Origin of the sequence: Agrobacterium sp. SUL3 (assembly GCF_001263295.1) — a bacterium.
GTDB lineage: Bacteria > Pseudomonadota > Alphaproteobacteria > Rhizobiales > Rhizobiaceae > Agrobacterium > Agrobacterium tomkonis.
In genome coordinates this window covers 1-109,927 of the sequence record NZ_KQ414514.1, presented here as the reverse complement: position 1 = coordinate 109,927, position 109,927 = coordinate 1, and the positions used below count along the sequence as shown (strand labels likewise).

The window sequence follows — 109,927 nt, the reverse complement described above, 5'->3', positions numbered from 1 at the left end:
TATGCGTGGTTAGCCCGCAATCCGCAAATTGCAGGTCAGTAAAATTAGTTTGCCCGCAGATTCTCATCCGCCCTCGGTCAAAAATATACAATCCACCAGCGCATATATTTTATATATTTTGCGTTGGTTGTTATATAAATATATGTTTACGGAAGCCGCCCAGGTCGCAACTGGCCTGCCCTCTTCCTATCGACCATCGAATCAAGACTCTCCTTATGGTTGCGTAAGTATTGCTTCTTGAGCTTCCGATTTCGAAGCTTTGCCCTTGCATAAAGAGAACGTGCCAGCCTTCTCCTCATCAGGGCGGTATCTGCACGAGTAGCAAGGACGTACATTTCATAGAGACCCATTGAACATACCTTTCCTATCACGCGACGCAGTTGCGACCGTGTTGTGAGCTTCATCTATCTTTCCATCAGCCTTTCAGCTCGATGGGCATTGCAACGGGGCACTGAAAATTGCCACCTGTGGAAAATAAAGACACTTATCAAGTGCCCCGCATCAGCGGTTATGCCTGTCAGAGCGAGTCCTTCAGCCAATACGTTAGGAGAAATAGAAAGGCCCACCACAAACCAGATTCCATCTTTCCTCCGGTCACGGCCAGAGGACTCTACCTGTCAGAACCCGAAATATGAGAGCGACGTCTCCTCTCACAATCGGCGCTGGCTCAGCGCAAAACCGGAATGTCTCCCGGTTCATAACAGAACAAGGGCAATATAAATCAGGCAGACAGGGCGGGGATGAACGGGGAAACAAAAACCCTTCCCCAAAGCCAAAGAAGCTAGGAGAACAGCCTCAATTCCTTGAAAACATACATCCTTTCAAGTCGAAATATGCAGGGGGCAACCACAGCAGCCAGTCAAAACAACTTTTCACTTTGGCTTCATCGACAAGCTAGCATTATGTTCACTTCTGGCCCAAACTCCTCATGAAGTAAACGCTTGCCCAACGGCGGTTTTGCACCCTCATTTCGGTCCTACGGCATCCCTTAGCCGAGCCCAGATAGCAGACGCAGGACGCACCGGGTGCGGCAGCATGTCACGTTAAGTCCGTGATAGATACAAGATGGCTGCTACGACCTATTGTGGTGATCATGCGATTTTTCGCGCCAAAAACTTGAAGAATTGAATACCATTAAGTAGCAATCAGATAGCGAAGGTTGATGCAGAAGCTGGTCCAGACCGAATGAATAGAGATGAATATTTAAACAATTGCGCAAGGTATCTTGGCCGTCTAGGGCATGAAATAAGGGCGCTTAATGCAGCGGCGCGTTTCGACATCAATTCCGTGACCGAAGATTTCCTGATTCCGCTACTCAAGGAGTTATTCGACTGTCCCGAAATCCAAAACCAGAACGAGATTCAGCAGAACTTTCCTTCTGTAGACCTTGGCTGCCGGAAATCAAAAATCTCGTTCCAGGTTACCACAGACGCCTCTAGCGACAAGGTGGTCAAAACGTTGACGAAGTTCCGAGAACACAACTTGGAAGAGCATTTTAAGCGCGTTTACGTTCTAACAATTACGGAGAAGCAGTCTAGTTATACGGCTAAGGCGTTGAACAACGCGATTTCTACACTTCCCATAAATTTCGATCCCGCAACCGATATCATCGATATCGACGATATCGTTTCGCGCTTGCGCCTTCTTGAGACGACGAAGCTCGGGCGCATCGAGGCATATCTTTCTTCAGAGTTCACGAAACGGGATCAGCACCTGCAATTCCGTGCTGATTTAGACAAATTCCTAGAGTTCTCCAAAAGCAAAATTGATATAGAGAAAAATTCAAAGAAGTACATCCCAAGCATATTTGTCGAAACCCATAAAACAAAAGAGGAGATGCGACTTTTCGCTCATCCTCTGTTTTTTTACAGGAAAGTCCAAGATACCCTCAGAAGGGTTCAATATTCAGATTTAAACGATCTGCTTAAGCTCGGAGACGAACCGAGAGTTAATCTTGAAATACAGAGCGAAATTATAGGTTCTGACCTAGCCACTTTCTCAGAACTATGGTCGTGGCTCGGTGAAGTCGACAGGGCTATCGAAGGAGAGCTTCGCAAGGTTGGGCCCTTGTCCTGGAACCACCGCGAGTATGGGAAAAAGTACTCTCCAAAAGACGAGGATTCGGCTGCTTGGTCGATCGTCCGTTTCCGCGCTGAGAGCATAGCAACCGGGCTTACTTACAAGCTTCAAGAGGCCCGCTCCCTAATTGCTCTAATGCGGAACAAGATTTTCCTGATTACCAGTATGGCTGGACAAGGTAAAACTAACTTCGTCTGCGATCTCGTTGACAGGCAGTTTCGCGCATTCGATCTTCCATGCATTTATATACCGGCGAGGGAATTGAATAGTTATCAGCCTCGCCAGCGCTTGCTCGGATTTATATCTAATAATCGATACGCACCAAATTACTCATCGATCCATCAGTACTTGGATTTTTTCAACAAAGTAGCGACTGAGTTCGAGAGGCCGTTTCTTATAGTTATCGACGGCATCAACGAAGTGAACAATCTCGAGGAGTTTAACGGGGAGCTAAAAGACTTCTGTAACGCCGTCTGCCAATATGATTTGGTCAAGGTTGTGGTTACCTGTCGTAGCGAATTCTTTGATGAGAAGTACGCATCGCTCTTGGATGAACCATTCAGAGATAAAGTCCACAGGGTCTCGGACCTTCGAGCAAAAATGACTGACGCGAGCAAGAGGAGACTTCTCCGATCGTACCTCGATCATTTCCAAATTAGAGGGCACCTTTCTCGCGTCGCGAAAGAGTTTCTGCAGGACGACCTACTGCTTCTTCGGATCTTTTCCGAAAGCCATGAAGGAGAGGACGTCGGTTATATGTCCGACATTTACAAGGGTGACCTGTTTGAAGAATTTTTGAGAAGAAAAATCGAGCTGTTTCCAGACAACTTAAAAGCAGCGGCATTTCCAACGCTGATAAAGATCGTTTCCGCGATGCTCGGCGCTGACGATTTCTCAACGATCTCTGTTCGAGGTTTTTCCGAGGTCGAGAAAGAGATCGTTCGTCGCCTCGTCGCAGATGACGTCATCCTGAGACAGGAAATGACGCCGGCCGGCCTTGCAAGCCTGGGTGAGCTCGTGATCTCATTCACGTACGACGAATTGCGGGACTTCGTTCTCGCCTACAGTTTCGTATCCAACCTGCAAAGCGCAGAGGCCTTGGCGAACGCCCTGTCCGCTCTTTCTGGCCGCCCAATTTTCGAGGGGGTATACCGATACGTCTATTTGCTGGGTCGAAAGCAAGGAGTAAAGGCCGCCATCCAAGCTTGCGAAGCTGCTGACGACTTTTTGCAACACTATTCATTGAGTGTGCATCTGTTGCCCCCAAACGTGCAAAATATGCAAGATGTCGAGCGGTTGAAAGTACTCCTTACAGATACTGTGTTCCCTGATCGGGTGCGGCAAGCTACAATGCTTCTGCTGCGACGTGGAAGCCGAGCAGAATTGTTAAACATCAACATCCTGATCGAGCACCTCAATTGCTTGGATTCAGACAAGCATGACGACCTGATTGTAGTTCTTTTCACCAACAGATATGATTTTTCTACCGACTGGCGAGGAAAGCTAAACCAGTTTGTCGAGCAGGTGTGCGAGGCTAATTCGAACGGTATCTCGGAAGGCCGCCCTGCCGAATGGTGGGCATTCTTCCTGCACATCGCGGCGTCTGCCGGATGGTACGAGCGTGAAAAGGCCGCTGAGCTTTTCACTGCCAATGCAAGCGACGTAATTTTGAACGAGGCATTGCAACTGGTTCTACCCGCAAGGGCGCGGTCCGTCGACACTTTGGTTGCCGAAATTCTGCAATCGATGGAGGCCCAGTGAGATGGATGACGAAATGTTAATTCTGTCCGTAAATGTCATTCCCGAGTTCAGCGATTTTCTGGGCGTTCTCAAGATCAAGAATGCTACTCTTGGTGCACAGCTCTTCAAATCGGTTTACGATCATATCTTCGTAGCTTCTACCGATCTTAGAAGAGAATACGATCGGTACTATTGCGTTGAGTATCCATCTCTTTCCCAATATCTCCAATGTGCACACGATGTATATCTTGAAGAGGACGAGCTGGAGAAGAATCACATACTAGAATTCAGGCAGGACAGTGGCCTCATGAACGATGCCTATGAGGACAACATTCTCGAAACCGTAGTCGACTGCATTCGGAAGTTGGAGGACGAACATGAAAATTAAAATGGATTTTGTTTCTAACAGCTCATCGACGTCATTCGTCTACATATCGAAGGAGATGATTTCGAAGGAGGATTTCTTCGGCGCGGCAGGTGTAAGCGCGGATAGTCCCGTCGCATCGCTATTCGAGTCAATGTTCTACCAGTTAAAGTCTAGCATTGAGCAGGGAGAAACCCTCCAATCGATCGAGGAAGTAGATGCCTTGGAGGGGAAACGTGAGTTTACGAGCGAAGTCTTGGACCGAATGCGCGAAGCAGTAAAGCAGGGAAAAACAGTAACGACGGGACATCTGAGCAGCGAAGAATGCCTCGCGGAAACGGTCCTTTGCACCGAAATATTCGAGATTGAGTCCGAAAGGTTTTACATAAATGCATACGACAACTACTGGTAGTTTGAGTCTCAGAGTAAACCGCTACAAGGACTTGGGATATTCCACGTTCTCTAACGCGCGAACAGGCTTCTTCGCGCGCGTACCAGATGCGGGAAAACCCGAACCATTTTGGTCGCCGCATGGACCAGAGTTGATGGATATATCCATCACGAACTGGTGCGACAAGGGATGTGTGTTCTGTTATAAGTCCTCGACCAAACAAGGCTCCCACATGGCACTGCGGGACTATAAGCGCGTTATTGATGAGGCCGCAGCGATGGGAACGTTCCAGGTCGCCCTCGGGGGCGGCAACCCCAACCAGCATCCAGATTTTGAGGAAATTCTCGAATACACCGCGACTAAGGGGATCGTCCCCAACTATACAACGAACGGTCGAGGCCTGACGAAGAGCATACTCGCGGCGACAAAACAGCATTGCGGGGCGGTGGCGGTGTCGGCCTATCCTCCATACCTTGAAACCGCCGAGACGTTGAGACTGCTTGCCGCCCATAAGATCAAGACAAACGTCCACTTCATTATCGATAGCCACAGCGTCGACACCGCTATCGAGTGGCTCACCACGCCTCCAGAATTCCTAAGACCTATTAATGCTTTAGTCTTTCTGAATTATAAGCCATCCGGGCGAAAGGTCTTTGAGGATCGTTTACTCCGAAACAGCCCAAGAGTTGAAGAGTTCTTCAAATTGGCGACGTCGCCTCAGGCCAAACTAAAGGTCGGCTTCGACGCCTGCTGTGTGAGCGGCGTATTTGCAAGGACGGATGCGAGCACTGCGCTGGTGGACGCTTGCGACGCGGGTCGGTTCTCGCTGTATGTCTCCGAGGACTTGAGGATATATCCCTGTTCGTTTCAAAGTGGATTGGTGGAAGGGGACCAACTGCATGATGAGAATTCCCTTCTCGACATATGGCACAACTCGCCGAATGTCGGTTCATTTAGAGAGTATTTTGCTTCCAACCGATGCGGAGGCTGTTCGCACAAGAAAAATTGCATGAACGGCTGTCCTATCTTTGACCAATTGGTGGTCTGCGGGAACCGGTAAGAATCGTTCTCGACAATTTAGGTAGTTGTTGGAAAGCGCATGTCCACTCCGTTAGATCACCCTGAATGCCTGCTTTCATCAATGATTGTCTTAGGAGCGGACGGTTCGTTCCACGGCCCTAATCGGGCGACGCCTTGCTTGGACCGAATGTCCGCTGTTGGCGTAAAGCGGAAGACCGAAATTGCCCCATTGCGGACCTCCACAGCCCATGCGAATTTGCCTCATGACAGTTGAACAGAACTCAGTGCCGGATAGCGCGCAAACCCAACTCACGCCTGAGGAGTCAACCGTGCTATTCGACCTGTTATCGCGGTGGTGCGAAGACAATGCAATCAATCCAGTAGAGGCCATCATATGGAATGGTGAAATCAAAAAGGGCGCAGCCAGAAACTCCGCCGCGTACTCGAAATACGCCCTCCGTTCCCTGCCACTCCAGGCAAGCGTACCGAGCTTTCTCTCGTTCCCTTCGAGCTCCAGATAAACGCTCATCTGCTGGATTGGCTTGAACTTAATTTCCGGCGCACACGCTGCCTGAGAGGACGGTCAATGACATCCTCGATATTCCGCGGCGGCCGAGCCGGAAACAAGCCTTCGAACTCAGCCTCCGCCTGAAGGGCAAACGCAATTTTCACGAGACTTTCGAGGGAGATTTTTCCGGTCTCTTCAAACAACCTCAGCGATCCGTAAGAGACATTCGATCTTGCAGCCAGTTCACGCTGGGTCAATCCATGCTCGATCCTTCGGCGCTTCATTCTGTCCGCCAGACCCCTGATAATCTCCACCGGGGAAGACAGGTTAAATGCCAACATATTATCACCTAACTGCGGATATGGAGGTTTAATGCCAATATAATGGCATTTATATATTTCCGCAAGTTGGTGATGAAACTGGTCGCAACAGCCGTATTCGGGAAGGTGAAAGTGGTGGCGCAGCCGCCGTCGCGAGCAGCGGCACGACAGAAGGTACCGACGCTCGGATTGACGCGGTTTGGCAATATCCAAGGCATGACAATCGCCGAAGGATTCATCGCTCCATGGCCAAAACACCGAGTTTCCAAGCGATGCCTGGAAGCCTCCACATCACCTCAAGGTGTGCGGTTTCCATTCCCTACGCGACAAGCGGCGCGACAGACTTTGAATGCACGTGGGAAGCGTTCAGTCGGCGAGCCACGATATCGTGGTTGAGCCACAGGACAGGACCGGAGGGTTCGGACGATTCGCCGAAAATCAGCTGCCCGGTTGCCTTCACAACGAGGCCGCTCAGGTGGTCGCTGATCATCACCTTTCTGTCGCGATGCATCTGGGTGATCTCGTTGGACGTGCCGATGGTCAAATCAGCCTGTGCCTGGCTGTTTGCCATGGGCCAGGCCGAAAAATCATAGAATGGACGCATGACCTCGCTGGCCTGCATGGCGGCGATCTTGCCGAAGACCTCTTGCATGGTTAAGCCATCGGCCAGCAATTGCTCGCAGGCCTGCCACTGTTCGTCTGCCCATTGGCCACCGTTTTCTTTCTTCAACGCAAGCAGCAGCGGTATCAGGGGCAGCTCGATACCCGTGAACACATCGGACGAATTGGTGCGGATTTCGGGACAATTATAGACGGTTGCCTTGATGCCTGTCGCCCAGGCCTCCTCCGCAATGCCTTCGAGCCGCATCTTGGCATAACCCTGCGTGTAGTTGGTGTAGGTCTGCCAACGATAGCTTCCGTCAATGACGACGGCTGATCCGTGGTAACCATAGGCCGTGTATCGCACCTGTCCGCCCGAAGCTTCGACGCGCTCGCGGATCGCCGCGCTGAAATCAATAAGATGGCGGAAGGTGTTTGCAGAGACGTCGTCAAAATTCTGCAGGATAAGTTTTCCCAGATCACTGTCGAGCAGGGTCTGCGACGACATGTGGCGGGTTCCGGTTCCCTTGTAGATTCGATTGGCGACGACCAGGAACACCTTCGCCTTCGGGATGCCTCCGGCCATTGTGTGGGCGAAGAAAACATTGCGGCCAGAGGCGATCATGCCATCGAGAACGGCCATGACTTTTGAAAGCGCTTCCTTAAAACGCGCAGTGGCGATGTCGCGGCATTGTCCGACATAGTCCCAGTCGAGCTTGTCGTGTTCCCAGCTCTCAAGCGTCATATTTGCCAGGAGATCTGTGGGCGTTGGGCCGCCTTCGGGCGCATCCAGATCGAAACCCGCCATGAGAGGGATGTTGATGATCCTGCCGCCCAGCTGGGCCTCCGCCGAAGCCAGTTCCTCGGCGTTGAGCGGCCGCAGCACATTGTTCTCGTCGCGCCGCCCGACCGTGATCCCGACAATCTCCATTCCAGCCCGTCTGGCTTCATCGAGCAGGCCGGTGGCATATCCGCGGCCGAACAGTTCGCCGAAAAGGACGAAAACATCGCCTTTATGGAAGACCGTGTTCTCGGAAAGATGATTCAGTGCAAACGGATTTTCCATGCTGTCAGCTCTTTGATTCGTGTGTCGTAGAACAATGGCTCATACGAACTTCACAAACACATGACCGCACAGGCACGGGATGGAAACTCATTTTCGGTGACCGTTTATTTCAAAACGTGAAGTTGGTCGCTGTTGTGCCTGCGCAAACGAGCTGGGTCTCGACGTCGAATTCATCAAGGTCGATCAGAATGATCGCACAACGGATCAAGGGAAGAACTTCTACAACATCAACCCGCATGGCTATATTCCGGCGCTGGAGCTTGAAGACGGCAACCTGCAGCGGGAAGGTCCCGTCACCGTTCAATATCTTGCAGACCGGAGGCCCGAGGCGGGCCTTGCGCCGGCGAATGGAACCTTTGCGCGCTACAGGCTGCAGGAGATGCTGAGCTTTCTTTCGACGGAAATCCACAAGGGCTTCATCCCGCTCCCTTTATGCGCGTCAGGCTGGTGACTATATCGAGACGGTAAGGCCGAAGCTGGCGAGGCGGCTCGAAAATCCATTCTTCAGGAGGGCCGGGAATTGCAGTGACAGGGTGGGCGTCTGGCCTTCACATATCCGGAAACAGCTCCCGGATCAGGAGCGATCGCCGGCCCGCCCCAAGGAGACGAGCCGACAGCTTCAAACCTACAGAATGTCAGATCGCAAGAACCGATACAGCTCCGCGACATTGCCGCTGGTCATGAGCGGCATTGCGGCCTTGAGCCTTTCTGCCGGCCACTCCCACCATTTCATCTCCAGCAGGCGGGCAATGTCATCGTCATCAAACCGCTTGCGAATGGTTCTGGCGGGGTTGCCGCCGACGATGGCGTAGGGTTCGACGTTCTTCGTCACCAGCGCCCGGGTTCCGATGACGGCGCCATCGCCGATCTTGATGCCGGGCATGATGATCGCTTCCGAACCTATCCAGACATCATTGCCGATGACGGTGTCGCCCGCCGGCAGATAGCCATTCTCCGCTCCCTCGAATTCCGGCACCTCCGGCATGAAAAAGAACGGGAAGGTGCTGATCCACTCGTTCCGATGGCCCTGATTGCCCGCCATGATGAAGGCAGCGCCTGAGCCGATTGAGCAGAAGCTTCCGATCACCAGCCTGTCCGCACCCTCATCCGGCAGCAGATAACGGGCGCAATCTTCAAAGCTGTGGCCGTGATAATATCCGGAATAATAGCTGTATTTACCGACGACGAGGTTCGGGTTCTTTACCTGCCTGTCGAGCGTGATGCCCCGGAAGGGGCTTTCGAAATAATTTTCCATTGAGGTAGTCTCACTGCATGTGTTCGCATTCGCTCGCCTTCAGGCAAGCCGACGCCAAGCGTGAAGCCGGGCCGGCTTCCCGCTCGATGCTCCTCGCGCTGCGGCGGGAGCTAGATGCAGGTGATACTCGAGGTTTTTATCATACGGTCTGATTAGCGCAAAAAGCTTCGAAGGCCAAGCCATGCAGACCGGCAGTGTGCGGGAAATCGCTTGGCGCTCGTCACCAAACTTGGAGCTGTTTGACCTATCGCACAGACGAAGCACGCGCGATGCCACAGAGTAATCCGTAACGTCATGTCATCCCCGCCGTGGCACTTGTCCGTCTCGGGTGAATCGACGGGATGGGAATATAAAGCGAATTTCAGAGAGTGTTCGGGCGGGAATTCCGGCAATGATCACAAAGGCGACGACATGGCAGAAGGGGATGCGCATTCTGTGCGCGCTTGCCCTGTTCGCCATCGGTTTCGCCCATCGCGTGCCGGTGGCAGAAGCCGGTTTTGCCGGAACTGAAATCTCCGCCTATATGCTGCCTGATGGCAGCCTGCCGGATCTTTGCCACACTTTCGATCACGACGATGGCCAGTCCCACCCCGACCGGCACGCCGTTGTTCCAGTCTGCGAGGTTTGCCGGATCGTGGCCGGCATCCTGCTGCCGCAACCGGCCGATATGACCGGCATGCCGCTCCTCATCGAGACCGGTAAAGGTTTCGTGGCGGATACGGCCGCGTTCAGGCCATCCGTTCTTCTGATGAGCGCCGCGCCGCGCGCGCCACCTCTTTCCGCCTGACCGCATGAAAGGCGTGTCCCTGCGACAGCCCTAGGTCCTGCGGGCCGGCAAACGGGTTTCTCTCCTTCCCTCCCCGATGCCGCCCCAAAGGCCGGCCATGGCAGCCGTTTTTCCGGAACGGCGCCGGATTTCCGGCCCTTCCGCCACATTGATCGGCGGGGGCGTCGGGATCGGACGGGCTGGCAGGCGACACGCACTTTCCGGCTGGCACTTGCTGGCGTGCTCGCCAACTTGCTTTCTGGCCTCGCCTTTCCGGCCTTGTATCTTCGAGATTGGCCAATATTACCGTAAAAGACCTGCGGGACAGGGAAGTGACGATCCCCGGCACTGGTTCTGATGGCGATGCACGACCTCAATCTCGCGGCGCGACACGCGCGACATACGCAAAACCGCTTCTGAAACCTGCGCGTTCAGGCGCGCAGATACACCTCGACATTGCGAAGCGATGCGCGCAGCGTTTCCACCTCGCGCTCATCCATCAGGCTGAAGGCGGTCGATAGCGCATCGGCTGTGGCCGCATCCTCGGAAACCACCGAGACCCGCACATAACGGCGCGCGCTCAGGCCGGTGCGCGGATCGAGGATATGACTGAATTTGCCGGCGCGGTCGAACTGGAACCCGGCGCCCGCCGAGGTCGCCACGGCACGGTCGGTGATATCGAGAACCATGTCAGGAAGGGTGGCATCTTCCGATTGCGCAAGACCGATGCGCCACGGCGCGCCTTGCGCATTATTGCCGATGGCTCGATTTTCGCCCATATCCACCAGGCTGCTGGTCACACCCGCATCCCGCAGCAGGGCAACGATGCGGTCGGTAATATAGCCCTGGGCAATACCGTTCAGCGTCAACGCCATGCCGCGCTGCCCCAGTGCAACACGGTTCGCGTCGAAACTTACCTTGTCGAAGCCCACCAGCGCCAATGCCTTTCTCATATCCCGTGCGGATGGGCCGGCGGGATCGGCGTCATCGCGCAAAAAATGCCGGGCATGCAGCAGCCAGAGCGGCTGTATCGTCGGATCGAAACGTCCGTCCCCAAGCCCATGGAAGCTGCGGCACAATTCCAGCAGCTCCACCATTTCGGAGGGCGGCGCGGCAAGGACGCCGGTGCGATTAAGCTCGCTCAGTGCCGATTCCGGCCGAAACAGGCTGAAAATACTTTCGAGGCGCGCCACCTCGACTACCACCCTGCGCAGGAGGCGCTCCGCCTCTGCAGGGTTTTGATGATTGAGCACAAGCGTTGCCGGCGCGCCGAGTGCCTGTCCCCGCCAGACAACGGGGGAGACTGAGCCAAAACCCCTGTCAGGTAAAAGCGGCAGGCCCGCAAAGGCAGCCATGAGCGTGATGAAGCGGCGACGGCCCGGTTTGTTATCCATGATCATGCGCCCCCTCCTCGGCCGGATCGTCCGCCGCCTCGCCACCGGCGCCAAGAATGTAATTCTCGGGCAGATCGTTGAATTTCACGACTTCGCCGCCGTTCTTGCCGACGAATTGCCTTGCTGCCGCCTCCTCGGAAAAGGGCACGGCTTCCTCCGCGCCCATGCCGCCGCGCAGGGAGCTGCCGATCACGAAGAAGGCCTTGCGCGCGTCGATCCAGTTCTCCGCGCCGGGCTTTTCCCAGCTTGCAGCCTTGCCCATATCGGACACGTAAATAGCCGCGATCTCCTTCGGTTCGTCCGGCAGCATGGTGAAGGCCACAGTGTCCCGTGCTGAGGAGAACCATATGGCCTCCGGTATCTGGCGCAGGATGATCTGCCCCTTCGGCCCGGCATGTTCCAGTACGTTCATCCCGCAATATCGCCCCATGGCCTCGGCGGTGAGCGAAAAGGGCAGCGGCGTTTCCACCTGCTGCTCATTTTCGCAGGCGGCAAGCAGCAACGAAGCCACAAGAACAAGGGCAAAACGGACCGTTTTCATACGTCCCTCCTTGAGAAAAACAGCGAGGCGAGGCCCAGCGGAACAACCGTCCAGGCGCAAAGGGCGGCGAGCAGGACGCCACCGGTGAGGATGGAGTTTTTGGCAAGCCCGCCCATGCCGGAAAGGGCCGCCGCCCCACCGCTGCCGAGATTGAGGAGCCGATAGGCATCCGTCGGATTGGCGAGTAGCAGGAAATCCAGCAATCCGCCGGGCAACGAACGGCCCTGTGCCGCCACCAGCCCGCCAAGCAGGGCCATGTCGTAGATCAGCACGAAAAACAGCCAGATGCCGATCGTCACGCCGCCGGCCGTGCTGCGCTCCGAAGATAGCGCGCTGACGAGATAACCGATGGCGACGAAGACCGCACCAAGCAGCACGGACGATGCCGTCATGGAAATAAACGACAGCCAGCCCTCAAGACCGGTGGCGCCGCCCATCAGCGCGAGCGCAAGCGCCGCCGTGCCATATCCGCAGGTGGTGGCGAAGCAGAGGATGGCGATGTGGCCGAGAAATTTGCCCAGAACGATCTGGCTGCGCCCCACCGGATAGGCGAGCAGCAGCAGCATGGTGCCACGCTCCACCTCACCCACGATGGCATCATGGGAAATCAGCAGCGCAATCAGCGGCACAAGGAAGATCGTCAGGCTGGAGAGACTGACGATGACCACATCCATGCGGCTGGCGCCGACATTGCCGGTCGGCGCGCTGCCGAGAAACGTCAGCGTCAGGGCGAGCATTGCCAGCAGCAATGTCGTGGCCAGCACCCAGCGATTGCGCATGCCTTCGCGAATTTCCTTCCCCGCAATGATCAGGATGTTGCTCACGACGCGGCCTCCTGGCTGTTCAGGAAATGGGCATAGAGATCATCGAGCGTCGGTTCGATAAGGCTCAGGGCTTCGATACCGGCGGCAGCCGCAGTGAGGCGGTGCAGCAGTGGCAGCCTTGCGGCATGCGCCACCTCCGTCTCGTAAGCGCCATCTCCGGTCGGTGTCCATCGCACCGCGGGATCGGCAGGTGCCGAGGCTCCGCCCCCGCCAGTCGGGCGGATACGGATACGCGACGGCAGGCTGGCGATCCGTCTCAGATCATCCAGCGTGCCATCGGCAATGCGCACGCCACGATTAACGATGATGACCCGTCCGGCGCGGTCTTCCAGCTCTCCCAGCGCATGCGACGACAGGAGGATCGTCGCGCCGCCTGCCCGCAATTCATCGACGAGGTTGTAGAAATTGCGCCGTAGGGCCGGGTCGAGGCCGCTGGTCGGTTCATCGAGCAGCAGAACCCTTGGTGCACCGAGCAATGCCTGGGCAAGGCCAAGCCTCTGCCGCATACCCTTGGAATAGGTGCGAATAGGCCGGTCGGCGGCCGCAGCGGCAAGGCCGACACGCTCGAACAGGCTGTCTGCGGATTGCATGGGCACCCGCTTGAGGCGTGCGTAAAAGGCAAGCGTTTCCCGCCCCGTCAGTGCGAGGTGGAAAGACACGCTTTCCGGCAGGTAGCCCAGCGCCTGACGCACGGCGAAATCGCCATTCGCCGGGTTCTCGCCCAGCACCTCCACATGCCCCGACGTCGGGCGAATAAGCCCGAGCAGCAATTTGATCAGCGTGGTTTTTCCGGCGCCGTTGTGGCCGACCAGAGCTACGGTCTCCCCTTCATGAAGGTTAAAGCTCAGCTCGCGCAGGGCATTGACCTTGCCGCCATAGGTCTTGGTCACATCGTGAACGCTTACGGTCGGGTTCATGAGCGTGGCTCCCTGGGGGGCTGCGGCGGCGACATCAAGGGATGACTGTCGGTGACCCCACCCGGCAAAAGGGCAGGAAACCGCGCCTGCGCCCAGCGCACCACCTGCACGGCGGGGCTGCTGGTCAGCACCCGCGCCTGCGGCGCGGTCCACAGCACGCGGTCAATCAGATCATTCGGGCGATAGGGATTGTCGGCGATGCCGTCACCATCCAGATCGAAAGCGGGATTATCGCTCCAGTAATTGCCGCGTCCCTTTTCCGACCAGTCGACATAACGCGTGCCGACATATTTGACTTGGTTGCGATTGGCGATGAAGGCATTGCCGCTCATCATGTTGCCTTCCGAACCGGCGGTGAAATGAATGCCAATATCGCACCCCTCGAAACGGTTGTCGCGCAGGCGGTTGCGGTTGGCATTGTAGATGAAGACGCATTTTTCCGGCCCGGGCCGCATTCCCGAGGTATCCGCGGCAGCCTCGTCATCGGCGGCCGGCACACCATGTTCCTGCGAGCGGATGCCGCGTTCGCTCCAGCGCGATGCGGGCTGCATATGGCCGCGCACCGTATTGCCGGTGACGGTGGAACTGTTGGCGTAATTCAAAAGCAGGCCGTGGTCCCGGTCGCCATCGGAGACGTTTCCGGTGATCTTCAGGCGGCTGGAAAACATGATGGCGTATCCCACCGAATTGCCGGTGGAGACATTATCGCTGATCTCGCTGTCATTGGTGTACATGTAGTGGATGGCAAATCGTAGATTGCTGAACCGGTTACCACTGAACACGTTGCGTTTGCTGGCATTGGTGGCGATGCCGTCGCGTCCGAAGCTGATGTCGTTGCCGGTGACGCGTGCGCCGGGCGCGTTCCACAGGGTCACGCCGTTGCCGGTTTCGCTTAAACGGCCTTCACCCGTACCTATAATGACATTGTTGCGCGCGATGGAATCGTCGGCGCCATGCAGATAGACGCCATACAGATTTTCTTCGAAGCGGCTGTTTTCGACAATGGCCCGTTTGGCGGTGCGGGCAACGAACACGCCCGAATTCATGTCTTCCAGCGAACCGCCTGAACCGGATACGATAATGCCGCTGAAGATCACGTCTTCGGCGGTGATGGTGACGACACTGCCCTGACCGGTGCCACGAATGGCCGCACCCGGCTCGCCGCGCAGAGTAATGGACGTGCCAATGGTCACCGGCCCGGAAAAATCGCCGCTTTCCAGCACCAGTTCGTCGCCCGTCTGTGCACGGTCGATGGCTTGTTGAAGTATTGGGGTCGCGGCAGCGGAAAGGCGGATGGTTTCAGCACCCGCCAGGCCGGGAATGGCGGCGATCATCGCCACCATTCCCCATCTCGCCGCATCTTGGAGATGCCTCATGCCTTCTTCGGCTCCACCAGCATGCGGCCCTTCATTTCCATGTGCATGGCATGGCAGAACCATGAGCAATAATACCACCACACACCGGGCTTATCGGCCTTGAAGGTGACGGATGCCGTGGCTTGCGGCGCCACTTCCATGTTGATGCCGTAATTGATGATCGAGAAGCCGTGGGTCAGGTCTTCCACCTCGTCGATGTTGGTGACGTAAACCGTCACCTCATCACCCTGCTTGACGGTGAAGCTTTCCAGACCGAAGGCAGGTGCCGCCGAGGTCATGTAGACGCGAACCTTGTCGCCGTCGCGAATGACTTCGGAATCGATCAGCAGATCGATGTTGTCGGCTTTCGCCTGCGCCACCGCATCGGCAAAGAAGCTGTCGTCACGGCTCCAGATGCTGACCGGGTTGATCTTGGAATTATGGACGATGGTGGCGTCATGCGGCTCGGCAAAGGTGGGATTGTCGTGAACAAGCACCATCTCGTCGCCGGAAATATCGATCAGCTGATCGTTTTCCGGTTTCAGCGGGCCGACGTTCAAATACCGGTCCTTTGAGAACTTGTTGAGCGAGATCAGCCATTTGCCGTCCGCATCCTTGGTCTGGCCCATGGATGTGTGGTTGTGGCCGGGCTGATACTGCACATCGAGCTTCTGACGGACCGGATTAACCTTCTCGCCCTTGTAGGCGCGTTTGGCATCCTCAAGGTTCCACTTGCAGATCTGGCTGTCGATGAACAGCGTCGTGTAGCAATTGCCGCGACCGTCATAGGCCGTGTGAAGCGGGCCAAGACCGAGTTCGGGTTCGGCAACGACGGTATCACGCGGCTTGATCTTGTCGGCGAAAAGGTCGTCGAACAGCCGGACGTCGAAGACGGTGACCGTCGGCGACAGCTTGCCATTGGCAACGACGTGGATACCATCCGGCGCAGTGTTCATGCCGTGCGGGCCGTTGGACACCGGGATGTAGCGGGTGAATGGCGAGCCATGGCGACCATCCACAACAGGCACGCCACCCATTTCCTTGAACTCGCCCTTGGCGACGGCTTCCTCGATGCGCTTCAGGTTGAAGACGACGATCCAGTCCTGATCCTTCGCCATCATTTCCTCGAGGTTCACGCCCTCTTCGGAATTGTAGCAGGTGGCGAAGGCATATTTGCCCTGATAGTCGGCATCGACATTGTCGAGATTGCCGTCGACCATGACCTGCCAGGCAACCTTCATCGTATCGCCGTCAATGGCCGAGAAAATCGCGTGATACTGTTTGTGATCATCGAGAACCGAACCGTCATTGGGGATCGGCACCCGGTCCTCGCCATTGGCGAAGACATAACCGGTGCGCGGATATTTCTGCACGCGCAGGCCGTGAACCGTGTGCTGGTTGGGCAGCTGGATGATCTTGTCACATTTCATCACGTCAAGGCGGATGCGGCAGACGCGGGTATTGGCCTTGTCATTGGCGAAGAGATAACGGCCGTCATAGGTGCCTTCCGTAAAGGATGGATGCGGGTGGTGCAGGTCACCGTTGAGGTAGATGTCGCCCTTGTCCTTCAGATATTCCTTCGTTTCAGGCAGCAGCCCCTCCGTCAGGATCTTGCGGCTTTCATTGGTCTGACCCCAGCCGGTGGCGCTATCGCGGTTAAAGACGGGAATACGCATCAGTTCACGCATCGACGGCAGGCCGAGAATGCGCAGTTCACCGCTATGGCCGCCTGAGAAAAAGACGTAATATTCGTCCAGTTCGCCGGGCTTGACCTCGAAGGCCTGTCCGCCTGCGGCGAGCGCCGGTGCCGCCGTGATGCTGGAAACCACCAGCGCGCCGCCGACCGTCGCCGCGCCCGCCACCGCGGCAACCGCCGTGGAGCCGAGAAGCTGGCGCCTGCTGAGGCCAGTTTCGATATTTCGATCCGACATGTCTTCTCTCCTTTGATGGTGGCTCAGGCCTGTTCGCCAGCCACTCCTTCATCTGTGCCGATCGGTTTGCCCTTGTGGGTAACCACGGTTTTCGGACGCTCTTTTCCCTTTTCCGGAGGGGTGGAGAGCGCCGCGAATTTTTCCCGCTTCAGCCGCACCTGAATCATGTGCGGACAGCGGTGGTCGTCCTGGTAAAGTTCCTGGCAATGCATGCAGTAGATGCACTCGTTGACGTTGATCTGCCCTTCGGGATGGATCGACTGCACGGGACATTCCTTGGCGCAGCGCTGGCAGGGCGAGCCGCATTCCGGCCAGCGTTTCAGCCATTCGAACATGCGCAGGCGACCGGGAATGGCGAGTGCTGCGCCGAGTGGGCAGAGATACCGGCAGTAGAAACGTTCGATGAAAAGACCGGCGGCGAGCAGCGTCAGCGCAAAGATCGCGAAGGGCCATTCGCGGGCGAATTTCAGAATGATCGCCGTCTTGAACGGTTCGATCTCGGCAAAGGTCTCCGCCAGCGCAAGCGAATAAAGCGACAGGCCGAAGAGGCCGAGGAAAATGATGTATTTGACGGGCCAGAGGCGCTCATGCAGCCCCCAGGGCAGCTTGACCTGCGGCACCTTCAGCCATTTCGCGACGCCGTTGGTCAGTTCCTGCAGCGCACCAAAAGGGCAGAGCCAGCCGCAGAAAGGCCCGCGCCCCCAGAACAGCAGACCCGCTGCAACCGCTGCCCAGAGAATGAAGATCAACGGCGCGGACAGGAAGAAATCCCAGTGGAAACCGGAGATAAGCGCATTGATGAAAGTCAGGACATTGACCACCGAAAGCTGCGCATTGGCATACCAGCCGAGCCAGACCAGCGCGAAGACCAGATAGCCGCGCCTGATCCAGCCGAACAGCCTGGGCCGTTTGACCAGCCAGTCCTGAAAGAAGAAGATGGCGGTGAGAACCAGCAGCCCGGCAAAGGTTATGGCGACCGAGACGCGGTTCATTTCCCATATGCTGACCCAGAGCGGCACGTTTTCCAGATCGAACGGCACATCTGCCGGCATCGTTGCTGCGGTTGCCGGTGGGGCGACGGGTGGGGCTGCGGGCGTCTCGATGCTGACGTAGCCGTCTGGCAGCGTGTAGCCGAGATCGTATGGCATCGTCGCCTTGTCCCGCACTCCCGTGGTGCGCTGCACCAGCAACTGTAACTCCCACGGTTCCGTCACGTCGAAAGCGAAACTGTCAGGGATCACGTAAAGGGCGATTTCACGCAGATGCGGCGCGCCCTCGGCGGCGATCTGCGTCAGCCGCGTGTGATCCCGATCGCGGAAGCGAATGCCCTGCCCGTCCTGAAGCAGCTCGATACGGTCGAAAATACCGCCTCGTACATAACCCGACCCTTTGAACGAATAGGCGCCGTCACCCGCCACGAGAATGGCGGACTGACCCGGCTTCAGGCGTTTTACCAGCCTTCCGTAACCTTCTTCACCCAGCAGGCTGCGGCCGATGGCGGGAACGCTGACCGGAGCGACGTAGAGATCGATGAACGGGTCCTGCGGATTGGGCGCTTCCGGTGTCCGGGCCGCATCCGGCTGGCCGGCCTTTGCAAAGGCATCCGAGACTTCACCGACACTGAGGCGCAGGGCGCGGATGGAACCATCGCCGAGCAGCGTCTGCCAGTCGGAAACCTCCTGTTTCGAAACATCGAGTTTTTTGACCGGCTGCGGCGACGCTGCTGCGATCGCGGCATGTGTGCCTTCTCCCAGCCTGCCGCTGCGAATGAGTTTGACCGCCGAGCGGACGACGCTGTCGCCCATCACAAGAACGGTCACCGTCGCGCCGCTGACGATATCGACCTGTGGCGGGCGTTCCGCACGGGTAGCGACCTTGGCCAGATCGCGGCCGATCACCGAATTCAGCGCAGCCACAACCCGGGTTTCCGGTATGCCGATCAGCACGATCGGTTCCTTGTGATCGACAAGCTTCAGACCACGCACGACGCCGGCCCTGTCAATGCCGACAACGATGTGAATCGGCTTTCCTGAATAGCCGGTCGAATTGGTGAAATCCGAGTTGAGGTAAGCGTAACCGGCGATATCGCTGCCCTTGTAGACGGGCACGATGGCAGGCTCCCCCACCGGCTGGCCAAAGCGGTCGGCCGCGGCAAACAACTCTGCCGGCTGAACCTTCGCGAGATAATCGACAAGACTGCCGGCAGCGAAGGCCTGGCCTGCGAGGGTGAAAAGCGCGATCAGAAAAGAAAGAAAAACAGCCAGACCTTGTTTCCCGATATGAGTATTTTTCGGCATTGGGCATTCCATCGGGGTGCGACAAGACGTTCACTCCCACGCTAGGCCATGTCGCATCGGTCGGGCCTCGGTGGGTTGAATGCAAAATAGTCGCGCCGCCGGATGCCTCATTGATCCTGAACAAATACCGCGTTGTTTGATGTGGCAGTGTGGGACAAGGATTTTGAAGAGAAACCCATGTCTAGACTGAATGCCGAACCGCCCGTTCTGACGACGATGCACGCCGTGCTGGAAACCGCAGCCCGCATGGAACAAGAATCGATCGACGGCTATGTCGCCCTCAGACAACGAATGCTAGATGAAAACCAGCCGGCGCTTGCCGCCGTTTTCGAACGGCTGATTGCCGAGGAGGAAACCCATCTGCGTCAGGTCGGCGTATGGGCTGCCGAGACGGTGCCGACCGACACTGCGGGCACCATCGCCGCCCCGGACCTTTCACCCATGTTCGATGCCGAAGGCGCCGATATGGTGCCGCCGGAAACGCTCGACGCCTACCGCGCTTTTTCGGCTGCCGTCAGGAACGAGGAACGGGCATTTGTGTTCTGGAGCTACGTTGCCGCCCAGGCGCCCAGCGCCGACGTGCGGCAGGCGGCGGAAAAAATGGCGCGCGAGGAACTCGGCCATGTCGCGACGATGCGCCGGGAAAGGCGCCAGGCGTTTCATGCCGCAAGGGTCGCCGCACCACCGGGAGACGCGCCGGATATTCTCGGGCTGGAGGAGCATTTTTTAAAACTCCTTATCGCTGTGGCAGAATGGCAGGACGATCAGACATCAAGGGCATTTATCGAGGAAACGCAGGCGCGGATCAGCTCCATCCCCGGCCTCACATTTCGTCACAAGCCACGATTGTCCGGACAACTGGATCTGGTGCTTGGTCAGCCGGTTACGCTTTGCGGCATCCTGCTCGACTATTATCTCGACGGGATGAACTGCGAAAAATCCGAACCGGCTCTGAACTTCTGCGCTGCCGCCGCGTCACAGCTCGTCCGTTGCCTCGCCTTCCTGCGCAGCCTTGCTTCCGCTGCTTGATGGCGTTCTGCGCACGTTGAGAACGGGCGGCAGAAGCACTCGAAACTCCACCTGCATCCTGGAGCCGGATGTCATTGACTGCGACAATCCGCTGGGCAAGATAGCCCTGCCGAAACCGCCATATGAAAGTGAAATCTCTGACGGATTTTCAGGCGATCGGTGCTCACGCACGATAATCTCCGGCAGGTTAACTTCCCGTTTTGACGAGATGCCCTAAAATAAGCAAACTCTGATATTGGATTCGCCGCACCCGGTTGTCATGGCTTGCGGCAAGCAGACGGCGCCATCATGCGACTTAGCACCATCACGAACCTGGCCTATGCCGTGACCCTCGTACTCACGACGGTATCGGCGACTACATTCATTCTGTCAGCCAGAAGCGCTTCTCAAGAGCGAGCGGCCATCCAGGATCACCTCCAGTTGAACGATCTTGCCGAGGAACTGGCAATCATTGCGGATGAGCGCACCGAGGAAGCGCGTCTTTACGTCATGCGAGGCGACGAACAGCACCTGGCGAAATTCTACGTCGACGAAGATCAGGAAAAGCACCTCGAAAATACCCTAGATAAACTCTCCGCGCTCGGTCTTTCGCCGGAAGAGGCAGGATCATTTCAGGAGATACGCAAGAGCGCCGACGCGCTGGACAGGATGGAGCGCGAGGCCATCGGTTTCTATAGATCAAGTCGCCAGAACGCCGCACAACAGATCCTGTTCGGAGATGAGTATTATCGGCTGCATACGGGCCTGCTGAACACCGTCGCGACCTTGAGAGAGGGTATCGCGGTCCGCTCACAAGCAACGGTTGACCAGGCCAAAAGCCGAAGCGATTTCTACGGATCGATCGCCAAGGTGATGCTTGCACTCACCGCCCTGATGTTTGTGGCCGTACTTTACTTCGTCCTTACCAGACGTGTTGCTGCGCCGCTTATCCGGATGAGCAATATCGTTACGCGCCTTGCCAGGCAGGACTACAGTATCGATGTGCCCGACGAGGGACGTCGCGACGAAATCGGCGACATGAACCAGGCCATCCGCATCTTCCGCAGCAACGGGCTTGAGCGGGACCGGCTTGACGCGGAGCACCGCAAGAACCAGCGCATAAAGGACCTGATCCTGCAAATGATGCATCGGATTCAGGCATGTCAAAATCAGGATGAATTGTCCGACGTCGTTTCAAAATTCATGCCGCAGATTTTCCCCGCCATCGCCGGCCGCCTGCTTGTCATCAAAGAACACAGCTCAGTTCTCCAATCGACGGGCCAATGGTCCAATCCATCGTTTTCCGCTCCGGAGTTTTCGATCGACGATTGCTGGGCGCTCCGGCGCGGGCGCCCCCATGCCAGTAACCCTGATGGAGACGACGTCGCCTGCCATCACCTCAAGGAGGGTTTCGGAACCGGCCTGTGTATACCACTCACGGCATTGGGTGACACCGTCGGTCTGTTGTATCTTGAAATTCCGCAGGGTAACGAGACACTGGAGACCGAGAGACTATATCTGGAACTCCTCGCCGAGAATGTCGGCCTTGCCGTCGCAAATCTCCAGCTTCGGCAGCGACTGGTCGGCATGGCGAGACAGGACGCCCTGACGGGTCTCCTGAACCGCCGGTCTCTTGATGAGGAACTGAACAGGCATATTGAGAAGCCAAGCCAAAATCTCGCCTGCCTGATGCTCGACATAGACCATTTCAAGCGCTTCAATGACCGTTTTGGCCACGACGCCGGAGATGCGGTGATGCAATATGTCGCCCAGGTCCTTTCAGAAGCCATTGGTGGTCTAGGTGAATTATTCCGTTTCGGCGGCGAGGAATTCACCGTGCTCATGCCGGCTTCGGGTATTGAAGATGCCATCAAGGCGGCGGAGAAACTGCGACACGCCGTCGAGCGCGCGCCACTGACCTACCGCGGTCGCCTGCTTGACCCCATTACCATATCGATCGGCATCGCAACGTCACCGGCCGCCGGGACCGTGAGCAGCGTGTTGGAACGAGCGGACGCTGCGCTTCTAAACGCCAAGCAGACAGGTCGGAACAGGTGGGTTTCCTCAGACGAACTGTAAATTGAAGAGCCTCCAACCCGTTACGGTATAGGCTCCTGTCCAGTATGCGAAACCGATCATTCCGGTAGGCGAGACCGCCCCAAATCCGTCCTTCATCGCGATGTCAGCGTTCAAACGGGATCCACGCACATGCACATCCGAACATTGTGCAACGCACAAAATTCGGAGGAATAGGCATGAAATTCGGATTTTTAGATACATATCATCCGAAAAAATTCGTCTAAAACTCTCCCAACTCAAGGAGAGAGACCATGACGGACACGACATCAGAATTTGATGGGTCAACAATTGCGCTGGAGGCCGCCGAGGAACCCGCGTGGACAGCTGCGACCTGGTTCGCGGTTCTTTCGATGGCGGCCACCAGTTTTGCGCTCGTATCAGCCGAGTTCCTGCCGGCGGGATTGTTGACGCCCATGGCGCGCGATCTCGGTATTACCGAGGGTACAGCCGGGCAGGTTGTTACGGCGACAGCTTCCGTTGGCGCTGTGACGGCTTTGCTGAGCAATGTTCTCATCGGCAAACTGAACCGCAAGACCGTGCTTGTCGGTCTTAGCGCACTGGCGATCGGCTCCAACATTCTCGCATCAGTTGCTGCCGATTTCTGGCTATTGTTGGTGGGCCGGGCGGGACTGGGTATCGCGCTCAGCGGTTTCTGGGCGCTTTCGGTTGCGGTTGTGGCGCGGCTCGTTGGCGCGAATTCGACCGGGCGTGGCATGGCTATCGTCACCCTTGGCGTTTCACTTGCCACCATCGCTGCCCCTTCAATGGGCGCCTTGATCAGTGACTGGGTTGGATGGCGCATCGCCATGTCGATGACGGCGGGACTGGCAATAATTGCCATGCTGCTGCAGATCCTCAGCCTGCCGTCGCTGCCGGCAAGTACGAGCAACAGTCTTTCCGATGTTCTGCGGCTGACGCGGCGGCGCAGCGTTCAACTGGGGATGCTGGCAATCCTGTTGCTGATGACGGGGCATTTTGCCGGTTCGGTCTATGTGCGTCCGTTCCTCGAACAGGTGACGCTGCTTGAGACCACGCCGATTGCTCTCGCCCTGCTCGGCTTTGGCGTCGCTTCCGTGATCGGCAATGTGCTGGGAGGCCGGATGGCTGACACCAGTATCCGCCTCGCACTCATCGTTACCGCCGCCCTTATGGCATTTGCGACGATCGCCCTCGTTGTCTGGGGTGTTCATACCGGTGCCGCATTTGCTCTCGTCGCCCTTTGGGGTCTTGCCTTCGGCATGGCGCCTGTGGTGCTGCCGACCAACCTCTCTCGCGGCGCACCCGACGCACTGGAGGCAGCCGGCAGCCTGATGGTCGTTTCTTTCCAGGTGGCCATCAGTATCGGTGCGGTTTTTGGCGGTTACATCGTTGATTCCTATGGGGCTACTGCGCCATTGGCTCTCACCGCCATCCTCGCCGCATCCACGGTCGGTCTCGCTCTGCTGCAGCGTCCCGACTGATCATTCGGGGCCCGGAGCTGATCCAGAAATTGTGCTGGCGTTACATACGCCAGCACGCGCGTTTTTAACGCTTTCCTTCAAAAGAGTTTAAGACCGCGGGTGCGGGTTCATTCAAACGGCACCCAAAACGCTCAGCGGAAAACCAGAGGCGCTCCAATTACGCTTCGATTGGAAAGGCAAAACCGGCTTTAACCCGATCCATCACAACCATTGTCTTGAAGCCTTTAATGTCGTGGTTTTCATAAAAGAAACGGCGGGGGAAAGCCTCGTAGTCCTCCATGTCCCTTGCCGTGATGACCAGGATGAAATCGGCGTCACCTGTCACATAATAGCCGATCATGACTTCCCGCGTGGCGCGGATGGCGGCCTTGAAGCGATCAACGATATCCGCCCGCTCGCGCTCCAGCGATACCAGAACGATCATGGTGATTCCGCGCCCGACAGCTTTGGGTGAGATGATTGCCACATCCGCTTCAATCACCCCCTCCTCGCGCAGGCGCTTCAGCCGCCTTTGACATGCCGTGGGCGACAGGTTGACGATCTGCGCCAGTTCTTCCGATGTCAGGCGGTTGTTCTTTTGCACGGCGTCAAGCAACGCCCTGTCGGCTCGATCTATAGTGGTCATGCAGAATTCCTGCGTCAATATGAGAAACTAAGCACTATTCCTGCGTAACGACAGGAACAAACGCCGCCGATCGATGATGCCGCGCCGCTAAGCTCCTTGCAAATAAAAAGGGAGCCTCCTCATGAAAGATATCGCCAGCGCGGCGCTGAAAAGTCTGCATCGGCCCGGTCTGGTCGAGCATCGTGCCTTTCTTGAAGGGGCATGGGTGGCGCGTGACGAGAAACTGAGCGTTATCGATCCGGCCACCGGCGACCACCTTCTCGCGGTAACCTCCTGCTCGCTCGACGATGTCGATGTCGCAATCGATGCCGCCGGCAAAGCCTTTCTCGACTGGCGCGAACGGCTGCCCGTCGAACGGGGCGATATCCTGCGCGCGTGGAGCAGGTTGATGCGTGAAAACGCGGGTGATCTCGCCACCATCATAACCGCCGAACAGGGCAAACCGCTTTCTGAATCCCTTGGCGAGATTTCCTATGCCGCCAATTTTCTCGACTGGTTCGCGAGCGAAGGCGAACGATCCTATGGTGAAACCATCCCGAGCCATTTGAAGGGCGGCAGCCTCTCCGTGCAGATGCAGCCAATCGGCGTTACCGTGGCAATCACCCCATGGAACTTCCCTTCCGCCATGATAACCCGCAAGGCCGGTGCCGCTCTTGCCGCCGGGTGCACCATGATCGTCAAACCGGCACCGGAAACGCCGCTCTCGGCCCTGGCTCTGGCAAAGCTTGCAGAAGAAGCGGGAATGCCATCAGGCGTTCTACAGGTGCTGCCCGGCGAAGCCGCCCCGCTGGCGCGCCGCCTTCTGGACCACACCGATGTTCGCGCATTTTCCTTCACCGGTTCGACGCAGGTCGGACGGATCCTCCTCGAACAATCGGCGGCAACGGTCAAAAAAGCATCGCTTGAGCTTGGTGGCCATGCGCCTTTCATCGTGTTCGACGACACCAATCTCTCCCAGGCGGTCAAAGGCTGCCTCGGCGCCAAATTCGCCACATCAGGACAGGACTGCCTTGCGGCAAACCGTATCTACGTTCAACGCGCAGTTTACGAACGGTTCATCGACCAGTTTGCCAAAGCGACGTCCGAACTTGTGGTCGGCCACGGTCTTGAACCCGATATCGACATTGGCCCGATGACGCGCGCTTCTGTCGCCGAGAAATGCCGTCAGCAGATCGCCCAGGCTCTCTCAGCCGGCGCACGTCTGGTCTGTGGCGGACAGGATAGCCCTCTGGGCGGCAATTTCGTTACGCCGACGGTCCTTGCCGACGTTACCGACGACATGCTGATCGCCCGTGAGGAAACCTTCGGGCCGGTCGCCGCCATATTGCCGTTCGACGATGAGCAGGAGGTGATCCGCCGCGCCAACGCGACGGAAATGGGGCTCGCAGCCTATCTCTACACCAACGACCTCGGCCGGGCGATGCGTCTCACCAACCAGCTGGAATACGGCATGGTGGCCGTCAACACGCCGAAGTTCACCGGCGCGCCTGTTCCATTCGGCGGCTGGAAGCAATCCGGGCTTGGCCGCGAGGGGTCGCGCCATGGTCTCCTGGAATATCTTGAACCCAAATATGTCTGCTTCGGCAATCTTGCTGCCTGAAAGGAATTTCTGTCATGACCATCGATATCAAACGTATCGCCGAAATGGATCGCAACGCGGTTCTGCACCCCTTTACGCAGCTGAAGGATTTCGCCAGCGGCAAGCTCGGCGAACCGACGATCGTTGAAACCGGCAAGGGCATTCGCATTCAGGATGCGCATGGCAAACAATTGATCGATGGTTTCGCCGGGCTTTATTGCGTCAATGTCGGATATGGCCGCACCGAGGTGGCAGAGGCGATTTCCCGTCAGGCCTATCGCCTTGCCTATTATCATTCCTACGCCGCCCACACGACCGACGAACTGGCAATCCTTTCTGACCGGCTGGTGAAAATGGCGCCAGGCAGGATGAGCAAGGTCTTTTATGGCATGTCGGGTTCGGATGCCAACGAGACGCAGGCAAAGCTTGTCTGGTATTACAGCAACCTGCGCGGCAAGCCGGAAAAGAAGAAGATCATCTCGCGTGAGCGGGGATATCACGGCTGCAGCGTCGTCTCCGGCTCCATGACCGGCATGAGCTTTTATCATGACCATATGGACCTGCCGCGTGCGGGCATCCTGCACACCGGCGCTCCCCATCATTATTGGGGCGCGGAAGCAGGTGAGACCGAACTGGAATTTTCAAAACGGCGCGCCGACGAGCTCGAGGCCCTTATCCTTCGGGAAAATCCCGACACGATTGGCGCCTTCATTGCCGAACCGGTGCTCGGCACCGGCGGCATCACGCCGCCTCCGGAAGGTTACTGGGCGGCGATACAGAACGTCCTCAGGAAATACGACATCCTGCTGATCGCCGATGAAGTGATCACCGGTTTCGGCCGTACCGGCTCCATGTTCGGCTCGCAGCATTATGGCATCGAACCGGATCTGATTACCGTCGCCAAGGGCCTGACCTCCGCCTATTTCCCGCTCTCCGGCGCAATCGTCGGCGAGAAGGTTTACAAGGTGATGGAGGAAGGCGCTGACCGCGTCGGCGCCTTCTCCCACGGCTATACCTATTCGGGCCATCCGATTGGTGCGGCTGCGGCAAATGCCGTGCTCGACATCGTGGAAAAGGAAGACCTGCCGGGCAATGCACGGGCCGTCGGCAGCTATTTCCAGGAACAGCTCAAGACGAAGTTTGCCCAGCTGCCAATCGTCGGTGAAGTGCGCGGTGTGGGCCTGATGGGCGCAATCGAATTTGTCGCCGATCGTGACAGGAAAACCCGCTTTGCCCCCGGCCTTGCGGTCGGTGCGCGCGTTTCCAAGGCTGCGCGCAACGGCGGTCTCATTGCGCGCGCCATGCCGCATGGCGATATTCTGGGTTTTGCGCCGCCACTCGTCACGACGAAGGCGGAGGTGGACGAGATCATCGCCATCGCCGAAGCTGCTGTTCGCAGCGTCATGGATGAACTGGTACAGGCCGGCGAAAAGATCTGAGGATCCACCCATCCCAGCTTGCGCCATCAATGCCCGTTTGAGCGGCAACGACGTGACGATTGCGCATATTCGCCGTGCAATCGTCACCGGTGATGCATAAGGCTTCATCTTTTTGAAGAACCGTGCATAATGTCATGAAATTACCTTCGCTAAAAACGAGACAATTTCATGCGTCGTCAAGCCAATCCGCTCAGCCTTGATCCGGTTCCCGCAACAAAACCGGTGGCATGGCGACCAAGCCTGACCAAGCAGAAGGGCGAGACCAAACATTCGGCACTGACGGAGCGGATCATCGCCGATATCGATGCCGGCGTCTTGAAGCCGACGGACCGCATGCCGACCCATCGCGATCTGGCCCGCGATCTTGGCCTTTCCGTCCAGACCGTCAGCCTTTCCTACAAGGAGGCTGAACGGCTGGGTTATCTGAGCGGCGAAATCGGTCGCGGCACCTTCGTCAAGGCGCGGGTAACCGACCGGGCGGGCCGCATGATGCTGGATCACAGCCCGACCGAGGTGCTTGATCTTTCCATTATCCGCGGCGTTTATCTCGAGGAGCACGAAACTGCCTCGCGCGCGATCCTGCGCGAACTGGCGGATAGTGACAATTCAGGTTTCATGCGCCCCTGCCGTCCGGTCGCGGGACTGGACAGCCATCGCGAGACGGCACGCAGCTGGCTCGGCATGATGGGCGTCACGGCCGGTGCGGAGCGTATCCTTGTCACCAACGGCGCCGCGCACGGCATTTTCCTCGCGCTCAGCTGCATCGTCCGTTCGAGCGACGTCGTGCTGTGCGAAAACCTTACCGACCACGGCATTATCGGCCTTTCGAACATCCTGGGGTTCAGCCTCAAGGGGCTGCCCACCGATGGCGAGGGTATTTTGCCCGATGCGCTGGAGGCCGCCTGCGCGGCGGGCGGGGTGCGGGCGCTCGTTCTCATCCCCACCCTCAACAATCCCACCGGTCATGTCGCGGGCGCGGAACGCAGGCGCGAAATCGCCGCAATTGCGCAGCGACACGGCGTCTTCGTGATTGAGGACGAAGTGTATCGCCCGATGATCGAAGACGGGTTGCCATCCATCACCGAGATGCTGCCGGATCTGGGCTTTTTCGTTACCAGCTTTACCAAGACGGTCCTGACAGGGCTGCGCGTCGGTTATCTCGTCGTACCACCCGCCTATTCCATCCGCGCCGCCTCCATCCTGCGCGTGTCGAGCTGGAGCGGTACATATCTGACGGCCGAGATCGCCACACGCTGGGTTGAAAACGGCACCGCGCGCCGGTTGCTGGACGTCCAGCGTGCCGAAGCCCGTGCACGGCAGACCATTGCGATGGAAATTCTCGGCGACCATATCGCCTCCAGCCATCCTCTCTCCTTCTGCGCCTGGCTCAAGGTTCCGCCGCACTGGACGGAAGACGGTCTGGTCCGCTCCCTGACCAACCAGAACGTCGCGGTCACGCCATCGGAACCATTCGTTGCCGGCCCCGGCCATGGCGGCGGTATCCGCATATGTCTCGGTGGACGCCTCAACCATCAAACCCTCGTCAAGGCGTTGACGACAGTGCGTCAGGCCTTCGAGCAGCTACCGCCGGTTTATGATATAGGTTCCATCGGCTGAAACAGCCTTGCTCGAAAATCATTGAATCATTACAATATAATAATTGACATGATTTTACTTCGCTCCCAACATGACAATCATGAAGAGCGAAAACCTTTCCATATCCGCTGAAAAATTCCTGCTGCCGGTCTCGGTGGCGGATATCGAGCAGGCTGCCGCGCGTATCCTTGGCCACGTAGAGCGGACGCCGCTGGTTCGCTCCGATTTCCTGTCACAACGCCACGGCGCGCCTGTCCATCTCAAACTGGAAACCCTTCAGCCGATTGGCGCCTTTAAACTGCGCGGCGCGATGAATGCGATCCTGTCGCTTGACGACGAGGCACGCGGGCGTGGCCTCGTCACCGCCTCGACGGGCAATCATGGCCGCGCTGTCGCCTATGCCGCGCGCAAACTCAGCATTCCCGCCACGGTCTGCATGTCCTCGCTCGTCCCGGCAAACAAGGTCGAAGCCATCCGCGCCCTCGGTGCCGACATTCGCATCGTCGGCAGATCGCAGGACGACGCGCAGGAGGAAGTTGAACGCCTGACAGGCAGCAACGGCCTGACGTCGATTCCGCCCTTTGATGATGTGAATGTCGTGGCCGGTCAGGGCACGATCGGCATCGAAGTTGTCGAAGACATGCCTGATCTGCAAACCATCCTCATCCCTCTCTCGGGTGGCGGCCTGGCGGGCGGCATCGCCGTGGCCGTGAAGGCTCTGAAGCCGCAGGCCCGTATCATCGGCATTTCCATGGAGCGCGGCGCGGCGATGCATGCATCGGTCTCGGCTGGCAAGCCTGTCCCCGTGCGAGAAGAGGAAACACTGGCGGATTCGCTGGGTGGTGGCATCGGGCTTGAAAACCGCGTGACTTTTGCACTCTGCCACTCGCTGCTTGACGAGATCGTGCTGGTTTCCGAGGCCGAGATTGCTGCCGGCATTCGCCATGCTGCACGCGAAGAAGGTCTGATCGTGGAAGGGGCCGGCGCAGTTGGTTTTGCCGCAATCCTGTCGGGCAAGATCAAAATCACCGGCCCCACCGCCCTGATCGTCTCCGGCGGCAATATCGACCCGGCCATTCACAAGACAATCGTCGACGGAGCTGTCGCATGAGCCGCATCACTATCCTGACCGAAAACGACCTTCGCGCCATCATCAAGCTCGACCTGTCTTCCATCGATTGCGTCGAGCGGGCCTTTGCAGCGCTTGCCACCGAAGCCGTCGCCATGCCGCCAATCCTGCGTCTCGACATTCCGGAGTTCCGCGGCGAAGTGGATGTAAAGACAGCTTATGTGCCCGGCTTTGAAGGTTTCGCCATCAAGGTCAGCCCCGGTTTCTTCGATAATCCGAAGCTTGGCCTGCCGAGCCTCAACGGCCTGATGATCCTCTTCAGCGCAAAAACGGGTTTGGTGCAGGCGCTGCTTCTCGACAATGGCTATCTCACCGATATGCGCACCGCCGCAGCCGGCGCTGTCACTGCGCGCCACCTGTCGCGCGAGGATGCCTCCACCGCCACGATTTTCGGCGCAGGCATGCAGGCGCGGTTGCAGCTGGAGGTCCTGATGCTGGTTCGCCCGATAAAATCGGCCCGGATATGGGCAAGAAACCATGACAAGGCGCAGGAACTCGCCGGCGATTTCGCGCGCGAACACGGCATCGAAGTCGTCGCCGTAACCGACCCGCGCGACGCAACACGAGGCGCGGACATCATCGTCACCACAACGCCATCAGAACAACCGATCCTCCTTGCCGACTGGCTGGAGCCGGGCCAACACCTGACCGCGATGGGATCGGACGCCGAACACAAGAACGAGATTGACCCCGGCGTATTTGCCCGGGCGACCTATGTCGCGGACCGTCTCACCCAGACCCGTATTCTCGGCGAATTACACCATGCGATTACCGCAGGGCGTGTCATGCCGGATCAGCAATTCGCCGAACTTGGGGCCATCATCGCCGGCAAGGCGCAGGGCCGGGTGAGCCGGGACCAAATAACCTTTGCCGACCTGACCGGCACTGGCGTGCAGGACACCGCCATCGCCAATCTCGCCGTCATCAGAGCAAGAGACGCGAAGAGCGGCCAAATCATCGAAAACAGCGTGAAAATGGGAGATGCAGCGTGAGCATAACGCTGAACTTTACGCGCGAGGAATATGCCGCGCGCCTGTCCAAAACCCGCAGAGCCATGGAAAAGGCCGGCATCGATCTTCTTGTTGTCACCGACCCGTCCAACATGCATTGGCTGACCGGTTATGACGGCTGGTCCTTCTATGTACATCAATGCGTGCTGGTGCCGCCGGATGGCGAGCCGATCTGGTATGGCCGCAAGCAGGACGCCAATGGCGCAAAGCGCACGGCCTACCTCGCCCATGACAATATTATCGGCTATCCCGATCATTACGTTCAATCGACCGAGCGGCACCCGATGGATCTGCTATCGCAGATCATCGGAGAGCGGGGCTGGTCCGGCTTCACCGTCGGTGTCGAGATGGATAACTACTATTTCTCCGCCGCCGCCTTTGCGTCGCTGCAGAAAAATCTGCCGAACGCCCGCTTCAAGGACGCCGCCGGTCTCGTGAACTGGCAGCGGGCCGTCAAGAGCCCGACCGAACTCGATTACATGCGCAAGGCCGGCAAGATCGTCGAGTTGATGCACAAGCGCATCGTCGATGTCGTTGAGCCCGGCATGCGCAAATGTGATCTCGTTGCCGAGATTTACGATGCCGGTATTCGCGGCACCGCCGAATTCGGCGGTGATTATCCCGCCATTGTTCCGCTGCTGCCGTCGGGAGCCGACGCTTCGGCGCCGCATCTGACATGGGACGACAAGCCGATGCGTCTGGGAGAAGGGACATTCTTTGAGATCGCCGGCGCCTACAGGCGTTACCACTGCCCGCTGTCGCGCACCGTTTTTCTCGGCAAGCCGACACAGGCGTTTCTCGATGCGGAAAAAGCAACGCTCGAAGGCATGGAAGCCGGACTTTCGGCGGCGAAGCCGGGCAACACCTGCGAAGACATCGCCAATGCCTTTTTTGCGGTGCTGAAAAAATACGGGATCATCAAGGACAACCGTACCGGCTATCCGATCGGCCTGTCCTATCCGCCTGACTGGGGCGAGCGCACCATGAGCCTGCGGCCCGGTGACCGCACCGAGCTGAAACCTGGCATGACGTTCCATTTCATGACCGGTCTGTGGCTTGAGGACATGGGGCTCGAAATCACCGAAAGCATCGCGATCACCGAAACGGGCGTCGAGTGCCTGTCGAATGTGCCGCGGCAACTCTTCGTGAAGGGCTGAGACGATGTTGAGCAACGCTCCTCGCCCCTCGCCGATCACGCCCTCCGTCGATTTCGACGCGAAAGGCGTGCAGCACGGTCATTTGCGGCTACCCTATAGCCGCGATGACAGTGCCTGGGGTTCGGTGATGATCCCGATCTGCATCATCGCCAATGGCGAAGGGCCGACAGCACTTCTGACCGGCGCCAATCATGGCGACGAGTATGAGGGGCCGGCGGCACTTTTCGAGCTTGCCCATACGCTTGATCCGGTTGAGGTAAGCGGGCGCATCATCATCGTGCCGGCGCTCAACTATCCGGCCTTTCGCGCGGGCACACGTACTTCGCCAATCGATCGGGGAAACCTGAACCGCAGCTTTCCAGGCCGGCCTGATGGAACGGTGACGGAAAAGATCGCCGATTACGTGACCCGCCATCTGATACCGCTGGCGGATATTGTTCTCGATTTCCATTCCGGCGGCAGGACGCTCGACTTCCTGCCCTATGCCGCCGCTCACGAATTGCCCGACAAGGCACAGGAGGCCCGTTGTTTTGAGGCGGTGGCGGCCTTTGCGGCGCCCTATTCGATGAAGATGCTGGAAATCGACGCCGTCGGCATGCTCGACACGACTGTCGAGGAACTCGGCAAGGTTTTTGTGACAACCGAACTTGGCGGGGCCGGCACGGCGAGCGCAAGATCGATCGATATAGCCCGAAAGGGCAGCCTCAACCTGCTGCGCCATGCCGGCATACTGGCCGGCCCGCCAGATTCCACCCCAAGCCGCTGGCTGGACATGCCCTCCAGCGATTGCTTCACTTTTGCCGAAGATGACGGGCTCGTCGCCTTTGTCCGCGATCTGGGAGACGCGGTCACGGCAGGTGAAACCATCGCCCGGGTCTATCCGGTCGGGAAAACCGGCCTCGCGCCGGTCGATTACCGCGCATCCATGCATGGCGTGCTTGCGGCGCGCCACGTTCCCGGCCTGATCAAGGCCGGCGACTGCCTTTCCGTCATCGCCACGGTAACGGAGAACACATAGTCAAACGAACCCACGTGAGATCCGAAAACGGACCACGCAACCCAACCAGAGGAGTAATACCATGCACATCACCAAACTCGCCGGGCTTTCCGCCCTTGCCCTTGCCATCGGCATGACCTCGGCCAGCGCCTTGACCCTCGAGGAGGTCAAGAGCCAGGGATATATCCGGGCCGCCACGGCAAACGAAGTCCCCTATTCCTACATGCAGCCCGACGGCACATCTGCCGGGATCGGGCCTGATGTGGCAAATGCAGTTCTGAAATCCATGGGTATCGAAGAGGTCAACTGGACAGTGACGCCGTTCGGCACGCTGATCCCCGGTCTCAAGGCCCGTCGCTTCGACTTCGCGGCGGCAGAACAGAACATCTCGCCCGAACGCTGCAAGCAGGTCTCCTTCACCGAGCCGAATTCTTCCTACGGCGAGGGCCTGCTGGTAAAGAAGGGCAATCCGAAGAAGCTGACGACCTATGCCGATATCGCCAAGGATCCATCCTTGAAGGTGGCCGTCGTCTCAGGCGCCAACAATGTCGACTTCCTGCGGGCAGTCGGCGTCAAGGAAGAGCAGATCGTCTTCATTCCAGCCAATGCGGATGCGATCCCCACCGTGCAGAGCCGCGCGGATGCCTATGCGGCCACGGAGCTGACCGTCTCCGAACTCGCCAAGAACCAGGCCAATGTCGAGCAGGTCAAACCGTTCGTGGATCCGATCGTGAAGGATGCGCCGGTCCGCAACTATGGCGGCTTCGCCTTCCGCCCCGAGGACAAGGAGTTGCGCGACGCATTTGACGCCGCTCTGGTCGAGTTCCGCAAGACGGACGACTACAAGAAAATCCTGTCCAAATACGGTCTCTCCGAACAGAGTATCGCGGCCGCTGCCGAAAAGAAGGTCGCCGATCTCTGCGCCGGAAAATAAAGCTCAGCGGCGCTCGGTCTTCGCCGGGCGCCGCTCGTCAGGAACTTGGGAAAACTCCAGATGGATATGACCGCCTACCTGCCGATGATGTGGCAAGGCGCCGTCGTCACCATGACGATCACGCTCGCAGCGCTCGTTGTCGGGACATCGCTTGCCTTTTTCTTCGGGATTTTGCGTGTCGAGGGCGGCCCCATCCTGTCCACGGTCGCGCTTTGTTATACGGAGGTGTTTCGTGGCACCTCGCTGCTGGTTCAGCTCTTCTGGTTCTATTACGCGCTGCCGCTGGTGGGGCTGAGCTTTGATCCGATCACCACGGGTATTCTGGTGCTTGCCGCCCATGCCGGCGGTTATGGCGCGGAGATCGTGCGCGGTGCGCTATCCTCCGTTTCCGTGCAGCAGTTGGAAGCGGCCCGGGCGCTGAATTTTACGCGGATGCAGACGCTGTTTCGCATCTCGCTGCCGCAGGCAATCGTCGAGATGATGCCGGCATTCGGCAATCTGGCGATAGAAACGCTGAAACTTTCCTCGCTCGTGTCGCTGATCTCGATTGCCGACCTCACCTTTGCGGCGCAGTCGATCCGCAACCTGACGCTGGACAGCACCAGCATCTATTCGATCACGCTGCTCTGCTATTTCGCGATGTCCCTGATCCTGATGGTCGTCATCCGGGTGATCGAACATTTCGTCAGGCGCGGCAACGTCTTCCCGCGCACCCGCCATTCGTAAGGATATCTTCTCATGATGTATGGCTACGAATGGGACACCACCACCTGGCTCACCTACACAACCTCGATCCTGCCCATCATCCTGATCGGCCTGACGGTGACGTTGAAGGCGGCAGCCGCCGGCTTCGCCATCGCGCTGGTTCTGGGGCTCGTTTTTGCACTGCTGCGTCGCAGCCGGGTCAAGATGATCTCCTGGCCGACTGCGCTGGTTGTCGAATTCCTTCGCGATACGCCGCTTCTGGTGCAGCTGTTCTTCCTCTATTACGTGCTTCCGGATTTCGGCATCGTGCTACCCGCCTTCCTGACCGGCGCGCTGGCGCTCGGCCTGCAATATGCGGCCTACACGTCCGAGGTCTATCGCGGCGGCATCGAGGCCGTGCATCATGGCCAATGGGAAGCGGCGACTGCACTTAATCTCACACGCATGCAAACCTACCGGGATATCATCATCCCTCAGGCCATCCCGCGCATCGTGCCGGCCATGGGCAATTACCTTGTCGCCATGATCAAGGAAACGCCGGTGCTTTCCGTCGTCACGGTTCTGGAGATGATGGGGCTTGCCAACATGATCGGCGAACGCACCTTCGAATATCTGGTACCGCTGACGCTTGTCGGCCTGATCTTCCTCCTTCTGACAATAATCTGCTCGGCAGGCCTCAGCCGCCTGCAAAGGGCACTTCCAAAAGCAGGAATACCCTTGCGATGACCAACACCACCAATCAGCCGCTGATCGAATTTTCCGATGTCACGAAGCGTTTCGGCATTCTGACGGTTCTCGACCAGTTCAATTTCAGCGTGGCAAAGGGCGAAAAAGTTACGCTTATCGGCCCGTCCGGCTCCGGCAAATCAACGGTTCTGCGCATTCTCATGACGCTGGAACCGTTCCAGGAGGGCAAGCTTACCCTTGCCGATATCTCCTATCATGAACAGGGCGGCAAAGGGCCCTTTCAGGCTTCGGAGAAGCACCTTCGCCAGATCCGCAATCACGTCGGCATGGTCTTCCAGAGCTTCAACCTCTTTCCGCATATGACGGTGCTTCGCAACATCGTGGAAGCGCCGGTGCGGGTGCTGGGCATCGCCCGCGCAGAAGCGGAAGCGCGTGCAATCGAACTACTGAAGATGGTTGGGCTGGCCGACAAGAAGGATCATTATCCGGTACAGCTTTCCGGCGGGCAGCAGCAGCGCGTCGCCATTGCCCGCTCGCTTGCCATGCGTCCGCGTGTGCTGCTTTTTGATGAGCCGACCTCGGCGCTCGACCCGCAGCTGGTCGGCGAAGTGCTTTCCGTCATTCGTGATCTGGCCCATGAGCACGACCTGACGATGCTGCTTGTTACCCACGAGATGCGTTTTGCCCGCGAAGTGTCAGACCGCGTCTGCTTTTTCGACAAAGGCCGCATCTGCGAACAGGGAGCACCGGAGGAAATTTTCGGCGGGCCGAAAGAAGAGCGAACCCGCGAATTTCTGTCATCGGTTTTGCGGTAAAGCGACATCGAAGCCAAGGCGCGCCATGACCGCCTAAAGCGACCTTGTGCGTTGCCTTGATGTCTTCACGTGATCGATCAGCGCCCGGAGTTTGGGCGCCAGATTACGCCTGCTCGGATAATAGAGGTAGAATCCGGGAAAATAAGGTGAGTAGTCTTCAAGCAGCGGCACCAGCTCGCCGCGATCGATCCAGCTGCGGAATGTATCTTCAATGCCGAAGGTGATCCCTGCTCCCGCCACCGCCATTCGGATCATCAATCCCATGTCATTGGTGGTGATCTCCGGCGCCACCGCGACGCTGAATTCCCGCCCGGCCTGCGCAAACTCCCAGCGATAGGGTGCGCTGCGCGGAGCCGGCCGCCAGCCAATGCACCGGTGATGTGCCAGTTCCTTCGGGTGAGTGGGCTTGGCTCTGCCTTTGAGATAATCAGGCGAACAGACCGCCAGCTGCCGCACATCCCCGGATATAGGCACGATGATCATGTCCTCATCGATCACCTCGCCCAGCCGCACGGCTGCGTCATAGCCTTCGGCAACAATATCGAACTCCTCATCGGTCACCACGACATCGAGGTGGACGTCCGGATAGGCAGCCGTGAAGCCGGCAAGAAGCGGCCCGGACAGGAAGTCTTCGGCAATGGACGAAACGGCGAGCCGCAACAGCCCGTTCGGACTTTCGCGCAATTCGCCCGCCTGTTCCACCGCCGCCGACATTTCGGCTATGGCGGGAGCGATATTGGCATAAAGCCCCTCACCCGCCTCGGTGAGACTGACGCTGCGGGTGGTGCGCAGCACCAGCGCCAGGCCGAGCATTTCCTCCAGCCGTCTAATTGTCTGGCTGACGGCGGAACGTGACACGCCCATTCGGTCCGCGGCAGCGCTGAAACTCTTCAGTTCCGCCACCAGCCCAAAGACGGAGAGAGCGTTTAGATCAGGCGTCACTGTTTAGCTATCCTTACCACTATGGAAACTAATGGGTATCTTATCTCAACAATGCTGCCTGTCTATCTTTCATGCAACCGCAATCGAGCGGTGGTTTCAAAAAGGAAGGACAGAACGATGGACAAGGTTGTTCTCATCACGGGAGCCTCCAGCGGCATTGGCGCGGGTATCGCGCGTGAACTCGGCAAGGCTGGCGCAAAACTCATGCTCGGCGCCCGCCGTACGGAGCGGCTGGAGGAACTCGCAAAGGAGATCCGGGAAGCGGGTAACGGCCAGGTAGCGGTCAGCCGACTGGACGTTACCAACCGTGCCGACGTGGCAGACTTCGCGGATAAGGCGCGCGAAACCTTCGGCCCGGTCGATGTCATCATCAACAATGCCGGCGTCATGCCGCTTTCCCTGATGGCGTCGATGAAGGTCGACGAATGGGACCGCATGGTGGACGTCAACATCAAGGGCGTACTGCATGGCATCGCGGCCGTGCTGCCGGAAATGACGTCGCGCGGTTCCGGCCACATCATCAATATCGCTTCCATCGGGGCGCTGTCGGTGGTGCCAACCGCCGCCGTCTATTGCGCCACGAAATTTGCCGTCCGCGCGATTTCGGACGGGTTGCGGCAGGAACGGCCGGATCTGCGCGTCACCTGCATTCATCCCGGTGTGGTGGAAAGCGAACTGGCGGAAACGATCACCGATCCGGCAGCAGCCGAGGCCATGAAAACCTACCGCGCCATTGCGCTAAAGCCCGATGCCATCGGCCGCACGGTGCGTTTCGCCATCGAACAGCCTGATGACGTCGATCTGAACGAGATCGTTGTTCGCCCAACGGCTGCCGCCTGAGGAGGAAAACAGATGAAAAACATGACGATACCCGTTGCCGCTGCCATCGCCATGCTGACGGGGACCGAAACCAGCGCCGGTTCCACGCCCCCGCAAGCTCACCCCTATATCGGCATGTGGGTGACAGGTGACGGCCATATCCGTCAGGAGCTTTTGGCCAACGGGCGTTATGACGAAGCCCGCGGCAACCGTAAAAGCGCCTATCAGGGCCGTTACGTCGTGACCGGCAATCACATCGATTACCGGGACGATACCGGCTTTACCGCGGATGGAACGTTCATAGATGATGTCCTGCACCATGGCGGCATGATCTTTTACCGGGAGCGGTAAAGCACAGTGCGATGATGGATCGCGGCCACCCGCGATCCCTCACCGGCAGACACCTGCGGCGCTACAGTATCTTTTGACAGCTGTTCGCAGCGTTCGAGATCGTTCTCGATTGGGATTTTCCCTTTGTCCCCAGTGTTTCAGCACGTTTCGTGACCTTCGACCATGGCCGGTAAGATAGCTCGCGGACGAGCTATTTCCCCGCATCTCGGCCAGATCGGGTTCAATCCGCCGGGGTGGCCAGAACGTCTCCTTCCCTGTTCTGCACGAGGCTTGCGGGCGATGACGGCTGAGGATCAACATCAGGCAGAGGTGGGGTGAGCAGCCATGCGGCTGGATAATCTTTCCGGAGGTGCCGGGAGTTATAGCGAACATGGGTTCCGGACGCATGGCGGCGGGTTCCGAGCGTTGCCTCTTTTGACAGGACCGCGCCTTTGATTTCGTAGAGTTTTCGTTCGTCATCAAGGGCAATCGTCGCATCGGAGAGATCGAAATTATCGACGCGAACGGTCTGACCCTGGGGCGTGCCGAGAACCCATCTGTCGGAATCGACGAAGCCGTCGATATAGACATTGCCGGTGGAAGCGCGCAGGGACGTTCCTTCCGGCAGGGTGATGCCATCGACGACATTGCCATTGGCAAGAATACATCTGCTGAAGGCGGATATGCCGCCATCGGGCCGCAGATCAAATTCCACCGGCTGGGTCGCGTCGCAGCGCCAGCCGCTCTGGGTGGTTACGCCATTGCCGGTTATCCGCATGTTGTCGGGGGTAAAGCCAATGGTTTCGTAGTTGTCGTTGGTTTTTATCGCGATATAGCGGGCGATCTCGACGGCATCGATATCTGCAACGCGCACGGGATGCGGAAACAAGGCGCGGCTGAAGGCGTCCCTTGTATCGGCAATGGCAAGCTCGAGTTTCGTACCTTTGGGCATATCGATCTGGCCAAGCCGGGTTGGTGCAAGCAGTTCCGGCCGGTAGCTTGCCGTCCTCTCCCTGTCATAAGCCCGCATATGGATATAAAAATCACCGGTTTTCCACACGGTGAAGGCTGCGATGGCGGTCACCAGCCCATAGGGCAGCAGCATCGGGCGTTTCCAGCGGCCGCAGATATATCGAATGAGCAGCCCCAGCGTCCAGACGATCCAGACAAAGGTCGTGGCGAAAAGGAAGGCGATGAGAAGCAGCGCTTCGACGGACGGGAGTGCGACAGGGATCATGTGAACCAATGGCCTTGGGCGGAACCGTTTCCGATCCTCAGATACCCCGCAGCCTTAGCCCATGAATTGTGGTTTGTTCAACCAGCCGATTGACTGCCCGCGTCGGTCATCAGTCTGTTTTTGGTGAGAGACCAGGCGCCGCCGGTGACGGGCGCCTGGGCAACACGCGTTTTGCGGACATCAGCCGCCGAGGACGAAACGGGAGAATGCCAGGGAATTTCTGGCGTCCTCGTCCATTTTGGCGATGTCGGCGCCATTGCTCAGATCACGCCACACCTTGATATCAGAACCGATGGTGCCACCGGTCTTGACGAACGGCTCCATGACGACGGCACCGGTGTAATTGATATCGCGAAGCGCGAGGCCGATTTCCTGCCAGGGCATCCTGCCTTTGCCCGGAACACGGCGATTGCTCTCGCCGGTGTGGAAGTGACCCAGCAGCGGGCCGGCCGTGCGGATGGCTTCGCCGAAACTGTCTTCCTCGATGTTCATGTGGAAGGTATCGAGCATGACCTTCACATTGTTCTTCCCGACATCCTTGACGAAGGCGACGCCTTCGGCCGCCGTGTTGAGCACGTGGTTTTCAAAGCGATTGAGGACTTCGATGCACAGGTTGATGCCGAGATCATTGGCGAAATCGGCAATGCCGTGAATACCCTCGACACCACGCGCGTAATCACCCGGCTTGTCGACCGGCTGCGAATAATCGATCGGCCAGTAGGAATGCAATGCGCCGCCAATGGTGCGGATGTCGAGCTTGGCGACATTGGTGAGTGTCCGTTCAAAAAACGCCTTGCCCGCCGCGCGCACGGCCGCATCTTCCGACGACAGGTTCTTTGATTTCGACGGACCGATGCCGGCGGTGAGCATGATGCCGTTATCCTTCGCACTCTGCTTGATCACGGCGAGTTCGGCGTCGCTGTATTCGTTGATATGGTGGGCGGCGACTTCGATGATATCGAAGCCGAGTTTGGCGACCTTTTCGATATAGGGGCCGAACTTGGCGCTCCACTCATGTTCCCAGTAAGAATAATAGATGCCGTGTTTCATGGGGATTTCTTTCGCTTCTGTTTCACTTGGTTGGGATGTGGGCGCCCGCGATCATTCGGTGCGTCTCAGGAAGCGGCCCCGCTTCCCGGATTGCCGATGCGAAGATCGGGTTCGGTGCTCGTCGAGATGATGAAACGGCCGTTGGGAAGGTCGTTCTCCTCGACCTTCCGGTTGATCTCGTCTTCGGCAAGACCGAAGCCCAGCCAGCGGTTTCTCAGCCGCGCACGCAGATCGTCCTCGCTGACATCGACAAAAACCGTCAGATCGAAGATCGGTTTGAGACGGTTCCAGGGCGATTGGCCGGCGAGGAGATAGTTGCCTTCACAGACGATGATATCGACAGATTGCGGGATCAGCCGGCCGCCGGCGCGGGCGATTTCGATCGCCCGGTCAAAGACCGGAACGGCAATGACATCATCCTCATTGGCCTTGAGGCGCTCGAGCATGTGGCGCAAACCGTGGGCATCGAAAGTATCGATGGCGCCCTTGAAGCGACGGCGGTTCATCTCTTCGAGCACGGCATCGTCATAGTGATAACCATCCATCGGGAAAAGCGCGGCGGGCTCGCCTCCACCTGCGTTCAACACATCCACCACACCTTCGGCAATGGTCGATTTTCCCGATCCCGGGGCGCCGGCAATCGCGATCATCACGCGTCGGCCTTTTGCCCTTTCCAGACGCTGGAGCGCCAAGCCCGCAATCTCACGGGCATTATCGTCAATTGTGCTCAAGGTGTTCCTCGCCCCGATCATGATTGCGGTCAGAAAATCCGGTACTGGCTTGCCTTGTCGCGCAGGAAGGCCAGCCCCTTGTCGAGGACCTCGTCTGCGCCTGAAGCGACCGGCCGCCAGGTGGAAATCGCACCTGCCATCTCCTCCGGCATCGCGGCGAAACTCTCGAGCGTCAGCACGCCCTTGAAGCCAATGGCCGCGAGTGCGGCAAACACCGCGTCCCAGGCAACATTACCGAAACCCGGCGTGCCGCGGTCACTTTCCGACATATGCATGTATTTCAGATAGTCGTGGGCGGCGATGATGCCATTGGCGATACCCTTCTCTTCCATGTTCATGTGGAAGGTATCGAGATGGACAAAGATATTGTCGGCACCGATACGCTCAACCAGCGCCACGGCCTGTTCAGCTGAGTTGACCAGATGGTTTTCGTAGCGGTTGACGGCCTCGATCCCGAATTGCAGGCCAAGCGTCTTCGCGTGGCCGGCAGACTGAGATAGTGCGCGTGTCAGATTGTCGTATTCAGCCTGCGTCGGCGGGAAACCCGTGCGCTCGCTGGTGCCGCCATAGGTGACGCCGGTCAGCGCTTCCGCCCCCATTTCGGCGGCCTTGTCCAGCGCGGCGTTCAGATGCGCGACGGCTGCTTCCGGACGGACGGAGGCCCAGGCAGGCTCCGGCAGAACCAGCGAGCAAGCGGCCCGCAGGCCGTATTTCTCCAGCAGGGCGCGGGTATGCGCCGTATCGACCGATGGGAGATCGACAAGCGGAATCTCGATGAAATCCTGCCCATAATCCGCAGCACCGGCAATGGCCCGCCTGGCGCTTTCATGATCCCAGTTGAGGGACCACATCATTGCGTGAACACCGAAGCCTTGCACGTCATACCTTCTTTCTGAGAGATGCGAAGTAGCTTGAAAACAGGCCGCGCGCGGCCATGACGACAATCATCAGCACACCCCACAGCGCCGTTGCCAGATGCTGGTTGGCGCCGAGAAGGTTGAGCCCGGACGACAGAAGTTGCAGAACGATCAGCGCGACAAAGACGGGCAGCACACGGCCGAAGCCGCCGAATGGATTGATGCCGCCGAGGAACGCCGCCAGTACCGTGATCAGCAGGTAGGATTCACCGTGTCCCACACGCACCGAGTTGAAACGGGCAAGCATGATGATGCCGGCAACGGCACACATCAGACCCGAGAGCGTGTAGACGAGCACCTGGATCTTGCGGGTGTTGAGACCGGAATAACGCGCCGCCTCGATATTGGAGCCGATCATCAACAGACCGAAACCGAGCTTGGTGCGGGTCAGGAGTACGTGCCACAGCCCGACACAGGCGATGAAGATCAGCAGCGGGATGGGCAGCCCGAAAAGCGTGCCGTGACCAAGCGGCGCCATATAGGCCGGAAAACCGGAAACATCGCCGCCACGCGTCAGAAACTCCCCGAGCCCGCGCAGGAAAATCATCATCGACAGGGTGACGAGGATCGGGTGCGCGCGGGTATAGGCAATTGCCGCGCCGGTCATGGCGCCGGCAGCGCCGCCGGTGGCAAGGGCGGCAAGGCAGGCGAGCAGGAAGGCGCTCGGCGGTGCGTCCACGCCGCCATGGGCCTGCAGCACCCAGGCGGCCGCCAGCCCCGACAGATTGGCGGCGAAAGTGACCGAAAGATTGATCCCGCCGGTCAGCAGTGGCAGCAGCATCGCCAGTGTCAGCAGACCGAGTTCCGGCAACTGAAAGGCGACCGAACCGAATGTGGCGAGCGACAGGAAATTATCCGCCAGCGTCCCGAAGATGAGCATGACCGCGACAAAGGCAATCACCGGCCCGGCCATGTCAGCGCCGAAAATCGCGTTGAATTTGCGAACGAAGCTGCTCATCGCTGCGCACTCCCCTTGTTTGCGGAGGTTCGGAAGGCCGCCGGCAGCAGCTTGTCGAACCGGGTGGAGGACAGCGTGATTGCGATGAGAATGATCGCGCCGACGATCATCTTGAATGCAAAGGGAGACACGCCCATCAGGTTGAGGCCGTTCTGAGTGATGGACACCATCAGCACCCCGAGCACGCAGCCGATGACCGAACCCTTGCCGCCGCCAAGCCGCGCACCACCAAGCACAGTTGCGGCGAGAACATCCAGCTCGCGGCCATAAAGCGCGTTCGGCACGACCTCTTGCGCATAATGGGCCTGCATGAGACCGGCAATGCCCGCCATCAGGCCGAGCCAGCCGAAGGAAATATAATGCATGGCGCCGATATTGATGCCGAAGCGGCGTGCGCCTTCCGGATTGTCACCGAAAGCATAAAGCTTGCGGCCGACGGTGGTGCGCGAAATCATGAACCAGGTGGCGAGGCAGCAGAGGATCATAACCACGACCGGCAGCGTCAGCTCGACCCAGGAACCATCCGGCATCTCGCGCTCATAAAACACCACGCGGGTCGAAAGCCATTCCGGCAGATCGTAGATCGACACGCCCTTGGTGAAAAACATCAACAGCCCGAAGAAGATGTTGAAGGTGGAAATGGTCGCGACGATGGAAATGATATTGAGCCGCCAGACGAGGAAGGCGTTGACGAAGCCGAGACCAAGGCCGACGGCGCCGGCAATGATGAAACCTTCCGCCCAGTTTCCTCCGCCGAGCGCATTGAGCGCCAGAACGGTGACATATTGCACGACGGAAGCAGCAACGGCGAAGGAGATGTCGATACCGCCTGAAATCAACACGACAAGCAGGCCGACCGCAAAGATGATGTTGACCGCCGAGACATTCAGCACATCGAAGGCATTGGAGATGGTGAGGAAACGGTCGGTGGCGAAAGACAGCCCCGTGCATAGCAGCACCATGACCACAAGCAGCGTGAATTCGGTCGTATGTCCGAGGATGAGCCTACGCATAGATGGCGGACTCCAGTTCGGTAAGCGACACATGTCGCGGATCATGGGTGGCGTGGAACCGGCCTTCGACCATGTGGATGATCCTGTCAGTGTTGAAATAGACTTCCGGCGGTTCATCGGAGATGACGATGATCGAAAGACCTTCGGCGGCGAGCTTTCGGACAATTTCGAAAATTCCGGCGCGGGCACCGACATCGACACCCACCGTCGGCGCGTCCAGAATGAGGATTTTCGGCCCGATCGCCAGCCACTTGGCAATGGCGACACGCTGCTGGTTTCCGCCCGAAAGCGTGCGGATCGGGTCTTCCGGCAGGCCGATCTTGACGCCGAGCGCTGAAATCCAGCGGGAAACCACATCCGCCTTCTTCGATGGCGAGATAAGGCCACCCGTCAGCAAACGGTCGAGCGAGGCCATGACGAGATTATCGGCGATCGACTGGGGCTGATTGAGACCAAGTGCCAGCCGGTCTTCGGAAAGATAGGCGACGCCGGCCCGGATAGCATCCCGGTTGGAATGAAAATTCACTTTCTTCCCGTCGATCAGGATTTCACCCGATTGCGGCCGATGCATGCCGAAAAGGGTCAAGGCCAGTTCGGTGCGTCCGGCTCCCAGCAGGCCGGTAATCCCCAGCGTTTCGCCCCTCCTTAAATCGAAAGACACGTCTTCAAACTCACCTGCACGGCTGAGCCCGCGCACGGACAGAACGACCGGCTTGTCATCGTGATCGGCAGCTATGACGGCGCTGTCGAAATTACGGCCGGTCATCAGTTCGGTCACGCGTGACTGGGTCATGCCTTCAACCGGGAAGACACCGACAAGCGACCCATCGCGCAGCACGGTGATACGGTCCGAAATCTCAAGCACTTCCGCCAGCCGGTGCGAGACGAACACAACCGCGACGCCGGAGGCGGAGAGATTGCGGACGATATCGATCAGATAGTCCGTCTCAGATTGCGTCAGCGACGCGGTCGGCTCGTCCATGAAAACGAGGCGCGCTTCCCCGACCAGTGCACGGGCAATCGCCACGATCTGGCGTTGGGCAATGGGCAGTTCCTTCAGCGGCCGGTGAATATCGATCTCAACGCCGAGCCGAGCCAAAGCCTTCTCGGCAGCATTTTCAATCGCGCCTTTGTCGACCAGCCCATACCTGCCGTTTACCGCGTACTGAAAGCCGATATTCTCCGCCACCGACATTTCATCAAACAGCGCCAGATCCTGCCAGATCACCTGAATGCCAAGCGATTGCGCAAGTGTCGGGGTCATCGCGGCTATCGGCTTGCCGTCGAAATACAGTTCCGCATCGTTTTCGGGCGTATAAACGCCTGTGATGACCTTGATCAGCGTGCTTTTGCCGCAGCCGTTCTCGCCGGCCAGACAATGCACTTCACCCGGATTGACCTCGAAAGAAACGCCTTTCAGGGCGCGCACGCCGCCAAAGGTGACTTTGACATTTTTGAGGGACAGGAGCGGTTCTGCGCTCATGATAGCGTATCTCTCCTTTCGCCGCGAAAGCATCGCAGACGTGGCGCTCGGCATGTTTTCCTGAATGGGCGTCGCGCGGTTTTTTCCCCGCGCGACGCCTGCGGCTCTGGGGAGGATCAGAGGCCCATGGAAACGAGCTTGTCGATGCTTTCCTTGTCGATCTTCAAAAGCTGGTCGACGACGATGGTGTTACCCTCGGGGTTGATGGTGCCAAGACCTTCGATATTGTCGCCGGCCTTGGGTGTCTCGCCCTTGGCGATGCGGTCGGCGAGCGTGATGAACACCTCACCGGCCTGTTTCGGGTTCCACATGAAGCCGCCAGTCAGGGCACCGGATTTGATCAGCTTGGCACCCTGCCCCGGCGAAAACGGGCCGATGACGAAGACCTTGCCATCCTTGCGCCGCTCTTCCACGGCACGTCCGGCACCGATCGGCCCCTGCGAACCGAAGGCAAGGAAACCGCTCAGGTCGGCATTGGCGGACATCAGATCGAGCGCAGTCGACCGGCTCTTGTCGAGATCTTCGGCGACGCCGTAACGATCGCCGACAAGCTTCATGTCCGGATAATTGGCCTTGATATAGGCGATGGCGGCATCGGCCCAGGCATTGTGAAGCGGCACGGTGAGCGAACCGACAAAGACGGCATAAGAACCCTTGCCGCCCATCTTTTCCGCCAGAAGCTTGCCATGCGCTTCACCAAAACCCTTGGCGGAAGCCAGTTCGAAATCCCAGTCAGCGCCGAGCTGCTTGGGCGATTCATGGGTGATGACCTTGATGCCGGCGGCCTGGGCCTTCTTCAGCACCGGCTCAAGCACCTTCGCATCATTCGGCACGACACCGATGAAATCGACCTTCTGGGCGATCAGGTCTTCGATGGCACGAACCTGCAGCGCCGGGTCGGCGCTGGTCGGGCCAACCATGAAACCGTCAACGCCGAGCTTCTTGCTCTGCTCCTTGATGCCGGCTTCCATGGCGTTGAACCACGGAATACCGCCGATCTTGACGACGACGCCAACCTTCGGCCCTTCGGCGAAGGCCGCGGATGAGAGCAGCGCAAGCGACAGGCCGAGCGCCGCAGCAATAATTTTCTTCATGATGTTCCTCCTCAAAAAATCGGCAAACGAAATCCGCCGCAGCCAGTTTTTCCCTGCCGCGCTTCAAATCTCTCATCTCGCTTATTCGAGACTCTCCCTTGCCACTCCCATAGCAACCATCCTGCACAATCGATATTGCCAATTTGCACAATCGATGGTGCAATAACCATATCATGAAGCTCCCTTCCGTCAAGGGGATGCGTGCTCTAATAATCGGAATCAGCTGGGGAGATCGAAGTGACAGGCATAAGTTCCAAGAAAGCCACCATTTATGACTTGTCGCTATTATCTGGCGCGTCCGCCTCGACAGTGAGCGCGGTGTTGAACGGATCATGGCGCAAGCGACGGATTTCGGAGGAAACCGCAGACAGGATACTCTCGCTCGCCAAGGCACAACGCTACACCACCAACCTGCAGGCCCGCGGCCTCCGGAGCTCAAAGTCCGGTCTCGTCGGGCTTTTAGTGCCGGTTTATGACAACCGGTTCTTTTCATCGATGGCACAGACCTTTGAGGGGCAGGCACGCAAACGCGGCCTGTCACCCATGGTGGTTTCCGGGCGACGCGACCCCGAGGAAGAGCGCCGGACCGTCGAGACGCTGATCGCCTATTCGATTGACGCCCTGTTCATTGCGGGCGTCACCGATCCGGATGGCGTTCACCAGGTCTGCGCACGCGCCGCACTTCCCCACGTCAATATCGACCTGCCGGGCAAATTTGCGTCGTCCGTCATTTCCAATAACAGGCACGGCGCGGAAATCCTGACATCGGCAATCCTTGCCCATGCGGCAAAGGGTGGGTCGCTCGGTCCAGACGACGTCATCCTGTTCGGCGGTCATGACGACCACGCCAGCCGCGAGCGCATTGACGGCTTTCATGCCGCGAAAGCCGATTATTTCGGCGTGCAAAGTGGTGATGATATCGAGATCACCGGTTATTCTCCGCGCATGACGGAACTGGCCTTCGAACGCTTCTTCGAGCGCAGGGGCCGCCTTCCCCGCTGTTTCTTCGTCAATTCATCGATCAACTTCGAGGGGTTGCTTCGTTTCATGGGACGTCACGACGGCGAGGCATTCGGCGACATCGTCGTCGGCTGTTTTGACTATGACCCATTCGCGTCTTTTCTTCCCTTTCCAGTTTACATGATCAAACCCGATATTGCGCAAATGCTCGAAAAAGGGTTCGAACTGCTCGAAGAGAACCGCGCAGAGCCGGAAGTCACCATTATCGAACCGCAGCTCATTCCCCCGCGCACCGCCCTTGAAGGGCCGCTTGATGATATCTGGGATCCGGTCGCGGTACGCCGCATGTCAATGTGAAACGTTCCGCTCTATCAGCGGAGGTTTCCTCCGGAGAGGCGCCAATCTACGCTTGACCTCAACCGCACTTGACGCCGTATCGATTTGCATGAAGCCCACCATTGCAATGGAATGACGATGATTGAAAAGCTCCTGAAAATGCTGGAAGACGGTAAAGATGCCCCACTCCTGCGCTTTTCACTCGCAAAGGCCCTAATGGCCGCGCGGCAATTCGACGATGCGGCGCAACATCTGCGCGAGGCGGTTCACCAGGACCACGATTACTCAGCAGCCTGGGCGGCACTTGGCGAATGCCTTATGCATCTCGGAGACGATGACGGTGCCGTTGCCGCGTGGGTTGAAGGCAGCGCGGTCGCCATGAAAAAGGGTGACATCCAGGCAAAACGGCAGATGGACGTCCGGCTTCGGCGTGCGCAATCACGACGCCTCACGGTCCGCCAAGGGTAAGCCGCCGATCGATGCCAATCTTGCCAAGAAATGCCTCATCATGGCTGACAACCAGGAGCGCTCCGTCATAGGCTCGCAGGCCGGCCTCCACGGCCGCGATGGAATCGATATCCAGATGGTTTGTCGGTTCATCGAGGATCAGCAATTGCGGCGGCTGCGGGCCACAAAGAACGCAGGCGAGACCCGCGCGCAGCATCTGTCCACCCGAAAGCGTTCCGACGATCTGCAAGGCGGCATCGGCACGAAACATGAAGCGGGCAAGCGCTGCCCTGCAGGCGTTCTCTCCGGCCTGCGGGTTGAGTTGAAGGAAATTGTCGCGGATCGACAGCTTCGGATCCAGCAGGCTGACCTGCTGGTCCAGAAAGACGGACGTCACACCGAGGTGGACCGTTCCTGACAACGGCGTCAGTTCATTCCTGATCACGGAAAGCAGCGTCGTTTTTCCCGATCCGTTCGGGCCTGTCACGGCCACGCGCTGCGGGCCGGTGATTTCGAAGGACAGATCGGCGAACACGGGCTGTTTTCCCGAATATCCTGCGGTCAGGTTTTGCAGGCTCAATACGGTCCTGGTTGCGTGCAACCCGCTGGGTGGCAGGGTGACAGTAAGGTCCTGAAGGACTTCGATCCGCTGTCGCGCCGTCTGCAAATCATCGGTCGCTTCGGCTTTCAGACGACTGGCGAGATTGGCATTGTCGCCGCTGGTGTTTTCGGCACGCCTTTTCATGCCACCGGCGGCAATGCGCGGCATATCCCCCTTTGCCGCTTTTGCGGCGCCCTTTGCGTCGCGACGGGCCTTGCGTTCCAGTGCCTCCTGCGACCGTCGCCTGACCTCGGACAGGCGCTTTTCGGCGCTGGCAAGGTCCTGTTCGGCGGCGGCCAGTTCCAGTGCCTTTTGCGCACGGTAATGGCTCCAGTTGCCGCCATAACGGGATGCGCCCAGCGTCGTCATTTCGACGATCGCATCAAACGTATCGAGAAGTTCCCGATCATGGCTGACGACAATCGCTCCGCCACGCCAACCGGCCAGAAAATCGGCAACGAACAGACGACCGTCACGGTCGAGATTGTTGGTCGGCTCATCGAGGATCAGAAAGTCCGGGGCGGCATGGATCTGGGCTGCAAGTGCCGCCCGTGTGCGCTGCCCGCCGGACAATGCCGAAAGCAGCGTTGACGGCGAAGCGTCCAACCCGACATCAGCCAGCGCATCGGCGATTCTTTCCTCCAGCATCCAGTCAACGTCACCAAGCTCCTCCAGCGTCGCCTGCCCCGCCTCGGCGCGGGAAAGAACCTTGAGCGCCTCCCGCGCGTTGAAAAGATCCGCGACGGTCTCCCCGGGCATGACCTGCACGATTTGCCTGAGAACGCCGATCCGGCCGGAGACGGCCACCGTGCCGGCGGACGGCGACAATTCGCCGGCAATCAGCTTCAGAAGCGTCGTCTTGCCAACGCCGTTACGCCCGACAAGGCCGGCTCGTTCGAGGCCGAAGCGAAGATTGATGTTGGAAAAGAGCGGATGACCGTCAGGCGTGGACCATGAGAGGTCTGAAAGGGTGATGGAACAAGGCATGGATATGGTTTCTCCGGATGACAAGGCGTTGCGGCTTTGTGATCGGGTTGAAATCCATGGTTCACCGTCCTGTTGGTATTGCGGAGAGAGCGCTACTAATGGAAAAAAGCGGCGCGTTCGTGGCGCAGGTTTGAAGTTGCCATGAAACGCCGGAGGGTGAACTCCGGCGTTTCATTGTTTCAGGCCACCAGGCCCTTGGTCAGTTCCAGCGCCTGCCGCTCGAACAGCCGGCGATAGATGCCGTCATTGAGGCGGATAAGCGCCTGATGGTCGCCTTCTTCGACAATCTTGCCCTTGTCGAACACCAGCAGCCGGTCCAGCGCCCTGACCGTGGAGAGCCGGTGCGCGATGACGAGCGTCGTGCGGCCATCCATCAGCCGTTCCATGGCCTGCTGGATCTGCACTTCGCTTTCGCTGTCGAGGCTCGAAGTGGCCTCGTCAAGGATCAGCACCGGTGCATCCGCAAGGAAGGCACGGGCAATGGCGACGCGCTGGCGTTCCCCGCCCGAGAGCTTGACGCCGCGTTCGCCGACCATGGTCTCATACCCTTTTGGAAGGGACATGATGAACTCATGGGCGCTGGCCTGTTTTGCCGCCTGCTCGATTTCCCGTCTTGAGGCACCCGGCCGGCCATAGGCGATGTTTTCCGCCAGCGTGCGGTGGAACAGGATGGGTTCCTGCTGCACGATGGCGATCTGGCCGCGCAGGCTTGATTGCGTGACACCGGCGATATTCTGCCCGTCAATGCGGATTGCCCCCGACTTGATGTCGTAAAGGCGCTGGATGAGCTTGACGAAGGTTGTCTTGCCCGAGCCGGAATGGCCAACCAGCCCCACACGCTCGCCCGGCTTGATGGTGACCGAGAAGTCATCATAAAGCGGGGTGGGATGCGCGCCATATTGGAACGTGACGTGATCGAAGACGATCTCGCCCCTGCCGATATCAAGCCGCGCGGCATCCGGCCTGTCTTCGACGCCAAGCGGCATCTTGTCCAGCAGCACCAGCTCTTCCATGTCGTTGACGGCGCGTTGCAGGTTGCGGATATCCTGCCCCACATCACGCAGATAACCCTGCAACACGAAGAACATGGCAAGCACGAAGGTGATATCACCCGGCGTCGCCAGCCCCTGTCGCCACATGATGAGACCGGTGCCGAGAATGCCGGCCTGCATGGACACCATCATGAAGCTCTGAATGGTGCCATTCAGCGTACCGCGCCGCCATGTCCTGCGCGTGCGGTTATCCCATTTCACCAGCACATGGCCCAGCCGCGTTTCCTCACGCGTTTCAGCGCCAAAGGCCTTGACGACCGAGTTGCAGCTGATGGCATCCGCCAGCGCCCCGCCAAGCCTTGTATCCCAGGCATTGGCAAGCCGTGCCGCAGGCGACACATAGCCCATGGAAAGAGCCACGGTGACACCGACATAGATCAGCGAGCCCAGGCCGACGATGAGGCCCATGACCGGCCAGTAGCTGCCCAGCACGATGGTGGCGCCGACCAGCATCACGAGGGACGGCAGAAGCGCGATGAGCAGCAGGTCGTTCAGCGAATCCAGCGCCCACATGCCACGCGTGATCTTGCGCACCGTAGAGCCGGCAAAACTGTTGGCATGCCAGTCAGTCGAGAAACGCTGCACCTTGTGGAAGCCGTTATTGGTGACGTCAGCCATGGTTTTCAGCGTGAGCCTGATGATGCCGTTAAAGATGAACCAGCGCAGCACCACGCTGGTGAGACCCAGCGACACCACGATGACAAAAGCGTGCAGCGCCTTGTCCGCCCCGTTGCCGCCGGCAATGGCATCAACGATCTGGCCGGAAAAAACCGGCACCATGACTTCGGCCAGCGTGCTGGCAATGACCAGCACGATGATGAAACCCACCAGTGCCGGCCGGTGGCTCCAGTGGTGAAAAACAAAGCCGAGCACATGACGATAGGCATCGGCGCGGAAATCGAACTTCTTGCGAGACATTTTAACCAGCACGGCGCCAGAAAATCGGCAACCGGTCCTCAAAACGGAAGTTGGATGGCACAGCCCGGACGGGAGACGAAATGATCCCGTCAGATCAATCGGGCTATGAAGGAAAAAACCGCATGTCGGGCGCGCGCAGGGCGGGCCGCGAATGGATATGACCTAGTGTCGGGTCATTCCCTGCGGGAGGTTTTCGGTGAATGCTGGTGTCATGCAACGCCTCCCTTTGTTTGATCTGACGCGGTGATACATTTTGTAGCTGAGTGATTTGAGCTTGCCAAGCGGGTTTTTGCAACCTTATGGCAAGTGATGCGGAAACGACACATTGGCCGATGTGGCAGGCCCGTTCCTGGCCGGTCAATGACGGCTTCGGTTACGGTTCTGCAGTGGCAGCTGGTGCTGCGCACCCCAGCACGGGGTGCGCAGCGAGGTATCGAAGGACCGGGATTAGCGCTCCCGATCAGTCCATCTGCACATTTGCATTTTTGACGACCGGTTCCCACTTGGCGATTTCGGCCGCAACGTGGCTCTTCAGTTCATCGGGTGACGAAGCAACGATCTTGGCGCTGAACTCCGCCATGCGCGCGGCCACATTCGGATCGGCAAGCGCTTTCTTGGCGGCGGCATTGAGCTTGTCGATCGCATCGGCAGGCGTGCCGGCAGGCGCAAAGAGCGCATTCCAGGTGTAGGTTTCATAACCCGGCACTGTCTCGGCAATGGTCGGCATATCCGGGAAGGATGAAGCGCGCTCAGTGGTTGTCACACCAAGCGCCCGCAATGTGCCGGACTTTATGTGGCCTGACGACGACGGCAGATTGTCGAACATGATCGAAATCTGGTTGCCGAGAAGATCGTTGAGCGCCGGGCCTGCTCCCTTATAGGGAACATGCTGCATGCTGACACCAGCCATGCTCTTGAACAGTTCGCCTGAAAGATGCAGCGGCGTGCCATTGCCGGAAGAGGCATAGGCATATTTGTCTGGCTCGGCCTTGAGAAGCGCAATCAGTTCCGCAACGCTGTTGACGTTGAGCTTCGGATTGACGACCAGCACATTCGGCACCACCACCAGCAAGGAAACCGGGGCGAAATCCTTTTCCGGATCGTAAGGCTTTGTTTTGAGGATGAGCGGGTTGAGCGCATGGGTCGCAACCGTGCCCATCAGGATCGTGTAGCCGTCCGGTTCTGCCCGGGCGACACGGTCGGCGCCGAGATTGCCACCGGCGCCGGCGACATTTTCAACAACGATCTGATGGCCAAGCTCATCGCCCATCTTCTGCGCGATGACACGCGCCACCACATCGGTGGAGCCGCCCGCAGCGAAAGGCACGACCAGCGTAATGGTCCGATCGGGAAAACCCTCGGCGCTCGCCGTCATTCCCAGCATGCAAAAAGAAGCTGCCGTAGCGGCAAGCTTCAACACCATGCGCCGTTTCGAAAACCGGTAATTCATGAACCCTCCTGTAACATGGCCTCCCCGCCATGCCGGCATAGTAGCTCAAAAGCACCTCGGGGCAAGCCATTGGTGTTACGGGAGGGGACGAGTGTACCGGTCTCAGGCTTTGACGCGTTCTTCGACGACCCGCCAGTTCACCAGGTTGTCCAGCACGGCGCGGATATGTTCGGGCTTGCGATTTTCATAATCGACGTAATAGGCGTGTTCCCAGATATCGATGCCCAGGTAGGCGGGACGACCGACGGCGACCGGGTTCTTGCCGTCTTCATATCCGATGAGCGCAAGCTTGTTATCGTCGCCGCGTGTCAGCCATACCCAGCCGGTACCGAAGACCGTGTCGGAAACATCCACCGCCCTTTTGATGAAGCCTTCATAGTCACCGAAGGTTTCGTTGACCTGGGCCGCTAGATCGCCGGTCGGCCGGTTGGGTCCGCCGGGAACGAACTGATCCCAATAGGCAACGTGGTTCCACGCCTGAGCGGCGTTGTTGAAAATCTTGATATCGTCAGCGTCCTTCGATTTTGCAGATTCGGTGACGATTTCCACCAGTGCCATGTCGGCATAACGTGTGCCGACTGCCAGCGTGTTCAGCTTGTCGTAATAGGCCTTGTGGTGTTTACCGTAATGTAGGCCAACTGTTTTTTCGGAAATGACGGGCGCAAGATCGGCTTGGGCAAACGGGAGCGGTGGCTGCGCCAGCGGCAATGCGGCATGCGCCACGTACGGACGGGGGAAAATAGTGGCGGCGGCGGTGACCGCACCGGCTGCCAGAATGCTACGCCTTGAAATGTTCATGGTATCCTCCTTTGAATGTCGACATCCCGGGTTAACCCGCGAGCACCGCCGAGGTTTCCTCAATTCCAGTTGAATCGGGAATTGAGCCGTGGGTCGGCAGACAAAGGCATGATGTACGACAGGAGAAAGGCCCTCCCGGTTAAGAGAGGGCCTGGCCGATTACCAGCGATAATAATCGCGACGGTCACGCCATTCACGGTGTTCCCGCCAGTCGCGGCGATCTCGCCGTTCCCGCCATTCTCTGCGGGCCTGACGTTCGCGCCATTCGCGGCGGCCTTCCCAGCGGTCGCGCCTGTCCCAGCCGCGCTCATAACGCGGCGGGCCGTTTGGACGGCAATAGCCGCGCGGCGACAGATGAAAGCCACGTCCGCAGGCATAGTCGACGGTCTGAACATTGGATGTCGCGGGTGCAGATGGCTGACCCACGGGCATGGCGTTCGCGCCGGTGCCGAACAGGGCGCTGAGTATCATTCCTGCGCCAAAAATCATCTTACGCATGTCATCTCCCTCCTTATGGGATGTCGGGATTTAGCGCCCCGGCGGGTGAACTGCGGCTGAATGAATCTGGGTGTTTTTGTGGCAGGGCGCCGCACTTCATGGCGAGGACGTGGCCGCGCGCCTCCTGACGACCGGTTGCAGCAGCGCGGTTTTGATCGTAGGTCTCAAGGTCACGGGGAGATGGCGATTGGACATCAATCAGGACGAAAAGCACGAAACGAAACCGGCGGGCAGACGCCCGCTCTGGCCATGGCTGTTATTGGGGCTTTTCACGCTTCTGGCCATTCACCTCTATATGGAGGTGAATGCCATGATGGATGATCTCGCCCGCACCTGGAGTGACCTCGTGCAGCTGTTCTGGTGGATCATGCCCGATCCGCAGGACTGAAGCCCGTCACGACTGGATCAGCGCAATACCCCGGCTCCTGAAGCCGAGCGTGACATCGCTTTGCGGCGGCAGGCTCACCTCGACCGCATGGTCGACGATGAAGAGCGTGCCGATATCGGTCTCGACTTCATATTCGACATGGCCGCCGAGATAGGCGCTGTGCAGCACCCGGCCGGCAACCCCTTGCCCGCCTGCCTGGCCGATGGCAATCGAACCCGGACGCACGGCAAGCTTGGCCGGACCGGGTCTGGCATTGCGCGCCGAAACCTGATGATCGATGCCGCCGACGCGGATCAGCGCATCCGGCCCCTCAATGCTGATCACCTCACAGCCGACGACATTCGCCTCACCCATGAAATCGGCGATGAAGGCTGAGGCCGGTGCTTCGTAAAGATCGCGCGGCGCACCCGACTGGGCGATTTCGCCATCCTTCATCACAATGATTCTGTCCGAAACGGCCAATGCCTCGTCCTGATCATGCGTCACATAAACGGCGGTGAACCCCAGCCGCTGCTGCAATTCACGAATTTCGGTACGCACCCGGCGGCGAAGGCGGGCATCGAGGTTGGAGAGCGGCTCATCAAGCAGCAATACCTGCGGTTCCAGCACCAGCGCGCGGGCAACCGCGACGCGCTGCTGCTGGCCGCCGGAAAGTTCTGCCGGCAGGCGATGGCCCATGCCGGCGAGGCCGACGAGCTTCAACCCCTCTTCCGCCTTTTCCCGCGCTTCCGCCTTGCGCAATCCCGAGGATTGCAGGCCGTAAGCGACATTGTCGAGCGCCGTCATGTGCGGGAAAAGCGCATAGGACTGGAAGACCATCGAGACATCGCGCTCATTGGCAGGCAGCATGGTCACATCCTTGTCGCCGATGAGAATGCGGCCGCTGGTTGGATGTTCAAGACCTGCCAGCATACGCAGCGTCGTCGTCTTGCCGCAGCCGGAGGGACCGAGCAGGGTTACCAGCGTGCCGGGCTCGATGGTGAGCGACAGGTCGGGAATGGCGGTGAAGGCGCCGAAGGTCTTGCGGACATTCTGAAAGGTGACGGAGCCGGGCTTTACGGAAATCATGCGGTTTTCTCCTGGGCAAGAGGAACGGAGGAAGCGGATGGCAGGCCGGCGACGCGGTTTTCGCGCCGCAGGCGTCGCTCGCCAACAATGAGCTGGAAGCCGGTAATGACGGTGATCATCACCACGATCAGCATGGAGGAATAGGCGATCGCCACACCATATTCGCCGTTTTCGACGAGGCCGACGATGTAGGATGTCGCCATGTTGTACTGGGCGCTGACGAGGAAGATGACGGCGCTGATGGAGGTGATGGCGCGCACGAAGGAATAGACCAGCGCAGCCGTGATTGCGGGCCTCAAGAGCGGCAGGATGACCTTGCGGATGGTGCGGAAACTATTGGCCCGCAGCGTCAGCGAGGCCTCGTCGAGGCTCTTGTCGAGCTGGCTCATCGCCGCGATGCCGCCGCGCACGCCGACCGGCATGTTGCGGAATACGAAGCAGGCGATGAGGATCAGCGCCGAACCCGTCATTTCCACCGGCGGCAGGTTGAAGGCCATGATGTAGCTGACACCGATGACCGTGCCGGGAATGGCAAAGCTCATCATCAGCGCGAATTCGAACAGGTTCCGTCCGGCGAATTTCTGCCGCACGATGATATAGGCGGTGAGAAGACCGACGGCAGCGGTGAGCGGCGCCGAAACCAGCGCGATCTCCATCGTCGTCCAGAACGAGTTCCAGGCAACACCCGTCCAGGCAATCGAGCCGTTGGAGAAGCTGACGGAAAAAGCGCGGATGTAGTGATCGAAGGTCAGGGAATTATCGAGACCCCAGGTCTTCACGAAACCACCGACAAGGATCATGCCATAAACGACGATGGTGAAGACCATCCACGGTACGACGATGGCGTGAACACCGATGGACAGGCCGCGTGGCAGGGCGATATGCGCGCCGCTGTCGCCCTTGCCCGTCACCGTGGCGAAATTCTTGCCTGCCAGCCAGAAACGCTGGGCAAGGAAGGCCGAAAGCGTGAAGCACAGGAGGATGATAGCAAGCACCGCGGCGCGGGAGGGATCATTCTGCGAGCCGACGACAGCAAAGAAGATTTCCGTCGACAGCACGCCATGGGTTCCGCCAAGCACCAGCGGATTGCCGAAATCCGCCATGCTCTCGATGAAGCCGATCAGGAAGGCATTGGCGAGACCGGGCTTCATCAGCGGCAGCGACACCCGCCAGAAGGTGCGCCAGCGGTCGGCGCGCAGCGTCTGTGAGGCTTCTTCCATCGACGGGCTGACACCTTCGACCACGCCGATCAGCACCAGAAACGAGATGGGCGTGAAGGACAGAACCTGCGCGATCCAGATGCCGGTCATGCCATAAAGCCAGCGGCCCGGTTCGATGCCAAAGAGATAGGAAAGCCATTCGGTGACGACACCGGCGCGGCCGAAAAGCAGCGTCAAAGCAAGGCCGATAACAAAAGGCGGCGTGATGATCGGCAGAACGGTGAGAAGCCGCAGGCCCTTCTTGAAGGGAAAGCGGGTGCGGGTAGCGATCAGCGCAAAGCCAAGCCCGAGCACGGTCGAGCCGAAGGCGGTCATCAGGGCGAGAAACAATGTGCGCCAGGCAACGCCGCAACGCTCTTCGCCCGCCACGCAGCCAAGGCTCCAGATGCCGGGATCCTGGATATTACGAATGAAGCCATCGGCATTGAAGGAGCCGTCGAAATCCTGAACGGAGGCGATCAGCATGCTGCCGATCGGATAAAAGACAAAAACCGCGACGAGGAACACCAGAACGGAAATGGCGCCGACGACGAAAGCGTCGCCTTTCATGACGCCACGTTCGGCAAGCCCGAAGGCAAAAAGCAGCACGAAGACGAACGACATGACAACGGCCCCCGCCCCCATGGACGCCTGACCATCGGCAAGCATGCCGAAGAGGTTTTCACTCACCGTCCAGGTCCAGCCGGTAAAGCCGATCGCCAGCCCCTGCAAGGCAAGGAAAGCGAGACCGGCAGCTCCGATAAAGGCGAGCAACCCACCCCGGCGCATCGGATCACGCATTGGCCGGACAAGGCATGCGGCGAGAAAAAAGAGAACGATGCCGACAAGCCATGGTTTTCCATAGAACAGTATCTGCATCACGCCCGGCGCATTGCTGGCGGTGGAGAAAAATCCGGACAGCCAGCGGAAGCTGAAAAAGCCGCCTTCGATGCGATACCAGGGAAGAAGAATGAGGGCAAAAGCCCCGAGCGCCAGGACGATGTCCAGCCTGCGATTGCCACGTGTCATGGCCGACCTCGCTTATTTCATGCCGATGAAAGAGTGGCGGGCATCCCGGCTTAAAAAGCCGGGATGCCTGTCGCCGGAGTTAAGATCAGTTGGCGACCGCACCGACCTCGCGGTCCCAGCGTTCCAGCAACGCCTTGCGCTTGGCCGGATCGCCATAGGTCTTGAAGTCGTAGTCGATGAGCTTGATGTCCTCGAACTTCGGCGCTTCCTTCGGCACTTCCGCCGTCTTGTTGGAGGGAAGCTGGAAGGACTTGGCGTCCTTCATGCGCGACTGGACTTCCGGCTTCAGCGCCCAGTCGTACCAGGTCTTGGCATTGTCGAGGTTGCGGGCACCCTTGATGATCGACATGGAGCCGATCTCGTAACCCGTGCCTTCGCACGGCGCGATCGACTTGACGGGGAAGCCTTCCGCCGTCTGCGCCACCGCATCATGCATGAAGACGATGCCGAGCGCCGTCTCGCCGCGCGCCGCCGCCTTGACCGGTGCGGAACCCGACTTGGTATATTGCGAGATATTGACGTTGAGCTTCTTCAGATAGTCGATCGCCTGATCTTCACCCATGATCTGCGCGAGCGAGGCAAGCGCGGTATAGGCGGTGCCCGAAGAGTTCGGATTGGCGATCTGAATTTCGCCCTTCAGTTCCGGCGCCAGCAGGTCGGCCCAGCACTTCGGCTCCTTGTAACCCTTCGACTTGAAGATTTCGGTGTTGTAGCCCCAGCCCAGCGCACCGGCATAAACGCCGACAGTCCTGTAACCGGTGCTTTCGGCCTGTTTGACGGCCCAGTCCTGCAACTGGTCGAGCATCGGCGACTTGTATTCCAGCGTCAGGTTTTCCGAGGCCGCCTGCATATGCGGATCGCCGGTACCGGCCCACCAGATATCGGTCTTCGGGTTGCGGGCTTCCGCGCGCACCTTGGCATAGGTCTCGCCCGAAGACAGGCGCACCATATTGACCTTGATGTCGTGCGACTTTTCAAAATCGCCCTTCATCTGTTCGCAGATGACGACATCGGCCGAGCAGATCAGGTTCAGTTCGCCCGCCGCCTGCGCGGAAACGGCGCTCAGTGCCGTGCCGGCAAAAAGCAGGGTGGAAAGTATCGTCAGTCGCATGGTTATCCTCCTGTAGCTTGCGTCTGAATTCCTGGGCAGCGCGCGGACATGGCGCTGCCGGTCGCGGCGCCCTGCGGCGCGCACGCTGTCTTTTCAAGGTGTTGGTTTTTGGCCCTACTGGGTCTGGCTCGGGTGGATTTCGCTGTCGAAGCGGCTCAATAACCGACTTCGCTCTTCCGGCTGTCCGAAGGTGGCGAAGTCATAGTCCACCATCTTGATCATCGATATATCGGGTGCGGTGAGCGGCAATGTCGCCCGGGCGTTGGACGGCACCTGGTTCTGGCCCGCCGCAGCCCCGGTCGCCTGCCCTTCCGGGCTCAGCGCAAATTCCACGAAGGCCTGCGCAAGGGCCGTATTTCGGTTGCCCTTGACGATGCTGACCGCCCCGATCTCGTAACCGGTGCCTTCGCAGGGGGCGACGATGACCAGCGGAAACCCTTCGATCTTCTGGGTCACCGCGTCATGCATGAAGGAAATCCCGATCACGACCTCGCCCCGCGCCGCCGCCTTGACGGGCGCTGCACCCACCTTGGTATAACCGACGACATTCCGGTTCAGTTTCGTCATGAAACCGAAGGCCTCCTCCTCGCCGAACAGCTGCACCAGCGTGGCGAGCATGGTGAAGGCCGTGCCGGAATAGTTTGGATTGCCGGTCAGGATATGGCCGCGATAAATGTCCTTCGCCAGATCCTTCCAGCAAGTGGGAGCCGGCAGATTGTTTCTGGCGAGCAGTTCGGAATTATAGGCAAATCCCAGCGCTCCGGCATAAATGCCGGCTGACCTTGATCCGGACATGGCATAAAAATTCTGCGCCCAGGGCAACAGGTCCTGTGGATGCAGGGGTTGATACTCGTCCAGCAGCCCTTCCGAGCCGGCCTGCAAATGGGTATCGCCCGTGCCACCCCACCAGACGTCGACTGTCGGGTGGGATCGTTCCGCACGGATCTGGTCGAGGATTTCGCCCGTGCTTCTGCGAACCATCGAAATCTCAAGGCCCATCTTTGCCTCGAAGGCCCGCTGCATGGCCACGCACCAGGACTCGTCGACGCCGCACAGGACGTTCAACTTCGGCTCGGCCATGCCATGCCCTGCGCCGCACAGCCATAGAGCCATGCTCGCCGCAAGTGCGGTCAATCGTTTCACTTAAAGCCTCCCTGCCTGGAACCTCCCCGTTCCAGTCTCCACAAACAGCATGTCACATTCGGCCCGTACCGCAATCGAAGAATGGTTACCAATTTTTCACTGCACCGCCGAACAAGATTACAGATATTACAATTATGACGGGGGAGATAACCAGCGAGCCTTTGAAGATCGCTGCAGCCGCGCCTATGATGATGGCGGGAGGAAGATGCCGTGCTTAATCAGAAGGTTCGCATTCTGATCGTCGAGGACGATCCTGATATGGCCGAGCTTATCTCGGACCTCGTCGAGGCCGAGGGCTGGCTGCCCACCTGCGCCCGCTCCGCCGAGGAAGCGGACGAGATATTGGCGCGGGACAGGATGCAGCTGGTGCTCGTTGATCACAATCTGCCCGGTACATCCGGCCGCACTTTCGCCCAGCGGCTGCGCAGCAAGGTCGATAGCGATATCGGCATCGTCATGGTCACGGCCGCCGGCAGCGCCGCCGACAGGGTTCTCGGTCTGGAAACGGCCGCCGACGATTATGTGGTCAAACCCTTCGAACCCATCGAACTGACGGCACGGATCAAGGCCGTGTTGCGCCGAACGATCCCCTCGCTGAAACAGGAAAAGGACAGCGAGCGTGATCATGGCCGCACGGCGCTGCGCCTCGGCGACTGGGCGATCGATCTCGATGCCCGCCGGGCCGTCTGCCTTGCGGACCGCAGCCGCACGCTGACCAGCGCCGAATTCGCGCTGCTGGAAATTCTCGCCGAAACGCCCAACCAGCCCGTCAGCCGCTCGCAGATCCTCGACCGGCTGGGTTCGGAAAGCGACCGCTATATCGACCGCAATGTCGATGTGCTGGTGCTGCGGCTCAGGCGCAAGATCGAGATAAACCCAGACCTGCCGCGCCATATCAAGACGCGGCGCGGCAAGGGATATGTGCTCCATACCGACGAGGGCGAGCTTTCCCCGTGATCAGCCGTTCCTTCCTTTCCTCGATCGCGTTTCGCCTGCCCTTTGCGATCGTCTTTACCTGCGTCCTCGTCTTCAGCCTGTCGGCCATCGCCATTTATGGCCTGCAGCGCGCCCGCGATGAGATGGCGGCCTATGGCTTGCAGGCCTTTTCCAGTCTCGCCAAGGCGTCGCTGGTCTCCCGGCAGGTCTCCGATCTCGTCTCCAGCGCGCCTTTCCTGATGAATGCCGCCTCGCCCTATCGCGTTTCCAGCGAAAGCCGCTCCGTGGTCCAGCAGGTCGACCTGCTGCTGGAGATGACCGGGCCAGCCAGCGGGGAGCGGGCAGCACGCGGCTTTGCGAGCGAACGCATCGTCGAACTGCTCCAGCTTATCAGGGCGCAGACGCTCGATCTCGCCAAGGATGCCGATGCCGCGCAGGCCCACAAGGCGGAGGCAGCGGCGGCACTCGGCGAAATCGCTACCGGTCGCGGCATTGCAGACCCGGAACTGCGCCGGCGCATGAACGGCATCGTGCAGGCCGCCTCCGCATCCGACAGTCTTTTCCAGCTGGGCGAACTGCGCCGCCGCTACGTGGCGGAAACCACGGCCCGCCAGCAGGGTTACCCCGGCGAGCGGCTGCCTCTGGCCGAAATGCAGCCCTATGAGCGTGTCTTTGCGGCCCAGAGCCGTTACCTCCTGGAAATGTTCGCCATCCGCGCCTCGGTCTCCCGCCTTCACACCGTATCGCGCGATCTTTCCCATGTCACGGAAACCCAGGGCGATGCGGTTGCCCGCAGCCTGAACGAAGACCTGATCTCCACCTCCGATGCGCTCAGTCGCCTGCTGGTCATCGTGGCCGTCGCCTCCCTTCTGGTTCTGGTGGTGGCGATCCTCTCCATCCGCTCGGTAATGCGGGTGTCACGCGGGATCGCGGCGCTCTCCAACGGCATGAATGCGCTTGCCAAAGGCGAAAAGGATGTCGGCCCGCCTTCCTATAGCGGCTCGGAAACGGAGCTGATCCGTCTGCTTGACGCATTCCGCGCCTTTCATGACAGCGTCGACCGCGTCTCGCGCCTCAGGCGCACGGCGGAAGCGGCGGCCCGCACCATCCGCTCGACCTTCCGCAACATGAATGAGGGCATAGCGCTGTTTGATGCAACCGGCCGGCCGATCACCATGAACCGCCGCATCATCGAACTGGTCGGACGCTCCGGCTCGTCGCGAAAACTGCCGATCCGCCGGTTTGTCGAACCGGTCCCGGAAATCGATCCGATGCTTCTGCCGTTCGAGAGCGAAAAGGGCGCGTTGATGGAGCGCGCCGTTGTGCGCCACCGCACCGCGGACGAACGGGTGATCGAAGTATCGATGTCGCGCCAGCCGGATGGCGGCATCGTGCTGCTTGCCCGCGATGTCACGGCGCTCGACCGGCAGGAAGCGGAAGCCGTAAAGGCCCAGCGGCTTGACGGCATCATGCGCATGACCCACCAGGTCAGCCATGAGGTGGGCAACATGATCGGCATCATCACCGGCAGTCTGGGGCTTTTGGAGCGCGAGGCCGGGTTCAACGACCGCCAGAACCGCCACATCGCCCGTATCCGCAAGGCTGCGGATCGCGGCCGGTCTCTCGCCAGCAGCATGTTGACCATCGGCAGCCAGCAGCCGATCCATCCAAGCTCAATCAATGTCGCCAACCTGCTGCGCGGCATGGCCGATATCCTCGAGATCGCGGTCGGGCCCAAATGCCGGATCGCGCTCGATCTCGATGACAATCTTCCCACAATCCCGCTCGACCCCGCCCTCTTCGAGCAATCCATCCTCAACCTCTGCCTCAATGCCGCAGCCGCCATGCCTGATGGCGGCCTGATTTCAATCGAGGCGACCTGCGATAAGGATGCACTGGTGATATCAGTCACCGACGAGGGGATCGGCATGACGCCCGAGGCGGTGGACAAGGCGTTTGAGCCCTATTTCACCACCCGCGGAGACCATGGCGGCGCGGGCCTTGGCCTTGCCATGGTCTATGGCTTCGTTCGCCAGAGCGGCGGCGAGGCGCATATCAGTTCGAAACCCGGTGAAGGGGCGAAGGTTCAGCTGATATTTCCAGCAGGCACCGGGCTGGCGCAAAGGTCGGCCTGAAGCCGCTCGCGTGCTCGGCCAAGCGGCCGGTCAGTCCTTCGCGCCGGCGGCCTTAAGCAGTGCAACGATTTCCGTAAGCCCTCTTTCGCGGGCATGGGCAAGCGCGGTCCTTCCGTCAAAATCCTTCACTGCAACGTCAGCGCCGCCGGCAAGAAGCGACCGGACGATCCGCTGGGATACCGCCCCGCCATCTCTCAGGATTGTGACTTCAAGCAGGGCCGTCCACCCAAGCCGGTTGACGTGATCGACATCCAAACCGGCTGCAAGCAGCATATCAACGGCTTCCGGATGTCCCTTTTCGGCAGCCGGAATGAGGGCGGTGCCGCCAAAGCGGTTGGTGCTTTCAAGGTTTGCGCCCTTTTTCAGGATCATGCGCAGGATCTCGGTTCTGCCCTGCGCACCCGCCACCAGAAAGGGGCTGTCCTCGATATTGTCGCGGGCATCAACATCGGCACCGGCCTCGATAAGCAGGCGTGCCGCCGGCACATCATTTTGCCAGACGGCAACCAGAAGAGGCGTCTGGCCCTGCGCGTTCCGTTCTTCGGTGACGCCACTGTTTTTCAAAAGCTGTTCGAGCCTCGCGTGATCCTTCGCCGTTACGGCTTCCAGAACGGAAGCCTCAGCATTTGCGCCAAGGGCCATCATCAGCACTCCCCATAAAACCAGTCGTCGCATCGTCACCTCGAAAGAATGCCGGCACCGGTGGTGCGGGCAGCGCCATTGTTCCAGATGACCGGCATTCGCTTCAAGACCCGCCTTTTTGCCGCCTCAGGCCACCTGCACGAAATGGCCGGGTGAAACGGTCCTGTAAGTCCGTACAGGCGTTTCATATCCCATTGCCCGTATCGGGCTTTTCAGCTCGTCATTGGAAACGCCGCGCCTTATTCCGCGCCGCGCCGGATCCGGAACCGGCACCGCCGCCATCAGCTTTTTCGTATAGGCATGCTGCGGATTGTCGAAGACATCAGCACGCGGGCCGATTTCGACGATCTCGCCGAGATACATCACCGCCACGCGATGGCTGACGCGCTCCACCACCGCCATATCATGCGAGATGAACAGGAAGGCGAGGTTGAGGCTCTGCTGAAGGTCGAGCAACAGGTTGCAGACCTGCGCCTTGATCGAAACGTCCAGCGCCGAGACGCTTTCATCGGCAACGATAACCTTGGGATCAAGCGCAAGCGCGCGGGCAATCGCGATGCGCTGGCGCTGGCCGCCGGAAAACTCATGCGGGTAGCGACTGGCCATATCAGCGGAAAGGCCAACCTTCTGCAGAAGATCGGCGGTCTTTTCCTTCGCCTGTTTCGTGGTGCCCAGCTTGTGCTTGATGAAGGGTTCGGAAATTGCCGTCCCCACCGTCATGCGCGGATTGAGCGAGGAGAACGGGTCCTGAAAGATCATCTGGACGGATTTGCGCATGTTGCGCAGGCCCACCGTATCGAGCCGCATCACATCGTAACCGTCAAGCGATACATCGCCGGACGACGGCTCCACGAGGCGCATGATCGAGCGGCCGGTGGTGGATTTTCCGCAACCGGATTCACCGACCAGCGCAAGCGTCTCGCCCTGGAACAGATCGAAGGAGACGTTTTCGACGGCATGAACCGCACCCATCTGGCGCGCCAGCAGGCCGGAGCGGATGGGGAAACGCGTCACGAGGTTCTTGACCGACAGAACCGGCGTCTGACCGCTCGCAACCGTCTCGGCCACCTCCTCGGCTTCGGTTGAAAGACCGGTTTTCATGTCGAGCACGGGAAAACGTGTCGGCCATTGCCGATCACGCATCGAGCCAAGCTTCGGCACCGCCGAAAGCAGCGCCCGCGTATAGGGGTGCTTGCCGCGTTTGAATATCGCCTCGGTCGGTCCGGTCTCAACCTCATCGCCGCGATACATGACGATCGTCCGGTCGGCGATCTCGGCCACCACACCCATGTCGTGGGTGATGAAAAGGACCGACATGCCTTCCTCTTCCTGAAGCAGTTTGATCAGGTCGAGGATTTGCCCCTGAATGGTAACGTCGAGCGCCGTCGTCGGCTCATCGGCGATCAGCAGTTTCGGCCGCGAGGCGAGCGCCATGGCAATCATTACCCGCTGGCGCATGCCGCCGGAAAACTGATGCGGATATTCGTCAAAACGGCCGGCCGCATTGGGAATACGGACCTTTTCCAGAAGCCGCACCGTCTCCGCCCGCGCCTGCTGTTTCGAAAGCCCCTTGTGGCGAATGAGAACTTCGGAAATCTGACGGCCGATGGTGAAGATCGGATTGAGCGAGGTCATCGGCTCCTGAAAGATCATCGAGATATCGTTGCCGCGCACGCCGCGCATCTCCTTTTCGGAAAGCGCCAGCAGGTTACGGCCGTTGAGCAGCACTTCGCCTTCGATCCGGCTGGAGGAAGGCGCAAGCAGGCGCATGAGCGACAGCGAGGTGACGGACTTGCCGGAACCGGATTCGCCGACAATCGCGACGGTTTCGCCTGGCGCAACATCGAAAGAGACGTTGCGCACGACGCTTTTCCATTCGTCATCGACGAGAAACGACGTCGTCAGGTTACGGACGGAGAGGACTGGTTTTGTTTCCATGGTGTCAACGCCCCACCGCATAGGCCTGCATCAGCCGCGGTGTTGCCGCAGCCCGCAACAGGCCATCCGCATCCCGCCGCGCAGCAGTCAATCGCCCGACCGACCAGGCATCGGCAACCGTGACCCGGTGGCCGCGACGGCGAAGCTCGTCGAGCGTGGCCTCCCCCACCGTGCTTTCCACCATGATTTCACCCGGCGAACTGGTGCGCGGATAAAACGAACCCGGAAAATGCGAGGTGTGGAACAGGGGCATATCGATGGCCGACTGCAGGTTCTTGCCGTGATGCGCATAACGCAGGAAGAAGGGCAGCTGCCACTGGTCCTGCTGGTCGCCGCCGGGTGTGCCGAAGACCATGGCGGGACGGCCCTGATGCAGCGCCAGCGACGGCGTCAGCGTCGTGCGCGGGCGTTTGCCCGGCGCAAGCGAGGTCGGCAGGCCTTCCTTCAGCCAGAACATCTGGGCGCGGGAATTGAGCGCGAAACCGAGGCCCGGTACGATGGGCGAGGATTGCAGCCAGCCGCCCGAAGGCGTGGTGGAGACCATGTTGCCCCAGCGATCGATGACATCGATATGCACCGTGTCCCCGCGCTTCTCAGTCAGATGCGACATGGTCGGTTCGTAGACGGTGCCCTTGCCGCTCATCTCGGCCAGCATGGCCATGGTGGCGTCCACCTGATTTTCATAACCCGGCACGGTGCCGGGGCGCAGCTCCAGCGAGGCCTCGCGGCCGATCAGCGCCCGGCGTCCGGCATTATAGCCCTCGGAGAGAAGATATTCCGTCGGGATTTGCCCAAATTCCGGATCGCCGTAATAGACCTCACGGTCGGCAAAGGCGAGCTTCATGGCTTCGACGACGGTGTGGATGAAATCGGGACCGGACGGGTCCATGGCCGCGATGTCGAAACCTTTCAGCAATGCGAGCGATTGCAGCAGAACCGGGCCCTGCCCCCAGGCGGGTGTCTTGGCAACCGTCCAGTCATGATAGTCGAATGTCTGCGGCGCTTCGACGGTCGCGCTCCAATCTGCCATGTCCTGCGCCGTCAGCACCCCTTTATGCTTTGCGCCGCTGGCATCCATCACCTCCGCCGACCTTACGTAACTGTCGATGGCTTCCGCAACGAAACCCCGGTAGAAGGCATCGCGTGCCGCCTCGATCTGGTTTTCGCGGCCGGAGCGCGCTTCGGCTTCGGTGACGATCCGGTGATAGGTCGCGGCAAGGACCGGGTTCCTGAAATTGGCGTGAGGTTCGGGTGCCGCGCCGCCCGGCAGCCATGTCTCATGGGATGTCGGCCATTCCTTCTCGAAGAAATCGGCCAGCCCCTTGATGGTGGCGGAGACACGCGGAAGCGTTGGATGCCCCTGCTCGGCATAATAGATGGCCGGTTCCAGCACGTCGCGCACGCTCATCGTGCCATAATCGCGCAGCATCAGCATCCAGCCGTCGAAGGCACCGGGGATGACGGTGGCCAGCAGCCCGTCGCCGGGGATCAGTTTCAGCCCTTCCGAAGTGTAATGTTCGATCGTCGCACCGCTCGGGGCCGGGCCCTGTGCGCAGATGACTTCGACCTTGTCCTTCTGCTTCGAATAAAACACGGCCGGCATATCTCCGCCCGGACCGCACAGATGCGGCTCGACAATCTGGAGGACAAAACCGGTGGCGACGGCGGCGTCGAAAGCATTGCCGCCCTTTTCGAGGATCGCCATGCCAACGGCCGAGGCGATCCAGTGCGTTGAGGTGACGACGCCGAAGGTGCCAAGGATTTCAGGGCGTGTGGTGAATTCAGTCATTCCGATATTCCTTGTAAAAAATCATGCTTCGCGCGGATCGAGCGCGTCACGCAGGCCGTCGCCCAGAAGATTGAAACCGATGACGACGAGGAAGATGGCGATGCCGGGCCACATCGTCATCCACGGCGCCTGGCTGAGAAAATTCTTCGCGGTGTTCAGCATGGAACCCCAGGATGGGGCCGGCGCCTGCTGGCCGAGACCGAGGAAGGAAAGGCTCGCCTCCGCGATGATGGCGGTCGCCACCGTCAGCGTCGCCTGCACGATGATGGGGGCAAAGACATTCGGCAGGATATAACGGGTCATGATATCGATGTGGTTGAGGCCGATGGACCTTGCGCCTTCGACATAATCTTCCATCTTGACGGCAAGCACCTGCCCGCGCGTCAACCGCACGAAAATCGGCATGGCGGAAAGGCCGATGGCAATCATCGCATTGGTGAGGCTCGGGCCGAGAAAGGCAGCCAGTGCAATCGCCATGATCAGGAACGGCATGGCCAGCAGCGCTTCAGTGATGCGCGATATGACCATATCCACCCAGCCGCCGAAATAACCTGAAATCAACCCGAACGGCACACCGATCACAACGGCGATCATCACGGAGACGACGCCTGCCATCAGCGAAGCGCGCGCGCCATAGATCATGCGCGAGAGAATGTCGCGGCCGAGATCATCGGTCCCGAGCCAGTGGGCCGCCGATGGCGCCTTGCGGATGGCCGACCAGCTGGTCGCAACCGGGTCGGCAATCGGCAGGATCGGCGCGGCGATGGCAAGCACGGCGAAAAACAGCACGATGATCATGCCGACAAGCGCCGATTTGTTGCGCCTCATTTTTTTCCAGGCGCGGCTTTCCTGCCGTGTCGCCGGTACGGAGAGGTTTTGATCGAGAACGGTCATGATATCAGCCTCAGATTGTCGCCCTGAGGCGGGGGTTGAGCAGGACATAGGCAATGTCGGCCAGAAGGTTCATGAGGATGAAACCGACGGCGGTGCAGAGCACGATGCCCTGCACGACGGCATAGTCACGCGTAAACACCGCATCGACGGTCATCTTGCCGAAGCCGGGAATGGTGAATATCTGCTCCGTCAGAACCGCGCCGGCCAGCAATTCACCGAAGAGCAGCGCCAGCAGCGTGATGACGGGCAGAAGCGCGTTGCGGAAACTGTGCGACAGGATGATTTCGCGTGGCGAAAGCCCCTTGGCGCGGGCGGTGCGGATATAATCGGAACTCAAGACCGCCACCATCGCCGAGCGGGTATGGCGCATCAGCGTCGCCGCAAGCGCATTGCCGAGCACGAAGGCGGGCATGATCATGGTTTCGATGGAGCGGACAGGGTCTACGAAGATCGATTCATAACCGGATGCCGGCAGCCAACCGAGTTTGACCGACACCAGCAGGATCAGCATGATGCCGAGCCAGAAATTCGGGATCGACAGGCCGGAGAGCGCCACGATATTGGCCGTATAATCGATCCACGTGTTCTTCTTGACGGCGGCCAGAATGCCGATGGGAATGCCGATGACCATGGCAAAGAACATTGCCATGACGGCAAGCTGAATGGTGACCGGCAGCTTCTGGCCGATCAGTTCCAGCACCGGCTGGTTGGTGCGCAGCGAAATGCCGAAATCACCCGTAACCACGCCGCCCAGCCAGTTGATATATTGCAGCGGCACGGGGTCGTTCAGGCGATATTTCTCGCGCAGGAATTCAATCGTCGCGGGATCGCGCTCCTCGCCCGCCATGGCAAGGACCGGATCGCCCGGCAACAATTTCTGCAGCGAAAAGACGAAGATGGAAATGATGAGAAGCGTCGGGATCGCGACCAGCAGTCGCTTGCCGATATAAACAGGCATGGCATTGCCCCCGTTTGAGTCCGGTGCTGGGGGCCGCACGGCAAGCCGTGCGACCTGTTCAAAGCTGTCAGTCCTTGCTGACGCCGAGAAGACGGATCATGCCATCCGGCGACGGTGCCCAGCCCTTGACCTTGTTGGAGATGGCATAGGCATAAGGCTGGTGGCCGAGATAGATGATCGGCATGTCATCGTTGAGGATGACACTTGCGGCATCGTATTTTTCCTTGCGGACCGCATCTTCGGTCGAGGCGCGGGCCTCGTTCAGCAGCTTGTCGACCTCGGGATTGCAATATTTCACGTCGTTAATGCCGCCCTTGCAGGTGACGAACTGGTGCAGGTTGCCATCGGGATCGATACGTCCTGACCAGTCGGAACGGCTGAGCTGGTAGTTGCCGGCGGTTTGCTCGGACAGAAGCGTCGCAAACTCGGTTGCCTTCAGGGTGACGTTGAAGCCGGCCTCGGCCACCATGGACTGGATGACCTGCATCATCTGTGTCTGCGTGGTGTTGTTGGCGTGCTGAAGCTCGACGTCGAGCGTCTCGTAACCCGCTTCCTTCATCAGCTGCTTGGCCTTGTCGATATCGCGCGGCGGCACCGGCAGGCTCTGGTTGAACCAGGGGCTCGTCGGCGGGAAGGCCTGATTACCGCCCTTGGAGGTGCCTTCAAAGACGATCTGGCCGATCGCCTCGCGGTCAATGGCATAGGAGAATGCCTGACGCAGGCGCTTGTCCTTGCCGAGCGGATTATCCGCACGCGCGCCATTGTTCATGTTGACATACATGGCCATGTAACCCGGCCCGATCACATCGGCATAGGTCAGCTTGGAGTCGTTCCTGACGGATTCCGCATCGGACGCCGAAATACGCTCGGCGATATCGAGGTCGCCTGCACGAAGGTTTGCAAGCTTCACGGTCGTATCGGGGATCGGCAGATAAACGACCTTGTCAACAAGGACCTTGTCCTTATCCCAATAGTCAGCGAATTTCTCGAGCACGATACGGTCCTGCTGGATACGCTCGACAAATTTGAACGGCCCGGCGCAAACCGGTTTCGAACCAAAATTCGCGCCCAGTTCCTTGGCCGCCTTGGGTTCAACGATCATGCCGGCGCGGTCGGAAAGCTGCGCCAGAAGGGTAACGTCAGGCGTCTTCAGCGTAAATTTCACCTCCAGCGGTCCCGTCGCCTCAACCTTCTCGACCGAGGACAGCTCGCTTTTGCGGCGCGATTCCGGCAGCGTGATATTGCGCTCGATGGTGGCGACAACGGCGGCCGCGTCCAGCGTCTCGCCATTGTGGAACTTGACGCCATCGCGGATTTTCATGGTCAGCACCTTGCCGCCTTCGGACCAGGCCCATTCGGTAGCCAGCTGCGGCACGATCTTCATGTCCTGCGAGATATCCACCAGCTTGTCGCACATGGCGGTGTAGACGATGCGGCCGACGAAGGTGCGCGACTGCGCGGGGTCGAGCACATCGGCATCGTCGTTCAGGCCGATGCGCAATTCGGACGATAGCGCCGGCGCGGCCAGCAATGCGCTTGCCAATAGCGCCGCAGTCAATGTCTGGATTTTCTTCATGTTCGTTCCTCTGGTCTGGTTATTTTGACTTTTTGTCATTGGCCGCCCCTTGAGGGACGACGGTTTTCATCCGCGGCCTCAGGAGGCCTCGGTCAGCGAATTATCGGCTTCGACCGCATTGCCCTCCCCGGTCTCCTCCTCCAGAAAGCCGAGCGAGGTGGCGCGGATCAGCCTTTCCTGATGCATGAGAAGATGCTGGCGCATGGCTTCACCGGCGCGCGCCGGATCGCGGTCGGCAATGGCCTCGACAATGGCCATATGCTGCTCGAAAGACGCCCTGCCATTCGTGCCGCTGCGCCGGGCAAGCTCGCGGATCGACTGCCATGCATCGTCCTGGCGAATGCGGTTCACGACATCAAAGATCGACAGGAAAAGCTTGTTGCCGGCACTCTGGGCGATCTGGCGATGGAGCGAACCATCCCATAATTCCTTGGCGTCGGCATCCGTGCTCTGGCCGGTCTTTTGAACAAGGGCGCGCATGCGCTCCACCTCGGCCGGCTTGGCGCGCATGGCCGCGAGCTGCGCCAGCTGCGGTTCGATGCGCAGGCGCACTTCCATGATTTCCATGAAATCCGTTCCGGCGACCAGTTCCGTGACCTGTGCGGACCAATCGTCCGGTTTTTCCCCCACAAAGGTTCCGGCCCCCTGCCGCCGCCAGATCAGGCCTTCGGCCTCCAGAACCTCCAGAGCGCGGCGGATTGAACGACGGCCGACATTAAAAGTCTCCGCAAAGGCCCGCTCCGTCGGCAAACGCCCATCTCTGGTGAGATGATTCGCCTGAATATAGTCACGCAACCGCGCCAAGGCGTAGTTGGAATTATCGTTAGGGCCTGCCGCCACACCGCACCATTTGCTTGAACCAATCTGATATTGGTTCATTTGGTGAGAAATTTTCGCCGACGTCAAGCGCATTTTTGAGCGGCGATTTTTGACGCTCAAAATATGGGCATGTGGCGTTTTTTTGAATGGGAAGACAGGACGCAGAGGCAAGGCATTCTCGCCTCCCTGCTTGCCCTCAGGAGCTGATGGAAAGCCGGATGCGCCCTGACAGACGCGCGCCGGGCGCGACGATCCTGATACCTAGCGCTTCCCGCCGCATCTCCGGCAGGCCGAGCGCTCCGGCCGCCATGGAAACGGGCTCGAGGCAAAGATAGCGGTCCATGCGGTGAACAGCCAGATGGCCGAAAACGGGATCGGCCTCGATCAACAGTGAAAACCTGCCCAATTGCACATGCGCATTTGACCAGCCGGTGTAATGCAGCGTGTACCCCGTCGATGCGGGAATGGCGGCCGTGTGGCGGGAAATTGCCGGCTCGCCGGTCGGCACGTTCTGCGGGTCCAGCGGATATTGCAGCCCTGCATCCGTCTGCGCGTCGCAGCCAAGGCCGGCAGCCAGATAGGGGTGCCATCCCAGCGCCATTGGTGCCGGCACATCCGCCAGATTGGTGATCGACAGTTCCACGGTGAGGCCGGCGTCTTCAAGCAGAAAGGACTGTTCGGCCCGGAAGGAAAAAGGCCATTCCCCGTCAGCCTCATAGTCAAGCACCAGCCCGGCCCGATCCGAAGCCAGACCTGAAATCTCCCAGGCGCGCCGGTGAGCAGGCCCATGCATGGCATCCGGCGCAAGGGCTGGATGGGGCGAAAGCCCATGACGGATGCCTGCATGAACGAAGGAGCCGCCATAAAGCCGGTTGTGGTAAGGAAACAGCGGATAGGCTCCGGCGCGCGGCCAGTTGAACGGCTCGAAAGCGTCCTCGCTTGTCGGCACCAGAATATCGCCGTAGTCCGCATGGTGCAGATGAGTCATTCTGCCGCCCCAGGCGGGGCGCAGGCGGGCAGAGAGCTGCCCGCAGCTTATCGCAACCGTTTCAGGCGAAGGCATAGGAGCCGTCAGGCCGCTTCGGCACCCGTCTCTGCCAGTGAACATAGCCATCCTCCTGCATGGCTTTTTCATCCATCTCCACCCCCCAGCCGGGGCGATCCGGCCTCAGTTCCAGATATCCGTCCTTCGGCAGGTATGGGTCGACGACATAACGGGTTTCATCCTCGCGTTTTTCCAGATCGGTGCCGCCATAGACATAGCATTGCCCTTTCGGCAGCCGGTATTCGAGAATGCGGAAATTCTGCTGGGCGGCGGAGAAATGCACGTTGACGGCGGTGGCGAGCGGCCCCATCGGGTTGTGCGGCGCGATGCTGACGAAGTGGGCTTCCGCAAGCGTGGCGATGCGGCGCATCTCCGAAATACCGCCGACGACGCAGATGTCGGGCTGGATGATATCCGCACCCTTTACTTGAAGAAGCCGCAGGAACTCATTGCGATTATAAAGACTTTCACCTGTTGCCAGCGTGCAGTTCAGCCCCTGTTTCAGGTCTCCCCACATCTCGATGTTTTCCGGACGCAAAGGCTCTTCGAAAAACAGCGGATCGTAAGGGGCAAGCGCGTTGCCGAGCTGGCGGGCGGCGGCAGGCTCGAAAATCTTGGCATGGGCATCAAAGGCGATATCGTAATCGGGACGAACGGTCTCGCGAAGCGAGCGGAAATATTCGGCCGAACTGCGCACCACCTCTCCCCAGCGATGGGCGTGGATATCGACGCGCCACGGGCTAAGCTTGAAAGCCGTGAAGCCCCAGTCCTCGTTCAGACGGTCGAACTCTTCTTTCGCCGCCGGTGCGTCCGGGGCGGTATAGACACCGGCATAGACCTTGATGCGGTCGCGCACTTCCCCGCCCAGCAGCTTGTAGACCGGCACGCCGGCCGCCTTGGCGGCAAGGTCCAACAGGCAATGGTCAAGCGCCGAGATTGCCGACAGACCAAGCGCGCCGGGCGGAAAACGGTTCTGTTGCAGAAGAAGATTGTAGAGATACTCCACCCGTGTCGGATCCTGCCCGGCAAGGAAACCGTAGAGGTAATCCAGCAACGGCGGTAAGGCGAGATCTGGGCCGTGATTGTAACATTCACCCCAGCCGGTCAGACCGTCATCGGTATCGAGAGCGACGACAACGCGGGGACGGTCCTTGTCGCGGGTGACGAATACCCGCATGCGATCGATTTTCATGCTTTATTATTCCTCGTGAATTGCAGGATGCAACGGCCGCGACGTTATCGGGCCGCTACCCCGTTCTTGATCTCGGATGGTTCGATGTAGCGGAACCTTCGGGTGCGATCCCGGTCGCGCGGGTCGGGCCGCGGAATGGCGGATAGCAGCGCCTGCGTATAAGGGTGATCCGGCGCGTTGCAGACCTTTTCGGCCTCTCCCACTTCCACCAGCTTGCCGCGATACATTACCCCGACGCGGTCGCACATGTATCTGATGACGCCGATGTCGTGGCTGATGAAGATATAGGCGAGCCCCAGCTCGTCCTGTAGCCGCATCAAAAGATCAAGCACCTGGAACCGCACCGAAACATCAAGCGCCGAGGTCGCCTCATCCGCCACGATGATACGCGGCTTCAGCGTGATGGCGCGGGCGATGCCGATGCGCTGGCGCTGGCCGCCGGAAAAGGCGTGCGGGTAACGCTCACGCCCGGTCGGATCCAGCCCCACCTGCTCCATCAGGGCGCAGACGCGCTCATCCAGCTCCCTGCCCCTGGCAATGCCGTTGACCAGCAATGGTTCGCCGATGACCTGCGCCACCGTCATGCGCGGATTGAGCGAACCGAACGGGTCCTGGAAAACCATGCGCAACTCGCGCCGCGCGGCTTTCAGTTCGGCGCCGTCGATTTTGGCCAGGTCGACCACCGTGCCATCCGCCCGGCGATAACGCATTTCGCCGCCGGTCGGATCGTAAAGGCGCATGATGGAGCGGCCCATCGTGGTCTTGCCCGAACCGCTTTCACCGACAATGCCAAGCGTCTCGCCGGGCAACAGCTTGATCGAGACGCCATCCAGCGCCTTCATCTCACCGAAATGCATGGAGAGGTCGTTGACTTCGAGGATGGGCGCTGCGGCAAGATCGAGCGGCGGACGGGCGAGCCGGATTTCCGCTTTCTGCTCCAGTTTCAGGACCGAGCCGATCAACATGCGGGTATAGGGATCCTGCGGGCTGTGGAATATCTCATCGACAGTGCCATATTCCTTGGCAACGCCGTGATGCATGACCAGCACATCATCGGCAATCTGCGCCACCACGCCCATGTCATGGGTGATGAACAGCACCGCCATGCCATGCGCCTTTTGCAACCGCGATATCAGGTCGAGGATTTCGGCCTGTGTGGTGACGTCGAGCGCCGTCGTCGGTTCGTCGGCGATCAACAGCTGCGGTTTGCAGGCCAGCGCCATGGCGATCATGGCGCGCTGGCGCATGCCGCCCGAATATTGAAAGGCATACCGATCCAGCGCCTTTTCGGGATTGGGAATTTCCACCTGCCGCAGCAGTTCGATGGCCTCAGCCCGCGCCTGTGCCTTCGTCATTTTCAGGTGCAGGCGCAGAACTTCGGTGATCTGGTCACCGACGGTATGGACCGGGGAAAGCGACGACATCGGCTCCTGGAAAATCATGGCGATGTCAGCGCCGCGCACCGAGCGAATGGCCCGGCTGCGCGGATCGAGCTTTGCCAGATCAAGCGACGTGCCATCGGCGCGATTGAGGATGATCGACCCGGACGCGATGTAACCGGGGCTGTCGATGATCTGCAGGATAGAGCGGGCGGTGACGGATTTTCCGGAGCCGCTTTCACCGACGACACAGAGTGTCTTGCCGGGATCGATGGAAAAAGACAGATCGTTGACCGCCCGGAAAACACCGTTTCGGACCGGGAACTCGGTGACGAGATTGCGGACTTCAAGCAGCGGTTTTGCTGGCTTCATGGAGAGAATATCGCTCATCCGGGGCCTCACTTGTTATAGGGGTCGGCTGCGTCGCGCAGGCCGTCACCGAGCAGATTGAGCGCCATGACGGCAACGACAACAGCCACACCGGGCAGGAACAGCCAGGGTGCGGTCGCGATCGAGCGGATATTCTGCGCCTCGCGCAGCAGCACGCCCCAGGAAATCGTTGGCGGCTGAAGGCCGAGGCCAAGGAAGGACAGCGAGGTTTCCGCAAGGATCATCGCCGGAACCGCAAGCGTGACCGAGGCGATGATATGGCTCGAAAAACTCGGCAACATATGGCGAAAGATGATGCGCCCTTCCGGCACGCCATCCAGCCGGGCCGCAGCCACGAACTCTTCGGTTCTGAGCGACAGGAACCGGCCGCGCACGACGCGGGCAAGCTGCGCCCAGCCGGTCAGGGACAGGATGATGGTGATCATCATGTATTGCAGCGTTGCCGGCCAGCCCTGCGGCAATGCGGCGGCCAGCGCCAGCCAGATGGGAATGGTGGGCAGCGACAAGACGAAGTCGATCACCCGCTGCATGACGAAATCGATGCGGCCGCCATAATAACCGGAGATGCCGCCGAGAACGACACCGAGCAGCAGCGAGAAAAACACGCCGACAAGACCGATCGACAGGGAAATCTGCGACCCCTGCACGACGCGGCTGAAGACATCACGGCCGAGACGATCCGCACCGAAGAGAAAGAGCGGTCGCGTCTTGTCGGTGGAGGCCAGCAGATGGATATCCGTGTTGAACAGGCCGAACACGGAATATTCGTAACCTCGACCGAAAAGCTGGACCGGGATTTTCTTCGCGGTATCTTCGACGAACACCGCCGCCAGCGTCTCGGGATTGCGGGTCAGCTTCAGCGGATAATAATGCATTCCGAGCGAGAAACCGTCGGTCGTATCGATGAAATGCACGCGCTGCGGCGGATGGAAGGTGGCGCGGGCGTTCTGCAGCACCGGATCGTTGATGGCGAAGAAGCCCGGCACCAGCGCGACGATATACATGGCGATGGTGATGAACAGGGCGGCCATGGCCAGCTTGTGGCGCTTGAACGCCCACCAGATGAGCTGCCACTGCGAAGCGACGGCGGCGCGGTCCTGCCGGGTGTTGGTGGTCATAGTGATATCGCTCATGGCGCCCTCCTATTCGAGACGGATGCGCGGATCGACCAGCGCAAGCAGGATGTCGCTGATCAGCGAACCGATCAGCGTCAGCGCGCAGATCAACAGCACGAAAGCGCCGGCGAGATACATGTCCTGCGCCATCAACGACTGCAGAAGCAGTGGTGCCGCCGTCGGCAGATTGAGCACGATGGCGACCACGACCGAGCCCGAAATGAGGTTGGGCAGCAGCCATGCGATGGTGGAAATGAACGGGTTGAGCGCAATTCTGAGCGGATATTTCGTCAGCAGCCTGAACTCCGACAAACCCTTCGCACGCGCCGTGGTCACATAGGGCTTGGGCAATTCGTCCAGCATATTGGCACGCATGACGCGGATGAGGCTTGCGGTGGATGACACGGCAAGGATGGCGACCGGCAGCCAGATATGGGCCATGAGATCCATCATCTTGGCGATGCTCCAGGACGCCGTTTCATATTCTGCCGAAAACAGCCCGCCAACATCGGCCCCGAACTCCACCGCCGCCACATACATCAGCACCAGCGCCAGCAGAAACGAGGGTATGGAAAGGCCGAAGAAGGAGAAGGCGGTAAAGAGATAATCGCCGATCGAATATTTGCGCACGGCGGAGAAGACGCCGATGGGAAGAGCTATGGCCCAGGTGGCGAGAAGGCTTGCGATGGCCAGAACCAGCGTCAGCGCCATGCGTTCCCAGATGAGGCCGGAAACCGGCTGCTGCCACTCGAACGAGATGCCGAAATCACCACGGCTGATAATGCCCCATATCCATTTCAGATATTGCACGATCATCGGGTCATCGAGGCCGAAACGTTCGCGCAGCTGCGCCGCCGTATTGTGGTCAATGACCTCGTTGGAAGCGGCCAGGGTGGCGATATAGGTTGTCACATAGTCGCCGGGCGGCAGCTGGATCAGGACAAAGGCAAGGAAACTGACGGCAAACAGGGACGGGATCATCCACAGCAGGCGTTTTACGATAAAAAGCAGCATGTCGTTCTCGCAATCACATTGTGCCATACGCACCGCCTTCCACCGGGAGACGGGCTGTGGATGGTCGAAACAACCTGAGAGGCGTCGCCGCGTTACGGCAGCGACGCCCATGTGGCGGTATCAGCTTGTGAAGGTGAACTGTTGCGGCAGCGCCGGGCCGGGATTGGGCCAGGTCCAGCTGTCGGGTTCCGTTTCCGGCACATTGCGCAGATTGTTGCGGATGATGCCGAAACCACCCACGGCAAGGCAGAGACCGATCGTCTCGAACTCTTCCGCCGCTATGTCGAAGATCTGCTTCATCTTCTCACCGCGCTTGGCAAGGTCGGCCGTCGAACGCGCCTCGTCGAACAGCTTGAAGCGTTTCTTCTGGCTTTCCGGTGGTTCCTCACCCTTCTGGCCGTTGGACGTATACCAGAGCGCCCACGGAATGGCGTAACGCGACCCCTGTGGATGGAAGGCGAAGAAATCGCGCGGGTCGAGCATTGGATCGAGACCGCCGGGGCCAGGCCAGACCGCCGCATCATGGGCGTTGTCATCGCCACGCGTGTAATAGAGCGCGCGTTCAATGGTGTTGACCTTGATATCAACGCCGATCTGCGCCCACTGTGCCTTCACCAGTTCCAGCGCATCGACAAGATCCGGATAAAGCGTCGGGATGACATCGATCGAGAAGAAAATCGGCTGGCCGTCAGGACGCAGCCGCATGCCATTGCCGTTCTTCTTGTCGTAACCGGCCTTGTCGAGAAGATCATTCGCCTTGTCGGCGTCATATTCGGTGAACTGGCGCGCCAGCTTTTCATTATACCAGGGGTGCGTCGGGCGTGGCCCGGCCTGATATCCCTCGCTCTGGCCGAAATAAACGATGTCGATGATTTCCTGCCGGTTGAGCGCAATGGACAGCGCCTGACGGAAGGACTTGTCGGCAAACATCTTGCGCATTGCCGGGTCTTTATGGGTGATGTTCAGGTAGATCTGGCACTGCTGCGAGGCGGACGGCACCAGCGTCAGCAGACGGTAATCACCTTTTTTCATGTTCTGCGACAGGGTCGGCTTGTTGGCGAGAACGCTGATATGGCGCTCCTGAATGTCGATCTTGCCGGAAATGACATTCAGCATCAGCGATTCAACATCCTGCGAAATGCCGAAATTGACTTCATCGATGTAAGGAAGCTGGTTACCTTCGGTATCAACCTGCCAGAAGTAAGGATTGCGGGTCATCACAACCCGGGTCGCGCCGCCAGAATAGGGTTCCTTCACCACCCACGGATCAAGCGTCGGCTTATCGACATTCGACCAGCGCGACGGGATTTCGATATCACCGCACTTGGCGCGGAACAGTTCCGTCCAGCTCGATACGCCGGCCGCCTTCACATCGGCATCCAGCGACTTGTTGTATTTAGGCAGGAACTTGCTGCAATAATGCTTGGCAAACAGCGTTGGATGCTGGCCGAGCGGTGTAGCGAGGTTTTCGAGATAGAGCGCGTTCGGCGCGGCGAATTTGAACTTGACCGTGAAATCGTCGACCTTCTCGACATCGACCGCCTTGCCGGCCACGGAAAGCTGGGCCGGGGTGGCGCTGTAAAGCTCCTTGTTCTTGATGCAGTCCTCGATGGCGAACACCACGTCATCTGCGGTGAAGGGGTGGCCGTCCGACCATTTCGCGCCCTGCAACAGATGGAAGGTGAACTGCGAAGCGTCGTCATTAACCTCCCATTTCTCGGCAAGGTTCGGCAGAACCTCGGTGAAATCCATGTTCCAGCGAACCAGCCCCTGATTGCCGACCATGCGCAAAATGCCGTTATGGTCCGATGAACCGCGCAGGCCACGGCGCAATGTGCCGCCATAGGTGCCGATCTTTTCGTGCGGTGTCACCACCATCGGATTTTTCGGCAGGCGCTCGGCCAGGGGCGGCAGTTTGCCGTCTTTTACCAAGGCTGCCAGTTCCGGCGCCTCTTTGCCGGTGGCAGCCCGGGCCGAAGTCCCGATGACGGAAAGGGCGGCGACGCCGCCAAGTCCCGCCACAAAGGTCCGGCGCGTCACGCCAAGCGAAAATTTATCCCCATCGCGCATCGATTATCCTCCCAAAAAATCACCGGCAGCAAAACAGCCTTCACTGTGTCGCAACGGCCCTCCCGGCCAGCCAGCACGCCGATCCTCCACCGGCAGGGGCAGACCATATGGGCGTTTTCAGATGATTACAAGTATTGACAGCTTTTTACATATTTTTTATTCGTAGAGCGATTTTCGAAAACAGGTTTGACGATAAAGATCGGAACGGCAGCGCTCCCCGCTGATAAAACCCCGGTATTTCTGTTGCGGATGACATACAGGAAACCGTTCAACTTCAGCGATTTGCAACGAAAGGTGTGCTGATGGACAATACGACCACATCGTCGGCCGCACGCGGCGAGACCCGGCTCAGCGACATCGTCTACGAAAAGATCGTCGGCATGATTTCGGACGGGCGGTTTCCGATAAACGAGCGGCTACCATCCGAACAAAGCCTGGCGTCGCTGTTCGGGGCTTCCCGGCCGGTGGTGCGCGCAGCGCTGGAGCGGCTGCGCAATGACGAGCTTATCGTTTCACAAAAGGGCTCCGGCTCCTATGTGCGCCAGCAACCCGACTCTTCGGTGTTGCAGCAGGTGCCGGTCGGTTCGCTCGCCGACGTGCAGCGCTTCTTCGAGTTCCGGGCCGGCCTTGAGGCCTCAGGGGCCGAGCTTGCGGCGCGCAACTGGCAGGCAGCCGACAAGACGCGGATCGAGCAGGCAATTGCTGCGCTGGAACAATGTCTCGAGCGCAACGATCTTGGCGCAGAGGAGGATTTCGCCCTGCACGAAGCCATTGCCAGGGCAAGCCATAACCAGTTCCACATCACCGTACGCATCTGGTTCAAACCGCATTTCGCCATCGGCCAGTCGGTGACACGCAGTCTCAGCCTCAAACGTACACCGCAGCATGTGCGCGAAGTGCAAAACGAGCACACAGCCATCGTCGAAGCGATTTTTGCGCGCCACGAGCAGGCTGCGCATGACGCGATGAAAGACCACATCCTCAAAGCCCGCGCCCGCATGTTTCAGGGCGTCGGCGGCTAGAACCGATCCCGCAATTTAAAAAAACGAGGCCTGAAAGGGCGATGGAGAATAATCAGTGAGCAAGCCGCGGATCATAGAACCGAAACTCCGTCCCCTTGTCGATACGCCTTTGAAGGTTGGCGAATCGCCCGCATGGGACGAGCGGACGGGCAATCTGTGGTTCGTCGATATTCTCGCCCCGGCGATTTTCCGCCTGCATGCGGACGGAAAGCTGGACAGGTTCGACATGCCCGCCCAGGTGGGCTGTCTCGGTCTCTGCGACAATGGCCTTGTTGTGGCGGGCCTCAAGACCGGCGTGCATCTGCTCGACCCCGCAAGCGGCAAGCTCGACCTTCTCTGCGACCCCGACCAAGGACGACCCGATAGCCGCCTCAATGACGGCAAGGTTGGCCCGGACGGCCATTTCTGGGTGGGCACCCGCGACGAGGCCGCCGTGCCTACAGGCAATGCGCGTCTCTATCGGGTGGCACCTGACGGCGGTATCGAGCGCGTCATCGACGGTAATATGTTCACGTCGAACGGCCTTGCCTGGAGCCCGGACGGAAAGCGGATGTATCATTCCGATAGCAGCGGGCTCATGTATCAGGCGTTCGATTTCGATGCTGCAACCGGCAAGCTCGGCCCTGCCGAACGCCTCCATGATTTCGCGCCAGACGAAGGCAGGCCGGATGGCGCAGCGACCGATAGCGAAGGCTGCTACTGGAGCGCCGGCGTTCAGGGCGGACGGCTCAACCGCTTTACGCCTGAAGGCAAATTGTTCGAAATCTACAGGCTGCCGTTCAAGGGGCCGACCATGCCATGTTTCGGCGGTCCGGACCTTAAGACGATCTATCTCACCAGTCTTGTGACCGAAACCAACGGCGTCTCCACGGCGGGCACGGTCGTTGCGTTCGATGCGCCTGTCGCCGGCACGCCCGTTCACAAATTCTCCATCTAAGACGCCCCTTTACCTTGAGGAACAAATTGATGACGACATTCGATTTTCGCCAGGCCCTGCAGGGTATCTCCGGCGTTCCCGTGACGGCTTATGATGCGGGCGGTGAAGTGGACGCCGTCGTCACCGCCGAGGTTTACGCCCGCGTGGCAAAGGCAGGCATCCATAATATCGTCGCGGCGGGCAATACCGGCGAGTTCTACGCCCTGACACCCGCTGAAATTATGAGGGTTTATGAGGCCGCGATAAAAGGTGTAAGCGGGAAAGCCCCGGTGACGGCAGCGATCGGGCGCTCGCAGCGCGAAGCGCTGTCCATGGCGCGGCAGGCGAAGGACATGGGGGCTTCCGCCGTCATGTCGCATCAGCCGGTCGACCCTTTTGCAGCCCCGCAATCGCAGATCGACTATTTTATCGGCCTGGCAGAAGGCAGCGAATTGCCGCTGGTGGCCTATGTCCGGGCCGACGGTTTTTCGGTCGATGACATGGTCAGGCTTTCCAGCCATCCGAATGTCGCCGGCATCAAGTTCGCAACGACGGATATCATGCTGTTGTCGCGCGCGATCGCCGCCTCCGATCCGAACGGCGCACTATATGTCTGCGGATTGGCTGAAAGCTGGGCACCCGCCTTTTGCGCCGCCGGCGCACGCGGCTTCACATCCGGCCTCGTCAATGTCGCGCCGCAATTTTCCCTGCAGGTTCATGATGCCCTGACGGCTGGCGATTTCACTGCAGCCCGGAAGATCGTCGAAAAGATCGAGCTGTTCGAACGGCTGCGGACACGATACCGCAACGGCGCGAACGTGACGGTGGTGAAGGAAGCGATGGAGATCCTTGGGCTTACGGTTGGCCCGGTTCGAGCGCCGGGCCTTGCGCGTCTGGACAAAGAAGATCGCTCAACACTTGAGGGATTGCTTGCCAGCTGGTGTTAATGGGCGCCTCCCTCATTCCGCGCCCGGGTTCCAAGCGCCTCGAATGGACGGGCCAGACTGTGCGTTCTGCGCTCCCGATCCGCGCATGACCGTTAAGCCGACGATCTGAAAAAGGCCGGGCTCCAGGGCCCGCCTACACTCAGTCTTGGGTCAGTCTGCTCGTTCCCGCCATGCCACAACTTTTTGTCGATGATGACAGCACTAAAACCAATGGTTGACACTGGAGCACAGACCCGATACAAGGGGCAATCGAATTTGCTTGCTTAGCTTTGCTTGTCACGCGTCTGGCACCGCGTTCTGAACGAACCTTTCCTTTCAAAATCGCTATCATCATCCGCAGCACCTGAGTGCTGTGGTCTCTCTATTGCTATGAAAGGGTTCATCATGACCACTGGCACAGTTAAATGGTTTAATTCCACCAAGGGCTTCGGCTTCATTCAGCCTGATAACGGCGGCACCGATGCTTTTGTACACATCTCCGCAGTTGAGCGCGCAGGCATGCGTGAACTCGTCGAAGGCCAGAAGGTCAGCTTCGAGCTGGAGCGCGACAACAAGTCGGGCAAGATGTCGGCTTGCAATCTGCAGGCTGCCTGAGGGTATCTGCTTCCCTTTGACCACGGATGTACTGGCACTGCCGGAAGCACACCAACCCAATCAAGGCCAGGCAAATCGCCTGGCCTTTTTATTTTTCGCTCGCTTGCCGAGCCTTACCAGCGGAACACCCATGACAGAAAAATACAGCACGTCTCGCCAGAAGGCGGAGATTGCCTTCAGCCATATCCAAACGCCGTTTTTCGCGAAGGAAGAAGCGCGTGAAGAACTCGATTCCCTTAACCGATCCCGCGAAGAGAAGACCCTGCGGCTTCGGGAAGCACGTCTTGCAAAGGAACAGTCAGACCGCGCTTCGGCCACGTCGGCTCTCCTTGCCAAACGTGCCCGCGGGCGATGACCAACGGTATGATTTGATCAGGCAGCATCGCGCCTTGATCAATGGCCATGGAGCCTAGCGTTCTTCCGCCCGAAGCATCTGCGCGTTTCGGAAGCGGCTCATTGAACCTGAACCGCCTCCTTGTCTTTAGCACCCAGATCACATGCCGACTATAAGCCGACACACGTCTGGCAAGCGGCGCGCTTTTCCTGCGCGAACAAACGCAATCCGTTCAGCCAAACAGCGCGAGGCTGCTTCTCACCGTAACCCACACGCCCCAAAGAAGCGGTATGCCGACGGCAATCCAGGCGAATGCGGCTTTAGCGTCAAGCCCGCCCCTGCCGATGCCGAAGGAACCGGTCGGGCCGGCGCTGGCGGCAGCGGTTTTTGCCTGAAGCGCGGCAACCTCCGCATCCGACATGAACCATTTCTCCGGCAACGGCCTCACCAGCGCATTTGCGACAAGGCCGATCGCCAGCATGCCCGCCAGAATATACATGGTGCTGGTGTAAAGCGCCGGGCCCGGCGCAACACCGGCGGCTATCTGCGCCTCACGGATGTAATTGACGACCACCGGTCCGGCGATGCCGGCTGTTGCCCATGCTGTCAGCAACCGGCCGTGAATAGCGCCGACGAACTGCGTGCCGAAGATGTCGGCGAGATAAGCCGGAATGGTCGCAAAACCACCGCCATACATGGACAGGATGATGCCGAAGGCCAGAACGAAGAAGGCCTTGGACCCCATCGTCGCAAGCGTTGGCGCCGCCGCATAAAGAATGATGCCGAGAATGAAGAAGCAGAAATAAGTGTTCTTGCGGCCGATCCTGTCAGACATCGACGCCCAGAAGAAACGCCCGCCGATATTGAACAGCGAAAGCAGCCCGGTGAAACCGGCGGCAATCGCCGCTATCTGCGCCTTCTGCCCCGCATCAAGATCCGCAAAACCCACGCCCGGCAGGCCGATCAGCGAGCCCGCGAAGATTTCCTGCAGCATGGGCGACGCCATGCCGATGACGCCTATGCCTGCCGAAACATTAAGGCACAGCACCGCCCAGATCAGCCAGAACTGCGGCGTCTTGTGCGCATCGCGCAGATGCACGTGGCGGTGGGTTATCATCGCGCTCTTGGCAGCCGGCGCAGTCCAGCCCTCTGGGCGCCAGCCGGCCGGCGGAATCCGATAGCCAAAGGCACCGGCCATCATGAAGACGAAATAGATCAGCGCCATGACGACGAAGGTCTGCCAGACACCCACTGTCGTTTCGGTCTTGAAGGCGTTCATCAGCAGGTTGGCAAGCGGCGCGCCAATCATTGCGCCGCCGCCAAAGCCCATGATGGCCATGCCCGTCGCCATGCCGCGACGATCCGGGAACCATTTGATCAGCGTCGATACGGGCGAAATATAACCAAGGCCGAGACCGACACCGCCGATGACACCCGCGCCCAGCCACATCAGCCACAGCTGGTGCGTCATGACGCCGAGCGCCGCAACGAGAATGCCGCCACACCAGCAGCAGGCGGAGACGAAACCGGCCTTGCGCGGCCCCACCCTTTCCAGCCAGCCGCCCCAGATCGCCGCCGAGCAACCCAGGAGGACGAAAAACAGCGTGTAGATCCAGCCAAGATCGGCCACGCGCCAGTTGCACTGCGTGGTGAACAAAGCGCCGACAAGGGTTAGACTGGAGCAACTGGGGTCCGTCGCCGGCAGGGCCTTCGACAATGGCAGCCAGAAAACACTGAAGCCATAAGCCATGCCGATGCACAGATGAATGGCCAATGCTGCCGGCGGCACCAGCCAGCGGTTAAATCCGGGTTTTGCTATGATCCGTTCGCGGTCCAGAATTCCGGCCTGCACCGGTTCTCCCGCAGATACGCCTGCTACTGCCATCGACATTACCTCCCTCGTGGATGTCTGGACAAATTTCATACGCCCCATATGGCAGGGCGAAACCGCCGAATGCTCTCCCATGCGGCAATAGGTGAAGGCGGCCCCTCGCCGCGCTCAATGTCTGGTTTCAGGAATACTCGGTTCGGATAGGGACTTGCCCGCAGCCGGCCCCTTGCCTCCCGGCGCACCCTTTGCATCCTCTCCAAGCCCCACCGCATCGGCGGTGGGTGATCCGGGTCTCTTGATCTCCACTGAGGCAGCGATCACCAGCGGCAGAAAATCACCGGCGCCGGCATCCACTATCTCGAAAAACCGGCGGCGCATGCGCGGCTCCCAGAATTTGTTGATGTGGGTGGCGACACCGTCAATGCGGACTTCCTCCGGCTGAGACAGGAAAAATGTCGCGATCTGGTTCGCCATTCTCACCAGTTTTTCGTCGGTGTGATTAAGCAACATGCTGTTCCCCCACGCCGCCTGCCGGTCGGCGTCCGTGTTTCAAGTGGCCGGGGCACCCCCGGCCCCGATTATTCGGCTGCCTCCAGCTTGCCGGCGATCCGCCTCGACCGGCGGCCGAGCGCATCATATTCCTCCTGCCATTCCGTCGGGCCGTTCGAAGGTGATATCTGCACGGCGGTCACCTTGTATTCCGGACAGTTGGTCGCCCAGTCGGAGAAGTCGGTGGTGATGACGTTCGCCTGCGTGCCCGGATGGTGGAAAGTCGTATAGACCACGCCCGGCGCCACGCGGTCGGTGATCAGCGCCCTCAGCGTCGTGTCTCCGGAGCGACTGGCAAGCTTCACCCAGTCGCCATCCTTGACGCCGCGCTGCTCGGCATCATGCGGATGGATTTCCAGCCGGTCCTCCTCGTGCCACACGACATTCTCCGTGCGCCTCGTCTGCGCACCGACATTGTATTGCGACAGGATGCGGCCGGTGGTGAGCAGCAGCGGGAAGCGCGGACCGGTACGTTCGTCCGTCGCCACATATTCGGTGCGGATGAACTTGCCCTTGCCGCGCACGAAACCATCCACATGCATGATCGGCGAACCCTGCGGGAACTTCTCGTTGCAGGGCCACTGCACCGAACCGTTCCGCTCGAGATAGTCATAGGAAACACTGGCGAAACTCGGTGTCGTCGCCGCAATTTCATCCATGATTTCAGACGGATGTGCATAGTCCCAGGCAAGTCCCATGGCCTGCGCCAGCTTCTGCGTCACCTCCCAGTCGGCATAACCGTTCTTCGGCGACATGACCTTGCGCACCCGGTTGATGCGGCGCTCGGCATTGGTGAAGGTGCCGTCCTTTTCGAGGAAGGTGGAACCGGGCAGGAAGACATGGGCATAATTCGCCGTCTCGTTCAGGAAAAGATCATGCACCACAACGCATTCCATGGCGGCAAGGCCGGCGGACACGTGCTTCGTGTCCGGATCGGACTGGAGAATATCCTCACCCTGAATGTAGATGCCCTTGAAGCTGCCATCCACGGCCGCGTCGAGCATGTTGGGGATACGCAATCCCGGCTCGTTGTTGAGTTTCACGCCCCAGAGTTTCTCGAAAATGTCACGCGTGGCGTCATCGGAAATATGCCGGTAACCCGGAAGCTCATGCGGGAACGAGCCCATGTCGCAGGAGCCTTGAACGTTGTTCTGCCCGCGCAGCGGATTGACGCCCACACCGGGGCGGCCAATATTGCCGGTGGCCATGGCCAGATTGGCAATCGCCATGACCGTGGTCGACCCCTGGCTGTGTTCGGTAACGCCAAGACCGTAATAGATCGCACCATTGCCGCCGCGGGCATAGAGGCGGGCAGCCCCGCGCAGTTCTTCCGCCGGAACACCGGTGAAACTCTCGGTTTCTTCCGGGCTGTGCTGAGGCTCGGCAACGAAGGCGGCCCAATCCTCGAATTCCGACCAGTCGCAACGCTCGCGGATGAAGGCCTCGTTGAACAGGCCTTCCGTGACGATCACATGTGCGAGTGCCGTCAACACGGCCACGTTGGTGCCGGGCTTCAGCGGCAGGTGGAAAGATGCCTCCACATGCGGGCTGCGCACGAGATCGATACGGCGGGGATCGATGACGATCAGTTTTGCGCCCTGACGTAGCCGCTTTTTCAGCCGGGAACCGAAGACCGGGTGACCGTCCGTCGGATTGGCGCCGATGACCACGACGACGTCGGAATGCTCCACGCTGTCGAAATTCTGCGTTCCGGCCGACGTGCCGAAAGCCTGACCGAGACCATAGCCCGTGGGCGAATGGCAGACGCGGGCGCAGGTATCGACGTTGTTATTACCAAAACCGGCGCGGATGAGTTTCTGGACGAGGAAGGTTTCTTCATTCGTGCAGCGAGACGAGGTGATGCCGCCGATGGATTCCCGGCCATATTGGCCCTGAATGCGCCGGAACTCCGAAGCGACATGGGAGAAGGCCTCTTCCCAGCTGACTTCCCGCCATGGATCGCTGATCTTCTCGCGGATCATCGGGTTGAGAATACGGTCCCTGTGGGTCGCATAACCATAGGCAAAACGGCCCTTGACGCAGGAATGGCCGCGATTGGCCTGTCCGTCCTTCCACGGCACCATGCGCACCAGCTCTTCGCCGCGCATTTCCGCCTTGAAGGAACAACCGACACCACAATAGGCGCATGTCGTCACCAGCGAATGTTCCGGCTGGCCGATCTCGATCACCGACTTTTCCGTCAGCGTCGCGGTGGGACAGGCCTGCACGCAGGCGCCGCAGGAGACGCAGTCGGAATCGAGGAATGCCTCATGTGCGCCGGGCGAAACCCGGCTTTCAAAACCGCGCCCTTCAATCGTCAGTGCAAACGTGCCCTGCACTTCCTCGCAGGCACGCACGCAGCGGGAGCAGACAATGCATTTGGAAGGATCATAGGTGAAATAGGGATTGCTTTCGTCCTTCGGCATCCAGCGGGCATTGAGATCGCCTTCACCGGTGCGTGCCTTGACGTGGTTATCGCCTTCGTAACCGTAGCGCACATCGCGCAGGCCAACGGCACCCGCCATATCCTGCAGCTCGCAATCGCCATTGGCGGCGCAGGTCAGACAGTCGAGCGGGTGATCGGAGATATAAAGCTCCATCACCCCCTTGCGGATCTGCTTCAGCCGCTCCGTCTGCGTGTGCACGACGAGACCGGGGGCGACGGGCGTGGTGCAGGAGGCGGGAGTGCCGTTACGGCCCTCCACCTCGATAAGACATAGCCGGCAGGAGCCGAAAGCATCCACCATGTCGGTGGCGCAGAGTTTCGGGACATCGATGCCCGCCTCGCGTGAGGCGCGCATGATCGACGTTCCCGCCGGTACGGTAATCTGCCGGCCGTCGATGGTGAGCGTCACCATGTCCGTTGCGCGAGATTTCGGAGTTCCGTAGTCGAATTCAGAAACAAGGGCCATGGTCTTACTCCGCAGCTTCAACGCGTGGGATGGGGGCAAAATCATCAGGGAAATGCCGGAGCGCGCTCATGACGGGATAGGGCGTGAAGCCGCCAAGCGCGCAAAGCGAACCGAATTTCATGGTTTCGCAGAGGTCTTCGAGGAGCGCGGTATTCTTCTCCCGCTCGATGCCGAGCGCGATCCTGTCGACGGTCTCGACACCACGCGTCGAGCCGATGCGGCAGGGCGTGCACTTGCCGCAGCTTTCAACCGCGCAGAATTCCAGCGCGAACCGCGCCTGATGCAGCATATCGGCAGTATCGTCGAACACCACGATGCCGGCATGGCCGATGAGGCCGCCAGCAGCGGTAAAGGCTTCGTAGTCGAAGATCGTGTCGAACAGCGAAACCGGGAAATAGGCGCCGAGCGGGCCACCCACCTGCACGGCCTTGACGGGCCGGCCGGTGATCGTGCCGCCACCGATATCGTTGACCAGTTGCCCGAGCGGCAGGCCGAAGGCGGTCTCGTAAAGCCCGCCATGCCGGATGTTTCCGGCAAGCTGGATGGGGATTGTGCCATGCGAACGGCCGACGCCGAAATCGCGGTAGAAAGCGGCACCCAGATCCATGATGACCGGAATGGATGCCAGCGAAATCACATTGTTAACGACGGTGGGTTTTCCGAACAGGCCCTGCAGGGCGGGTAGCGGCGGCTTGGCGCGCACGGTGCCGCGCTTGCCTTCCAGACTGTTGAGAAGCGATGTTTCCTCGCCGCAGACATAGGCGCCGGCACCCATACGCACTTCGAGATCGAAAGCCCGCCCGGAACCGAGGACGGAGGGGCCGATAATGCCTTCTCGGCGGGCGATGTCGATCGCCTGTTCCATGACCTTGATGGCGTGGGGATATTCCGAGCGGGTATAGATGAAGCCCTTCGTCGCACCGACGGCAAGGCCGGCAATCGCCATGCCTTCGATCAGCACGAAGGGATCGCCTTCCATGATCATGCGGTCGGCAAAGGTACCGCTATCGCCCTCGTCCGCATTGCAGACGATGTATTTCTGGTCCGCCCCGGCATCGGCAACGGTCTTCCATTTGATGCCCGTCGGGAAACCCGCACCTCCGCGTCCACGCAGGCCGCTTTCGGTCACCTGCGCAACGATGTCGAGCGGCGCCATGGCGACGGCTTTTTCGAGGCCTTTCATGCCCTGATAGGCGCGGTAATCCTCAAGCGACAATGGATCAGTCACGCCGCAGCGGGCAAATGTCAGACGCGTCTGGCTTTTCAGGAACGGGATGTCCTTGGTCGGCCCGAGACAGAGACGATGCTCGCCGCCGTTGAGAAAACCCGCATCGAAAAGCGAGGCAACGTCGCCGGCCTTGACCGGCCCGTAGGCGATGCGGCCATGGTCGGTGCGCACTTCGACCAGCACTTCCAGCCAGAGCATGCCGCGCGAACCGTTGCGGACAATATGGATATCAAGATTGCGGCTGGCCGCTTCCCGGGCGATGGCGTCGGCCACGCGGTTTGCGCCAACCGCAAGCGCGGCGGAATCGCCGGGAACAAAAACGGTGACACTCATCGGCGCGCCTCCGTCAGAATGTCGCCAAGACAGTCCTCGTCAAGGCGGGCATGGACTTCGCCGTCCAACATCAGGGCCGGCGCCTGCGCACAAAGCCCGAGACAGAAAACCGGTTCCAGGGTGACGGAACCGTCAGCGGCGGTTTCGTGCCAGTCAAGGCCGAGCCGGGACTTGATGGTGTCCGCCAGAGGCTCGCCACCCATCGACTGGCAAGCCTCGGCGCGACAGAGCTTCAAGACATGCCGGCCGGAAGGATGATCACGAAAATCGGGATAGAAGGTTACAACACCATGCACCTCCGCCCGCGACACGTTCAGTGCGGAGGCGATAATCTGCTTGGCGCTTTCCGGAATGTAGCCGAACTCTTCCTGAACCGCATGCAGGATGGGCAGCATCGGCCCTTCGAGGTGAAGAAAGTCGTCAATGACCGCGGAAACACGGGCCGCCTCATCTGCGGCAACCGCCTGAATATTCATAAGCCAGTCCTCCCAAACCGACAGGGGCAAGGATGGCGGGCAGGACATTTCTCAGCCCTTTCGCAACCCCTGCATTGGCGGCAAGAATGGCGAGACCGGCAGGATCAGGTCAATAAGGTGTTTCCGTCGCTCGATAGGGATTTCCTATCAAAAACCAGCTCCGCAGCGCGCTGCCGCGCCTCATGAAGAAGCGCGGAAACCAGTGGCGTGTGCGGTTCGCGGTAAGTCGCAATCAAGCCCACAAGATGCTCGGCATCGGGCTCGATAATCGGGATCATTTTTATCTGTTTTGGAAAACCGAATGATTCCGCTATGTTACGCGGCATTATTGAAGCCCATTGTCCGGTTCGAATATGGGAAAAAAGCACGATCATCGAATTGGATTCGAGCGTTGGCTTCACCTCTACACCCGCTTCCGCCATGTGCTTGTTGATGATACGGCGGTTCTGCATGTCCGAAGTCAATAGGCATAGCCTAAGATCGGCAACCTGCCTCCAGGTAACGCTTTCCTGATCGGCCAAAGGTGTTCCGGCCGCTGCAATCAGGTGATATCGCTCCGAATAAAGCGGCACCGTCGTCACCCGCCCCAGCGGCTCATTGTCTAAATAGGTGATTCCCGCGTCGATCTCGAGATTTTCGATCTGGCCCAAAACCTGAAGCGAGGTGCGTGACGTCACCGAAAAGGTCACGGCGGGATGGCGCGCCTGAAACGGCTCCGTCAATCGCGGCACCATGGCAAGCGCGGTGGGAATGACCGCAAGGCGGATATGGCCGGCCAGACCCTTGCGGGCGGCGCGCATTTCCTCGCGCATGGTGCGCGTATCGGCAACGATGCGGCGCGCCCATTCCAGGACGCGCTGGCCTTCAGGTGTCAGCCCCTGATAACGGGCGGCGCGCACCACCAGAACAACACCCAGCTGATCTTCCAGTTGGCGGATCGCCGCCGAGAGACTTGGCTGCGAAATGCCGCATTCCTCCGCTGCCCGCCCGAAATGCTCCGCGCGCGCCAATGCGATGAAAAATTCCAGCTTGTCGATCATGCGTCCTCCCATGACACGTGTCGCTGCGCGCGACAGCACGCAACCGGACACTAGTGCCTGACGGGCCTTGCCGCAAATCCGGTGGCAGCAGGAGACTGCCGGAGCGCGGAGACACAGGCTGGACTTCATTGCAACACTTGCCGCAACCATGCGTTATAACAGCGACAAGGATCAGGATAGCGGGGGAAGCATGGACGCGATCGCAGAGGTTCCGAAGATCAACCGGCTGGTATTGCAGAATCTGATCGCCGGGCTGAGCGACGGATTGATCCTGCTCGAAAAGGACGGAACGATTGCCTGGGCAAACAGCGCGGCACTTCGTATGCACCGGATCGAGGCGCTCGCGGATCTCGGAGAGGATGCCGCGGCCTACCGGCGAAATTTCACGCTTCGTTACCGCAACAACCATCTGCTCGAAGAGGGACAATATCCGCTCGAGCGTCTTCTGGCCGGCGATGATTTCGACGACGTGACGGTGGAAGTGTCACCGAGCGGCAATGAGGAGGAGTGCTGGGTCCACACGATGCGTGGTCTTGTTCTTGAGGACGCGGGCGCCAGGCCCGACGTCCTCGTCCTCATCATCCGGGATGAAACACCCCGTTTTGAGGCCGAAGCGCGCTTTGAAAGCGCCTTTAACGCCAATCCCGCCCCGGGCCTGATCTGCCGGCTGGAAGACGAGCGTTTCATCCGCGTCAATCAGGGCTTTCTTGAAATGACCGGCTTCACGCGTGAGGACATTATCGGTGTGAGCGTCCAGGAGCTTGGACTGTTTTCCGAATGCGACACCGGCGAGGACGCGCTGAAGCGGCTGCATGAAGGCAAGATCATCCGCCAGCGGGAGGCGCTTATCCCGATACCGGGAGGCGACAGGCTGGTTATCGTCGCCGGCGAAACCATCGCGGTTGCCGAAGAGCCCTGCATGCTCTTCACCTTCGCCGATCTTGACGGGCGCCGCAGAGCGCAGAACGCGCTGCGCCAGAGCGAGGAACGGTTCTTCAAATCTTTCCGCCTTTCGCCCGCACCCGCTGCCGTTTCGCGGCTGGAGGACTTCGTGCTGACTGAAGTCAACGACGCCTTCCTGCAATTATGTGGCCGCAAGGAGCCGGAGGTAGTGGGAAAAACCGCCGGCGAACTGCGGCTGTGGGAAGATGTGGCGGCACGCAGGGATATCGAGAAACGGCTGAAGGACAACATCCCCATCCGCAACGAAAACATGCGCATGAAGCTGAGCGATGGCGGCACAGCCGAATGCATCGTTTCCGCCGAACGCGCCGAGATCAACGACCAGCAATGCGTCATCTGGGCAATACAGGACGTGACCGAGCGCAGACGCTCGGAAAATGAACTGATCGAGGCAATCGAAAGCGTGATGACCGATACATCATGGTTCAGCAGAACCGTCGTCGAAAGGCTGGCGGGACTGCGCCAGAACGCGCGCAGCACGACGCCATCCGCATCGTTGAAGGACCTGACGGATCGCGAGGAGGAAATCCTGTCGCTGATCTGCGACGGGTGCAGCGACAGGGAAATGAGCGACAGGCTTCATCTTTCCAAGCACACCATCCGGAATCATATCGCGTCGCTTTATGGCAAGATCGGCGTGAACCGCCGTACCGCCGCGGTTATCTGGGCACGCGAACGGGGCTTTTCCGGCCGCAGGGAAAAATAGCGGCCTGCTTTTGCGAAAATAGGTCACTTTATACCAGTTCAACTAGTAGAAAATGCTCTGCTTCCGGCCAATGCGCCGCACTACCTTCCCATCATGCCGTTGTCAGCAGCGACATGATCCAACGGTGGAAGGAGTACATCATGGACAAAAACCGCATCGAAGGCATTGCCCGCCAGGCAAAGGGCACCATCAAGGAAGCAACCGGGAAAATCACCGGCAATGGGCGACTTGAGGCGGAAGGCAAGGCCGAAAAGGTTGCCGGCCACGCACAGGAGAAGCTCGGCCGGGCGAAAGACGCCATCACCAAAGCATTAAAGTGATCCATCGATGTTCAAGGCCGGAGGTTTCACGATGATGCTTTCATGGGCCGCAAACACGGCACCGGGCTGCAATCCACAGGAGATCAGCCTTTGCGCCGCGTTGCAGGCACTGATTGCCTATGCGGACGGGCAGGAAAACAGCTGCATCTCCGTCAGTTCCTCTGATGGGTGCATCGTCCTCACGGGCGAAGTTGAAACCCTCTCTGCCTTCGAACGTGCGGTCATCATTGCCGAGTGTTTCGCGTCACGACCCATCATCGCCGATCTGGCGATCCGCCAGCGGTCGTCGACCAGGCTGGACGCGGCCTCCCCGCATCTCCACCTCGCCAACAACAACAGGAGTGATAAACAATGAAGAAGTTCGTTCTCGCAACCGCCATCGCAACCCTGGCACTTGCCCCGCTCGCCTCGGCCGAAACCAGACACAACTCGAAACGCGCGCCTGAAGCCGTCCAGAAGGAACGTGTCGGCACCTTGTCCTGCGAAATCGCCGGCGGGGTCGGACTTGTGATCGGTTCCAGCAAAAACGTCGATTGCCAGTTTCGCCAGCGCTCCGGCAAAACCGAGCGCTACACAGGCACAATCGGCAAGCTCGGCCTCGATATCGGCGTGACGGGCAAGACCTATATGAGCTGGATCGTGTTCAATACCGCCGCAAGCCGCATCGGCGACGGTGCGCTTGGGGGTGAGTATGTCGGCGCTTCCGCTGCAGCCTCTGTCGGCATTGGTATTGGCGCAAACGCCCTGATCGGCGGCAATGCCAAGAATTTCGCACTTCAGCCGATCAGCGCCGAGGTTGGCACGGGTGTAAACATTGCAGCGGGCGTATCACGTCTGCAATTGAAGCACGCCCGCTAATTCAGGTCGCAAACAGCGCGGTTTCGGGCATCCAATTTGCCCGAAACCAGATGCCGTCTCCCGGCTCAGGCAACCAGCATGGCTTCCTTGATGCGTGGATAATCATAGGCATTGACCTTCGAAGTGCTGTAACCCGCTCCCACCAGCGCCTCGGCGAGTTTCACCGCTGCCGTAACCCCATCGATAACAGGCACGCCGGTTGCGTCGCGCAGCCTGTCGCACAGAGCCGACATGCCGGCGCATCCAAGGATGATCGCTTCCGCCGCGTCCTCCTTCTTGGCCGCTTCGATCTCGCGGATCAGCATCATTTCAGCGGCGAGAGGGTCTTCCTCGAGACCAAGCACCGGCAGATTGATGGCACGAACCTTGCGGCAATGCCGCTCCGCCCCATAGTTGCCGACAAGGTCCTCGATGATGGGGATCGAACGCGGCAGGGTGGTGATGATGGAAAATCGGCGGCTGATCGTCATGGCCACCTGCACGGCGGCCTGGCAGATGCCGATGACCGGCCCGCGCGCCACTTCGCGGGCAGCATGCAGCCCCGGATCGTCAAAGCAGGCGATGACATAGGCGTTAACGCCGAGCTGTTCACCCTTGCGGATCTCCTGCAGCAGGCCCGGAACAGCCAGCGCCTCATCCGCCCCGCCTTCGATACTGACGGGCGTATCGAGAGGATTTGCAGCGGAAATTTTCGTATCCACGTGTTTGACGCGCAAGGCGCTGTCGAGCGCCTGCGCCGTCATCGAGGCCGTAGAGTTGGGGTTGATCAAGCGAATATGCATCGGGGTAAGCCTTTCAAGACCTTCACGCGCCGTCTGGCTTGATGAAGTCGGTAATCGCCGGCGCCTTGAGGACGAACTGGCGGTCCGAAGTAATGTAATTGTCGGCGTGAAGGCGCGCGATCGGCTGATAGCGGTCCGGATCGACATAACGCCCCTCTTCATCGAGGCAATCCTTGTGCACATGCATGTGCACGACTTCGCCCAGAACCAGTGTGCGGCGCGGATAATCGATCAGACGCTCCACCCGGCACTCGAAAGCACAGGGCGATTCCGCCGCAAAGCTTGCATCGATCTTGCTGCAAGGGGTCGCGGTCAGCCGCGCCATGGAAAGCTCGTCCACCTCGCTGTCGAAACCGAGGCCGCAAACGAGCATCTGTTCCGACAGAGCCATATCGACCATGTTGATGACGAATTCGCCGGTTCGGCGAATATTGACCATCGTATCCTTCTCCTCCCCCGTCACACGCGGCTGAATACCGAGGACGACGATCGGCGGATCATGGGAGAAAACGTTGAAAAAGCTCATCGGCGCCGCGTTGTTGTGGCCGGCGGCCGAACGCGTCGTGACAAGCGCTATCGGCCGTGGACCGATAAAATTCGTCAGCAGACGATAACGGCTTTGTGGTTCGAGCGCGGTGAAGTCGAATTCCATGACAACTACCCTGTTTATGGTACACAATATTATTTCAGATTGTTGACAATCTTGCAACCAAAACTCTGTTGAAACGGTTGACTTTTTCCACCGCATCACGCTTCTCTACCCATAATGGAGAGTGAACCCGATGACCGAACAAAACGGCCAGTCCACGCAGCAAATTGTCGAGAAAGTCTGGCTGTCGATCGCTGAACGGCGGCTGCGCCCGGGCGTGCAGCTGAAGGAAGAGCAGCTCGCCACCATTTTCGGCGTCAGCCGCGCGCGCATCCGCCAGGCGCTTTCCGTGCTGGAGCGTGACGGGCTCGTCACCATCGTTCCCAATCGCGGCGCCTTCGTTTCCAAACCCTCGGTCGAAGAGGCAAGGGACGTGTTCTTCGTGCGCCGCACCGTGGAACAATGTGTCGTTGAGCGGCTGTGCAAATCCGCCACCAAGGCCGATCTGAAACGGCTTCGCGACCATGTCGAGAAGGAGCGCGTGGCCAATGCTCACAATATCACAACCGACATCATCAAGCTTTCCGGCGGCTTCCACCTGCTGCTTGCGGAAACGGTCGGTTCCGATTTCCTGTTCACCACCATGCGAGACCTCATTTCGCGTTCCTCCCTCATCACCGCTGTTTACCGCAACACGGACCGCTTCAACTGCGGGCCCGACGAACATGCGGAAATTGTCGACGCGATCGCCAATAACGACCCGGCGAGAGCCACGCATCTGATGACCCATCACCTGGAACATGTGGAAGCGGAGCTCGATCTCAGCGAAATCCGCGACCTTTCCCATGATCTGCGGGCTGCACTCGCCTGACCCTGCGGGTCAGGCGCGCTCCCGCTCCTGCGTCAGCACCTCTTCATCCTCCACCAGATGGCATGCAACGCGTGTGCCGACGGCAAGCGTGCGCACCTGCGGCACTTCCGCCGAACAGCGCGCCGTTGCAAGCGGGCAGCGCGGATGGAACGTGCACCCCGAGGGTGGCCTCAGCGGGCTTGGGACTTCGCCTGCCACCAGTTCCCGGTCGCGGCGCGGCGCCTCGATATTGGGAATGGTCTGCAACAAAAGCTGCGTATAGGGGTGACGCGGGCGGGCGAATAGCTCCTCCGTATCGCCCTCCTCCACGATGCGACCGAGATACATCACCGCGATACGGTCCGACATGTGGCGAACCACACTCATATCATGGCTGATGAAGAGATAAGTCAGTCCCAGCTCATCTTGAAGCCGCCGCATCAGGTTCAGTACCTGTGCCTGCACCGATACATCAAGTGCAGATGTCGGCTCGTCGCAGACGAGAAACTCCGGTTCGCTTGCCAGGGCGCGGGCAATCGAAATGCGCTGGCGCTGACCGCCGGAAAATTCATGCGGGAATTTCTCGCTATCGGAAGCGGAAAGGCCGACGGTTCGCAGCAGTTCCTCCACCCGCTCCATCGTCTCTGCACGGGTGGCGCGCAGTTTCAGCTCCCGGATCGGCTCTGCGATGATGTTCTTCACCCGCCAGCGCGGATTGAGCGAAGCATAGGGATCCTGAAAGATCATCTGCGCCGATAGCGGTGCATCCTTTCGCCCTTTGGCAAAGCGGAAGTCGCCGGCGCTTGGACGGAACAGCCCTGTCACCAGCCGCGCGACCGTGGACTTGCCGCAGCCGCTTTCGCCGACAATGCTGAGACAGCCACCGGCTGGCACCGTGAAGTCGATGTCGTTGACGGCCTGCACGAATTGACGGGGCTTGCGCTCGATGACGCGGTTGAGCCACGGGGCGGAAACATCGAAGGTCTTGGTCAGACCCTTCACCGTCAGTGCTGGTGTTTTTGTCACCGGGGTTTTCATGCTGTTCCTCCTGCATTCATCCAGCAGGCGCTTGCGCTGTCGCCCTGCGTTTCCAGTTCCGGGCGCTCGCGAAGACAGCGGGGGCCGGCAAAACCACAGCGCGGATTGAAGGCGCAGCCCGGGGGGATCGCATCGAGACGCGGCATCGCCCCGTCGATCTGGTTGAGCCGCTCCACGCGCGCGCCGAGCGAGGGGATGGAGGCCATCAGGCCCTGCGTATAGGGATGTTTCGGCGCATGCAGAACCTGCTCGACCGGCCCGACCTCGATCAGCCTGCCGGCATAAAGCACGGCAACGCGATCGGCGGCTTCGGCGATGACGCCCATATCATGCGTGACCAGCATGACGGCCGTCTGCTTCTCCTTGCACAGCCTGCGCAGCAGCGAGATGATCTGCGCCTGAATGGATACGTCAAGCGCCGTGGTCGGCTCATCGGCAATGATGAGCTTCGGCGAAGCCGCCAGCGCCAATGCGATGACGACACGCTGGCGCATGCCGCCGGAGAACTGATGCGGATAATGATCGACACGATCTTCCGGAGACGGAATGCCGACATCTTTCAAGAGTTGAACCGCCCGCCCCCGCGCTTCTTTCTTGGAGAGCGGCAGATGCTGGCGGATCGTTTCGAGCAGCTGCGCGCCAACCGTAAAGAGGGGATTGAGCGAGGTGAGCGGATCCTGAAAGATCGCACCGATCTCGCGGCCGCGAATGCTCTCCATCGCCCTGTCGTCCAACTTGTCAATACGCCGCGATCCCAGCCATATCTCACCTTCGGCGATGCGGCCGGGCTTTTCCAGCAAGCCCTGTATCGCAAGCCCGGTCATGGATTTTCCGGCACCGGATTCTCCCACCACACCGAGGATTTCGCCGGGGCGGATCGACAGGCTGACATCCGAAAGGGCCGTCACCGTGCCTCTTCGCCCCGGAAACTCGACTTTCAGATTGCGAACATCGATAACCGACTGGTTCATGTTATCCATTGGCGTCCACCTCCACCGGGTAGCTCGGGGGAAAGATTTCCGAAACGGGCGGATTGGCCCAGCTTCGTTCGGGATATTTCGCGATCAGCCCGTCGAACTGCGCCTGCGCCTGAACGCGGGCGCGCTCCATGTCGATATTCGCGACCTGCCTTGAGCGCATCGACAGCCGGCCATCAACGAAGACCGCACGCGTGATCTTGCCAGAGCCGCCGGTAATGATGGTCGTGATGGGATCGACGCTCGGAGCCATGACCGTATCATCGAGATCGAAGACCGCGATATCGGCGCGGGCACCCTTTGAGAGATGTCCGAGATCGGATCGGCCCAGCGCCCTTGCGCCACCGATCGTGGCGGCGTCGAACAGATCGGCCGAGCGAACCCTGTCGGGAACGCCGTCGCTGATGCGGCAGGTGATGAGCCCGACCAGAAGGTTCATCAGCATGTCGGCCGGTGCCGTGTCCGTGCCCATCGCGATGTTGATGCCACGCTGCCGGCACGACGAAAACGACGACAGCTTGCTGCCGCCTCTGGCCGACACCAGCGGACAGTGGACGATGGAAACGCCATTTTCAGCGTAAAGCGCCAGATCCTCGTCGGTCGCATTGGTGGCGTGCGGCGCGACAAGGCGCTCACTGAGCAAGCCCGCCTTGGCCAGCCACACGGGCGCCGTGGAGCCATGAAGGCTGCGGACGGTATCCACCTCCATCGTGCCCTGCGCCATATGCAGACGAAACTTGCAGCCAAGATCGCGAGCCGCCGCATCGGTTCTTTGCAACAGGGCGAGTGTCGATGTCTCGACCCGATCCGGTGCGAGCATGCCGCGCACGAGATCTCCATGGCGTCCGCTCTGTCTTTCGATGAAGGACACCGCATCCTTCAGCCCCTGAAAGCCGCGCTCTTCGTCAAAGACAGGCACCATGCGTCCCGGCTCTTCCAGCACCATGCCGCCGGAGCGGTATGCCGGGCTGAGATAGACGCGCAGGCCGAGTTCGCCGGCAGCATCGGCCGCAGCCTCGAATTCGGCGGCGGTTTCGCCCCATTGCCGGTAAAACAGGGAAGCGATGGGCGCTGCCGTGGTAATGCCGCTCAGAAGCAGCTGACCGAAAGCGAAACGCTTCTGGAAGGCCAGCTCCTCCCCGGAATACATCTCGTAGGGGCCCGCCTCGACATAGGATCGCGGCCAGACCCGGCCCTTGGCCCAGCCGGGATAGTGATCGATCCCCAGGATCGTCGTATCGAGATCAGAAAGCGCGTCGAGATCGATCAGGCCGGGGCTGATGAGGGCGTTGCCGAAATCGACGCGACGGGCGACCTCGCCTTCAAAGCCGTGCCCGACGAACAGAATCTCACCGTTCTCGAAGACCACCTCGCCGTTTTTCAAGAGCCGGTGCGATCCATCCTTGTGTCCGACAACCCAGCTTGCGGTAAGCAGCGTGTGACCGGACGGACGTTCGCCAAGTGCGAGAGATTGCAAGGCAGCGCTCATCACGGCGCCTCCACGATGGCTTTGCCGTTTCTGGCGGTGACGCGGCCGCCTTTGACGACGAGCGGCCGGGGCGCGATATCGACCACGGCATGGGCGAGCGTTTCGCCCGTAAGCAACGTGAAGTCTGCGGCGCAGCCTTCCTTGAGGCCATAATCGCCAAGCCCCATGACATCGGCGCCGCCCTGCGAGACCACATGCAGCACATGGGCAAGTTCTATATCCGACCGCAGGCCATTCTTCATGCCGATGATCTTTGCCCGGTCGAGCATATCCGGCTGGCCCCATGGCCCCCAGGTATCACGAATGCCATCGCAACCGCCGCCGACGCGCACACCCGCCTCCTTCAGGCGCATGATCGACGGCACGTTTGCCGAAGGCGCACCTGTCGTCAGGATCGCCACGTCGAGCTTTGCAATCTCTTCGATCAGCTTGCCGACCCGCAGGTAATCATTCATTCCAAGCGCAAAGGCATGGCTGATCGCGACCTTGCCTTGCATGCCATTGGCCCGGATACGCTCGAATATCAGCTCCATGGTGAAGGCACCGAGATCGGCGGCCTCATGCAGATGGATGTCGATCGGCACGCCGTGCTTGACCGCAAGCGCAAAGAGAATATCCAGCTGGCCTTTCGGATCGCGGTCAATGCCGCAGGGATCGATACCGCCAAGCACTTCGCAGCCCTGTTTCAAGGCTTCGTCCAGAAGCTCCACGGTGCCTGGCATGACCATGACGCCGGATTGCGGAAAGGCGACGACTTCGATGTCGATGATGCCCTTCAGCTTCTCGCGGGTCTCCCAGATACCTTCGACGAGCGTCAGGCCATGGGTCGGGTCGATATCCACGTGGCTGCGAATATGCGTGCCGCCATTCGCCGCAAGGCCGATGGCGTGGCGCATGGACTGGCGGTGCGGATCGATGCCGATCTGTGTCCGGTTGTCGCGTTCAAAGTCGATCCGCTGGCGCAGGATCGCCGCGCGATTATTAACATGCCAGGGCATGCCCCATGTCGTCTTGTCGAGATGGGTATGGGCATCGATAAGGCCGGGAACGGCAATCGCGCCATTCCCCTCCTCTACCGGCATGCCCGGATCGGCCTCGAATTTTCCGAAACCGGCTATCTTTCCCTGCCTGATCAGAACGTCGCAGGTATCGCCCGCCATGGGCCTGATGTTGCGGAGCAGAAGATCATGCATGGAACTCACCTCAGTTTCGGATTGAGCGCATCGCGCAGCCAGTCACCCAGAAGGTTGACGGTGACGACGAGCAGACAGAGCTGGAAAACGGGAAACAATACGATCCACCACGAACCCGAGAACAGGAACTGATTGCCGATGCGGATCAGCGTTCCGAGTGAAGGCTGGCTGGGCGGCATGCCGATGCCAAGGAAGGACAGCGTCGCTTCAGTCAGGATCGCCATGCCGAAATTGAGCGTGGCGGCAACCATGATCGGTGTGAGCGTGTTGGGCAGGATATGGTTTGCCATGATACGGCGGGCGGGAACGCCGATGAGCTTGGCCGCCTGTACATAATCCTTGCCGGTTTCGACGATGGCCTGGGCGCGCACGGTGCGCGCATATTGCACCCAGGCGGAAAGGGCGATGGCGAAAATGAGCACGGCGGATGCGCCCACCTCACGCAGACTGTCCGGCAACATCTGCCGCACGACCGTCGAGACGAGGATGGCAACCAGAATTGTCGGGATGGAGAGCGTGATGTCGCCGATCCGCATCAGGAGATTGTCGGCAAAGCCACCGAAGTAACCGGCAATCAATCCCGCGGTCATGCCGATGACAAGCGACAGCGCAACGGAAGCGACACCGATGACGATCGATATGCGCGTGCCGTAAAGAATGGCGGAGAGCATGTCCCGCCCCTGCGTATCGGTGCCGAGCAGATAGGGCCATTCGCCGCCCTCCTGCCAAACCGGCGGCAGCTCGGCCTTCCACATGTCCAGCGAAGCGCCGTCATAGGGGTTCTGGGGCGCGATCAACGGCGCGAATATGGCAGCAAGGATCAGGATTGCGAGGACCAGCGCACTGATCTTCGCCGATTTGCTGCGACTGAAGGACCAGTAGAGATCGCTGTCGCGCAGGCGGCTGAAAAGCGACCGGCGGGCGGGTTTTGCCATTTGTGGAAGGTCTGTCATGAAACCGGCTCCCTTCGGTTAACGCGCGGTGCGCAGACGCGGATCGATCACCGCATAGGCAATGTCGACGAACGTGTTGAGAACAACGAAGATGAAGGAAATGATGCAGAGATAGGCCGCCATGACGGGAATATCGAGAAACGTCACCGCCTGTATGAACAGCATGCCCATGCCCGGCCACTGGAACACCGTTTCCGTAATCAGTGCAAAGGCGATGAGCGAGCCGACATTCATCGTCGTCAGCGTCACGACAGGCATGAGACAGTTGCGAAGCGCATGGCGGAAATAGATGCGCCAGCGGGGAATGCCGCGGGCACGCGCGAATTTCACGAAATCGGATCGCAGCACCTCCAGCATCTCGGCGCGAACCAGACGCATGACGAGCGTGATCTGATAAAGCGAAAGCGCAATGGCCGGCAAAATGATGGCCGCACGACCGGAGGAGGTCAGCAACCCGGTAGACCACCAGCCGATCTGCACCACATCTCCGCGACCGAAGGCCGGCGCCCAGCCGAGCGACACCGAAAAGACGAGAATGAGCAGGATGCCGACGACGAAACTTGGCAGGGAAACGCCGACGATCGACAGGAATTGCAGACCCTCCGTATACCATTTGCCACGCCTGATCGCCGTCAGCACCCCGAGCGGCAGGCCGACGACCAGCGACAGGACGGTGGCGACAAGAACAAGCTCCAGCGTTGCCGGAAACCTCTCCGCTATCAGCGGCAGCACCTGCTGGCCGTTGCGATAGGAAACGCCGAAATTGCCTTCTGCCGCATCTTTGACAAACCGCAGATATTGCGTCGGCAGACTGTCATTGAGGCCGAGGCGCTCACGCAGGGCCGCCCGATCCTCCTGCGAGGTCTGTTCGCCGACCATCAGTTCAACGGGATCACCCGCGAGCCGGAAAATGAGAAATGCGATAAGCGCGACGGAAAGCATGACGAGCACGGCATTTCCCAAACGCTTGATGATGAAAACCAGCATGGTTACCTCTCGGATCAGAACCCGCGCCACAAGGCCTGTCAGGTTCGACCATTCTCTTGCAGAGACAGGGCAGAGCTTTCGCAACGATGCGATGCCTCGCGCATGAGCCTGTCACATTGTCGACAATTGCACCGGCGGAGGATCGCATTTCGGCCTTCCCTGTCCCTGGGGATCACGGTTTGAACGGCTGAGGCGACTGCGCCGGAAAAGCTGGAAAGGCGTTCGGCGACTGGCCGACGCCCTTCCTGCATCCTGCATTATTTGTCGAGCTGTGTCAGCCAGTGACGCGGCTTGTTATCGGCACGGAAATCGACGCTCTTGACCTTTCCGAGCATGGCCCAAGCAATGGGCTGCTGATGCAGCGGAACAAGCATGGTTTCATCCTTGGCGATCTTCAATGCAGCTTCTTCAAGCGCCAGACGTTTGGTGTTGTCCTGCTCCTGCGCCGCCTGATCGACCAGCTTGTCGATTTCGGGGTTCGACCAGCCGCCATAATTGGAGACACCCATCGCACCCTTGCGGGTCGACAGTATCTGCGACAGGAACGAGAAGGCATCGAGCGTCGGCTCGTTCGCCCAGCTGAGGTTGAAGACATCCGCCTTGCCGCCATTGCGCTTGGGCGACTGCACGGAGCGCGGGGCAATGTCGATCGTCGGCTGGAAACCGCCGCGCTTCAGCATGTTGGCGACACCGGAGCAGATATCTTCCTCATTGATGCTTTCGTCGTTCATGCAGGTATAGGTGAAAGCAAGGTTCTTCATGCCTGCATCGGCAAGCAGCTTTTGTGCTTTTGCCGGATCGGCGGGTTCATAGGTATCGAGCGACTTGGCATAACCGGCGATTTCAGGCGCGATGAGCGAGCCGGAAGGTCTTGCAAGGCCGCGCATGACCTTCTTGTTGATGAGATCGCGATCAAGCGAGGCCTCGAATGCCTGACGCACACGCAGGTCATTAAACGGGTTGGGCTTGCCGTCTTCCAGCTTCTCGCGACGGTTGAAACCGATGAACAGCGTGCGCAGTTCGGTGCGCTTCTTCACCGTGATATTGGCCGAGGTTTCGAGCCGCGGCAAATCCTGGATCGGCGCGGAATCGATCAGGTCGATTTCGCCGGAAAGCAGCGCTGCAACACGGGTCGCGGCAGAGGCGATCGGTACAAATTCAATACGGTCGAGATTGTGCTTCTTCTGATCCCACCAGCCATCATTGGCGACGAGAACCGTCTTGCTATCGGGCACACGGCTTTCGAGCCTGAACGGCCCGGTGCCATTGGTGTGCATCGTCGTATAACCGTCGACCTTGGAGGCAAAATCGGTCGGCTTCTCGCTATTGTTATCCTTCAACCACTTGGCATTGAAGATGAAGATATTGGTAATGTCGTTCAGGAAAAGCGAGGTCGGCGCGGTGACGTCGAGATCGACAGTGTAGTCATCGACCTTCTTCACGCCGGCAAAGACCGGAATATTGCCGCGCAATGGCGAGGTGGCATCGGAAGCGCGCGTGAAGGACGCAACAACATCGTCAGCGGTGAAATCCGAGCCGTCATGGAACTTCACACCCTTGCGCAGGGTGAAACGCCAGGTCTTTCCATCAACGAGCTTCCACTCCGTCGCCAGCGCCGGCTCGATCTTGAAGTCCGGCCCGTAACGGACGAGCCCTTCATAGATGTGATTGAGGAACGCAAGGTTGGAGGTGGAAGGCACCGAATACGGATCGAGCGAATAAAGATCGGCGCGGCTACCCCAGCGTAGGGTCTCTGCGCTTGCGGGAGCGGCAATGGCGGCGGCGGCCATGGCGGCCAGGACAAAACTTCTAATTCGGGACATTTGATCCCCCCTTTTTATAGGTCGTTGGAAAGCCGGCTGGCGGCTGAGCAAGGGGAGTATTGTTTTGCACGGGCTTATTGTCAATAATATTGTTGACAATTATCGTATTCAAAATTGTGAAATTCTGGATACCGACTGCAAACATATGGGAGAAGGCGAATGGGAAATTATCTGCTGCTGCATGGCACGATCGTCACCGTGGATCGCGAAAGACGGATTATCGAGGATGGCGGCCTTGCCATTCAGGATGATCGTATCGTTGACATCGGCCCGGCCGGGGAACTCGCTTCACGCCACCCCGGCAAGCAGATCATAGACTGCCGGGGCAAACTCATCATTCCCGGCCTGATCGATGCGCATGGCCATGCCGGGCATGCGCTCATCCGCAGCATTGCCGCCGATACCAATGCCATGTGGATGAAGGTCGTGACACCGACCTATTATCACTACGTCACCCGCGATTACTGGTACGCCGACGGCCTGGTCTCCGGCATCGAGCGGTTACGCGCCGGCGTGACGACCGGCGCCAGCATCATCACCTCGATGCCGCGCGCCGACGATCCCCTCTTCGCTATCAACCATGCACGCGCCTATGAGGAGATCGGCCTTCGCGAAATCATCTGTGTCGGCCCTTCCGGCCTGCCATGGCCGCACCCCGTCACCCGATGGGAAAGCGGTTCGCCGGAGCGCCGTCATATCAGCTTCGAAGAGATGATCGAAGGCAGCGAGGCAACCATCGAGGCCCTGAACGGCACGGCGGATGGCCGCATCAGCGTTTTCCTCACACCTTTCACCATCGTTCCGTCAGTGGAGCCCTCCAATGCCTCGACACCCGATCAGTCGGTGAAACTGACGGAAAATGACCGGATGCAGGCGCGCCGGATCCGCGAAACGGCACGAAAGACCGGCGTCAGGCTACATTCGGACGCTTTTGCAGGCCAGATTCGCATGGCGTTTCAGGACAAGGAAAATGCGCTGCTTGGCCCAGATATCCATCTTCAGCATTGCTGGGGCATCTCGCATGACGAGATCGACATTCTGGCCGAAACGGGAACTCGCGTTACCCACGCCCCGCCCGGTCGGGCGACGCCAATCATGGAAATGATGTCGAAAGGCATTCGCGTTGCCATCACCACCGACGGCGCGGCCCCCAGCCGCCATTTCGACATGTTGCAGACGGCGCGTCTGGCGCAATTCACCCAGCACCTGCTGCACAACCATGATCGTTACCTGCTGCCGCCCGGCAAGATATTCGAAATGATCACCATCGACGCCGCGCATGCCATCGGCATGGAAAACGAGATCGGCTCGCTGGAAATCGGCAAAAAGGCCGATGTCGTCGTCATCGACATGCGCAAACCGCATCTGATGCCGATGTGGATGCCGGTGCACCGGCTGGTGCATCAGGTGCTGGGCAGCGATGTCGATACCGTTTTCGTGGATGGCCGGATGTTGATGGAAAACGGCCGGGTTCTGACAACCGACGTGGATGCCGCGCTTAACTTCGGCCAGGAAGAAGCGCTGGCCCTCGCCGCCCGCGCCGGTCTTGAAGCGCATATGCACGACCCGGGTTGGGGCCGTCTGCTGCGGACCTTCGAAGAACCTGTCCACCCTCCCCAGCCACCGGAGCCGGCGCTCAGCCGATAACAGGATAACGCCATCTGGAAGACCTGCGATGCATCACACGCTCGCAGCTGCCTGCGATAGCATTGTTGACAAAACCGCGTGCGATATTTCGTCAACGCAAAAACTCCCCGGCCTGGAGGGTCCGGGGAGCAAACCTGACGTCATGTCAGGAACTTTGACTGGAGCTAGCACTCACCCGTCCGAGAACGGGGTGGATCTGAGTTATCTAACCAGATTATGCTTTTTGCTTATGCAGGCTATTAGAACGAACGCTGCAGGCGAACGAAACCGGTCCACTGCTCAGGACGGTTATCGATGTCGAGGTAGTTTGCAGTGAGCTTCGTGGTCAGGCCATCGGTGATCTTGTAGTCAACCGTCAGACCAGCCTTCCAGGCGTCGTTGTTGGAGAATTCGTCCCAGGAAACGAGACCATAGCTGCCGTAGTACTGGAAGCCGGGGGTGATCTTCAGCTTGTCGGTTGCCTTGATGGCGTATTCAGCAGCAACTGCCCACTCGGAGACGTTGTAGTAAGCGTTTGCGCCGGAAGCCCAAACACCAGACAGGCCAAGCGTGCCCGGACCAACACCAGCCGTTGCGATCAGGCGTACAGAGCCGTTTTCACGGTCGGTATCGTAGCCGCCGATGAGCTGCAGAGTTACGCTGTCGAACTTTGCGCCAACGCCGAGCGCGACGCCAACATTGTTGTCACGCTCGTTGTACGAGCCAACTGTGACGCCTTCGAGTTCGTCAACCGAAGCGCCTGCCCAGAAGGAACCAGCGTCGTAGGTGTAACGAATGGAGTTGAACAGAGCGTTGGAAGCCAGTTCGTCCGTTTCGCCAGAAAGGCTATCGTCCCACCAGCTGTAGAACTTACCGACCTTCAGGCCGCCGAGTTCGATGAAAGCCTGGTCAACGAAAACTGCAGAACCCTTGTCGCCCGAGCCAGACGTGGTGGACGCAGCTGCAGAACCCGTGTCAGCATTGCCACGGAGGCCAATGAAGCCACGCAGGGCACCGAGTTCGGTGTCGGTGCGGGTGTCAATTTCGAACTGGGCGCGGGTGAACGAATCCCAGTCAGAGGTGCCGGTCTTGTCACGACCGAAGTCGGTCTGGAACCGGACATAACCCTGAAACTTCAGGCAGGTTTCGGTGCCGGGGATGTAGAAGAAGCCGGTGCCGAAAGCGTCGCAAACGCGAACGTATTCCATGGCTTCCGGCTCGGCAGCGACGATAGCGTCAGCGGCCTGTGCGCCGGATACTGCTGCGAGAGCGGCAGCGGAGCCGATAAGAAGGCTCTTGATGTTCATTTTTAATCTCCAGTCAAAAATTTTTCAACGAATGCGCAAATTTGAGGGCTGGTCTTTTCCCTGCCGCCCGCTTCCCTGCGCTGATTCAGCAAATGACAGAAAGTGCGGGGGACTCGCAATTTAAATCGGCGGATTACAAATACAATAAAAGTACACAGACGTATTAAGTAGTAAAATTACAACAAATCAATAGTTTAAAATATAATAATTTCATTTTTTATTTTCAAATAAAAGAATTTATTACT

96 protein-coding genes are annotated in these 109,927 nt (G+C 59.4%); 38 read left to right on the top strand and 58 right to left on the bottom strand.

All coding sequences use genetic code 11. From position 1 onward, the window contains the following. Positions 1-1,185: 1,185 nt before the first annotated feature. From AKG12_RS23360 to AKG12_RS23345, 4 genes are all read left to right on the top strand, one after another. Positions 1,186-3,840 (top strand): SMEK domain-containing protein, encoded by a 2,655-nt coding sequence (locus AKG12_RS23360; protein ID WP_052820612.1) that lies wholly within the window; start codon positions 1,186-1,188, stop codon positions 3,838-3,840. Between the two features lies 1 nt (position 3,841). After that, positions 3,842-4,207 carry a hypothetical protein gene (locus tag AKG12_RS23355; protein ID WP_052820611.1) on the top strand — a complete coding sequence of 122 codons (366 nt, stop codon included), beginning with the start codon at positions 3,842-3,844 and terminating at the stop codon, positions 4,205-4,207. Beyond that, on the top strand, positions 4,197-4,595 hold the full coding sequence (locus tag AKG12_RS23350) for a hypothetical protein (RefSeq protein ID WP_046801307.1): 399 nt from the start codon (positions 4,197-4,199) through the stop codon (positions 4,593-4,595). Before AKG12_RS23355 ends, AKG12_RS23350 begins: the two co-directional genes overlap by 11 nt. Before the next feature lie 133 nt (positions 4,596-4,728). Continuing rightward, positions 4,729-5,634 (top strand): radical SAM/SPASM domain-containing protein, encoded by a 906-nt coding sequence (locus AKG12_RS23345; RefSeq protein ID WP_197283342.1) that lies wholly within the window; start codon positions 4,729-4,731, stop codon positions 5,632-5,634. A gap of 485 nt (positions 5,635-6,119) precedes the next feature. On the opposite strand, the gene AKG12_RS31105 is transcribed toward AKG12_RS23345, so the two are convergent. Then, on the bottom strand, positions 6,120-6,680 hold the full coding sequence (locus tag AKG12_RS31105) for a helix-turn-helix domain-containing protein (RefSeq protein ID WP_285277796.1): 561 nt from the start codon (positions 6,678-6,680) through the stop codon (positions 6,120-6,122). A 61-nt stretch (positions 6,681-6,741) separates the two neighbouring features. Further along, on the bottom strand, positions 6,742-8,088 hold the full coding sequence (locus tag AKG12_RS23330) for an enoyl ACP reductase FabMG family protein (protein WP_052820609.1): 1,347 nt from the start codon (positions 8,086-8,088) through the stop codon (positions 6,742-6,744). Between the two features lie 106 nt (positions 8,089-8,194). Here AKG12_RS23330 and AKG12_RS29625 point away from each other — a divergent pair, with 106 nt between their 5' ends. Then, the gene (locus AKG12_RS29625) at positions 8,195-8,539 is read left to right on the top strand and encodes a glutathione S-transferase N-terminal domain-containing protein (RefSeq protein ID WP_350640720.1); all 345 of its coding nucleotides are present in this window, start codon (positions 8,195-8,197) and stop codon (positions 8,537-8,539) included. 174 nt (positions 8,540-8,713) lie between these two features. Here the strand turns inward: AKG12_RS29625 and catB are convergent, their stop codons facing one another. Next, complete coding sequence (catB, locus tag AKG12_RS23320; protein ID WP_052820607.1) at positions 8,714-9,343, bottom strand: type B chloramphenicol O-acetyltransferase; 630 nt, start codon at positions 9,341-9,343, stop codon at positions 8,714-8,716. 391 nt (positions 9,344-9,734) lie between these two features. Here catB and AKG12_RS23315 point away from each other — a divergent pair, with 391 nt between their 5' ends. Further along, positions 9,735-10,130 carry a hypothetical protein gene (locus AKG12_RS23315; protein ID WP_052820606.1) on the top strand — a complete coding sequence of 132 codons (396 nt, stop codon included), beginning with the start codon at positions 9,735-9,737 and terminating at the stop codon, positions 10,128-10,130. A gap of 410 nt (positions 10,131-10,540) precedes the next feature. Here the strand turns inward: AKG12_RS23315 and AKG12_RS23310 are convergent, their stop codons facing one another. The 7 genes from AKG12_RS23310 to AKG12_RS23280 are packed head-to-tail and all read right to left on the bottom strand — an operon-like array spanning position 10,541 to position 19,368. Next, positions 10,541-11,503, bottom strand: a complete 963-nt coding sequence (locus AKG12_RS23310) for an FAD:protein FMN transferase (RefSeq protein WP_052820620.1) — start codon at positions 11,501-11,503, stop codon at positions 10,541-10,543. Further along, the gene (locus tag AKG12_RS23305) at positions 11,496-12,044 is read right to left on the bottom strand and encodes a nitrous oxide reductase accessory protein NosL (protein ID WP_052820605.1); all 549 of its coding nucleotides are present in this window, start codon (positions 12,042-12,044) and stop codon (positions 11,496-11,498) included. Before AKG12_RS23305 ends, AKG12_RS23310 begins: the two co-directional genes overlap by 8 nt. Continuing rightward, a complete protein-coding gene (locus tag AKG12_RS23300; protein WP_052820604.1) occupies positions 12,041-12,868 on the bottom strand; it encodes an ABC transporter permease in 828 nt (275 codons plus the stop codon). Before AKG12_RS23300 ends, AKG12_RS23305 begins: the two co-directional genes overlap by 4 nt. Then, positions 12,865-13,785 (bottom strand): ABC transporter ATP-binding protein, encoded by a 921-nt coding sequence (locus AKG12_RS23295; protein ID WP_052820603.1) that lies wholly within the window; start codon positions 13,783-13,785, stop codon positions 12,865-12,867. Before AKG12_RS23295 ends, AKG12_RS23300 begins: the two co-directional genes overlap by 4 nt. Then, positions 13,782-15,161: a nitrous oxide reductase family maturation protein NosD gene (locus AKG12_RS23290; protein WP_156316080.1), complete on the bottom strand. Its 1,380-nt coding sequence runs from the start codon at positions 15,159-15,161 to the stop codon at positions 13,782-13,784. Before AKG12_RS23290 ends, AKG12_RS23295 begins: the two co-directional genes overlap by 4 nt. After that, positions 15,158-17,071: a TAT-dependent nitrous-oxide reductase gene (gene nosZ, locus AKG12_RS23285; protein ID WP_052820602.1), complete on the bottom strand. Its 1,914-nt coding sequence runs from the start codon at positions 17,069-17,071 to the stop codon at positions 15,158-15,160. Before nosZ ends, AKG12_RS23290 begins: the two co-directional genes overlap by 4 nt. 23 nt (positions 17,072-17,094) lie before the next feature. Further along, entirely contained in the window at positions 17,095-19,368 is a 2,274-nt protein-coding gene (locus AKG12_RS23280) for a NosR/NirI family protein (protein ID WP_052820601.1), read from the bottom strand. A gap of 177 nt (positions 19,369-19,545) precedes the next feature. On the opposite strand from AKG12_RS23280, the gene AKG12_RS23275 reads away from it, so the two are divergent. The 3 genes from AKG12_RS23275 to AKG12_RS23265 all read left to right on the top strand — a co-directional run bounded on the left by AKG12_RS23275 (position 19,546) and on the right by AKG12_RS23265 (position 23,915). Continuing rightward, a complete protein-coding gene (locus tag AKG12_RS23275) occupies positions 19,546-20,397 on the top strand; it encodes a ferritin-like domain-containing protein (protein ID WP_052820600.1) in 852 nt (283 codons plus the stop codon). Between the two features lie 288 nt (positions 20,398-20,685). Further along, a complete protein-coding gene (locus AKG12_RS23270; RefSeq protein WP_046801296.1) occupies positions 20,686-22,455 on the top strand; it encodes a diguanylate cyclase in 1,770 nt (589 codons plus the stop codon). Between the two features lie 251 nt (positions 22,456-22,706). Further along, positions 22,707-23,915 carry an MFS transporter gene (locus AKG12_RS23265; protein ID WP_052820599.1) on the top strand — a complete coding sequence of 403 codons (1,209 nt, stop codon included), beginning with the start codon at positions 22,707-22,709 and terminating at the stop codon, positions 23,913-23,915. Between the two features lie 157 nt (positions 23,916-24,072). Here the strand turns inward: AKG12_RS23265 and AKG12_RS23260 are convergent, their stop codons facing one another. After that, positions 24,073-24,540: an Lrp/AsnC family transcriptional regulator gene (locus AKG12_RS23260; RefSeq protein ID WP_052820598.1), complete on the bottom strand. Its 468-nt coding sequence runs from the start codon at positions 24,538-24,540 to the stop codon at positions 24,073-24,075. 121 nt (positions 24,541-24,661) lie between these two features. On the opposite strand from AKG12_RS23260, the gene AKG12_RS23255 reads away from it, so the two are divergent. From AKG12_RS23255 to ehuA, 11 genes are all read left to right on the top strand, one after another. Further along, entirely contained in the window at positions 24,662-26,140 is a 1,479-nt protein-coding gene (locus AKG12_RS23255; RefSeq protein ID WP_052820597.1) for an NAD-dependent succinate-semialdehyde dehydrogenase, read from the top strand. 14 nt (positions 26,141-26,154) lie between these two features. Beyond that, positions 26,155-27,558 (top strand): aspartate aminotransferase family protein, encoded by a 1,404-nt coding sequence (locus tag AKG12_RS23250; RefSeq protein ID WP_052820596.1) that lies wholly within the window; start codon positions 26,155-26,157, stop codon positions 27,556-27,558. Between the two features lie 168 nt (positions 27,559-27,726). Continuing rightward, complete coding sequence (gene ehuR, locus AKG12_RS23245; RefSeq protein WP_052820595.1) at positions 27,727-29,175, top strand: MocR-like ectoine utilization transcription factor EhuR; 1,449 nt, start codon at positions 27,727-27,729, stop codon at positions 29,173-29,175. Positions 29,176-29,245: 70 nt separating this feature from the next. Beyond that, positions 29,246-30,265, top strand: a complete 1,020-nt coding sequence (gene eutB, locus AKG12_RS23240) for a hydroxyectoine utilization dehydratase EutB (protein ID WP_052820594.1) — start codon at positions 29,246-29,248, stop codon at positions 30,263-30,265. Then, positions 30,262-31,275 carry an ectoine utilization protein EutC gene (gene eutC, locus AKG12_RS23235; RefSeq protein WP_052820593.1) on the top strand — a complete coding sequence of 338 codons (1,014 nt, stop codon included), beginning with the start codon at positions 30,262-30,264 and terminating at the stop codon, positions 31,273-31,275. The genes eutB and eutC overlap by 4 nt, the downstream gene beginning before the upstream one ends. Next, the gene (doeA, locus tag AKG12_RS23230; protein ID WP_052820592.1) at positions 31,272-32,450 is read left to right on the top strand and encodes an ectoine hydrolase DoeA; all 1,179 of its coding nucleotides are present in this window, start codon (positions 31,272-31,274) and stop codon (positions 32,448-32,450) included. The genes eutC and doeA overlap by 4 nt, the downstream gene beginning before the upstream one ends. 4 nt (positions 32,451-32,454) lie before the next feature. After that, positions 32,455-33,468: a N(2)-acetyl-L-2,4-diaminobutanoate deacetylase DoeB gene (gene doeB / locus AKG12_RS23225; protein ID WP_052820591.1), complete on the top strand. Its 1,014-nt coding sequence runs from the start codon at positions 32,455-32,457 to the stop codon at positions 33,466-33,468. Between the two features lie 61 nt (positions 33,469-33,529). Continuing rightward, positions 33,530-34,381 (top strand): ectoine/hydroxyectoine ABC transporter substrate-binding protein EhuB, encoded by an 852-nt coding sequence (gene ehuB / locus AKG12_RS23220; protein WP_052820590.1) that lies wholly within the window; start codon positions 33,530-33,532, stop codon positions 34,379-34,381. 60 nt (positions 34,382-34,441) lie between these two features. Continuing rightward, entirely contained in the window at positions 34,442-35,107 is a 666-nt protein-coding gene (gene ehuC, locus AKG12_RS23215; RefSeq protein ID WP_052820589.1) for an ectoine/hydroxyectoine ABC transporter permease subunit EhuC, read from the top strand. A 12-nt stretch (positions 35,108-35,119) separates the two neighbouring features. Continuing rightward, positions 35,120-35,812 carry an ectoine/hydroxyectoine ABC transporter permease subunit EhuD gene (gene ehuD / locus AKG12_RS23210; RefSeq protein ID WP_046801285.1) on the top strand — a complete coding sequence of 231 codons (693 nt, stop codon included), beginning with the start codon at positions 35,120-35,122 and terminating at the stop codon, positions 35,810-35,812. Continuing rightward, complete coding sequence (gene ehuA / locus AKG12_RS23205) at positions 35,809-36,588, top strand: ectoine/hydroxyectoine ABC transporter ATP-binding protein EhuA (protein ID WP_052820588.1); 780 nt, start codon at positions 35,809-35,811, stop codon at positions 36,586-36,588. The genes ehuD and ehuA overlap by 4 nt, the downstream gene beginning before the upstream one ends. A 33-nt stretch (positions 36,589-36,621) precedes the next feature. Here ehuA and AKG12_RS23200 read toward each other — a convergent pair whose 3' ends face one another. Then, entirely contained in the window at positions 36,622-37,530 is a 909-nt protein-coding gene (locus tag AKG12_RS23200) for a LysR family transcriptional regulator (RefSeq protein WP_052820587.1), read from the bottom strand. Between the two features lie 117 nt (positions 37,531-37,647). Between AKG12_RS23200 and AKG12_RS23195 the strand changes: the two genes are divergently transcribed. Together AKG12_RS23195 and AKG12_RS23190 are read left to right on the top strand one after the other, a co-directional pair. Next, positions 37,648-38,370, top strand: a complete 723-nt coding sequence (locus AKG12_RS23195) for an SDR family oxidoreductase (protein ID WP_052820618.1) — start codon at positions 37,648-37,650, stop codon at positions 38,368-38,370. Between the two features lie 51 nt (positions 38,371-38,421). Further along, the gene (locus AKG12_RS23190) at positions 38,422-38,700 is read left to right on the top strand and encodes an Atu4866 domain-containing protein (protein WP_408606507.1); all 279 of its coding nucleotides are present in this window, start codon (positions 38,422-38,424) and stop codon (positions 38,698-38,700) included. Between the two features lie 220 nt (positions 38,701-38,920). On the opposite strand, the gene AKG12_RS23185 is transcribed toward AKG12_RS23190, so the two are convergent. The 8 genes from AKG12_RS23185 to AKG12_RS23150 all read right to left on the bottom strand — a co-directional run bounded on the left by AKG12_RS23185 (position 38,921) and on the right by AKG12_RS23150 (position 47,162). Beyond that, entirely contained in the window at positions 38,921-39,916 is a 996-nt protein-coding gene (locus tag AKG12_RS23185; protein ID WP_052820586.1) for a hypothetical protein, read from the bottom strand. Between the two features lie 180 nt (positions 39,917-40,096). Continuing rightward, on the bottom strand, positions 40,097-40,966 hold the full coding sequence (locus AKG12_RS23180; protein WP_046801279.1) for a D-psicose 3-epimerase: 870 nt from the start codon (positions 40,964-40,966) through the stop codon (positions 40,097-40,099). Between the two features lie 65 nt (positions 40,967-41,031). Continuing rightward, positions 41,032-41,697 carry a nucleoside triphosphate hydrolase gene (locus AKG12_RS23175; protein WP_046801322.1) on the bottom strand — a complete coding sequence of 222 codons (666 nt, stop codon included), beginning with the start codon at positions 41,695-41,697 and terminating at the stop codon, positions 41,032-41,034. Between the two features lie 29 nt (positions 41,698-41,726). After that, a complete protein-coding gene (locus AKG12_RS23170; RefSeq protein WP_052820585.1) occupies positions 41,727-42,575 on the bottom strand; it encodes a sugar phosphate isomerase/epimerase family protein in 849 nt (282 codons plus the stop codon). A gap of 1 nt (position 42,576) precedes the next feature. Next, a complete protein-coding gene (locus tag AKG12_RS23165) occupies positions 42,577-43,572 on the bottom strand; it encodes an ABC transporter permease (RefSeq protein WP_052820584.1) in 996 nt (331 codons plus the stop codon). Continuing rightward, the gene (locus tag AKG12_RS23160) at positions 43,569-44,585 is read right to left on the bottom strand and encodes an ABC transporter permease (protein ID WP_052820583.1); all 1,017 of its coding nucleotides are present in this window, start codon (positions 44,583-44,585) and stop codon (positions 43,569-43,571) included. Before AKG12_RS23160 ends, AKG12_RS23165 begins: the two co-directional genes overlap by 4 nt. Then, complete coding sequence (locus AKG12_RS23155) at positions 44,578-46,068, bottom strand: sugar ABC transporter ATP-binding protein (RefSeq protein WP_052820616.1); 1,491 nt, start codon at positions 46,066-46,068, stop codon at positions 44,578-44,580. The genes AKG12_RS23160 and AKG12_RS23155 overlap by 8 nt, the downstream gene beginning before the upstream one ends. Positions 46,069-46,184: 116 nt before the next feature. Then, positions 46,185-47,162 (bottom strand): substrate-binding domain-containing protein, encoded by a 978-nt coding sequence (locus AKG12_RS23150; RefSeq protein WP_046801275.1) that lies wholly within the window; start codon positions 47,160-47,162, stop codon positions 46,185-46,187. A gap of 237 nt (positions 47,163-47,399) precedes the next feature. Here AKG12_RS23150 and AKG12_RS23145 point away from each other — a divergent pair, with 237 nt between their 5' ends. Both AKG12_RS23145 and AKG12_RS23140 read left to right on the top strand, forming a co-directional pair. Beyond that, positions 47,400-48,479 carry a LacI family DNA-binding transcriptional regulator gene (locus tag AKG12_RS23145; protein ID WP_052820582.1) on the top strand — a complete coding sequence of 360 codons (1,080 nt, stop codon included), beginning with the start codon at positions 47,400-47,402 and terminating at the stop codon, positions 48,477-48,479. Positions 48,480-48,596: 117 nt separating this feature from the next. Beyond that, on the top strand, positions 48,597-48,926 hold the full coding sequence (locus AKG12_RS23140) for a tetratricopeptide repeat protein (protein WP_046801320.1): 330 nt from the start codon (positions 48,597-48,599) through the stop codon (positions 48,924-48,926). Here AKG12_RS23140 and AKG12_RS23135 read toward each other — a convergent pair. The 5 genes from AKG12_RS23135 to AKG12_RS23115 form a co-directional block, all read right to left on the bottom strand. Further along, complete coding sequence (locus AKG12_RS23135) at positions 48,907-50,493, bottom strand: ABC-F family ATP-binding cassette domain-containing protein (RefSeq protein WP_052820581.1); 1,587 nt, start codon at positions 50,491-50,493, stop codon at positions 48,907-48,909. The two genes, AKG12_RS23140 and AKG12_RS23135, sit on opposite strands and share 20 nt — an antisense overlap. A gap of 179 nt (positions 50,494-50,672) precedes the next feature. Continuing rightward, positions 50,673-52,463 carry an ABC transporter ATP-binding protein gene (locus AKG12_RS23130; RefSeq protein WP_052820615.1) on the bottom strand — a complete coding sequence of 597 codons (1,791 nt, stop codon included), beginning with the start codon at positions 52,461-52,463 and terminating at the stop codon, positions 50,673-50,675. A gap of 460 nt (positions 52,464-52,923) precedes the next feature. Continuing rightward, positions 52,924-53,913 (bottom strand): Bug family tripartite tricarboxylate transporter substrate binding protein, encoded by a 990-nt coding sequence (locus AKG12_RS23125; RefSeq protein ID WP_052820580.1) that lies wholly within the window; start codon positions 53,911-53,913, stop codon positions 52,924-52,926. Positions 53,914-54,015: 102 nt separating this feature from the next. After that, positions 54,016-54,711 carry a superoxide dismutase gene (locus AKG12_RS23120; protein ID WP_052820579.1) on the bottom strand — a complete coding sequence of 232 codons (696 nt, stop codon included), beginning with the start codon at positions 54,709-54,711 and terminating at the stop codon, positions 54,016-54,018. Between the two features lie 159 nt (positions 54,712-54,870). Then, positions 54,871-55,209: a GCG_CRPN prefix-to-repeats domain-containing protein gene (locus AKG12_RS23115; RefSeq protein ID WP_046801270.1), complete on the bottom strand. Its 339-nt coding sequence runs from the start codon at positions 55,207-55,209 to the stop codon at positions 54,871-54,873. A gap of 187 nt (positions 55,210-55,396) precedes the next feature. Between AKG12_RS23115 and AKG12_RS23110 the strand changes: the two genes are divergently transcribed. Further along, the gene (locus AKG12_RS23110) at positions 55,397-55,597 is read left to right on the top strand and encodes a hypothetical protein (protein WP_046801318.1); all 201 of its coding nucleotides are present in this window, start codon (positions 55,397-55,399) and stop codon (positions 55,595-55,597) included. Positions 55,598-55,603: 6 nt separating this feature from the next. On the opposite strand, the gene AKG12_RS23105 is transcribed toward AKG12_RS23110, so the two are convergent. From AKG12_RS23105 to AKG12_RS23090, 4 genes are all read right to left on the bottom strand, one after another. Next, positions 55,604-56,665, bottom strand: a complete 1,062-nt coding sequence (locus tag AKG12_RS23105; RefSeq protein ID WP_052820578.1) for an ABC transporter ATP-binding protein — start codon at positions 56,663-56,665, stop codon at positions 55,604-55,606. Then, entirely contained in the window at positions 56,662-58,893 is a 2,232-nt protein-coding gene (locus AKG12_RS23100) for an ABC transporter permease (protein ID WP_052820577.1), read from the bottom strand. The genes AKG12_RS23105 and AKG12_RS23100 overlap by 4 nt, the downstream gene beginning before the upstream one ends. An 85-nt stretch (positions 58,894-58,978) precedes the next feature. After that, positions 58,979-60,004: an ABC transporter substrate-binding protein gene (locus tag AKG12_RS23095; RefSeq protein WP_046801267.1), complete on the bottom strand. Its 1,026-nt coding sequence runs from the start codon at positions 60,002-60,004 to the stop codon at positions 58,979-58,981. Positions 60,005-60,118: 114 nt separating this feature from the next. Next, the gene (locus tag AKG12_RS23090) at positions 60,119-61,147 is read right to left on the bottom strand and encodes an ABC transporter substrate-binding protein (RefSeq protein WP_502688814.1); all 1,029 of its coding nucleotides are present in this window, start codon (positions 61,145-61,147) and stop codon (positions 60,119-60,121) included. 210 nt (positions 61,148-61,357) lie between these two features. On the opposite strand from AKG12_RS23090, the gene AKG12_RS23085 reads away from it, so the two are divergent. Beyond that, complete coding sequence (locus tag AKG12_RS23085; RefSeq protein WP_052820575.1) at positions 61,358-62,104, top strand: response regulator transcription factor; 747 nt, start codon at positions 61,358-61,360, stop codon at positions 62,102-62,104. After that, positions 62,101-64,218, top strand: coding sequence for a sensor histidine kinase (locus AKG12_RS23080; protein ID WP_052820574.1), 2,118 nt, complete (start codon positions 62,101-62,103; stop codon positions 64,216-64,218). The genes AKG12_RS23085 and AKG12_RS23080 overlap by 4 nt, the downstream gene beginning before the upstream one ends. A gap of 30 nt (positions 64,219-64,248) precedes the next feature. Here AKG12_RS23080 and AKG12_RS23075 read toward each other — a convergent pair whose 3' ends face one another. The 13 genes from AKG12_RS23075 to AKG12_RS23015 form a co-directional block, all read right to left on the bottom strand. Continuing rightward, positions 64,249-64,863 carry an ankyrin repeat domain-containing protein gene (locus tag AKG12_RS23075; protein ID WP_082179018.1) on the bottom strand — a complete coding sequence of 205 codons (615 nt, stop codon included), beginning with the start codon at positions 64,861-64,863 and terminating at the stop codon, positions 64,249-64,251. Between the two features lie 123 nt (positions 64,864-64,986). Continuing rightward, complete coding sequence (locus tag AKG12_RS23070; protein ID WP_052820614.1) at positions 64,987-66,798, bottom strand: ABC transporter ATP-binding protein; 1,812 nt, start codon at positions 66,796-66,798, stop codon at positions 64,987-64,989. A 4-nt stretch (positions 66,799-66,802) separates the two neighbouring features. Beyond that, on the bottom strand, positions 66,803-68,587 hold the full coding sequence (locus AKG12_RS23065; protein WP_052820572.1) for a gamma-glutamyltransferase family protein: 1,785 nt from the start codon (positions 68,585-68,587) through the stop codon (positions 66,803-66,805). Between the two features lie 21 nt (positions 68,588-68,608). Further along, a complete protein-coding gene (locus AKG12_RS23060) occupies positions 68,609-69,481 on the bottom strand; it encodes an ABC transporter permease (RefSeq protein WP_052820571.1) in 873 nt (290 codons plus the stop codon). A gap of 10 nt (positions 69,482-69,491) precedes the next feature. Then, on the bottom strand, positions 69,492-70,439 hold the full coding sequence (locus tag AKG12_RS23055) for an ABC transporter permease (protein WP_003499573.1): 948 nt from the start codon (positions 70,437-70,439) through the stop codon (positions 69,492-69,494). A 67-nt stretch (positions 70,440-70,506) separates the two neighbouring features. Next, a complete protein-coding gene (locus tag AKG12_RS23050) occupies positions 70,507-72,015 on the bottom strand; it encodes an ABC transporter substrate-binding protein (RefSeq protein WP_052820570.1) in 1,509 nt (502 codons plus the stop codon). 78 nt (positions 72,016-72,093) lie between these two features. Continuing rightward, complete coding sequence (locus AKG12_RS23045) at positions 72,094-72,894, bottom strand: FadR/GntR family transcriptional regulator (RefSeq protein WP_052820569.1); 801 nt, start codon at positions 72,892-72,894, stop codon at positions 72,094-72,096. Positions 72,895-73,030: 136 nt separating this feature from the next. After that, entirely contained in the window at positions 73,031-73,897 is an 867-nt protein-coding gene (locus AKG12_RS23040; protein WP_052820568.1) for an aldose epimerase family protein, read from the bottom strand. Further along, a complete protein-coding gene (locus AKG12_RS23035; protein WP_052820567.1) occupies positions 73,884-75,071 on the bottom strand; it encodes a galactarate dehydratase in 1,188 nt (395 codons plus the stop codon). The genes AKG12_RS23040 and AKG12_RS23035 overlap by 14 nt, the downstream gene beginning before the upstream one ends. Before the next feature lie 44 nt (positions 75,072-75,115). After that, positions 75,116-76,840 carry an ABC transporter ATP-binding protein gene (locus AKG12_RS23030; RefSeq protein WP_052820566.1) on the bottom strand — a complete coding sequence of 575 codons (1,725 nt, stop codon included), beginning with the start codon at positions 76,838-76,840 and terminating at the stop codon, positions 75,116-75,118. A gap of 8 nt (positions 76,841-76,848) precedes the next feature. After that, positions 76,849-77,973: an ABC transporter permease gene (locus AKG12_RS23025; protein ID WP_046801255.1), complete on the bottom strand. Its 1,125-nt coding sequence runs from the start codon at positions 77,971-77,973 to the stop codon at positions 76,849-76,851. Between the two features lie 9 nt (positions 77,974-77,982). Next, on the bottom strand, positions 77,983-78,969 hold the full coding sequence (locus tag AKG12_RS23020; RefSeq protein ID WP_046801254.1) for an ABC transporter permease: 987 nt from the start codon (positions 78,967-78,969) through the stop codon (positions 77,983-77,985). A gap of 120 nt (positions 78,970-79,089) precedes the next feature. After that, positions 79,090-81,039, bottom strand: coding sequence for an ABC transporter substrate-binding protein (locus AKG12_RS23015; RefSeq protein WP_052820565.1), 1,950 nt, complete (start codon positions 81,037-81,039; stop codon positions 79,090-79,092). A gap of 302 nt (positions 81,040-81,341) precedes the next feature. Between AKG12_RS23015 and AKG12_RS23010 the strand changes: the two genes are divergently transcribed. From AKG12_RS23010 to AKG12_RS22990, 5 genes are all read left to right on the top strand, one after another. Next, positions 81,342-82,061 (top strand): FadR/GntR family transcriptional regulator, encoded by a 720-nt coding sequence (locus AKG12_RS23010; protein WP_046801252.1) that lies wholly within the window; start codon positions 81,342-81,344, stop codon positions 82,059-82,061. Between the two features lie 55 nt (positions 82,062-82,116). Then, positions 82,117-82,998, top strand: a complete 882-nt coding sequence (locus AKG12_RS23005; protein ID WP_052820564.1) for an SMP-30/gluconolactonase/LRE family protein — start codon at positions 82,117-82,119, stop codon at positions 82,996-82,998. Positions 82,999-83,027: 29 nt separating this feature from the next. Beyond that, positions 83,028-83,924: a dihydrodipicolinate synthase family protein gene (locus AKG12_RS23000; protein ID WP_052820563.1), complete on the top strand. Its 897-nt coding sequence runs from the start codon at positions 83,028-83,030 to the stop codon at positions 83,922-83,924. A gap of 384 nt (positions 83,925-84,308) precedes the next feature. Further along, on the top strand, positions 84,309-84,518 hold the full coding sequence (locus tag AKG12_RS22995; RefSeq protein WP_046801316.1) for a cold-shock protein: 210 nt from the start codon (positions 84,309-84,311) through the stop codon (positions 84,516-84,518). Between the two features lie 130 nt (positions 84,519-84,648). Next, the gene (locus AKG12_RS22990) at positions 84,649-84,873 is read left to right on the top strand and encodes a hypothetical protein (RefSeq protein ID WP_046801249.1); all 225 of its coding nucleotides are present in this window, start codon (positions 84,649-84,651) and stop codon (positions 84,871-84,873) included. A 211-nt stretch (positions 84,874-85,084) separates the two neighbouring features. On the opposite strand, the gene AKG12_RS22985 is transcribed toward AKG12_RS22990, so the two are convergent. From AKG12_RS22985 to AKG12_RS22960, 6 genes are all read right to left on the bottom strand, one after another. After that, positions 85,085-86,737 (bottom strand): OFA family MFS transporter, encoded by a 1,653-nt coding sequence (locus tag AKG12_RS22985; protein ID WP_082179019.1) that lies wholly within the window; start codon positions 86,735-86,737, stop codon positions 85,085-85,087. 114 nt (positions 86,738-86,851) lie between these two features. Beyond that, entirely contained in the window at positions 86,852-87,193 is a 342-nt protein-coding gene (locus AKG12_RS22980; protein ID WP_052820561.1) for a formate dehydrogenase subunit delta, read from the bottom strand. 68 nt (positions 87,194-87,261) lie between these two features. Next, positions 87,262-90,144 (bottom strand): formate dehydrogenase subunit alpha, encoded by a 2,883-nt coding sequence (gene fdhF / locus AKG12_RS22975; RefSeq protein ID WP_052820560.1) that lies wholly within the window; start codon positions 90,142-90,144, stop codon positions 87,262-87,264. A gap of 4 nt (positions 90,145-90,148) precedes the next feature. Beyond that, positions 90,149-91,705, bottom strand: coding sequence for a formate dehydrogenase beta subunit (locus AKG12_RS22970; protein ID WP_052820559.1), 1,557 nt, complete (start codon positions 91,703-91,705; stop codon positions 90,149-90,151). Beyond that, a complete protein-coding gene (locus tag AKG12_RS22965) occupies positions 91,702-92,181 on the bottom strand; it encodes a formate dehydrogenase subunit gamma (RefSeq protein WP_046801244.1) in 480 nt (159 codons plus the stop codon). The genes AKG12_RS22970 and AKG12_RS22965 overlap by 4 nt, the downstream gene beginning before the upstream one ends. A 104-nt stretch (positions 92,182-92,285) precedes the next feature. Then, positions 92,286-93,221: a LysR family transcriptional regulator gene (locus AKG12_RS22960; protein WP_052820558.1), complete on the bottom strand. Its 936-nt coding sequence runs from the start codon at positions 93,219-93,221 to the stop codon at positions 92,286-92,288. Between the two features lie 190 nt (positions 93,222-93,411). Between AKG12_RS22960 and AKG12_RS22955 the strand changes: the two genes are divergently transcribed. The 4 genes from AKG12_RS22955 to AKG12_RS22940 all read left to right on the top strand — a co-directional run bounded on the left by AKG12_RS22955 (position 93,412) and on the right by AKG12_RS22940 (position 96,068). Next, on the top strand, positions 93,412-94,890 hold the full coding sequence (locus tag AKG12_RS22955) for a helix-turn-helix transcriptional regulator (protein ID WP_052820613.1): 1,479 nt from the start codon (positions 93,412-93,414) through the stop codon (positions 94,888-94,890). 140 nt (positions 94,891-95,030) lie between these two features. Continuing rightward, on the top strand, positions 95,031-95,210 hold the full coding sequence (locus tag AKG12_RS22950) for a CsbD family protein (RefSeq protein ID WP_046801242.1): 180 nt from the start codon (positions 95,031-95,033) through the stop codon (positions 95,208-95,210). 7 nt (positions 95,211-95,217) lie between these two features. After that, positions 95,218-95,565 (top strand): BON domain-containing protein, encoded by a 348-nt coding sequence (locus AKG12_RS22945; protein WP_080843082.1) that lies wholly within the window; start codon positions 95,218-95,220, stop codon positions 95,563-95,565. Further along, positions 95,562-96,068 (top strand): DUF992 domain-containing protein, encoded by a 507-nt coding sequence (locus AKG12_RS22940; protein WP_052820557.1) that lies wholly within the window; start codon positions 95,562-95,564, stop codon positions 96,066-96,068. The genes AKG12_RS22945 and AKG12_RS22940 overlap by 4 nt, the downstream gene beginning before the upstream one ends. A gap of 65 nt (positions 96,069-96,133) precedes the next feature. On the opposite strand, the gene AKG12_RS22935 is transcribed toward AKG12_RS22940, so the two are convergent. Together AKG12_RS22935 and AKG12_RS22930 are read right to left on the bottom strand one after the other, a co-directional pair. Next, a complete protein-coding gene (locus AKG12_RS22935; RefSeq protein WP_052820556.1) occupies positions 96,134-96,850 on the bottom strand; it encodes an aspartate/glutamate racemase family protein in 717 nt (238 codons plus the stop codon). A gap of 22 nt (positions 96,851-96,872) precedes the next feature. Next, positions 96,873-97,502: a flavin reductase family protein gene (locus AKG12_RS22930; RefSeq protein ID WP_046801239.1), complete on the bottom strand. Its 630-nt coding sequence runs from the start codon at positions 97,500-97,502 to the stop codon at positions 96,873-96,875. 130 nt (positions 97,503-97,632) lie between these two features. Here AKG12_RS22930 and AKG12_RS22925 point away from each other — a divergent pair, with 130 nt between their 5' ends. Beyond that, entirely contained in the window at positions 97,633-98,310 is a 678-nt protein-coding gene (locus AKG12_RS22925; RefSeq protein ID WP_052820555.1) for a GntR family transcriptional regulator, read from the top strand. A 9-nt stretch (positions 98,311-98,319) separates the two neighbouring features. Here AKG12_RS22925 and AKG12_RS22920 read toward each other — a convergent pair whose 3' ends face one another. The 7 genes from AKG12_RS22920 to AKG12_RS22890 all read right to left on the bottom strand — a co-directional run bounded on the left by AKG12_RS22920 (position 98,320) and on the right by AKG12_RS22890 (position 106,749). After that, positions 98,320-99,327 carry an ABC transporter ATP-binding protein gene (locus AKG12_RS22920; protein ID WP_052820554.1) on the bottom strand — a complete coding sequence of 336 codons (1,008 nt, stop codon included), beginning with the start codon at positions 99,325-99,327 and terminating at the stop codon, positions 98,320-98,322. After that, positions 99,324-100,307, bottom strand: coding sequence for an ABC transporter ATP-binding protein (locus AKG12_RS22915; RefSeq protein WP_046801236.1), 984 nt, complete (start codon positions 100,305-100,307; stop codon positions 99,324-99,326). Before AKG12_RS22915 ends, AKG12_RS22920 begins: the two co-directional genes overlap by 4 nt. Beyond that, a complete protein-coding gene (locus AKG12_RS22910; protein WP_052820553.1) occupies positions 100,300-101,793 on the bottom strand; it encodes an amidohydrolase family protein in 1,494 nt (497 codons plus the stop codon). Before AKG12_RS22910 ends, AKG12_RS22915 begins: the two co-directional genes overlap by 8 nt. Next, complete coding sequence (locus AKG12_RS22905) at positions 101,793-102,986, bottom strand: amidohydrolase family protein (RefSeq protein WP_052820552.1); 1,194 nt, start codon at positions 102,984-102,986, stop codon at positions 101,793-101,795. The genes AKG12_RS22910 and AKG12_RS22905 overlap by 1 nt, the downstream gene beginning before the upstream one ends. A 5-nt stretch (positions 102,987-102,991) precedes the next feature. Then, positions 102,992-103,939: an ABC transporter permease gene (locus tag AKG12_RS22900; protein ID WP_052820551.1), complete on the bottom strand. Its 948-nt coding sequence runs from the start codon at positions 103,937-103,939 to the stop codon at positions 102,992-102,994. Positions 103,940-103,957: 18 nt separating this feature from the next. Then, a complete protein-coding gene (locus AKG12_RS22895; protein WP_046801232.1) occupies positions 103,958-104,926 on the bottom strand; it encodes an ABC transporter permease in 969 nt (322 codons plus the stop codon). Between the two features lie 257 nt (positions 104,927-105,183). After that, a complete protein-coding gene (locus tag AKG12_RS22890; RefSeq protein ID WP_052820550.1) occupies positions 105,184-106,749 on the bottom strand; it encodes an ABC transporter substrate-binding protein in 1,566 nt (521 codons plus the stop codon). 159 nt (positions 106,750-106,908) lie between these two features. On the opposite strand from AKG12_RS22890, the gene AKG12_RS22885 reads away from it, so the two are divergent. Further along, a complete protein-coding gene (locus AKG12_RS22885) occupies positions 106,909-108,396 on the top strand; it encodes an amidohydrolase family protein (protein ID WP_052820549.1) in 1,488 nt (495 codons plus the stop codon). Positions 108,397-108,635: 239 nt separating this feature from the next. Here AKG12_RS22885 and AKG12_RS22880 read toward each other — a convergent pair whose 3' ends face one another. Beyond that, positions 108,636-109,682, bottom strand: a complete 1,047-nt coding sequence (locus tag AKG12_RS22880) for a porin (RefSeq protein ID WP_052820548.1) — start codon at positions 109,680-109,682, stop codon at positions 108,636-108,638. Positions 109,683-109,927: the final 245 nt, after the last annotated feature.

Coding starts and splice junctions, on each gene's coding strand:
- catB (WP_052820607.1), bottom strand. CDS start 9,343: ATGGAAAATTATTTCGAAAGCCCCTTCCGGGGCATCACGCTCGACAGG.
- AKG12_RS22920 (WP_052820554.1), bottom strand. CDS start 99,327: ATGAAAACCCCGGTGACAAAAACACCAGCACTGACGGTGAAGGGTCTG.
- AKG12_RS23105 (WP_052820578.1), bottom strand. CDS start 56,665: ATGATTTCCGTAAAGCCCGGCTCCGTCACCTTTCAGAATGTCCGCAAG.
- ehuD (WP_046801285.1), top strand. CDS start 35,120: ATGATGTATGGCTACGAATGGGACACCACCACCTGGCTCACCTACACA.
- AKG12_RS22885 (WP_052820549.1), top strand. CDS start 106,909: ATGGGAAATTATCTGCTGCTGCATGGCACGATCGTCACCGTGGATCGC.
- AKG12_RS23315 (WP_052820606.1), top strand. CDS start 9,735: ATGATCACAAAGGCGACGACATGGCAGAAGGGGATGCGCATTCTGTGC.
- AKG12_RS22925 (WP_052820555.1), top strand. CDS start 97,633: ATGACCGAACAAAACGGCCAGTCCACGCAGCAAATTGTCGAGAAAGTC.
- AKG12_RS23000 (WP_052820563.1), top strand. CDS start 83,028: ATGACGACATTCGATTTTCGCCAGGCCCTGCAGGGTATCTCCGGCGTT.
- AKG12_RS22960 (WP_052820558.1), bottom strand. CDS start 93,221: ATGATCGACAAGCTGGAATTTTTCATCGCATTGGCGCGCGCGGAGCAT.
- AKG12_RS22895 (WP_046801232.1), bottom strand. CDS start 104,926: ATGCTGGTTTTCATCATCAAGCGTTTGGGAAATGCCGTGCTCGTCATG.
- AKG12_RS23180 (WP_046801279.1), bottom strand. CDS start 40,966: ATGAAACACGGCATCTATTATTCTTACTGGGAACATGAGTGGAGCGCC.
- AKG12_RS22990 (WP_046801249.1), top strand. CDS start 84,649: ATGACAGAAAAATACAGCACGTCTCGCCAGAAGGCGGAGATTGCCTTC.
- AKG12_RS23350 (WP_046801307.1), top strand. CDS start 4,197: ATGAAAATTAAAATGGATTTTGTTTCTAACAGCTCATCGACGTCATTC.
- AKG12_RS23135 (WP_052820581.1), bottom strand. CDS start 50,493: ATGCCTTGTTCCATCACCCTTTCAGACCTCTCATGGTCCACGCCTGAC.
- AKG12_RS22945 (WP_080843082.1), top strand. CDS start 95,218: ATGTTCAAGGCCGGAGGTTTCACGATGATGCTTTCATGGGCCGCAAAC.
- AKG12_RS23100 (WP_052820577.1), bottom strand. CDS start 58,893: ATGACACGTGGCAATCGCAGGCTGGACATCGTCCTGGCGCTCGGGGCT.
- AKG12_RS23125 (WP_052820580.1), bottom strand. CDS start 53,913: ATGAATTACCGGTTTTCGAAACGGCGCATGGTGTTGAAGCTTGCCGCT.
- AKG12_RS23345 (WP_197283342.1), top strand. CDS start 4,729: ATGGATATATCCATCACGAACTGGTGCGACAAGGGATGTGTGTTCTGT.
- AKG12_RS23115 (WP_046801270.1), bottom strand. CDS start 55,209: ATGCGTAAGATGATTTTTGGCGCAGGAATGATACTCAGCGCCCTGTTC.
- AKG12_RS23075 (WP_082179018.1), bottom strand. CDS start 64,863: ATGATGGCCCTTGGCGCAAATGCTGAGGCTTCCGTTCTGGAAGCCGTA.
- AKG12_RS23095 (WP_046801267.1), bottom strand. CDS start 60,004: ATGCGACTGACGATACTTTCCACCCTGCTTTTTGCCGGCACGGCACTG.
- AKG12_RS22880 (WP_052820548.1), bottom strand. CDS start 109,682: ATGAACATCAAGAGCCTTCTTATCGGCTCCGCTGCCGCTCTCGCAGCA.
- AKG12_RS22970 (WP_052820559.1), bottom strand. CDS start 91,705: ATGAGTGTCACCGTTTTTGTTCCCGGCGATTCCGCCGCGCTTGCGGTT.
- AKG12_RS22950 (WP_046801242.1), top strand. CDS start 95,031: ATGGACAAAAACCGCATCGAAGGCATTGCCCGCCAGGCAAAGGGCACC.
- AKG12_RS22940 (WP_052820557.1), top strand. CDS start 95,562: ATGAAGAAGTTCGTTCTCGCAACCGCCATCGCAACCCTGGCACTTGCC.
- AKG12_RS22985 (WP_082179019.1), bottom strand. CDS start 86,737: ATGGCAGTAGCAGGCGTATCTGCGGGAGAACCGGTGCAGGCCGGAATT.
- AKG12_RS23050 (WP_052820570.1), bottom strand. CDS start 72,015: ATGAAGAAAATCCAGACATTGACTGCGGCGCTATTGGCAAGCGCATTG.
- AKG12_RS23065 (WP_052820572.1), bottom strand. CDS start 68,587: ATGACTGAATTCACCACACGCCCTGAAATCCTTGGCACCTTCGGCGTC.
- AKG12_RS23040 (WP_052820568.1), bottom strand. CDS start 73,897: ATGCCTTCGCCTGAAACGGTTGCGATAAGCTGCGGGCAGCTCTCTGCC.
- AKG12_RS23045 (WP_052820569.1), bottom strand. CDS start 72,894: ATGAACCAATATCAGATTGGTTCAAGCAAATGGTGCGGTGTGGCGGCA.
- AKG12_RS23020 (WP_046801254.1), bottom strand. CDS start 78,969: ATGCTGCTTTTTATCGTAAAACGCCTGCTGTGGATGATCCCGTCCCTG.
- AKG12_RS23310 (WP_052820620.1), bottom strand. CDS start 11,503: ATGGATAACAAACCGGGCCGTCGCCGCTTCATCACGCTCATGGCTGCC.
- ehuB (WP_052820590.1), top strand. CDS start 33,530: ATGCACATCACCAAACTCGCCGGGCTTTCCGCCCTTGCCCTTGCCATC.
- AKG12_RS23290 (WP_156316080.1), bottom strand. CDS start 15,161: ATGAGGCATCTCCAAGATGCGGCGAGATGGGGAATGGTGGCGATGATC.
- AKG12_RS23295 (WP_052820603.1), bottom strand. CDS start 13,785: ATGAACCCGACCGTAAGCGTTCACGATGTGACCAAGACCTATGGCGGC.
- AKG12_RS22900 (WP_052820551.1), bottom strand. CDS start 103,939: ATGACAGACCTTCCACAAATGGCAAAACCCGCCCGCCGGTCGCTTTTC.
- AKG12_RS22965 (WP_046801244.1), bottom strand. CDS start 92,181: ATGAATATTCAGGCGGTTGCCGCAGATGAGGCGGCCCGTGTTTCCGCG.
- nosZ (WP_052820602.1), bottom strand. CDS start 17,071: ATGTCGGATCGAAATATCGAAACTGGCCTCAGCAGGCGCCAGCTTCTC.
- AKG12_RS22980 (WP_052820561.1), bottom strand. CDS start 87,193: ATGTTGCTTAATCACACCGACGAAAAACTGGTGAGAATGGCGAACCAG.
- AKG12_RS23260 (WP_052820598.1), bottom strand. CDS start 24,540: ATGACCACTATAGATCGAGCCGACAGGGCGTTGCTTGACGCCGTGCAA.
- AKG12_RS23160 (WP_052820583.1), bottom strand. CDS start 44,585: ATGCGTAGGCTCATCCTCGGACATACGACCGAATTCACGCTGCTTGTG.
- AKG12_RS22995 (WP_046801316.1), top strand. CDS start 84,309: ATGACCACTGGCACAGTTAAATGGTTTAATTCCACCAAGGGCTTCGGC.
- ehuC (WP_052820589.1), top strand. CDS start 34,442: ATGGATATGACCGCCTACCTGCCGATGATGTGGCAAGGCGCCGTCGTC.
- AKG12_RS23140 (WP_046801320.1), top strand. CDS start 48,597: ATGATTGAAAAGCTCCTGAAAATGCTGGAAGACGGTAAAGATGCCCCA.
- AKG12_RS22935 (WP_052820556.1), bottom strand. CDS start 96,850: ATGCATATTCGCTTGATCAACCCCAACTCTACGGCCTCGATGACGGCG.
- AKG12_RS23355 (WP_052820611.1), top strand. CDS start 3,842: ATGGATGACGAAATGTTAATTCTGTCCGTAAATGTCATTCCCGAGTTC.
- AKG12_RS22955 (WP_052820613.1), top strand. CDS start 93,412: ATGGACGCGATCGCAGAGGTTCCGAAGATCAACCGGCTGGTATTGCAG.
- AKG12_RS23265 (WP_052820599.1), top strand. CDS start 22,707: ATGACGGACACGACATCAGAATTTGATGGGTCAACAATTGCGCTGGAG.
- AKG12_RS23270 (WP_046801296.1), top strand. CDS start 20,686: ATGCGACTTAGCACCATCACGAACCTGGCCTATGCCGTGACCCTCGTA.
- AKG12_RS23190 (WP_408606507.1), top strand. CDS start 38,422: ATGCTGACGGGGACCGAAACCAGCGCCGGTTCCACGCCCCCGCAAGCT.
- ehuA (WP_052820588.1), top strand. CDS start 35,809: ATGACCAACACCACCAATCAGCCGCTGATCGAATTTTCCGATGTCACG.
- AKG12_RS23330 (WP_052820609.1), bottom strand. CDS start 8,088: ATGGAAAATCCGTTTGCACTGAATCATCTTTCCGAGAACACGGTCTTC.
- AKG12_RS23280 (WP_052820601.1), bottom strand. CDS start 19,368: ATGCCGAAAAATACTCATATCGGGAAACAAGGTCTGGCTGTTTTTCTT.
- AKG12_RS23055 (WP_003499573.1), bottom strand. CDS start 70,439: ATGCCTGTTTATATCGGCAAGCGACTGCTGGTCGCGATCCCGACGCTT.
- AKG12_RS23130 (WP_052820615.1), bottom strand. CDS start 52,463: ATGTCTCGCAAGAAGTTCGATTTCCGCGCCGATGCCTATCGTCATGTG.
- AKG12_RS23275 (WP_052820600.1), top strand. CDS start 19,546: ATGTCTAGACTGAATGCCGAACCGCCCGTTCTGACGACGATGCACGCC.
- AKG12_RS23060 (WP_052820571.1), bottom strand. CDS start 69,481: ATGACCGTTCTCGATCAAAACCTCTCCGTACCGGCGACACGGCAGGAA.
- AKG12_RS23015 (WP_052820565.1), bottom strand. CDS start 81,039: ATGCGCGATGGGGATAAATTTTCGCTTGGCGTGACGCGCCGGACCTTT.
- AKG12_RS23255 (WP_052820597.1), top strand. CDS start 24,662: ATGAAAGATATCGCCAGCGCGGCGCTGAAAAGTCTGCATCGGCCCGGT.
- AKG12_RS23120 (WP_052820579.1), bottom strand. CDS start 54,711: ATGAACATTTCAAGGCGTAGCATTCTGGCAGCCGGTGCGGTCACCGCC.
- AKG12_RS22905 (WP_052820552.1), bottom strand. CDS start 102,986: ATGCATGATCTTCTGCTCCGCAACATCAGGCCCATGGCGGGCGATACC.
- AKG12_RS23030 (WP_052820566.1), bottom strand. CDS start 76,840: ATGAGCGATATTCTCTCCATGAAGCCAGCAAAACCGCTGCTTGAAGTC.
- AKG12_RS23250 (WP_052820596.1), top strand. CDS start 26,155: ATGACCATCGATATCAAACGTATCGCCGAAATGGATCGCAACGCGGTT.
- ehuR (WP_052820595.1), top strand. CDS start 27,727: ATGCGTCGTCAAGCCAATCCGCTCAGCCTTGATCCGGTTCCCGCAACA.
- AKG12_RS23305 (WP_052820605.1), bottom strand. CDS start 12,044: ATGAAAACGGTCCGTTTTGCCCTTGTTCTTGTGGCTTCGTTGCTGCTT.
- doeB (WP_052820591.1), top strand. CDS start 32,455: ATGTTGAGCAACGCTCCTCGCCCCTCGCCGATCACGCCCTCCGTCGAT.
- AKG12_RS23165 (WP_052820584.1), bottom strand. CDS start 43,572: ATGAGCAGCTTCGTTCGCAAATTCAACGCGATTTTCGGCGCTGACATG.
- AKG12_RS23150 (WP_046801275.1), bottom strand. CDS start 47,162: ATGAAGAAAATTATTGCTGCGGCGCTCGGCCTGTCGCTTGCGCTGCTC.
- AKG12_RS23035 (WP_052820567.1), bottom strand. CDS start 75,071: ATGAAAATCGATCGCATGCGGGTATTCGTCACCCGCGACAAGGACCGT.
- AKG12_RS23360 (WP_052820612.1), top strand. CDS start 1,186: ATGAATAGAGATGAATATTTAAACAATTGCGCAAGGTATCTTGGCCGT.
- eutC (WP_052820593.1), top strand. CDS start 30,262: ATGAGCCGCATCACTATCCTGACCGAAAACGACCTTCGCGCCATCATC.
- AKG12_RS23185 (WP_052820586.1), bottom strand. CDS start 39,916: ATGATCCCTGTCGCACTCCCGTCCGTCGAAGCGCTGCTTCTCATCGCC.
- AKG12_RS23070 (WP_052820614.1), bottom strand. CDS start 66,798: ATGGAAACAAAACCAGTCCTCTCCGTCCGTAACCTGACGACGTCGTTT.
- fdhF (WP_052820560.1), bottom strand. CDS start 90,144: ATGGCCCTTGTTTCTGAATTCGACTACGGAACTCCGAAATCTCGCGCA.
- AKG12_RS22930 (WP_046801239.1), bottom strand. CDS start 97,502: ATGGAATTCGACTTCACCGCGCTCGAACCACAAAGCCGTTATCGTCTG.
- AKG12_RS23025 (WP_046801255.1), bottom strand. CDS start 77,973: ATGAGCGATATCACTATGACCACCAACACCCGGCAGGACCGCGCCGCC.
- AKG12_RS23155 (WP_052820616.1), bottom strand. CDS start 46,068: ATGAGCGCAGAACCGCTCCTGTCCCTCAAAAATGTCAAAGTCACCTTT.
- AKG12_RS22910 (WP_052820553.1), bottom strand. CDS start 101,793: ATGAGCGCTGCCTTGCAATCTCTCGCACTTGGCGAACGTCCGTCCGGT.
- AKG12_RS22915 (WP_046801236.1), bottom strand. CDS start 100,307: ATGGATAACATGAACCAGTCGGTTATCGATGTTCGCAATCTGAAAGTC.
- eutB (WP_052820594.1), top strand. CDS start 29,246: ATGACAATCATGAAGAGCGAAAACCTTTCCATATCCGCTGAAAAATTC.
- AKG12_RS23010 (WP_046801252.1), top strand. CDS start 81,342: ATGGACAATACGACCACATCGTCGGCCGCACGCGGCGAGACCCGGCTC.
- AKG12_RS22890 (WP_052820550.1), bottom strand. CDS start 106,749: ATGTCCCGAATTAGAAGTTTTGTCCTGGCCGCCATGGCCGCCGCCGCC.
- AKG12_RS23195 (WP_052820618.1), top strand. CDS start 37,648: ATGGACAAGGTTGTTCTCATCACGGGAGCCTCCAGCGGCATTGGCGCG.